Below are 112,534 nucleotides of genomic sequence, written 5' to 3'. Positions count from 1 at the left end.
AACGAACTCGGCACAACGGAGCCGATCGTCCAGCGGCAAGGCGACGACCGCATCCTGGTCCAGGTGCCGGGCCTGCAGGATCCGCAGCGGCTGAAGGAAATCCTCGGCCAGACCGCCAAGCTGACCTTCCAGTTGGTCGACCAGTCGATGCCGGTGCAGGATGCGCTCAACGGCCGTCCGCCGGCTGGCTCCACGGTCCTCTATTCGCAGGACGATCCGCCGGTCCCGTATCTGATCGAGAACCGCGTCATCGTCTCAGGTGAAAACCTGGCCGATGCGCAAGCGACGTTCAACTCCCAGACCAACGAGCCGGTGGTTTCGTTCACCTTCGATTCCAAGGGCGCGTCGCGCTTCGGCCAGGCGACATCCCAGAATGTCGGCAAGCCGTTTGCCATTGTCCTCGACAATCAGGTAATCTCGGCGCCAGTGATCCGTGAGCCGATCCTGGGCGGTTCCGGACAGATTTCCGGCAATTTCACGGCCCAAAGCGCCAACGATCTGGCAGTGCTGCTGCGCGCCGGAGCGCTGCCGGCAACGTTGACGGTGATCGAGGAGCGCACGGTGGGCCCGGGCCTTGGCCAGGATTCCATCCATGCCGGCAAGGTTGCCGGTATCATCGGTTCGATCCTGGTCGTGGCGTTCATGTTCGTCGCCTACGGCTTCCTCGGCTTCCTCGCCAACATCGCGCTGGCCGTGCATGTGGCGATGATCATCGCGCTGTTGTCGTTGCTGGGCGCTACACTGACCTTGCCTGGCATCGCCGGCATCGTGCTGACCATCGGCATGGCAGTCGATTCCAACGTTCTCATCTATGAGCGCATTCGCGAGGAGCGACGAAGCGGCCGCTCGGTGATCCAGGCGATCGACACCGGTTTCACCAAGGCTCTGGCGACCATCGTCGATTCGAACGTCACGGCGCTGATCGCGACTGTGGTGCTGTTCTGGATCGGCACCGGACCGGTGAAGGGGTTTGCCATCACCTTCGCCATCGGCATTCTGACCACTGTCTTCACCGCCTTCACCTTCACCCGGCTGCTGGTGTCGATCTGGCTTCGCCGCGCCCGCCCGAAGGAATTGCCGCGGGCACCGGTGACCTTCATTCCGCCCGGCACGAAAGTTCCGTTCATGGGCATCCGCCGCTGGACGTTCGCGCTGTCGACGGTGCTGTCGATCCTGTCTGTCGTGCTGTTCATGACCGTCGACATCAATTACGGCATCGACTTCAAGGGCGGCTCGCTGATCGAGGTGCAGGCCAAGAACGGCAACGCCGATCTTGGCGATATCCGGAGCAGGCTGACGGAGCTGAACATCGGCGAGGTGCAGGTGCAGCAGTTCGGCGAGCCGACCGACGTGCTGATACGCGTCGGCACGCAGGACGGCGGCGAGAACGCCGAACAGACGGTTATCGACAAGGTGCGCGGCGAACTGCAGGACCAGTATGATTTCCGCCGTGTCGAAGTGGTGGGGCCGACTGTCTCCGGCGAACTCGCCAAGCAAGGCACCATCGCCATGCTTGTCGCGCTGATCGGCATCCTGGTCTATGTCTGGTTCCGCTTCGAATGGCAGTTCGCGGTCGGCGCCATCATTGCCACCGTGCACGATATCGTCATGACACTTGGCTTCTTCGTCATCACCGGTCTCGAGTTTAACCAATCGTCGCTGGCGGCGATCCTGACCATCATCGGCTATTCGTTGAACGATACGATCGTCGTTTATGACCGTGTCCGCGAGGATCTGCGAAAATACAAGAAGATGCCGTTGCCGCATTTGTTGAACAACGCCATCAACGAGACGCTGTCGAGAACGACGCTGACCGCGGTGACGACGATCCTGGCGCTTCTGGCGCTGGTGTTGTTCGGCGGCGAGGTGATCCGGTCGTTCACGCTGGCGATGCTGTTCGGCGTGGTCTTCGGCACCTACTCGTCGATCTTCATCGCCGCGCCGCTGCTGATCCTGTTCAAGTTGCGGCCGCAGGCCGCGACCGCCGACGAGGAGAAGCCGGTGAACGGCGGCAAAGCCGTGGCGACCTGACGGCCACGCCAGTGGCCAAAGGCATCGTCATCCGCGAGGCGCATTTCCCTGGCCGGGCGCCGATCGAGGCCTATGGCAATGGCGGCTTCCGCTTCGCCGACATGTCGCATCGCGGCTCGCTGCTGTGCCTGCCGTCCGGCATCCATGGCTGGGAGCCGGCCGATCCGCTGGCGCTGACGGCGGCTGATTTCGACAAGCTCCTGGCCGAGGCCGGCAAGGTCGAGATCCTGCTGGTCGGCACCGGCAAGGATCTGAGGCCATTGCCGGCAGCGCTGCGCGCGGCGCTGAAGGCGGCCGGTATTTCGGCGGACCCGATGTCGACGGGGGCTGCCGTGCGGACCTACAATGTGCTTTTGGCCGAGGAGCGCGCCGTGGCCGCAGCGCTCATCGCCGTCGACTGACCGTGTCCGATACCACCAAAATCGTCATGGACGCGGTGCGCGCCGCCGACCAAGTCCGCTATGTCAGTGCGCTCTACGCGCCGGCGGACAGGCGCGACGCGTTGTTTTCGCTCTATGCCTTCAATGCCGAGATCGCTGGTGTCCGCGACCGCATCCACGAGCCGCTTCCCGGCGAAGTGCGGCTGCAATGGTGGCGCGACGTCATCGCCGTCGAGGGCGAAGTCACCGGCAACCCGCTCGCCGACGCCCTGAAGGCGACGATTTCCACCCACCGCTTGCCGAAACCGGCCTTCGACAACATGCTCGAAGCGCGCATTTTCGATCTCTACGACGATCCGATGCCGTCGCGTACCGACCTCGAAGGCTATTGCGGCGAGACGGCAGCGGCGCTGCTCCAGTTCGCGGCGATGGTGCTCGATCCCGTCGAAGCGCCGCGTTTTGCAGAACTCGCGGGCCGGGCCGGCTGTGCGCAGGCAATGACCGGTCTTTTGCTGCTGTTGCCTTTGCATCGCAGGCGTGGGCAGTGCTTCGTGCCGATGGATGTACTTGCGGCGGCGGGCTCCTCGCCGGAAGAGTTCGTCAAAGGCGACGGCGGTCCCGGCGCGCAAGGCGCTGTGGAGGCGATGATCGCGCTGGCGCGCGAGCATCTTGCGGCTTTCGAACAGGGCGCTCAGGCCTTGCCGGCGTCGCTGCGCCCGGCCTTCCTGCCGCTTGCCCTGACACGCGCCTATCTCGACAGGATGGAAAGGCACTCACCGCTCGACGGCGTGGTGCGGCTGTCAGCCTTGCGCCGGCATTGGCTACTGCTGCGCCGCGCCTCGAAAGGCTGGCCGCCCCTTTGACGTAAACGTCAATCATGGTAGGACTCCCGCCGGGTCGAAGCCGAGTGCGAAAACATCCGCCGGCCTGGAGGAGATCGCTTCATGAGCCTGCCTGTGCTGGTCGCACTTGTCGTCTTCGGCATTGCGCTGTCGGTCGCGGCCGTGCATTTCACGGGCGGCACAAAGACAGCGACGCTCGCCGGTGCGGATCAGGCATTGAGCCGTTTCGCGGAGGACTTTCCCGATGAAGTGGTGTCGGTGGTTCGGCTGACGGCGGACGCCAGGTCGGCGTTTCTCGATCTTGGGAATGGGCGCACCGGCATCGTCCACAGCATCGGCGACTGCTTTTTGACCCGCATCGTCACGGCCAGCGACATTGTTGCCCTGGATGCCGACGATGGGGGCGCCATCCTTCTCAAGCTCGCAGACTTCACCTGGAAGGGCGGCCGCTTCGTCTTCGCCGACAGAACTGATGCCAAGACCGTCGCAGTGGCGCTTGGGCTTGATAATCCGGGGCTGGCCAGGGAGGCCGCGTGATGGACGACTACAATTTCCCGCAGGTCACGCAGCTTGCCATCCCGTTCTTCGTCGGTGCGATCCTGATCGAATTGTGGCTGGTGCGCACCGGCCGCGCCAAGGGATCGTTCGAGACGCGCGATACGTTGACCAGTTTGATGATGGGGACAGGCAATGTCGTTGCCGGGCTGCTGCTCGGCGTCGTCTCCTATTGGGCGCTGCTGTGGCTCTGGCAATTCCGGTTCTTCAATCTGGGCTTGTCGGCCTGGGTCTTTTTGGCGGCCTTCCTGCTCGATGATCTGCGCTACTATGTCTACCACCGCATCGCGCACCGGGTGCGCTGGGTGTGGGCCGAACACGTCAACCACCACTCCAGCCAGCACTACAATCTGTCGACCGCACTCAGGCAGAGCTGGACCGGCCTGTTTACCTTCATGTTCGTGCTGCAGGCGCCGCTGGTGCTGCTCGGCTTCCATCCGGCCGTCATCGCCTTCACCTTCGGCTTCAATCTGGTCTGGCAGTTCTGGATCCACACCGAGGCGATCGGCAAGATGTGGGGCTGGTTCGAATTCATCTTCAACACGCCTTCGCATCACCGCGTCCATCACGCCACCAATCCGCGCTATCTCGACGCTAACTTTGCCGGCACGCTGATCATCTGGGACCGCATGTTCGGCACCTTCGTCGAGGAACTGGAGGAAGACAGGCCGCGCTACGGCATCGTCAAGAACATCGGCACCTTCAATCCGCTGAAGGTGGCTTTTCACGAATGGATCGGCATGTTCGCGGATGCCTTCGCGCAGGGGCGGACACTGCGCCAGCGTCTCAATTATCTGATCAAGCCGCCGGGCTGGAGCCATGACGGTTCGCGCGAGACGTCAGAGAGTTTGAAGGCGGCCTATGTCAGGCGAAACCCTGGTGAGGCGGGCAAGCCGGGCCTGCCGGCAGCGGGTGTCGAAGCGGCTGAGTAGCTACTCCACCGCTTCGGCCGCCCGCGCAAGCAAGTCCAGCCATTCCCTGCAGTCTGCCAGTGCGCGCGACGTCACGGCGCGCCGCTTGGCGACGGTCTTGTCCTTGCCGCGCAGGCGTTTGCCCTCGGCTTTCGGCGCTTCCACCGGCGGAAACAGCCCGAAATTGACGTTCATCGGCTGGAAGGAGCGTTTGCCCGGCTCGTCGTCGGAGACGATATGGCCGCCGGTGATGTGGTTGAGCAGCGCGCCGAAGGCAGTGGTCAGCGGCGGCAGCGATGGCTGATGGCCGAGCCTTTCGGCGGCAGCGAAGCGTCCTGCCAGCAGACCGATCGCGGCGCTCTCGACATAGCCTTCGCAGCCGGTGATCTGGCCGGCGAAGCGCAGGCCGGGCCGCGACTTCAGTTGCAGCGATTGATCGAGCAAGATCGGAGAATTGATGTAGGTGTTGCGGTGCAGGCCGCCCAACCGGGCGAAGTCGGCGTTTTCGAGCCCGGGGATGGTGCGAAAGACGCGCACCTGCTCGGCATGCTTCAGCTTGGTCTGGAAACCGACCATGTTGTAGAGCGTGCCCAGCGCATTGTCCTGCCGCAGCTGCACCACGGCATAGGCTTTTACCGTCGGATTGTGCGCATTGGTCAGCCCCATCGGCTTCATCGGACCGTAGCGCAGTGTCTCGACGCCGCGCTCGGCCATTACCTCAATCGGCAGGCAGCCGTCGAAATAGGGTGTGCCTTCCCATTGTTTGAATTCGGTTTTCTGGCCCTCGACCAGCGCCTGCACGAAGGCGAGATACTGCTCCTTGTCCATCGGGCAGTTGATGTAGTCCTTGCCGGTGCCGCCGGGGCCGATCTTGTCGTAGCGCGACTGGAACCAGCAAATGTCCATGTCGATCGTGTCGAAGTGCACGATCGGCGCGATGGCATCGAAGAAAGCCAGCGCGTCGGCTCCGGTCGCTTCGGCAATCGACTGGGCAAGCGACGGCGCGGTCAGCGGGCCGGTGGCGATGATCGCCTGGTCCCACTCCGCCGGCGGCAGGCCCGGCACTTCCTCGCGCTGGATGGTGATCAGCGGATGCGCCTCGAGCTTCCTGGTCACGGCCTCGGAAAATCCGTCGCGATCGACGGCGAGCGCGCCACCCGCGGGCACCTGGTTGGCGTCGCCGGCGCTCATGATCAGCGAGCCGGCCAACCGCATTTCGGCATGCAGCAGACCGACGGCGTTGTTTTCGGCATCGTCGGAGCGGAAGGAATTGGAGCACACAAGCTCGGCCAGCCCGTCGGTCTTGTGCGCATCGGTGCCGCGAACCGGGCGCATTTCATGCAGCACGACGGAAACACCGGCTTGCGCCGCCTGCCAGGCCGCTTCGGAACCGGCGAGGCCGCCGCCGACGATGTGAATGGGATCTTTGCTCATGAGCGCCGGAATAATCGCTTGTAGCTGCGATTGCAATTACACACGTTGAGCCGCGCTGTTGCCGCTTGGCGCCGCAATCGTCTACGATCGGGGAATGGACGGGAGTCTCGGAGTCTTTGCCAGAGCGGCATTTATGGCAGTCGCGATCGCCATGGGCGGATCAACGGCCGCCGGCGAACTGGAAGCGACGGCTTCCAAGCGGATCCCGATATGCCACGGCTACAGTTGCAACTATCGCACGATACTCGCGCTTGGCCCCGCTGACGGCGCGCGTTTCCGCGCTATCCTGCGTGCGGGTGCAGGCTCGGCCCAAGCCGAGCGTTCCGCAATTTCGAAGGCTGTGCGCTATTTCGAGCAGCGCATTTTGCGGGCCACCGGCGTTCGCGATCTGCCGCAGTCGCAATTCGGTGCATCGCGCATCAGGGGCCAGATGGATTGTGTCGACGAATCGACCAATACGCACGCGCTGCTGGTCTATCTTGCCGAGCGAAAATTGCTCAGGTTTCACAAGGTCGAGGACAAGGCCTCGCGAGGCCTGTTTGTCGACGGGCGCTATCCCCATTGGACGGCGGTGATCAGCGACCGCGGCGGCACCGAATGGGTGGTGGATACCTGGTATGCGGCGATGGGCGGCGCGCCGGACATTTTTCCGCTGAGCCGGTGGAAGGAACGGGGCGTGTTGGAAAGCGGTGCGCTGGACTGACGACAGAGACGTCCCGCTAAAACGGCTCCTAGAGAGCCTCCGACCCCCCCACAAAAACACAACACCCGCCGGGGGAGGAGGTCCGGCGGGTGTCGTTTTTGGGGTCGATCCTCGGGAGGAGGTGAAGATCGACCGTATTCGTCATCGCCGGGGAGGAGGTCGGCTTTGACGAAATTCCTTTCGCCGGGTGAAGGGGGCGAAACCCCTGGGAAACAACGCCCGCCGCGGGAGGAGGTGCGGCGGGCGCCGTTTTGCTGGTCAACCCTCGGGAGGAGGTGAAGGCTGACCGTATCCGTCAGGGTCGGGGAGGAGGTCGACCCTGGCGAAATTCTTGTATTTAGATCGCCTTGCGGGCGACGGTCTTGATCTCGTCGCGGATGATGCCGAGATCATGGAGCTGGCGGTTCGAAAGGCGACCCAGCTCGTTAACGGTGTCGCGGTAGACGCGCCAGTTACGATAGTTGCGGATCAGGTTCATTGTCGTTCTCTTTTCAAAACTGGTTCGGACCATTTACGGTCCGAAGTGGATTAGACCGCTTTGCGGGCGACGTAGTGGATGTCGCTGCGGCCGATGCCGAGGTCGTTCAGTTCACGGTTCGACAGGCGGCTCAGCTCGGACACGGTGTTCCGGTAGCGGCGCCAGTTGCGATAGTTGCGGATCAGGTTCATGGTAGTCTCGTTTCGTCTTTCTTTCGGATCATTCCGTCTTTCTGTATGCCGTGAAGATAGGTGGGGTCATATCGATTTAAAAGCGCTATCGCTGCATGGCAGCAATGCAAATTGTGCAATGCACCATTAACGCGCGTTTACGTCCCAGACACAAAGAAACCCGAATCGGAAAATGCCGTAGCGTCAACGGCTTGGCTGGCTCGGCTGAAAAAAGACCAACCGGGGGAGAAGACATGGCGAGCTATGCGTCACGGGCCAGATCGGACATTGCGCGATGGCTCGAGACTGGCCTGATCGACGGGCCGACGGCCGACGCGCTGAGGCGCGACGTCGAAGCCAATGAACGGAGGTCTCTGAGCTTCGGTTCGATCCTGGCGATGATGGCGGCATTGCTGTTTGGCGCCGCCATCCTGATCTTCGTCGCCGCCAACTGGGAGGCCATTCCGCGGCTGGCGCGGGTCGCCGCACTCTTCGCCATCATCCTTGCCGGATATGTCGGTGGTGCGCTGCTGAAGACCCGCGACCACGCGGCGATCGGTGAAGCGCTCTGGATCATCGCGGCGGCGGCCTTCGGCGGGTCGATCGCGCTGATCGGCCAGATGTACCATCTGACCGGCGACGAGGCGTCGGCGCTGATCACCTGGGGTGCCGGCACGGCGCTGGCGGCAGTGGCATTGCGCTCGAACCCGCTGACCGTCGCTTCCGTCGGCATCGCCGATGCCTGGCTGTTCGTCAAAGGGTTCGACTATTTCAAGCGTACGGAATTTCCGCATTTCTTCGTCGTCATGGCCATCGTGCTGTTCGCCATTTCGTTCTGGACCCGCAGTCAGGCGGCGCGGCACCTGATCATCCTGTCGGTCCTCTGCTATCTCGTGCTGTTCGTGATTGACTATGACACGCTGCAGGTCGCCATCCCGTTGGCGATCGTCTCGGCGCTGCTCTTTGCAGTGGCGGTCTTTGCCGCCGAGCCCGTCGACCGGATTGTCCAACTCGGCGGCCGGTTGCCCTTGCACGCCTTGATCGGCTTCCTCACAGGACTGGCGATGCTTCAGATGGAGCTCGCCGGCGATGCCAGCTACAACAGCGGCTTCGCCATTGTCTCGGCGGTTGCACTGGCCGGTATCGTCGCGGCGATCATGCTGGGCGGCCGCGAGAGCCGAGGCCTGCGCTGGGTTGCCTATGCCGGCTTCGCCTTCGAACTCGCCATCATCTATGTGGTGATGCTGCAGTCGATGCTCGACACCGCAGGCTTCTTCCTGGCCGCTGCCGTGCTTCTCGGCATCCTGGCGCTTGTCATCATTCGCATCGAGAAACGCATGAAGGCGCCGCGCGCCGAAGGAATGGCAGCGTGATGACCGGGAAAAGACTAATCATCTCGGCGCTGGTGCTGGCGCTCGTCCAGATCGGCTTTTTGAGCTGGATCATTGCCGGTAGGGCGGCGATCCTGCGCGACGGCAAGGAAGTGCTCTTGAAGGTCGAGCCGATCGATCCGCGCGACCTCTTGCGCGGCGACTATATTCGCCTTGGCTACGACATATCGCGTATTCCGGTGAAAATGATCGCCGACATCCCCGCCGACAAACTCTCGAGCGACGACACCTCGATCGTGGTCAGGCTGAAAAAGGGCGCCGACGGCTATTGGCAGCCGACAGCGGCCTGGTTTGGCCAGGCGCCTACGCCTGCCGCCTCCGATGAAGCAGATATCGTCGGACATGTTGGCGAGGGTTGGAGTTTGCGCGAAGAGGGTGGTTCGATCGCGCCGGACTACGGCTTAGAGCGCTTCTATCTGCCGGAAGGCGAGGGCATGGCGATCCAGAACGACATGCGGGTGCGGCCGTTCGCCGTCCGGGTCGCGATCGCTGCCAACGGCACTCCGCAGATCAAGGCGCTGATGGACGGCGACAAGACGTTGTTCGAGGAACCGCTCTATTAGACACGGCCAGTCGCGCCGCATGCTCGTCGCTCTTCGCCAGTCCCCGTGACCGTTCGTCTGGAACTCGAGTGAAGTATGACAATTGAACTGACGGCGCCGGCACGACATCAATGTCGACACTGTTTTGCGCGTCGCCTAGTCGTAGGGGCTTTTCATTTGCCGAGCCAATGCTCTGTTTTTGGTGCGGATGAAGGGCATCGGCGTCGACCTCAAAGCCCATAAATGCTGGGGTTTGATGCGATAGTCCTCGTACCACTCGTGCCATTTCTCGTACCGTGGAGGGAACCCCCAAGGGGGGATTATAGGTACCTGTGTGTATGTAAATACGGATGCAAACTTTTTGCTGAAATGTCCGAATGTTGAGACATCGAGAGGGTCAAGATTCGGACATTCCATGCCAACGCAAACCTTTGCTTTCTGATAGCTGCCAGCTTAATCGTCCTCCGGTGGTTGCTCTGCCAAGGCTTCTATCTCATCCAGACGGCTGGCAGCGCGATAAATGGCCCCTCGTAGCGTGGCGTCGCCATTGGATGTGCCGCGCAGACCGTCCAACAGTTCCAGCAGCGGCGGAACGTTGTCGAAACCATCCGGTAGACCTTGGATCGCTCTCGCGACAAGCACGGGTTGATGCCGTTCGCAGATGCCGTCAATCTGGCCCGCTTGGATTTCGCCTCCTACAGGCACCGCTTGGCCACTCAATGAGGCATATGCGCTGCGATCGCCGCGAAGGCGTTCAAGCGCGCGTTGTTTGCTCTGTTGATTGGATGCTTGAGTTCGCTCCAACGCATCAATGGCATCATCGGAATGCTGTCCGCTCAATGTCACAAAATAGTGGAGCGGTAACCACTGGCGTTGGGTCAGGGCCGAAACGCAAACGTATTCGAGCGGCGAACTAACGCGCTCCTTGCTGAGGTAAGCCTTGACGACCATATCAGGTGTGAGGGCGCGCCCTTCGATCCGCTCGCGCACCTGTCCGGTCGCATCCACGGCGCGTACATCGCCAATGAGCCGCAAAGTCGGAGCGCCTTCTCGTTCTTCAAATTCACCCTCACGGATGAACTCCAACTGGTCGGCAAGTTCCTGATCGATGGTTATTCGCGTCTCACCAGCATCCATGGTCCCTTCGCGGGTATCGACAATAAGCGCCCGATCCGTGCCGATCTCGGAAAGCCGCGCCGCGCGCGACAACAGTTGGGCATGAGCGGACCTGTCGCGTTCGCGCAGCATCGCCAGCAGGTCGCCATATTTGATGCGGCCCGATTGGCCGGGGTACCGGAACAGGATTGTTCCATCGTCCAGTCCGTCGCCATCACGGCATACGATCACAGGCGGTAAGCTGTGCTTTTCAACGTGAATGACACCGATCTGAACCCCGTCCAGGTCGATCACGTCCTTTGAGAAAACAGGGGTCGGGGTGAGATAGGTTTTGATCTTGTCGGCGATAGTGGCGATGTCTGTGTTTGCAAAGGTGTCATCGGGCAATCCCACCGCCCGGCAGCCGGAATTACTGACCCCGAGGACGATGAACCCACCCCGGTTGTTGGCGAGCGCAGCGACGGCGCGAATGATGGGTGTGAGCTTCTTGGGATCGAATCCCTCCTTACATTCATGCTCAGCAGTCTCGCCATCCGCCAGATACCAATGTCCGTCCTCGCGTCGAACGAAGTGCTCACGCGCCCTGTCTGCCAGCGTCTGCCGAGCAGGTCGGGCTGCCGCATCGATCACCACCCCAACTTCCGCATGGGCGAACGTGGCTAGGAATTCATCAACCGCTGCATCCTCGGCGGCTGGAACTTCCGCGCCATAGGTGCCACCGCCAATCTGACTGATCCGCCCGGAATTCACCGGGCGATCTTGCCGGTTGAAATAGAACTGGATGTCCCGGTTGCGCATACCCCACGCGAGCATTGTCTTGATGAGGCCGATTTCCTCGTCCGTGATGCCGCGCTTTGGCATTCGCTATACCCTGAACACCTTCTGCACCTCGTCACCGAAGTGGTTTATGACCTTCACGCAAATCTGCCCGCGTGCGGGGCGCGGGAAGGGATGGGATACCGTCCGGTGCAGGGATGCCCAAGCCTCCTCGTCAATCTCAGCTTTCAGCGAACGCTTCAGCGCCTTGTACGGGTCACCCGTCGCACCACCAAGGAAGTAGGCCTGGCGAACAAAGAAGCTCTCTTCGTCGTAGTCGTCGTCGATAAACCAGCAAGCGATATCCTCGGCGGGATCGTCGGAGGATTTCACCTCGCCCGTGGTCGGGTCGAAGATGTCCACGCCTTTGATTTCCACCTGCATCTTGCCGTCGCCCGCGTCCCGCACATCGATGTCGGGTTCGCCGAAGACGACGAACAAATTGCCTGCGCCCGTGTTCTTCAGCTTGTCGCCCATACGAATGTCTTGGTTCATCCGGGCTTTCATCACCTTCAGCCGACCAAAATTCAGCATCGAATCGTCCACCTCAGGCCCGAACTGGAACCCGCAGATGACAAGGATGTCGAAGACATCGCGGGCTTCAAGGGCAGCACGCCGGACGAAATCGTAACCGACCGCGTCGTACTCGGGTCCGATGGCGATGGCGGCACGGCGGGTGGCACCACGTTCCTCGTAACGGCCATCGAAGGCAACATAGCCTTTGCCCGGCCAAGGCTCGACCGAGTCGAACTCCAGCCGCTCACCCTTTTTCGTGTTCTGCACGCCTGCGGTCTTGAGGTGCTCCATCACCACTTGCGCGAAATCGGTCTGCTCCTTTGGCACCAAGCGGCGTGGCAATTCCTCATCCTCATCGCGCAACATATCGAGGGTGCGCGGATCGTCGTCGGACGGGATCACACGGTAAGGCGACAGGCTTTCGACCGTGAACGGCCCAGCTACGCGGGTGATTTTGGAGTCTTCATAAGGCTTGTCGAAAAGGAACTCGGCATTGCGGTTTCCTTCGCGCTCGATGGAGGAATCAATCTCCCGCTGACGGTCGATGCGAGCTTCCCAGAAATTGATCAATGCCTCCTCGGCCGACTTGGGCCAAGGGAAAATCGGGGCTTCGGGCAGGGTCTGGTGCGTCCATGCCTGCGCGAAGACCTTATTCAGGGCCGAGAGGGCGTCTTCTGCTTTGCGACGCGTGGCGGGTGTCGCGGAAGGATCGAAGCTGCGGGCAATCGAGTACAGCTTTTGTTGATCGGCTGGCCAAGGGGTGCCAGGGTAGGGGGGGGCCTCCCATTCCATGAAGCCGTTTGCTGGGGCAACTTCGCCCGACGGCAATTTTACCTCGCCACTGGCCGTGAAATCGATGGTTTTGCCGCCTCGCCCGCCGAACTTAACCGGGAAAGGCTCTGGTTGGCCTTTAAGGCTCTCGTTCAGCGCGGCAAGAGCCGTTTCAACGGCGGGGTTGAATTGATCCCAGATTTCGTCAACCTCAACATTGTTGGCGATGTCCTTAAGTTGGATGTGAGGAACGCGTCTGTAAACAAATCCGAGATTAACGTCTGGTTCATGCCGGTTGCGACGCACGTTGGACAGACGGTCGGGTTGTGGGACCGTCCCAGTGACTTCGGCCTCCTTCAGCAACCCAGCTTCGCTGTCTTTCAAGTAATAGAACGGATAGCGTGCACCCATTAGCCTTGTGCGAGCAAGCGTGAGGGCCACCCGGGATGTATCGATAGTAATCCATCGACGGCCCCACTGCTCCGCAACATAGGCAGAGGTGCCCGATCCACATGTAGGATCGAGTACGATGTCGCCCGGATCAGTAGTCATCAGGATGCATCGTTCAAGTATTTTTGTGTTACTTTGAACTATGTATAATTTGTCTGCGGTAAACGATCCAGTTCCAACATCGGTCCAGACATTGTTTATCGGTGCAGCGTCAAAATCTTTTAGTTTTCTGAGATACTGAAAGCTACCCTTTTCGGTAAGGTATAATCTTGATCCGGCCTTCAGGCGGCCCATACCCTTCTCGTTCGTTTTCCAACCTCCCTTGCCGGGGCCAGCCAACACGCCGAAACAATTTACTTTAAACGTTGCGCTTTCTGGGGAGCTTTGGCTTGTGAGATTGTCCGGGCGAAAGAAGTCTTCTGACCCCGAAAGTTTACGCCTCCCAGAAATCTCATCTTCTGACGCTGTTCTGCCTAAGTCGGAAACGTCAAATATCCGCTTGTAAAGTGAGGCAGATGCCATCTCGCTTTTTTCAAAATATAGCTGATGATATTTTATATAAGGTTTTGATTTAGCGTACCAGACAACTGTATCATATACCCCCGCGAGCGTTAGAGTTCCTCCGCTGGGGCTTCCTGCGCCACTTGTTGTCTTTAGGACGATCTGGCTAACGAAGTTAGCTTCCCCAAACACCTCATCCATCAACGCTCGCACGCGGTGGACATTCTCATCCCCGATCTGCACGAAGACCGACCCGCTTTCGGTCAGCAAATCCCGTGCTACGGTGAGCCGGTCACGCAGGTAACTTAGGTACGTATTGACGCCATCCTTCCAAGTATCGCGGAAGGCGCGGATTACCTCCGGCTCGCGGCTCACATGAGACGCACTCCCATCCTTTACCTTGGTGTCGAAAACTTTCGCCTGCCAGTTGGAGTTGAACTTGATCCCATAGGGCGGGTCCATGTAGATGCACTGCACCTTGCCGCGTAGGTTCTCGCGCTCCGCAAGGCTGGCCATGACCATCAAGGCATCACCAAGGATCATACGGTTCTGCCAGTTTTGTTCGTGCTGGTAGAATTCCGTTCGCGCTTTCAGGTCGGAGGGACGGCCATTGAAGTCGGCAAAAAGGTCCGGGATATCCGCCTCTGCCCGCGCCTCAGTCTCGCGTTTCAACCGCTCGATGATGACGCGCGGATGGATTTTCTCCTGAATGTAAACAGGTGGCGCATCGACGTAGAGATCGCGCCCGTCTTCCGCGTCCTTGCCGCGCCACACAAGCTGGGGGTCCAGATCGGGATTGCGCGGGTAACGCAGTTTGATCGGCCGCGCCTCATCCTCCTCGACAAAGCCTTGCTGTTCCGCCGTTGGGATCATCGTCCGCTTCGCGGTGTCGTGCTTGTAGTTTTCAAAGTCCTGCGTCTTACCCGGTTTCTTCGCCATCTTACGCGGCCTTCTTGATTGCTGTGGTCGTCAGGAACGACCGAATGCCGCCCGCGAATGTGTAAGGATTGTCAAGTTCCACGAAGGCCCAGCGCCCGAAGCGTCCAAGCGCATTCACACCCGGCACCCAGCGGTGAAGCATGGTGTCAGCCTTGGCGGCATCTTGCTCGCTGCGCCGCCCTTTGACCTCGACCACGAGGTTCAACGGGTCATAGGCCCCGTACCCATCGTCCAGCCGCAAGATATAGTCGGGCCGGTAGCGGTGGGTTTGGCCGCGATATTCGTAAGGCACCTCGAAGCCAAGGTTGTGGTTTTTGACGTAAGCCGTACAGACATCGGCCAACTCGCGCTCGATGACGGCAGCGAAGGCTTTCTCCCAATCCTGATCAGCAACCACATAGTCCACATGGCACATCTGCGCATTGGTGGAGAACAAATCGGATTTGGACGTGGCGAAGTCCACGAACCGGGTGGACCCTTCCTCGTTGTAGGGGTTGGGTATGGCCCGAACGAACTCCCGCGCCGAGGACGGAGAGCAGGCAAGTGCAATCTTCTCAGCCGCCTTCTGCGCCATCGGACGCCAAAGGAAGATCCGTTTCAGCGCTTCCCGGTTCTGGCCGTAGCAGGTCAGGCATTCCTCAAACCAGCGCTCGGTGATTTTCAGCAATTCGCCAAAACGATACAACGGAATTTCACCATCCGGTGATTGCGGTTGCTCCTGACCGGGGGTGAGCAGCTTGGGCTTGGAGTCCTCGCGGATGTAGCGACGCAGGGTGTAGCCAGCGACAGCGAAATAAACCGACTTCATCCGCTGTGATTGATAGTTCTCCAACGTCAGTTCGATGCCCTCGCCGATAATGGGTTCAACATCGGTGGAGGTGGGAATTTGATCAGGTGTGACGGTCAACTTGGAATCATCGGTGAAGTTCGCAGTCAGGGGACCGGGCGGGTACGCCACGCGATAGCCCGCCACGTTGGGGAACCTGATTTCACAGGCAACACGTTCTGGCACGGCACGAACACGGGTCATGCGCGGCGGGGGAACTATCTTGGCTGGGGCAGGATTCTGGGTGAAGTCGAACGGGATGCCAAGAACGTCAGCATATTCCGGTTGCAACTTGCCATCCGGGCCGGGGACATAACTGACACGGCGCAGGCCGCGCCCGACGACCTGCTCGCATAGCAGTTGCGTGCCAAACGCGCGCACGCCGAGGATGTGGCTGACGGTGTTGGCGTCCCAACCCTCGGTCAGCATGGACACCGAAACAACGCAGCGGATATCGCCACCGAGCTTCCCGGGCTGGCCAACCGTGTTCATCACTTCGCGCAGAATTTGCGCATCCGTCAGTTTTTCAGCCGCCGCCGCTCCATCACGTCGTGCAACCTGATTTCTAAACTCCTCAACCTCTTTGGCCGCTGCCATACGAAAGTCGTCGGGCAGCGAATCGCCAGCCTCAAGAGCTTCGCTGTCGACAAGCACCGTGTGGGGGCGGTCTTGCCATTTTCCGTTTTCCGTAACGTTGGAAAAGAGCTTCAACTTTCCGTCGATCAGCCGCGTCTTGCCGCTGACAGCCTCCGAGCGCTCGTAGCCGGAAATGAAATCATAGATCAACTTAGAGGTAGCTGTGTTGTTGGCCACGACGATGAACACTGGTGGACGTCCAACGCCTGCCTTGTCCCACTCAGCAAAGGTGCCCTCGTAGTGTCGATATAGCGCTTCCAGTCCGCCGCGCAGAAGCTCCGGCAGTTCTTCAGGGTCCAGTTCACCGACGCTCTTGCGCCGCCCCTTCTTAGGCAGTGCGTTTTTTGGAAGGTTAGCATAAAGGGCGCGATATTTCGGCATGTCGCCCGATACCGCATCGTCCAGCACCGGCAGGCGAGGTGTCTTCACGATGCCGCATTCGATGGCGTCCATCAGCGTGAAGTCGGACACTACCCAAGGGAAGAGAGTGCCTTCCGGGTAGCCAGAACCGCGCAAGAAAAATGGTGTTGCCGATAGGTCGTAAACTGCCTGGACGCTGAGCTTGCGCGAGAGTGCTTCGACACCAGATATCCAGACCCGCGCCGCCTCGTTGTTCTTCTTGGCCTCGTCCTGCTCATCGGTATCAAGCGTGCGTTCCTCACTATCGCCGGGCTTCTCGCGGTAGCAGTGGTGCGCCTCGTCGTTGAGCACGATGATGCGTTTCAAGCCCATGAGCTTGGAAGCGACACGCTGAATCATCTGACCTTCGGTCTCAAGAAACCTCTTCGGCTCCTCTCCTCGATCGGTCAGGATTTTGCGCGCTTCGGGTTTTACGGCAACCGTCTCGCGCAACTGAAAGGCGTGATAGTTGGAAACAACGACGCGCGCTTTTCGGAGATCACCCATCATCTCGGGGGGCACAAGGCGTCGCTTAGGGTCGTCAAAGTAGTTTCCACTCTCCTCCGGCTGAAGCACGCGGAGGCGGTCGCGGATGGTGATGCCGGGCGCGATGATAAGGAACCCGTTGGTGAAGCGGCTGCTCGTAGGACGACGCGCGGCGTTGATCGCCTGCCAAGCTATCAGCAAGGCCATCACTGTCGTTTTACCCGAGCCGGTGGCCATCTTTGCCGCAGTGCGGAACAGTCCAGGGTTTGCGGTGTCGTTAGCGGCAACCAGTTCATCCCGGTAAGACTTCGGCGCAACCTCGGTCAGCCAGATAATAGTCTCAACAGCCTCAAGCTGGCAGAAGAAGAATGGGAACTCGCGCACCGTGGTATCGCGCCACCACAGCAAGAGCCGCTCGGTCTCAGGAGTGACATCCCACCTCGACGCGGGCAGAGCACGCCACTTGTCAACCTCCGGCCGAACCAGCTTGACCAACGTGTTCTGGGTGGCGATCTGATCGGCACCCAGTTCAAGCTCGGTTTGACCGCCCGAACGACGCGGCGCGGCAACCGGAACCACATAGCCGGGGTTACGTCGTCCCGGCTTTGTCATCCCGGTTGGCTGGCCCTTAGAATCCAGAACCCAATGTTCGGTCGGCTCGGAATATGGAGTATTGAGTATTGGATTCTGAAGGAATGACGTCATGCTGAGTTTTGCCCCGCCTCTGAACAACCTATAGGCGATCCCTACAGTTACGCAATTGGCTGAGGGTGCTGTGAGGCTGTCTGGTACTCGCCAATTCCCAGAGCCGACTTGGCATCCCCGAGTTCAGCGTCCAGCAACGTGGCTGCGGTGGTGGTCACATCGACGGAAGCCCCCGACAATGACGGGAAGAAGCGCTCCAGTTCACCCTTGGTCACCTTGGGTGCCCCTGAGGTCAGGTCGCGCGGCGGCTGGGTATCAGCGGTATAGGGCAAGCCCGTCGCCGGGTCGTGAGTTCCCTTACGCATACCGTGCTGGACCTCGGCCAGGGCCATGAGGCTGGACCGCTCAGAGGCGGCTTGCATCTCGGCATAGCCAGGACGGTCCGCACCGTAGGTACGGGTCTGGACGTCGACCGTGCAGAGGGCCTCGCGGATGGTCTGGAGGGCATCCCGTTCCTGCTTAAGCTGTCGCTCAAGTTCCCTGCGCTGGGACAGCAGTGAGGCGTTCTCCTCGGTCAGTCGAGAGACTTCGGCGGTCAGCTTGCCGACCTCAGTGGAGTTGTCGAGGGCGTCGAGTTGGGCGAGGAGTTCCTCGCGGGTCATCATTGGTTTCTTGGCCATTGTGGCGGTTCCTTTCAAAGGTGGTGGAGAAGGGCGAGCAAAGTCGCGGATATGGTGGTGATGGCGTATGCCGTGGTCATGAGGTTGAGCATTGTCGTTGAACCTCAGTCGGCATCGGGCAGGGACTGCCACCAAAGGTCATAGGCGTTCGCCAGTCTTGAGGGATCAAGTCGACCGGTCACGACATCCGAGACGATACGGCGGGCCAAGCTGTCGTCGGTCCGTGAGGCAGCGTAGACCAGTGACGACCAGCGATCTTCCCCTACGTATTCAGAGGCGATTGGTGCCGCTTCCATAACGGTTGTCTCGACAAGGATTGACGCTGTCGCTGCGTCCAAGCCGGTGGCCTCGGAGAGGCGGGCCAACGTGTCGTTGAAGTCGCCCGTTTCGACCATGTCCTCGATGCCAGTGACGAAGGCCTCAGGCGTGAACCGGTCGGCAATGGCGTCGAGGGTTTCGGACAGCGACGGAGCGGCGTCGTCATCGTTGACCTCAAGCTGCTGCTGGAGGGCCTCAAGTTCCCCGTCGGACATCTCTTCGATGTCGATGTGTTCAAGCGGGTCGGCACCGGCTGGGATGGCCTCAGGGTTGAGGGGTTCGTGGGAGATAGCCGGAGCGGCCTCAGGGTGCCCTTGAGGTGCCGGGGCATTGAGACCCAGCTGTTCGGCTATGTCGGCATCGACATAGGTGTTGAGACCAGCAACGAACACCTTGCCATCGGGAGCGGGGCCTGCGGCTGAACCGGAGGCGTAGTTCGGGTTACCTTGGGGACCGACCCAGCCGGACCTTTCGTCCATTGGGTTGGGCATACGCATCATTCCATCATCGGAATAAGTCATGGAGATTTTCCTTTAAGATAGGAGACCAGCGGCCTTGTGGGCCATGCGGGCGTAGTCGAGGAGGGTCATTGACTGACCGTCATTGGTGGAGACAGCGGATGACCAGAAGTCCTTGCCGTATATCGTGTGAGCGTGGCGGACGAAGTCGCGGCCAAGGTGCCGGTGAGTTGCCCCTGAGGCATCCTTGATCAGCGTCTTCGCGCCAATCGTTTTGCGGAAGTCGCCGAGGAGCGCACCGGCTCGGGTGTACAGGAAGGCCTTACGGTTCTCCCATAAGCCCCCTGAGGTGGTGTAGTAGACATCCATCCAACCCATGAGTGCCAGGGCATGGGTGACAGCTTCGGTATAGGTCCGCTTGTCGCGGTGCTGCCAGTTTGCGAGGAGGCCCTTGGCCTTGGCGATCTGGGGGAGCTTCGGGTGGATATCGCCGGGGCCAAGACCGAAGGACGGGGGGAGACTTATGCGCCGCTCAAGGGCCTTGCTGTCCCCCGAGACACGTGCAGCAAACTTGCGGTCAGCATGTATGTACAGGTCGATGGCCTTCTTGAAGATGGTGAGTTCGTTGCGGGACGGGAGGCGGGCCAAAGGATCGCCCCGCACACTCGCGGCATCCCGGTGGGGGCCGCAGTAACGAGAGACACCGGAGCGGGTGCGGGTACAGCCGGGGCAGTTGCAAAGTCTGGCTTCGTTGATGATCTGGCGGCATCGAAGCTGTTGAGCGTTGTCGGGTGCTTGAGCACCTACACGCCAGTCGCGCGGATGCCCCCGGGTGACGGGTGATGCCATGAGGTTTCCTTGGGTTAATGGAATGCGTCGTAGCTTTGAGGCCAGACGTAGCGATGTCCATGAACGTGGACATGGGGTTCATGCGCTTCTTGTTGAGCGTGTCTTGGGTCTCAAGCTGGTTGCCTTTGCCCTACATGATGTAGTCGGCTTGAGCGCAGTCCCGTTGGTCCTTGGCTGCGTTGGCGATAGACAGCGCGGATTGTCTCTGGTCGGCAAGCCTAAGGCCAACCGTGCGGCCGTTCATGCCCGCGCCTGAAGCTATCGCGGCTGATTTGGCGCGGTTGTGGAGAACGCGAGTTCAACCAGAGTTCACTGGTAGCTGAACCAAAGGGTAACTTGAGAGATAACTCTACTGGTAAAATCTCAAGGGAGAAGCCTTTAGGCAACTCAAGTTCCTTGAGGTTATCCTGAGGTATCTTAAGTTCCCCCCTATAGTCCCCCCAAAATGGGCGACACCGGAGGGAGGATTTTTGTCTTCACCTGCGGTTACGCGGCGAGCCTTTCGGCTCCAACGTTGGCGAAGCCGTCAAAGGGACGGAATTTGATACGCACCGCTGAGCGGTCCTGAGTGTCCACGACATCGTAGTCTGCCCAATAGGCCAAGGTTAGGTCTCGCTTGTAGACCGGGTTTCCGGCCCTTTCAACGTGGATACGGGTCTCGGGCGGGTAGCCGAGGGTGTCCCTGAGGCTGCGGCATATAGGGCCGAGCGGGTCTTTGTAGGTTCGGCGACCATAAGCGGTGTCGGACGTGTCGATGCGTGTGCCTGAGGCTGGGTGATAGGCGGCATAGGAGCCGTGGACTTCGATGGTGGTGGTGTGAAGGGACATGGAATGGCTTTCTTCCTGGGTGCGGTGATGACCACAACAGGGGTTGGGTAGGTGCGGGTGGTGTAGGACAGCGGGCGGGGGTCGACGGCCTCTGAAACAGGGCCACCGCACACAGGGACGAGGCGGGCACCCAAGGTGTTCGTGAAGAGGCTTGCTTCCGGTGTGCGGTGGTGCCCTTAGACGGGTGCCGTGGGGTTGGGTGGAGCATGACAGCGAAGCGACTGGCCAGCGCCATTGAGATGGGGCACCGCACACAGGTTGCGAGGGTAGTTAGACGGGCTTGCCGTGTCGAAAGGCCTTGAGTTCATCGAGCGGATAGCGGCGGGTGAACCATTCGGGCATCAGGTATTGGGCGTCCTTGGGGCGTCGGGTGCCCTCGGCGACAAGCTCGGCAATGTGGTCGTACTCAAGGTACGTGGTGTCTGATGGGAACCATCCGAGTAGCCGGAAGGACCACAGGGTTTCCAGTACGCCTTTGATACCTTCGACGTTCAGGCGGTGGTTGTCGCGGGCACGCTGAAGGTCTTTGACAGAGCAGCCCTCGGGGACCATGGCCCCGCAGTGGGCAAGCCTTCGGGCGGTTCGAGTGTAGCGGACAGGTAGGGGAGCATGGCGGCTTTGATGCCAGTAGCGCCCTATCGGGAAGGTTGCGGCCAGTGAGGGCTTGGCAGGAGCGGCGCTCATGGCGTCGATGGTCGCGGCGATTTCCGCAGCGGCGGCATGGGTCACGATTGGTCCTATATGTTGCGGTGTATGGCGCGATTGGCGCAAGATGTAGAAGAGGACTTGGCGGCACAAAAACGCCCACCAAGACAAAAACAGGGGTCAGACGTGAGAACAGGCGCGAGGGGGTCGGCGAATGCGTTGCTTCTATGTGCTGTATGAGGGGCTGATAGCCAGCCGGTTATGGGTTTCGTTCCCATGTGCTGTATGGGCGGGTAACTGGCTGCCGCTAATACGCCGTCTCTATACTCATTATGAGGCTGTGATCAGCCAGGCTCTCCGGTGTCGCCGAAAACAAGGGCGTGGCTGTAGCCGCTCCGCATTTCACAATTTCCCACCTGAGGGTCTTGCTGTCGCCCTCAAGGTCATGCGCTGCACCAGATTGGAGATAAGCCCTTGGGCTCCCTTGCGGTCCTCCTTGGCGGGCCGCGAACAAGGCTGCAAAGTTTGTCGGGACGTCCTGACAAAGTGGATCAGCGCCTCTCTCCACCGATCAAGCTCGCAGTCGATCACAACTGCCGCGCCCTTGCGGGCCTCACCAGACCTTTTCAAGCGCCTTCCGCTTGGCCTCCAGCGCATAGCCCGCACCATAGTTGAAGGCGATCTTCTGACCCGAGTGCCCCATGATCTCTTGCGCCAACGCCTCGGGGCATTCGACACGTAGGAGGTCTTTCATGCGGTGCCGCAGCGAGTGAACCACCTTCTTCTTTTCAGAGACGACTGTGCGGAGCCGCTTCATAAGGGCAGCAGATGCCGTCTCGGAGCGGCGTGGACCTGCGTAGCTTGGGAACAGGGGAGCCTCTGGAGCGAGTGCGTCCGCGAGGGCCTTGAGGGCGGTATAGGAAACCGGGGAAAGCGGGACGGTGCGCTCCGAGTTTTCTGTCTTGAGCGTGTGGTCACCATAGGGCCGGATCATCATGGCCTTGTTTGCGAGGTCGAGGTCCATTGCCCGGAGATTACAGACTTCCCCGAGGCGAGCGCCGGTGTCTCGCAAGGTGATCCAGATCGCCCCGAGGGCATCGTCGGTATTCATGGTTGGTGCGAGGGCGTTCATGTCATCCTCGTTCAGTGGGAGGCGAGCGCCGCGACTGTTCGTTGCCCCCTTGATCTCCAGCCCCGAGAAGGGATTGCGCATGTCGAGGTCATGCTCCTTGATCATCGCATTGATGGCGGGGGAAATGATTTCCAGACTGCGCTTGACCGAAGCTGGAGCCATTTGGGCGGCCAAATGGTCGCGCATCTTCCGGGCTTCTTGGCGGGACAATTCCTGTAGTGGGCGCTTTGTAACCGCCGCTTTGCCGAGGACAGTTGTCAGGTGTACGCCGATCCTTTTGACGCGATTGGTCAACGCCAGATCACGGGCATGAACCCCGGTGGACTTGACAGACAGGTAGTGGGTGAGGGTCGAGGCGATGGTGTGGACCTCCTCGGGCAACTTGCGCTTGCCTATGGCTTGGATGGCCTCAAGGGAAACCTTAGGTGCAAGGCGCTTCCGCTCGGCGGCTTCGTATTCGTCGGCAAGCTGGTCTTGGAAAATGCCGGTCAACGCGTCCAGATCAGAATGAGGCTCGACTTTGCCGCCTGCTAACAGCGCGATGTCGGCAGCCGAAAACAGACCCGACTGGCGCATACGGCGTACCACAGCGGCGCGGTCACCAGTGTCCACGGGGCCTTGTGCCTTCGCGGCCTTGATCGCCTGTTCCGCTTCCTTGTGTACCTGGGCGTAAAGGCGCACTGCATCGGTGTGGTCGGAACCAAGCGCCTTCTTGATCTCGCGACGGCCAAGGATATCCCAAAGGGCAGGAGGGACGGGGCGGCGGTAGTAGTGGTGACCGTTTGGGGCAGCTTTGAAGTAGGGCAGGGACACGGTTAGAAACTCCTCGGTTGAGGGCTACTCGTACCGTTTCTCGTACCGTCATGTCAACCCGAGCCCTTGGAAAGCCCGGAATTCTGCGATTCTCTGCCTTGTATTTGGTGCGGATGAAGGGACTCGAACCCCCACGCCTTTCGGCACTGGAACCTAAATCCAGGGCGTCTACCAATTCCGCCACATCCGCGTCGCCCGGCAATCCCATGTAGCCATCATTCTGTCAATGTCAGAGCCAAAATGCCGGTCAAACACGGAAACGCGAAGAGAGTTGAAAATTAGCCTCGCCTGTGACAAAAGGCGTGTCGAATGTGACGGGATGCGACGATCCGCTTCTGCAGAATGTGATAAGAAGTAGGAAAAACAAAGACTTATTCACATTTTGGAGCGCAGTTTGGGAGGATTTGACTACGGTCAAATCGCCAGGTTCCGTACCAAAAGCCATTTCCGGCAGGATTATACCGGCAGGCTGTGAACGGCAGAGGCCGTGGCAGTCTCATTGGTGAAAACAAAGGTTTTACGATGCAGGTCACCGAAACGCTCAACTCCGGTCTCAAGCGCGAGATCAAGATCACCGTGCCGGCCGGTGACATGGAAGCCAAGCTGATGGCTCGGCTGTCGGACGCCCGCAACAAGGTTCGCATCAACGGCTTCCGTCCCGGCAAGGTGCCGGTGCAGCACCTGCGCAAGGTCTACGGCAAGTCGTTCATGGCCGAGGTGGTCAACGAGATCCTCAATGATTCGACCCGTTCGATCATCACCGGGCGCGGCGAAAAGGCCGCCATGCAGCCCGAAGTGATCATGACCGAGGACGAGAAAGAGGCCGAGAAGATCCTGGCCGGCGGTGCCGACTTCGAGTTCCGCCTCAACTACGAGATCATCCCGGCGATCGAGATCAAGGATTTCTCCGACATCAAGGTGACGCGCCAGGTGTTCGACGTTCCGGACACCGAGATCGACGAGCAGGTCAAGCGCATCGCCGAATCGGCACGCAGCTACGAGCCGAAAGCCGGCAAGGCCGCCGAGGGCGACCGCGTCAGCATTGACTATGTCGGCAAGATCGGCGGCGAGGCCTTCGCTGGCGGCGCCGGCAACGACCAGCCGCTGGTGCTCGGCTCCAAGGAATTCATCCCGGGCTTCGAGGACCAGCTGATCGGCGCCAAGGCCGGCGACGAGAAGCAGGTCACCGTGACCTTCCCCGAGAATTACCAGGCGGCGCATCTGGCCGGCAAGGAAGCCACCTTCGACGTCACCGTCAAGGAAGTGGCCCAGCCCGGCGCGCTGGAGATCAATGACGAGACGGCCAAGAACCTCGGCCTGGAATCGCTGGAGCGCCTGCGCGAAGTGGTGCGCGGCCAGATCGAGAACCAGTTCGGTTCGATGACGCGCCAGAAGGTCAAGCGCCAGTTGCTCGATCAGCTTGATGCTTCCTATTCGTTCGAGGCGCCCTCGAAGCTGGTCGAGGCCGAGTTCAACAACATCTGGAGCCAGGTCAACCGCGATCTCGAAGCCGCCGGCCGCACCTTCGCCGACGAAGAGACGACGGAAGAAGAGGCGCGCGCCGAGTATATGCGGCTTGCCGAGCGCCGGGTGCGCCTCGGCCTGGTTCTGGCCGAGATCGGCGAGAAGGCCGGTGTCACCGTTTCGGACGAGGAATTGCAGCGCGGCCTGTTCGAGCAGGTGCGCCGCTATCCGGCGAACCAGCAGCAGGAAGCCTTCGAATTCTACCGCAGCAACCCGGAAGCGCTGAACACGCTGCGCGCGCCGATGTTCGAGGAGAAGGTCGTCGACCACCTGCTCGGCCAGATTTCGGTTACCGATGTCAAGGTCAGCAAGGAAGAGCTGATGGCCGACGACGAGGAGGCCGAGACGGCCAAGGCCAAGCCGGCGAAGAAGGCCGCTGCAAAGAAGGCTGAGAAGCCTGAGACGGCCGACGACGCGGAAGAACCCAAGAAGAAGGCAGCGCCGAAGAAAAAGGCGGCCAAGGACGCCGAGTAATTCGGCACGTCAGTCAAATCGTGAAAGGCCGCCTTCGGGCGGCCTTTTTCGTGCCGCGCCCTGTGGCCATGGTGCAACAGGGGCGTCCTTGAATGATGCCAGGCGGCTGGCGATGCGAAACCTTGATTACTATCTGCGCTTCTGTTGCAAACCCGCGGGGTGTTGGAGGCATCGTTGAGGCTGTTCGTCGAAATCGGCGGCGTGGTGGCTGCGGCGCTCGTTCTAGCTTCGCTGTGCGGCACGGCCGAGGCCGGCCTCGACAACTGGCGTTTCGACACCGGCGGCGACGGCCTGGCGACCGCCTCGCTCCATGCCAGCAACAAGCTCATCACCGGCGGCGGCGCGCTTAGCTACAGCCCGGTCCTGACCATTGCCTGCCGGGCGAACGGCGAGCCGCGCTGGAGCGAATGGCTGCAGCTCAACGATGCCGTCTCGGCCAGCCGCAAGATCACCATGTCGATCACGCTCGACAACGGCGGCAAGTTCGATGAAAGCTGGTCCGTCGGCACGCGCGGCAGGCAGTTGGTCAGGGACGGCGCCGACGGTGTGAAGCGGCTGGTTTCGGCAAACCGGCTCCTGCTGTCTTGGCGGTTCGGCCTGCTGGCGGGGAGGGGCGAGGCCGCCTTCGACCTTGCCGGGCTTGGCGAGGCGGTCGACCAGATTGCCGGGACCTGCAACACCGATCCGCCTTGATGCCGCGTCGGATCGCCGGCGCGACTAGGAGGTCGGTGTCTGGCTACAACTGCCAATGTCTGCAATGCTTTGGGACTGATTATTCTCCCTCACATCAAGGATGATAGTGAAGCCCTGATCGAGAATTTGCAATTTTAGCTCCTCGAAATGCCGTTTGAAGCCGCTTTCGATTTGACCCCTGGGATAGTGCCATCCTTTTCTGCATGCCCGGTTCAGGAGGTCGGAATACAGACGCACGCTCTCTCTTCTCACGACATCTTCCGAGATCAGAATACGCAGACCGTGCGCGCCTTCAGACATGCTCGGCCCTGTTGACAGAGCCAACAGCTGCGCTGCGGCCAAAGCAGACAGTTTTCTCATCATCCGCCTCCGATCCGAACCAGATCAGGTCCGACCAGTTTGGTGGCCACCCCGTTGACGAAGGCTAGAGTGGTCGACCGTCGAGCGGTATCGTGCAGATGCAGTGTTTTCCGTATCGCATCTGTAGTATTTTCGGGCAGTCAGCAGACCTCGGCATTTCAGCATCACCTTGCATGGGGGTAGTGATTTGCAGTTTCGCGTCGAGGACAATCCTCTCACCGGTCTGTCGGATCGGGAGCGGTTGGTTGCGGCAAAATTCGCCGAGGGGATGACCTATCGCGAAATAAGCGAGACGCTTTTTATTGCGCCTACCACCGTCCGCACGCACCTGTCGGCGATTTACCGGAAACTCGGCGTAGGCAGCAAAATGGCGCTGGCAATTTTGCTTGCTGACCACCCTCCGGTAGAAGGCAATGGTCCCCCTGTTGTCGCCGTGATCCCGTTCGAAAATCTAAGTGGCGACGAGCGTTGCACACGTCTTGCCGATGGATTGTCGGCTGACATGATGGCCGATCTCGCCCGTTATCGCGACCTTGCAGTGATCGCGCGCCAGACCATGCTTTCCTACAAGGGGCGGCACGATGACATCCGATTGATCGGGCGGGAGTTGAACGTCGATTACTTGCTTGAAGGAACCATTCAGGCAGCGGGGGTCCGGCTCCGCATCAGCGTGCAGTTGGTCGATGCGCGTACAGGCGTGGATTTATGGACTGCTCGCTACGATCGGCTGATGGAGGACCTGTTTGAGGTGCAGGATACCGTCACCGAAAACGTCGTGAATGTGCTCGCCAACTGTTGCGGCAAGTTTGCAAAACTTCGGACGGATATAGTCAAACGAAAGCCGCCCGCCAACCTGCACGCGTATGATTACTATCTGCTTGGCGTCGAGCAGCACAATCTCTACACCCGCGCGTCGCATGAGGAGGCAGTTCGGCTCCTTTCGCGAGCTGTCGATCTTGACAAGGATCTTGCCAGAGGCTGGACAGTTTTGGGAATGGCATACAGCGTGGGCGCCATCAATGCGTTCACAGACGATACAAGCGCTGCCATTGAACGTTCGATACTTTGTCTGGAACGAGCGTTGGCGCTTGACGCAGGCGATACGCATGCTCGCATATGTCTGGCTGGACTCCGAGCCGCCCAAGGCGATCTCGACGCCACGGCAAGAGAGTACGACCTTGCCCTGGCGTTCGCACCAAACGATGCCGATACCTTGGCTCTGCTCGCAGGAGAAAAAACGTTCGTTACCGGCGATCCGAGAGACGGATACGAACTGGCAAGGCGAGCGATACGGCTCAATCCCCACGTTTCCTGGTACTATAGCATGCTGGGCCGATCGACATTTGTCGCAGGGCTCTACAGAGAGTGCCTGGCGGCTTTGGCGCAGGCGCCACCGGACTCGCCGGCCACACTGTTATTCCTCACGATGGCCCATGCAATGCAAGGCGAGATGGCTCAGGCAGCAAGATTGGCCACCCGCCTCGCAAATAAATCTCCCGATTTTACCGTCGAAGGATTCATCCGCGCCTGGCCCGTCATCAATCCTCCAGCGCTTGTCGCTATTCGAGACGGTGCCCGTCGCGCGGGTTTGCTTGGACCTTAGAGCTTGTTTTGGGGCGCCTGCGGCGCACCGCTAATTCCAGCGGTTGGCAGATTGCCGGGACATGCAACACCGAGTTGCCTTGATCAAGTGTCTTCTACCTGCCACCCAGATTCTGTGGTATGCAGATGCCGCAATTCCACAAGGGAGGAGCGGATATTCCGCTCTGTGGTGCAAGGGGCGCATGCCGGCGAACTGGCACGCGCAGATCGTCCGAGGCGAATTGACGGTCAGGGAGGAAATGCCATGCGCGCAGTCGCGTTTTTAGTCGTCGTTTTCGTCGCAACCTTCTTCGCAAGCCAATCGCAGGCACAGGACGCCGCCGCGGGCGAGAAGGTCTTCACGAAGTGCAAGGCCTGCCACGTCGCGGACGAGGACAAGAACAAGATCGGTCCATCGCTGCATGGGGTCATGGGCCGAACGGCCGGCACGCATCCGGATTTCAAATATTCCGAAGCCATGGTCGCGGCTGGCACATCCGGCGTCAAATGGGACGAAGCGACGCTGGCGAGCTACCTCCACGATCCCAAGGGCATGGTGAAAGGCACCAAGATGGTGTTCCCAGGTCTCAAGAAGGACGAGGACGTCGCCAACGTCATCGCCTATCTGAAGCAGTTCTCTCCGTAAGCCTGTTCTTCACCGGCTAACATGTCGACCCGGGAAAGCCACCTCGAGGATACCGGCACCCGCCTCTCGGAAGCGACGGCCGGGGATTTCTTTGCGCTTTTGAAACCACGCGTCATGGCGCTTGCCGTTTTCACCGCTTTCGTCGGACTGATGGTGGCGCCGGTCATGATGAACCCGGTCATCGCGGTGATCGCCATCAGCGCCATCGCGGTTGGAGCCGGCGCGGCCGGGGCGCTCAACATGTGGTACGACGCGGATATCGACGCGCTGATGTCGCGCACCGCAAAGCGGCCGGTGCCGTCCGGCCGTATCACGCCAGGCGAGGCGCTCGGCTTCGGCCTGGTTCTTTCGGCGCTGTCGGTCATGACGCTCGGCGTGCTGGTGGGATGGCTTGCCGCGTCGCTGCTGGCCTTCACCATCTTCTTCTATGTCGTGATCTATACGATGTGGCTGAAACGCTCGACGCCGCAGAACATCGTCATAGGCGGGGCCGCGGGCGCTCTTCCTCCTGTCATCGGTTGGGCGGCGGCCACCGGCGCGGTCGGCGTCGAAAGCCTCATCCTGTTCCTGATCATCTTCCTCTGGACGCCGCCGCATTTCTGGGCGCTCGCGCTGTTCAAGGTCGGCGACTACGCCGCCGCGGGCATACCCATGATGCCGAATGTCGCCGGCGAAGCGTCGACGCGAAAGCAGATCTTCGCCTATTCGCTCGTTTTGGCGCCGATCGGCGTGCTGCCGTGGCCCTTCGGTTTCGCCAGCGTATATTTCGGGATCGCTTCGGCCGCATTGGGCGCCGGCTTCATCTGGCAGGCGTGGAAGGTTCTGGCGGCTCCCGGCCAGGAGATGAGGCCCGCCAAGACGCTATTTGCCTATTCGATCCTCTATCTCTTTGCGATCTTCGCGATGCTGCTTGCCGACACGATCGCGACGCGCGCGCTTGTTTCAGTCGGCGGCTGACGGCACGAGCGGTATTGCTGGTCGGCACTTGCTGCACGAAGATCTTGCATCCGGGCTCGTCACATCGGCAGAGCGCAGAATCCCAGCAGCAACAGAATCACTATGCCGAGGCCCAGTATGAGAACAGTCCTTGTGTCCATGACATGACCTTCACCGTTCACCGGCATAGAATATCGAAGAAGTGCCTCCAGAGCTAGCGTGGCCGTCCCAGCCATCTTCAACAAAGGGCGACAAATCCCCTGTAGGAGAGTATGTTGTTTGCGGTGCAGGTTGCGGTTCGCGTGGCCAGTCACGCTGAACGATGCACCGTGAAACCGCGACCTTACCGGACCTGGTCTGGAGGAACGGGCATGACAAGTTTTCACGTGATAGCAGGCGCCAGCGAAACGCTGGAACATACCAAGATTCGAAAAATCGGTGTTTCCGACCTTTTTGATGCGCTCAGGCGTGGCGTCGATGATTTCATGATCAAACCGTCGCACATCGTTTTTCTCTGCCTGATCTATCCGCTGGTGGGTGTCGTGCTCGCCGCCTGGACATCGGGCGCCAATGCGTTGCCGCTGCTGTTTCCGCTGGTTTCCGGCTTTGCGCTCATTGGCCCTTTCGCTGCGATCGGCCTCTATGAGATCAGCCGCCGGCGGGAAGCCGGCCTCGATACTTCGTGGAGACACGCCTTCGAGGTCAGGAATTCTCCGGCGCTGCCGGCCATCGCGGCGGTCGGAATCATGCTGTTTTCGATCTTCATCGCCTGGCTTTTGACCGCGCAGCTGTTCTATCAACAGCTCTTCGGTCCGGCGCCGCCGGAATCGATATCCAGCTTCATCAACGAAGTATTCGCCACCGGACGCGGCTGGACGCTGATTATCCTGGGACACGCTATCGGCTTCGCCTTCGCTGTGGTGGTTTTGTGCACAACTGTGGTTGCTTTCCCGCTGCTGCTCGACCGTGACGTCGGCGCCTACGAAGCCATCCACACCTCGGTGCGCGTGGTGCTGGCGAACCCGGTCGTCATGGCTGTCTGGGGGCTGATTGTCGCCGTCGCACTGATCATCGGCTCGCTGCCGGTGTTCGCGGGGCTGGCCGTCGTGTTGCCGGTCCTCGGCCATGCCACCTGGCATGTCTATCGCAAGGTGGTGGATTCGTCGCCGCCTGCCAGGCCTGCCGATTGAAGACATTCCGCCAGCCAGCACCGGCGAGAACGCCAGTGCTGGCTGGCGGCCTAGCTTTCAGTAAGCCGGGTGGCTGAAGCGGGCTTGGCGTGCGTCCACGGTCAGGTCGCGGAAATCCTTACCGCTGACATGCACCAGCGTCCTGTGGTCGCCGCCCTCGAAATAGACATCGTCGGCGGCACGAAGGCTCTCATCGACGATGACGGGCACATCGTAGGCCGCGCCGATCGGCGGGACGGCGCCGATGTCGCAATCGGCGAAAAGCGAAACCACTTCGTCTTCGGAGGCGAGACCAAGACGCCTGTCCATGACGTCCTGCAACGCGCTGAGTTCGATCCTGTGGGTGCTTGGAACCACGGCCAGCGCATAGCCAAGTTCGTGGTGAACGACCACCGATTTGGCCATGATGCTGCCCGGCACATGCGCAGCTATGGCGGACTGCCTGGTCGTGGATGTGCGATGATGCGCGACGGTGTCGTAGGAAATTCCCTTGCCGTCGATATAGTCCTTCAGTCTGTTGGCGATCGTCATCTTGGGCCTCCTCTTGCCGGAGTTCGCGACGCGGGGGGAACGAGAGCAATCATTCTCCCGATATCGCTTCCGATATCTGGAAAATGGACCAGCCGCCGGTTGTTTCAAGGCAGCCGAACGACAAGCAGCATCCGCGCACAACTAAAGTCGCGGCTGCTGGATCTCACCCGCCTCTAGAGCCTGTTCCATCCCGATAGAATCGGGATGGGGCTCTATCTCTTGTTGAGCATGATCTTTTCCGAAAACCGGTTCCCACTTTTCGGGATCATGCTCCAGATTTCAGGGCCCGCCCCCGAAAAATGTCACCCGGGTGAGAAGCGTGTAGTCGGCTTCGAGGACCATCATGGCCACGAACACCAGCACCAGTATCGGCGGCAGGATGATCGCGTAGGTCAACGCCAGCCGTTCCCAGGCCATATGCATGAAGACGGCGACGATCAGCCCTGCCTTGAGCATCATGAAGATCAGGATCAGCGACCATCTGAGATAGCCCTGAAGGCCGAAATAATCGACCATGTAGGAGCAGGCACTGAGGACGAACAGCCACGCCCATACCACCAGATAGAGCTTGATCGGGTGTTCCTGATGGACCTCGGCAGGGGCAACGCCGGCGGTGGCTGCGTCTTGCGCATGCCCCGCGTTCAGATGGTGTTGTCCAAGGCCGTTTGCGGTTGCTTCAGCCATATTTTCCTCTCACCAAAGATAGAAGAAAGCGAAAATGAACACCCAGACCAGATCGACGAAGTGCCAGTAGAGCCCCATGATCTCGACGCTCTCGTAGTGACCCTTGCGGCTGGTGAAGAAACCAGGCCGTCCGGTGTCATAGTCGCCGCGCCAGACCTTGCGCGCCACGATGATCAGGAAGATCACCCCGATCGTCACATGCGTGCCGTGGAAGCCGGTGATCATGAAGAAGGTCGAGCCGAACTGCGCTGCGCCCCATGGATTGCCCCAGGGCCGGACCCCTTCGGTGATCAGCTTGGTCCATTCGAAGGCTTGCATGCCGACAAAGGTCGCGCCCAACAGCGCGGTCAGAAGCATCAGGATTGCGGTTTTGCGGCGGTCGCGGCGATAGCCGAAATTGACCGCCATGGCCATCGTCCCGCTGCTCGAGATCAGTACGAAGGTCATGATGGCAATCAGGATCAGCGGAACATTCGAGCCGCCTATGTGCAGCGCAAAGACCTCGCTCGGGTTGGGCCACGGCACGCGTGTCGACATGCGCGCGGTCATGTAGGAGAGCAGGAAGCAGCCGAAGATGAAGGTGTCGCTGAGCAGGAAGATCCACATCATGGCCTTGCCCCAGGACACGTTCTTGAACGCCCGCTGATCCGAGGACCAGTCGGCGGCAATGCCTTGCCAGCCCGCAGGCCGGGGCTCCGTTTGGCCGATATGCGTCAGTGTCGTTTCTGCCATCCGCTTGATCCCTTAGGTCAGCAATTGTCGGCAAATGTCGATGAACGCGGCGGCCCAGCCGGCCAGCAGCGCGAAAATGGCGAGCCAGACGAAAAGCAGGAAATGCCAGTACATGGCGCACAGTTCGACGCCGAGGCGCAGCCGCTCCGGCCGGGCTCCGTTCCAGGCGCCCGCAGTCGTTCTAGCGAGACCGACCAGCCCTCCCAGTATATGCAGGCCATGCATGCCGGTTATCAGGTAGAAAAAGCTGTTGGCCGGATTGGAGCTCAGCAGATAGCCGTCGGTGCTCAGTTCCCGCCATGCCACGAGCTGCCCGACCAGGAAGGCGAGCGCCGTGATCCCGGCGGTGACGAGGCCGAGCTTGACCGTATCCAGTTGACCTCTGCGGGCCGCGACCGAGGCGCATTGCAGCGCGACGCTGCTGAGCACCAGCACGCCGGTGTTGAGCCAGAGCAGGCGCGGCAGCGGCAGCGGCTGCCAGTCCGACAGCGCCATGCGCATGAAGTAGGCGCTGGTGAACAGCGCAAACAGACAGCCGACAACGGCGAGGAAGACACCGAGGCCGATCTTGGCCGTCGGCAGCGCCGAGCGGTCGAGGGCGACAAAATCCCCGGCCATGCCTTGCTCCAGCCATGGCTTCGACATCAGCCTTTGATGGGAAAGCCACCATCCGACAAAGCCGACGACCACAGCCAAGAAGACCAGGATGACGCTCATGCCGACTCCTTGGAGGTGCCGAAGGAGCCCGGCACGTTCTGCGGAATGAAATCCTCTTTGGCGCCCGGCACACTGTAGTCATAGGCCCAGCGATAGACGATCGGCAGCTCCTTGCCGAAATTGCCATGGACTGGCGGTGTTTCGGACGTCTGCCATTCCAGCGTCGTTGCGCGCCAGGGATTGCCGCCGGCCTCGCGGCCATGGCGGATGCTCCAGATCAGGTTGAACAGGAACACCAACTGAGCAAAGCCGACCATGAACGCCATGATGCTGATGAACGAGTTCAGGTGGTGGGCCGAATCCGTCATTATCGTCATGTCGGTTAGTTCGGCGTAGCGCCGTGGCAGGCCCACCAGGCCAAGATAGTGCATGGGGAAGAAAATCAGATAAGCGCCGAGGAACGTGACCCAGAAATGGAACTGGCCGAGCGTCTCGTTCAGCATCCGACCAGTGACCTTCGGGTACCAGTGATAGATCGCGCCGAAAATCACGAGGATCGGGGCGACGCCCATGACCATATGGAAATGAGCAACGACAAACATCGTGTCCGACAATGGAACGTCGACGACGACGTTGCCGAGAAACAGGCCGGTCAACCCGCCATTGACGAAGGTGACGATGAAGGCCAGGGCAAAGAGCATCGGTATGGTGAGATGGATGTCGCCGCGCCACAGCGTCAGCACCCAATTGTAGACCTTGATGGCGGTCGGCACGGCGATGATCAATGTCGTGGTGGCGAAGAAGAACCCGAAATAGGGATGCATGCCGCTGACATACATGTGGTGCGCCCAGACCACGAAGCTCAGCGCGCCGATGCCGACAATCGCCCAGACCATCATCCGGTAGCCGAAGATGTTCTTGCGCGCATGGGTACTGATCAGGTCGGACACTATGCCGAAGGCCGGCAGTGCGACGATGTAGACCTCGGGGTGACCGAAGAACCAGAACAGATGCTGGAACAGGATCGGGCTGCCGCCGCTATGCTGCAGCTGTTCGCCCATCTCGACGATCGCCGGCATGAAGAAGGAGGTGCCGAGCGCACGGTCGAACAACATCATCACGCAGGCGACGAACAGCGCCGGGAAGGCGAGCAGCGCCATGACGGTGGCGGTGAAGATGCCCCAGACCGTCAGTGGCAGGCGCATCAGCGTCATGCCGCGCGTGCGGGCCTGCAGCACCGTCACGACATAGTTCAGGCCGCCCATGGTGAAGCCGATGATGAACAGGATCAGCGAGACCAGCATCAGGATGATGCCCCAGTCCTGGCCGCCCGGCGTGCCGGTCATGATGGCTTGTGGCGGGTAGAGCGTCCAGCCGGCGCCCGTCGGTCCGCCCGGCGCAAAGAAACTCGATACCAGAACCAGAACGGCGAGCAGGTAAATCCAGTAGCTCAGCATGTTGACATAGGGAAAAACCATGTCGCGAGCGCCGACCATCAGCGGGATCAGGTAATTGCCGAAGCCGCCCAGGAAGAGCGCCGTGAGCAGGTAGATCACCATGATCATGCCGTGCATGGTGATGAACTGGTAATAGGCTTCCGGGGTGATGAAGTCGAAGGTGCCGGGGAAGCCAAGCTGCAGCCGCATCAGCCACGACAGCACCAGCGCCACCATGCCGATTGCCGTCGCCGTCGCCGAATACTGGATGGCGATGACCTTGGCGTCCTGCGAGAAAACGTACTTCGTCCACCAGCTGTGCGGGTGGTAAAGCTCCATTTCCCCGACTTCGGCAGGCGGGACTGCATCTGCAGGCGTGATATCGACCATAGGAACACCTCCGTGTCCTTTCAGCGGGCCTCGACCGTTTCGAGCTTTGCCGAAATCCTCGAACCCGGCGCGACGGTTCCTGCCGGCGCCGGATCTGCCGATCCTGTCTGCTGGGGCGCCGACAATTGCGCGAAAGTCTGCTGCTCGCCGAGCCAGGCGACATAATCTTCCTGCGTATCGACCATGACCACGCCATTCATCAAAGGATGCCCTTGGCCGCAAAGCTCGGCGCACAGGACCTGGAAGGTTCCAGTCCTGGTCGGGGTGAACCAGAAATAGGTGACCGAGCCGGGGATCATGTCCATCTTGGCGCGGAATTCCGGTACGTAGAAATCATGCAGCACATCGATCGAGCGCAACAGCATCTTGACCGGCTTGCCGACCGGCAGGTGCAGATCGGCCGCCTCGACCACGACATCGTCCTGGCCATTGGGATCGCTGGCGATGACGCCGAGCGGATTTTCAGCGCTGACGTTGCTGGTGTCGGATGTGCCGAGCTTGCCGTCCTTGCCGGGCAGGCGGAAGCTCCACTGCCATTGCTGGCCGACGACTTCGACCTCGGTCGCGTCGCTAGGAACGTTGACGAAACGGCTCCAGACGAACAGGCCGGGGACCAGCAGGGCCGTCACCCCGACCGCGGTGACGATCGTCAGCCACGATTCGAGCCGCTTGTTCTCGGGCTCGTAAGCTGCGCGGTTGCCTTCCCGATGACGGAAGCGGAACACGCAATAGGCCATGAATAGAACGACGGCGGCGAAGACGACGCCGGTGATCCAGAAAGTTATGATGATGGTGTGGTCGATATAGTCCCAGTTCGAGGCAATCGGCGTCCACCACCATGGGCTCAGCAAGTGGAACAAGACTGAGCCCACAACGACTAAAACGAGTACAAGCGCTACGGCCATGTCCCGTTCCTCCCGGCATTCCAGGGGCGCGAAGCCGTCCGGGGAAATGCCGCGGGTATCATAGCTTGATTTGCGATCGAAATTCTAGAGCCGGTTGTGGATGAGGCGAAAATGTCGACTTTGCCGCGTCCAGTCTCGGGATCAAATCAGCAGCAGGCCCTTCATCGAGGCGTTGCCTTTCTTGCCGATGATGATGTGGTCATGGACGGCGATGCCGAGCGGTTTGGCGGTGTCGATGATCAGCTTGGTCATCTCGATGTCGGCGCGCGATGGCGTCGGGTCGCCGGATGGATGGTTATGCACCAGGATGACGGCGCTGGCCGAAAGTTCCAGCGCCCGCTTGACCACCTCGCGCGGATAGACCGGCGTGTGGTCGACGGTGCCGACCTGCTGCACCTCGTCGGCGATCAGCACGTTCTTCTTGTCGAGGAAGAGGATGCGGAACTGCTCGCGGTTCTCGAAGGCCATGGCCGAGCGGCAATAGTCGAGAAGCTGGGTCCAGTTGGACAGGACCTCGCGGCCGCGGATTTCGCTGCGCGCCATGCGCTGCGCGGCGGCAGTAATCACCTTCAGATCGACTGCCACCGATGGGCCGATGCCCTTCACCTCCTGAAGCAGCGCCACCGGCGCGCCAAGCACCTCGGCCAACGTGCCGAAGCGCGAAAGCAGCGCCTTGGCGATCGGCTTGGTGTCGACGCGTGGGATCAGGCGAAAGAGCAGGAGTTCGAGAAGCTCGTAGTCGGGCAGGGCGTCGGGCCCAGCCGCCGTGAACCGTTCACGCAGGCGGTCGCGATGGCCGTGATAGTGCGGCTTTTCCACCGCCGCGGCCTTTGCCGGCGGTTCGCTCCACCGCTCCGAGAAGAATCCCCGCTCGTCGTCGCCGCTTTTCCCCATCGAACGCCCATATCCGCCTGACCGGAACAGACAGTAGAGCATGATTCTAAAAGGCGAAACCGGCTCGCGATGGTTTTCAAAAGAGCCGCCAGACGCCGATGAGCTTGAGCCTCGGTCCGCGCAGTCAGTCTCGGCGCGCAATGATCCAGTCGGCTGCCGCCGCGAGATCGGCGAAGGTTTCGGTCGGGTGCGGGTCAAAGCGTTTTTCGTCGCCTTGCCGGTATTTGCCCGTCCGCACCAGCAATGCGCACGAAATTCCGGCGCGCAGGGCGCCAGCTATATCGGCCTCGGCGTCGTCGCCAACCATGATCGCCTGATCCGGCGGACAGTTCATGCTTGCCAGAGCCGACAGAAAGAATGCCGGCGACGGCTTGCCGAGAACGGTTGCGCGTTTCAGGGAGGCATATTCCAATGCCGTGACGAACGGCCCTGCATCGAGGCTGAGCGCACCGTCGGCATCCCGAAACGCCCGGTTGGTGGCGAGGGCGAGCAGTTCGGCCCCCGCGTTCAACTCGCGGAACGCATCATTCAGGACCGTATAAGTGAAGGCCTCGCCGGCATCGCCGACGATGACGGCGCGCTTGTCGCGAACCGGCAATTCGAAAAAGTCCGGCTCAAGGCCGGGATGAACCAACAGATATGGCGCACGGCCATTGTGAAGAAGCCATTCGCGTGCCGCGTGCGCCGGCGTGAAAACATCCGCTTTGGTGACGGTCAGTCCCAGCGCTTCCAGATGTTGGAGGACCGCCTGCTTCGATGAACGTGTCGTATTGCTTACGAAGCGCACGGCCAGGCCGGCCTGGCGCAAACGCGCAACGGCTTCCACCGCGCCTGGTATGGCGGTCTCGCCATCATAGATGACGCCTGCGAGATCGAGCAGCACGCCTCGGGTCATCGCCTCAGCATGGCGAGAAGTTCGCCCTGCGTCAAAGCCGGGCGGATGTCAGTCAGGCTTTTGGGCGATATTCATCAGCCCGGCAGGCCGGGGCGGTCGAGTTTTTTCGGCGACAACGTGAAGATCTCGCAACCGGTCTCGGTGACGCCGATCGTGTGCTCGTACTGAGCCGACAGCGAGCGGTCGCGTGTTACGGCCGTCCAGCCGTCCGACAGCACTTTTACGTGCGGGCGACCGAGATTGATCATCGGCTCGACGGTGAAGATCATGCCCGGCCGCATTTCTACGCCTTCATTGGCGCTGCCATAGTGCAGAATGTTCGGCGCGTCGTGGAACAGCTGGCCGACGCCGTGGCCGCAGAAATCGCGCACCACCGAGCAGCGCTCTGCCTCGGCATAGGTCTGGATGGCGGCGCCGATGGCGCCGGTGCGGGCGCCCGGCCTGATCGCCGCTATGCCCCGCATCAGGCATTCATGGGTGACCTCGAGCAGCCTTTCGGCCGCGCGCTTGATGGTGCCGACCGGATACATGCGCGAAGAATCGCCATGCCAGCCGTCGAGGATATAGGTGACGTCGATGTTGACGATGTCGCCGTCCTTCAACGGCTTGTTGTCGGGGATGCCATGGCAGACGACGTGGTTGATCGAGGTGCAGGACGATTTGGTGTAGCCGCGATAGTTGAGCGTCGCCGGCAACGCGCCGTGGTCCATGCCAAATTCGAAGACGAAGCGGTCGATTGTCTCCGTGGTGACGCCCGGCTCGACCATCGGCACCAGTTCGTCGAGGCAGCGCGCGGTGAGGTCGCAGGCCTTGCGCATGCCGGCGAAACCCTCTTCGCCATAGAGGCGAATCTGGCCGGTGTTCCTGAGCGGTGCCGTGGCGGCGTCGAGATAGGTGACCATTCTTGTCCGTCTGTCGATTGGGTGGCTCCAAAAATGAGCCGGCGCGAAAATCTCCCCAGATTTGGCACCGGAAGCCGCAAGGTTCAAGGAGGAACTGCCGGCGCCAAGCGTAGCCTGGCGATATTCTTGCCTTTATGGACCCAGACTGTCTGGCTGCTCGGCTTTCCTTTTGCGGCCCTGTGGGTTAGGGCGGAGGCAACATTCGGAGACCCGTGCCCCTGATGGCGTCCAAGCGCGCAACATCATTTCTGTCGCCGATCAGGGCCGCCTGCTCGGGCCTGATGGCGCTGCTGTTGCTGTCGCTGTTGTACCTGGCCCAGTCGGACGCGACGGCTTCGACGAAGGTCGCGTCGAGCGGCGCCACTATCAGCGTGGCCCGGCAGGGCGACGCGGTGGCGCTGCTGCGCGTCACCGGCAAGATGAAGGCGGCCGAAATCCGGGCCGCCCGGCCGCTGCCGGCCAAGTTCGTTGGCGGTGACGCGAACACCCTTCGGCCGGAGGCCGGGTTCCTTCCGCTCGATCAACTCTCTTCGGCCTGGGCAGTGCTCGTATCGGCGTCCGTGCCTGCGCCGCGCAAGAGAGCCAACCAGCCGCGCGCGCCGCCTTCAGTATAACTGGCGGTCGCGGACCGCGCTTTTCGACCCCATTCATAGCCTTTTCGCGTCGTGACCCGTGCGGCGGCCCTGGCCGTGCACCGGCCGCGCGGCGCGTCATTTCCGGAACCTCCAGATGCAACGTATCAAAACCTTCAAAACCCTTTCGCGTGCCGTTTCGGCCGCCTTGTTTCTCTCGGTGCAGGCGCTGATCTGCATCGGCACCGTCTATTGGGCGATCGCCGAAACGCTTGGCATGACAGGAACGGCGGCGCTGGTCTTCGCGGCGATCTTTGCGGTGCCGACATTCTATGTCCTGACGGTCGTTGTTCGCATGGCCTATGACGCCGAAACCGACCCGACAAACCAATGGGCCCGCGGTTCGGCCGGGCTTCTTGCGGCTATCGACCGCACTGACGACACATTCCTGCGCCAGAAGCCGGCCAAAGCAACCTTTCACGACGAACCGGCGTTGCCGCGCGGTGATGCCGGTTCGGGAGAGATGGAATGGACAGATTGCAATTCGAGGTGCCTGTGCGCATTGCGCCCGCGCCCGGCTTGCCGGTCGAGGAAATCTACAGCGTCGAACAGGCGCTCGATTTCCTGCAGAATTGGCCGGCCCGTCGGCAGGGCAAGATCCATGAGGCAGCCTTCAACGCCTGCTTCGGCGCGACGGTGGACGTGGTCAAGACCGAGGACGCCTGCCGGGCGTTCATGACGTTCTGCCGCGTCAGCGGCCTGCTGGCCAAGGATATGATGGTTCCCGGCAAGCGCGGCGGCGAGGCGAAGGGGCTGAGGATCTAGGCCGGGCAATTGGCGCTCCAGTCGTCCGTCGGTTGCGATTGCCTCGACTTCGCGGTCCCTTTGCAAATTGAACGATGGACCTCGCTGTTAAGGTTCTGTTTCCAACCTCGCAGCTAGGCCAGTGACCGTAGAGCAGCGTGTGATTCGTTGCGTCAGTGTCGTGGTCCAGAAGATGTCGTCAGCAAACGTGCGAGCCTTTCCAATAGACCGGCAGATGGTCCTGGTTCGCGATGTTGCCGCCATGCTTGGCAATTTGCATGGCGACACGGCCACATCCTTCTGGAAGGCTACGGCGCGTGAACTCCTCGACCTCGCGATCGGGTCCGGCCGCGATCCCGCTTCCGCCAGCAACGAGGTGCGCCGATTTTTCGCTGCCGTTCAAAAAGAGATGCATGTGCTGACGGGTGACGCCACTGTTCTGCCTGCGAGATCGTCACCAATCTGAATTGTCCAATTTGCTCTGTTGGCCGAAGCTGATTGACTATCCCTGGATGTCCTTGTTCTTCGGAGGCTGTGATGCCAGCCGCGGTTCGGTCTTGGCGTCAACGATTTCCGGCCTTGAACTGTCGATGGCGCCGTCCCAGCCGCCGCCAAGCGCCTTGTTGAGCGCGATATAGTCGGTGGCGATCAGGACACGGCTTTGCAGGAGAGCGTCCTCGGCCGAATAGAGCGAGCGCTCGGCGTCCAGCACATCAAGGAGACTGGTCTCGCCGGATTTGTAGAGCGTCCGCTCGAGACTCGCCGCGTCGCCGTAGGATTTCGCGGAAGAAGCTAGCTTGCCGTTCCTGATGCGCTCCTGCGTCAGCGAAACGCTGGCGTTTTCGACGTCTTCGAGCGCCGTCAGGACGGAGGCTTTGTAGGCGATGAAATATTGGTCGCGCTGGGCCTCGGCGACGTCGACTGCGGCCTGCAACTTGCCGGCATTGAACAGCGGCACGCTGAGCGTTGGCCCGAAGGACCAGCCGATGGTGGAGTTCTTGCCGAGATCGCCGAGCTTGAAGGCGGAGGTGTCGATGTCGCCGGTCAGGCTGACGCTCGGATAGCGTGCTGCCTCGGCCTGGCCGATCCTGGCGGTGTACTCGGCATATTGCCGCTCCGCCACGCGCACGTCCGGCCGCGAGAGCAGGATATCGGCGGGAACGCCGGTCGGGATCGGCAGGCGCGGCGTTGGTATCGGCGCGCTGCGCTTCAATCGCTCGGTCAACGCGGTCGGCGGCCGGCCGGTGAGCACCGAAAGGCGGTGTACCGCTTCGGCATAGCTCGCTTCCAGGGTCGGGACGTCGGCCTCGGTGCTGCTCGCCTGTCCCTTCGCCTTGGCGACATCGGCCGCCGTCGCCGTGCCGGCTTCGGCCATGGTGCGGGTGAGCTCCGCCGTCTGCTTCTGCGACGCGGCCGCGCGGCGGGCGAGTCGAGCACGCGCCTGATAGCCGCGCGCCTGGGTGTAGTTGGAGGCGACATCGCCGACCAGAGTCAGCAGCGTCGAGCGCAGTTCCTCTTGGGCGGCATCCAGCCCGTAGCGGGCGGCCTCGACACTCCTGCGGTTGGCGCCGAACAGGTCCAGTTCCCAGCTGGCGTCGAAGCCGGACTGGAACTGGCTGTACGCATCGCTGGCGGTTCCGCCCGAAGTGGTCGCGGCCGTCTTGTTGCGCGTGGTGGACCCGGAGCTGTCGGCGGACGGGAACAATGTCGCGGCGCTCTGGCGGTAGCTGGCACGGGCCTCGCGAATCCTGGCCCTGGCGGTGGCGACGTCGAGATTGCCGGCGACGGCTTCTTCGACAAGCGCGTCCAGATCGGGGTCACGCAGCCGCTGCCACCATTTCGACAATTGCGCCGGTTTGACGGGTGCGGTCTTCTTCTGGCTGCCCCAAGCCGCTGGCATCGACAGAAAGGGCTTCTGATAGTCCGGGCCGACGACGCAGCCGGCCAGTGTGATCGCTGCCAGCGCCACGGCGCTCACCTGCCTCCAGGTCGACCGACTGGCCGGCGCCGAGCTTCGGCAGGTCGTCCGGCTCTTGGAGTCCTTACGCGTCATATCTTACCCTCAACTAGGATTGGTCGTGGCCCCGGCCTGGTATCCGTCGATACGGCCGGGGCATTCGTGAGGCCGCTGTCGGACGACAACGAAGCCATGATTGGGCGGGCTGCCTTGATTGATGTCCAGTCAGCTTGCGGTATTGGCGTCCGCTATCTGTCGGTCGGCGTCGGTTCGCTCCACCAGCAGCTTGCCGAGATGGCGGGCGAAGAAGCGCTGGATGTCGTCCATGAAGGTGTAGACCACAGGCACATAGACGAGGCTGAGCACCGTCGAGGAGAGCAGTCCGCCGACCACGGCGATGGCCATCGGCGCGCGTGTCTCGGCGTCGGCGCCGATGCCGAGCGCGATCGGCAGCATGCCGGCGCCCATGGCGATCGAGGTCATGACGATCGGCCGGGCGCGCTTGCGGGCGGCGTCGAGCAGCGCCTCGAAGCGGCTGAGGCCGCGCCCCTTCTCGGCGACCAAAGCGTATTCGACGAGCAGGATCGAGTTCTTGGCAGCGATGCCCATCAGCATCAAAAGGCCGATCAGCGACGTCACGCCAAGCGCCTTGCCGGTGATGAGCAGGAAGCCGAGTGCGCCGCCGATCGACAGCGGCAGCGCGACCAGGATGGTCACCGGCTGCACGAAGCTGCGGAACAAAAGGACAAGCGTCAGGTACATCAGCAGGATGCCGGCGGCGATCGCCGTGGCAAAGCCCGAGAACAATTCCTGCATGCGGGCGGCGTCGCCGCGCGCCAGCTCGTGCACCCCGGCCGGCAGGTTCTGCATGACCGGCAAGGCGCCGATCGCCGTGGTCGCCTGGCCAAGGGTGAGGCCGGAAAGGTCCGCCTCGATGGTCGCGCTGCGGCTGCGGTCGACCCGCGTGATGCTGTTCGGGCCGGCGTTGAAGCCGATGTCGGCCAGGGCACCCAGCGGCACGGTGCCCTTGCTGCCGGTCAGCGGCAGCATGGCGAGCTTGGCCGGATCGTCGATGGCGCCGTCCGGCAGAGTGACGACGATCGACACCTGGCGGTCGCCGAGATTGAATTTCGCCAGGCTGGTGTCGGTGTCGCCGATGGTGGCGATCTTGACCGTCGCGGCGATCTCGGTCGGCGTGATGCCGAGTTCAGCCGCCTTGGCGCTGTCGGGACGCACGATGAGCTCCGGTTTGGTCGTCGCGGCCGTAGAGGTCGGATTGATCAGGCCGGGGACCGATTTCATCTGGTCGATCAGCGCGTCGCTTGCCTTCTCAAGTGCGGCGCCGTCGTCGCCGACCAGGGTGATCGACACTTTGGCGCCGGAAGAACCGTCGGCGCCGAACTGGATGCGGGCGCCCGCAATGTCGTTGAGCTTGGGCGAGGTTTCGGCCTCGAATTCCTGCTGGCTGACCGTGCGTTCTGCGCGCGGCTTGAGGTTGACGGTGACGGTGGCGGTGCGCACCTCGGCCGAGCTCGAGCCCTGATTCGGCCCGCCGCCCGAGGCAGCAGCCGTGCCGATGGTGGCGAAGATGCTGTCGACGGCCGGCTCGTGCTTGAGCCGCTTGGTGATGTTTTGCACGACGGCCGTCGTCTGTTCGATCGTCGAGCCCGGCTGCAGTTCGACGGAGATCATCGAGCGGCCGCGATCGGTCGCCGCCATGAATTCGGTCGGCAGCTTCGTTGCCAGCGCCATCGAGCCAGCGAAGAAGGCAATGCCGGCGAACAGTGTGATCCAACGGTGGTCGAGCGCCTTGCGCAACAGCCACAGATAGCTCGGCACCCAGGCCGGCGTATCCTCCTCGCTATGGCCGCCGGCACGCACCAGATAGGCGCCCATCAGCGGTGTGAGCATGCGCGCTACCAGCAGCGAGAACAGCACCGAGACGCAGACGGCGATGGCGAAGCTCAGGAAGAACTTTCCGGGAATGCCGGGCATGAAGGCCACCGGCAGGAACACGGCGACGATGGTCGCTGTGGTCGCCACCACGGCAAGCCCGATCTCGTCGGCCGCCTCGATCGCCGCCTGGTAAGCGCTGGCGCCGGTCTGGCGCATATGGCGCACGATGTTCTCGATCTCGACGATGGCGTCGTCGACGAGGATGCCGACCACCAGCGACAGAGCAAGCAGAGTGATGTTGCTGAGCGAGATGTCGAAGGCCGCCATCACCGCAAAGGTCGGGATCAGCGACAGCGGCATGGCGATCGCCGACACCAGGGTCGCCCTGATGTCGCGCAGGAACAGCCAGACGACGCCGATCGCAAGCAGGGCGCCCATCCACAGCGCCTCGAGCGCTGCATCGTAGCTTTCCTGCACGAAGCCGGACGAGGAGGTGACTTCCGTGAATTTCGCCGTCGTGGTCTTTGCGCCCATTTCGGCGATCGTGGCGCGCGCGGCCTTGACGACGTCGATCTCGCTGGAACCGACCGACCTGTAGACGTTGAAGGCTACGACCTGCCTGCCGTCGAGATAGGCCGCCTGGCGCGGCTTTTCCCAACTGTCCACCACGGTGCCGAGATCGGAGAGCTTGACGTCCCCGGCGCCTGAAAGCGCGATGCGGGTGTCGGCCAGCGCCTCGACGCTCGTCGCGCTGGCCAGCGTGCGCACGGACTGTTCCTGGCCGCCGATGGCGGTGCGGCCGCCAGGCTGGTTGACGTTGTTGGAGGCGAGCGTCTGGCTGACATCGCCGGCGCTGATGCCGAGTGCCGCCAGGCGATCGGGATCGAGCTCGACGCGGATGACGCGGTCGACGCCGCCCGAGCGGGTGATCTTGGAGACGCCGTCGACGCCGAGCAGGGCCTTGGCGACATCGTTGTCGATATACCAGCTCAACGCATCGGGCGACATGGACGGCGCCTCGACCACATAGGTCAGCACCGAATTGCCCGTCGCGTTGACCTTGGCCACCACCGGCGTCTGGGCTGCGGCCGGCAGACTGGACTGCACTTCGGATACGGCGTTGCGGACGTCGTTGGTGGCGGTCTCGGGATCGGTGCCGAGGGTGAACTCGACCGTGGTGACGGAAGAGCCCTCGCTGATCGAGGTCGAGACGTCGTCGACGCCTTCGAGCGTCGCCACGGCATTTTCGACCACGCGCGCGACCTGCACCTCCATCTCGCTTGGCGCGGCACCCGGCTGCGCAACCGTCACCGTGACCGTCGGCAGGTCGATGTCGGGCATGTTGTTGGTGCGCAGCTGCATGAAGCCGTAGAGGCCGGCAATCGTCAGCGAGAGGAACAATACGATGGTCGGAACCGGGTTGCGGATCGACCAGGAGGAAATGGCGTTCATTGGGCTGTCTCCGTCGAGGGCGCGGAGGCGTCGGCCTCGGCAGAGGCGATGCGAACCAGATTGCCGTCGCTGAGGAAGCCGGCGCCAGCGACGACGACGCTGTCGCCTGCCGACAGGCCGCTCTCGATGGCGACGCGGCCGTTCTGGCGGGCGCCGGTTGTGACGGAGCGCGCGCTGACCTTGCCTGCGCCGTCGACGACGAAAACCGCCGGCTGGCCGTCATGCCAGACGAGGGCCGCCTCGGCGACGCTGAGCTGCTGCGAGGCAGCGGTGGCTATCGACACGCGGGCAAACATGCCGGGCCTCAGGCCGGAGCCTTCGCCGAGGCCGACATAGACGGTGGCAAGCCGCGTGGTCGAATTGACCGTCTCGGCAATGGAGGAAACGCTGCCGGTAAAGCTGCGGCCGGAAGCGTCGGCGACGTTCACCGACTGGCCGATCGAGATCGCCGCCAGGTCCTTTTCGGGGACGAGGACGCCGACCTCCAGCCTGCCGTCGCGGATGATCTTCATCAACTCGGTGCCGGCCTGAATGATCGAGCCGGCGACAGCGGGCTTGCTGGAGACAATGCCGTCGAAGGGGGCGCGGATGGTCGTCCGGTCGAGTTCGGCCTGCAATCTCTCTGCAGCGGCCTCGGCCTGTTCGACTTGCGCCTGGCCGGTCTTGACGGCGGTTGCTTTCTCTTCCGCGGTCTCGGCGCTGACAGCGTTGCTGGCCAGCAGCCTGTCGGCGCGGGCAGCGGCGGAGACTGCCGAGTCCAGCGTCGCTTGGGCTTGCGTGACCGCGGCCTTCTGCTCGGCGAGCTGGGCCTTGAGCAGCGAGGCGTCGAGGCGCGCAACAACATCGCCTGCCTTGACGCGGTCGCCCTCGGCAACCAGGACATCGGTCAGGCGCAAGCCGCTCTCTTCCGCGCCGATCGTTGCTTCCTGCCAGGCAGCGACCGTGCCGGTGGCACCGACGGAAGATTTGATGGCATCGGAACGGACCGCCTCGACGGATACGGTCAGCGTGGCGGCCTGAACCGGCGCGGCCGTTTGCGCAGCGGGTTCGGCCGTGCCGCGGCCATAGGCGTTGAGCACTGCGACGACGCCGGCTGCGACCAGCACGGCTACAAGGAGAAGATGGCTCCTACGCAATTTTCTGGTCATGATCTTCGGTGCTCAAACGTGCGGAAATCGGAAGCGACAGGCGGTAGGCGGCAAAGCTCAACCGGACCGCGCCCTTCAGCGTGTCGGCCGGCAGGGCCGGCGGCATGGCGCGAGCGACATGACCGATCGGCAGGGACGGCGGACCCATCGACACGATCAGCCGCAGCATCATCAGGGCTTCCCACATTGTCGTGCTTTCGTTGCTCGATGACGGCCGGACAAACCGGCCGCCATTTTGGGACAAAGGAGACCGGCCGGCCCGAGAACGGGTGGTCAACGGGCCGGCCGGCGCAACCGGTCAGAGTTGCGAGCCATTCTCGGGCGGCGGGAACTGCCTGCCATGGTCAGGAAGACCTCCGGGACCGGGGGGTGGTCCGTGTGGCCGTTCCGCCGAAGCGAGGATTTCGAGCTGTTCGGGCGTCAGCTTGGCGCGGAGCGCGGTAATTGCATCCTTCAGCTTGCCGGCCGAAACCGCACGTTTGGTGATGTCGTCGGCGAGGCTTTCCTGACGGGCGAACGGGTCGCGCGGTGCCTGAGCGGCGCTGCCATCGGGGCCGGGCTTTCCGGCGTCGGGGCCGCGTCCACCGGAGCCGCCCGGACCATGATCAGGCAACGGTGGCGTCAGCGTCTCCTGCAGCGCACTGGTGTAGTCGCGCCAGGCGTCGAGCTGCTCGGCCCGAATGCCAACCTTGGTTTCAAGCGCCGAGAGCCGGGCTGCCAGCATGAGTTCCGGCGGCGGTCCCATGCGCTGTGCGCCGAAGCGCTGCGGGCCAAAACCTTCCGGCCGGTGCCGCATCGGTCCATGCGGACCGGGTTGCATCGGGCCCTGGTCCGGGCTGTCCTGCATGGCCACCATTGGCGGTTCGCCGGAGGGGGCGCCAGGGTCGGCTTGCTGCGCCAGCGCCGGATGAATGGCGGCGACCGAGAAGAGGCCGAGGGCAAAAAGTCTGCTTCGCATGATGTTTTTCCTTTCCCACATGCTTCGGATGGCTGGAGGATAGGAGGCGTCTTTTGCCGCTTTGCTTCGGCGCGTTGCCGAAGGTTTCCACAAAAGGGAGATTTGTTTCCGAATGTTTCTGTTCGCCGGCCGGAAACATTCGGTTGCAATTTTCCATGCCGTTCGCCTGCGGCTCTCCCTATAATCCAAAGCGAACAGGCAACCGGGCGAAGAATGCAGGCGCAACCCCATATCCTTGTCGTCGACGACGACCGCGAGATCAGGACTCTTCTCGGGCGTTATCTCGACGGCCAGGGCTTTCGCGTCTCGGTGGCGGCCGACCGGCGCGAATGCGAACAGAAGCTCGGCACGGGCCAGTTCGACCTGATCGTGCTTGACGTCATGCTGCCCGACGGCTCTGGGCTCGATATCTGCCGCGCCTTGCGCGACCGCAAGCCGCATATTCCGGTGATCCTGCTGACGGCGCTGAAGGAAGATGTCGACCGCATCATCGGGCTGGAGCTTGGCGCCGACGACTATCTCGGCAAGCCGTTCAATCCGCGCGAACTCACCGCCCGCATTCGCGCCGTGCTGCGGCGCTCGGCGCCGGAAGAGGCCGCCCCGCCGCGCGTGCGCGTCTACCAATTCGCCGGCTACAGGCTGGAACCGGACACGCGCAAGGTGACGGATGCCGAGGGCGCGCTCATCGACCTCACCGGCGCCGAGTTCGACCTGCTGCAGGTCTTCCTCGACCGTCCCGGACGGCTCTTGTCGCGTGACCAGCTTCTCGACCTGACGCAAGGCCGCGAGCGCGATCCGCTCGACCGTTCCGTCGACGTGCTGATGAGCCGGCTGCGGCGCAAGTTTGGCGACACCGGCGAGGGGCCTCTGTTCAAAACGGTGCGCAATGGCGGCTACCAGCTCGCCGCCCGCGTCGAGACGGCGGAGGCCGAGGCATGAAGTCGCTGCGCCGGCGCCTGATCATCCTCTTGGTCGTCTCGATCGTCGGCGTTGTCGGCCTTGCAACGATCGTCGCCATCAAGGTGCTTGGCGGGCCGTCACCCGAGTTGAGCATGGGGCCGGTGGCTCGTCAGATCCAGTTGATGGTGCAACTGGTCCCGGGCCACGTGCCGGGCGCCGGCGACGCACCGGTCAATCTCAGCGATAAGCCCGCCGATGGAGTCGCAGACCAAAGGCACACCCATGTGCTCAACCACATCATGCACGAGTTGGGCCTTGATGTTTCGGCCGTCGTCAGCCGCAATGTCGGCAGACCCGGCATGGTCGCTTCGGTCGCGCTGCTCGACAATCGCTGGATGATCGTCGATGTCCCCGATTTCGGGCCACCGCGAGATGCCTGGTTCGTGCTCTCGGGCTGGATCACGCTGATCGTACTGGGCGCTACCGCCGTGTCGGTCTATTTCACCGCCGTGCTGGTGCGGCCGCTGGAGATGCTCGAGACCGCGGTCAGCAAGATCGGCTCGGACGGCGTTTTAGCGGCGGTGCCTGAGGAAGGGTCGGCCGAGGTCAGGGCGACCGCACATGCGCTCAACCAGCTTTCCGCCAGGCTGAAGACGGCGATGGAAAGCCGCATGCGGCTGGTCGCCGCCGCCGGGCACGACCTCAGAACACCGATGACGCGGATGCGGCTGCGGGCCGAATTCCTCGACGACGATCGCGACAAGTGGCTTCACGATCTCGACGAGCTCGATCGCATCGCCGACAGCGCCATCCGGCTGGTGCGCGAGGAGGTCAACCAGGATGCGGTGGAGCCGGTGGAGCTCGACAGGCTGGTCCGCGATATCGAAACCGAGATGATTTCGGCCGGCCATGCGGTCTCGATCGACCATCTCGACAAGGTGTCGGTCAAAGCCGGCGCGCTCGGGCTGCGCCGCGCGCTGCGCAATCTGATCGTCAACGCCGCGACGCACGGCAAAAGCTGCACCATTGCGCTCACCGGGCAAGGTGGCCGGGCCGTTCTCACCATCGCCGATCGCGGGCCCGGCATTCCGCCGGACCTCCTGAACAAGGCGTTCGAGCCGTTCTTCCGGGTCGATCCGGCCCGCGCGCAATCTATCCCCGGCGCGGGGCTGGGCCTCGCGATCGCCAAGGAGATCATCGAGCGCTACGGCGGCACGATCCGGCTGGAGAACCGGCAGGGCGGAGGGCTGCTGCAGACGGTGGTGTTTGGCGCGGTTTCCTAATGGACCGGATGCCGTTCAAGTCCTGCCAAATCGAGGCGACCTCGGCCTCGCACGCTGCATCGTGACAGCGCGACCGTTGCGGGCCTGCGAATTTTGGCAGCACAACGTTTTTTGCGAGGATGCCACCATGACCATACGCGGGACCATGCTTTGCGCGGCAGCGATAGTGATTGCGGCTACAAATTTCGCAAACGCTCGGCCCGACACGCGAACGATGACCTGCGCGCAGACCCAGGCGTTGATCCAGAGCCAGCATGCGACTGTGCTGAGCACCGGACCGAATACCTATGATCGCTATGTCCGCCAATTCGGCAATGACTGCGATGCTCCTTACGTGCCGATGGTTGACTATGTCCCGACCAGTGACGGTCAGTGCATGGTTTATCGGTGCGAACAGCCGGCGCCATTTGTTCCGTTTTGATCAGAGGCAGTGCCGCTTTCCCGGCTTTCACGGAATCTCAGACATGGGCCGACGCTGCTCACTTGACCTGCTCGATCTCCGGAGCTGGCGTCTGGTCAATCACTGGAGCCGGTGTGCAGTCTTGCCCCTTGCATGCCTCGACAGGGTCCTCGGCCGGCGGCAGGCAATTCTGTCCTTCGCAATGAACTGGCGGCCGCTCTGGCGCTGCTTCGTCGTTCGGCGGAGCAGGCTGATCCTCAGCGCGAACGGCCGCTGGCCCTACCAGGCCGATCATCGCCGTGCACAAGAGCGCTATCCGAAGCAAATTCATTTCCGCCTCCGCGGCTGACAGCAAGCAGAACTTTACACTCTCGATCTGGGACAGACATCCTGTCACCCGCGAACGACGTTAACGGCGCGTTTCCGCCCAAGGAATGCGCTCGGCCTTCGCCACGCCCTGGAGGCAACAGCGCCGACGGCGTCAGGCGATGGTTACCGAAGCCGGCGACGCGGATCCTGGTGCGCAAGGTCGGGCGGCATCGACGATCGCCAGAATGGACATCACAGTCCTGACGCCGCCACCGGAAGAAGCACCAGCGGAGTAGGCTGGAGGACCGCTACTGACCAAGACGTGGCGCTTGCAAGGATGAAACCGGCCTTCAGCGCGTGCTCACGCGGCGCGCGCAGGCCGGACCGGGGCCGCGCATATAGTGAAGTTCTGGCCGGTAGCGCGGTGCAACGAATTCGCGAATGGCCGATGCCAACCGAGTGATCAAAGCCCACCACTCCATGACACAATCTCTGCAATACGCCGCTGCAGAGGGCTGTTCATCTCCAGTTCTTGTCTGGGCAATCCACAGTCTCGCGGCCATCGATGCGCTCCCTTATGACCTTGTGGCGCCCGGCGGGCATGGTGGCAAAGTCCGCGACGCCGACGCCGATACGGTCCCGGGTGGTGGACCGCTTGAACAAAAGACCGAACCGGATTGGGTCGCAGCCAGAAATTCCCATGAGGTGACGGACGACCAGAGGGCTACCCCCAAGGCGGTGGCCAAGAACACTGCGGGAAGGGCGAACAGAAGCTTACGCGACATCATTGTCCCAACCTCACACGCCGGTATCGATGTGGAACAGGTCTTCGCGCCCGGCGTGCCTGAAGCTGTTGAAGCAAGAACCGTGCCACGCTTGCCCGCGCGACAGCTGTCAGGTTTCCCATGTCGGCTACGTCGCCACCCGAAGAAGCACCAACGGAGCAGGCTGGAGGACCGCTGAGCGGGCATTAGGTCGGTCAGTGGAACACTAGCGGACTGTCCCGTAATGGGTCATTTGCCACTGGCACCACAATTGCAGTGTTAAAAACGCCGGTGTTGGGACCGGCACTAGGGGCGATGGGGGCCTCGTCGCTTCGCAAATGGAGCGGCGAGGTTTTCTGCTCTATTGCGGTACGCCGATAAGCGCGGACAGCCGCTCACCGCATAGGTGTCGTGAACGTCCCCGTAAGGCCCTTCTCTTCGTGACAAAGACGCCGTCGGGATGGCGAGCATCGCGCCAATTGCCCCCGCAAGCAGAACTATCACTAAGCCCAGCCCGGTGACTGCGTTTCGCATTGTCCTGCATCCCTGCGACATCCTACGATATAAAAAGGGAACGCAACTCAGAGCGTTAGCGTTCATAGGCGATGACGTTAAGTGGAGCTGCATATGAGCTCTCTTCGTGAAAAGCCTACTCTAGTGTTCCATACCGAGGCGGAACGCCACGCTCGTCTCGAAAAGAACGCCCGCCTTAGGGAACTCCGGTCTCATGCGTCATGGCTGGTGCTCGATCCTCATGCACCGTTTCACGATGAGATCGATTGCTCAGCCATCCTTGAAGAGAAGACTTCCCGCTAAGCGGTAGCGTTGTGTAGTTGCCTCCGGGACTGGAAGTCAGCCAAGGCGCCGGCCTTGCCCCACTCCTTGCAGGAATTTCGGGAAGAGTGAGACGAAGCCGCTCTGCAAGGGAACACGACTGAAGCTGCAGCGTTCAGTGTCGCGGCCCGGCACGTCGGCTAGCGGATTTCGGAACCAGCAAATGAAAAAGGCCTACCAAAAGCCCACGTTCGTCAAGCGCGAGAAGCTCACCGAGATGACCGCGCAAATCGTCGTTTCGGGGGTGACCATCTTCTCGGCGATCGACCGTCGTGATGGCGGCTCGGCGGCTTGACCAGGCCTCGTGGTGCTTCGCGGCAGGGCCAACTCACTTTTCGTCTTTATAGGATTTGGCGGCCTCATCGATCTTTCGCCAATCGTTGCCGTGTCGACGCACAAGCTCTCTTGCCTGGTTCGGCGAGACGTCATGCGTTTCGACAATGTGGCTCACTTCCGCCTCCTCGCCTTTTAGCGGGCGCGTGCGTGGCTTCCTGGGCGGCCGAACCGTGGGATCTCGTCTTGGCATGAACACTCTCTCCAGCTCCGGGTTAACCGGCCAGCATTAGAAAGGTTTCATGTAGGAGACGAGCCATGTCTCGCCGGTGGCGCCATGATCGCGATGGCGGGGCGGGTACTGGTATCGTCGGCGAAAGGCCCGACACCCACTGCAGTGTTAACCACGTTGCCATGTTGGGGCGAACCCATGGTGTGTCGTTGCCGTTGCGCACCATGGAAGATCACAAAGCGAGATTCTGCTATCGCCCCGAACCGTCAGGTACTTGGAGGGAGCACCTCCCTATCGGTAGGACCTGGCAGCGCGCCAAGGCGGCCTGCGACCGACTGAGGCGCATCTACGACAAAAGGCTGGAGGCTCGATCGCAGGGCAGGAAGGGAAAGCCCCCAGCCGATCCGGCAGACCGTGTCGACAATCTCATTTCATCTATCCGAAAGAGCCGCAGCTAGCCGAAACCGACGCGGATCGCTCATGGAAGATGGCCGGCGCCCGTTGGGCGGGGGGCTTTGGGGTAAAAGGCGCCGGCCAGGCGGGCAATCAAGTCCGCCGCCTGGGCAAGCTAGCACATGGGCCGCCAGGACGTATGGCGTGATCGCGGAAGTCGACCATGCCGCGCTGCTTGTAGCCAGACGGCGCCGACGAACATTAGAGCGGTGATGTAGACGCCGACGAAGTTTACCAGGCCCATTCTCGCCCTTCGGACTAGGGCAAAGAAGCGACGGCGGCCCAACCACAGTTGCCGCGACGCCGATGCTAGCAATAAAAAGACCGACAATTGCCAGGCGACGCTCAAAATCAGTGAACCGCTTCTCGGTGATTAGCCGCTTGCCGTCCCAGAGCAGTTCGTTCGTCCTCTCGTCGATCCCGAAAAGCGTCAGGCCTTCGATACTGATAGGTCTGATGTTTTCCAGCCAATCAGAGGGACGAGGCGGCACAGAGTCGGTCGAGAAGCGATGCTTTCGCACGGTCCCAATTGACGTAGGTAATGCCGTCTTTGTGCGTGGTGCTTTGCTCCGTGTCCATGCGAGCGGCCCCTCCCTAGCGCCTCGCACCAAATCACCATCCCAGCGCCGGCACAAGCGCCGCCAGGAGGCGCGAGGCGCTTCGATGGTGAAAAGGCGGCGGCCAACAGAAACGCGCGCTGGCGAGGCTCCATGCGTGGGCTCAATACGGTGGATTACACCACCAGAAAGCCTCGGCTTCCTCTTTGGGCGTCATCGGACGGATCTCCCATGAATCCGTTCCGCGATATAGCGTTTCCAAATGGGCCTGCCTTTAACGCTGACGCCTTCGTGAGCAGGCGGTGACGGTCGGGTATAAGGTCCAAAAGCAGCGCGCAGCGTGAAGCTATGACAAGCGCGGCCCGCTGCCTCACGGTGGCGGGCTTTCTTTACTGGCACTATTCGCCGTCGTTGCGGACAAAATGTGGTTGACGTAACGTTAACTAGGCGCAATCATTTCGGATTGTGCAGGGTGAGGGCGTTTCAATGAAACTCGTTGTCTTTGGCGTAGCAATGGTATTGGCCGCCACCGGAGCGGCTGTTGCGAAAGAGAAGAAAAAGGTGGCCACCGCTCAGGCTGCAACCTCGTGTTCTGCAGCTCATATGAAGGCTGGCAGCAAGCGGACCCCGAAACTGGATTGCAAATCGACAGGCACCGTTGTTGCGCGACCGTCAAATAGGGCCGCAAACTTCCTGGATCATTATCCGCGCTTAGGGTATGACACCAGTCCGTGGATCCCAACTGGCTATTGACGGCGGCTTCGGCTTCCGGGCCTGTTCATGTCGCACGGTGCATGGTGTCGAGCTTCTGCCGGGACTGCGAAAGTTGCGCGGTCGCTCCGGCCAGCGTCAGCTTGCGCGCTGCCGATATTTCAACCTTCGTACCGAGGCCCAACGTGTAGCCGGCGCTTGGCGTGGAGCTTGAATCGTTACCGGCGTAAAAGGCGGATCGCCGAGCGCCCTCCTGTTTCCGTGAATCTTCGGAAGAACCTTTTGCAGCATGGCGTAGTCGAGCGCGTCATGCCAGGTCGCGAGCAACGCAGCCTTGTCGGCCCCGGCTGCGTGCTTGGCCAGCATCCATTCGGTCACATAGACGAACACTTTCGTGAGCTAACGGCAGGGCCCGGCGACAGCTCACGCCGCCCTTCACCGGACAGGTTCTCTGAGCACAGCTGTCATCAAAGCCCCAGCCAGCCTGCAATAATATTGCGCTGTATCTCCGAAGTCCCGGAATAGAGCTTGCTGCCGATGGCATCACGTACGGCGCGTTCGACATCGAATTCGCTCAAGAAGCCATAGCCGCCGAAGACCTGGACGACATCGAGCGCAGTCCGGACTAGCGATTCGCTCACAAAGAGCTTCGAAACGGCGGCGTCGAGGGATACGGATTCGGGGCGCTCAAGGCCCCACGCCGCCTTGTAGACGAGGAGCCGGGCGGCCTCCACCTGCATCTTCATATCGGCAATCTTATGGGCGACCGCCTGGTGCTTGGAGATGGCTTGGCCGGACTGACGTCTGGTGCGCGTATAGGCCACTGCCTTTTCCAGAAGTCGCTCCATCGTGCCAACATGGCTGGCGAACAGGCACGCCCGCTCCCAGTCCATGCTATGGACGAACAGCCTGGAGCCGCCGCCCACTCCACCGAGAACGGCGTCCTTCGAAACGAACACGTCCTCGAAGACAAGCTCCCCGATCGGAGACGTCCGCAGTCCCATTTTTTCGAACTTTTGCGCGACCCGATAGCCGGGCAGCGTACAGTCCACGAGGAAGCTCGTGATGCCGCCGAAATAACCCTTGGCGCGGTCAGTGACAGCAAAGACGACGGCAACATCCGCCACCGGCCCGTTGCTCACGAAGGTCTTCGTGCCGTTGATTAGAAAGCCGTCGCCACGGGGCTCCGCCCTGGTTTGCATCGCAAATGCATCCGAGCCCGACTCCGGTTCGCTCATCGCATTGGCCGCGATCAAGGTGCCATCACAGAGCCCCGGAAGATATCGATCCTTCTGCTCTTCAGTGCCGAACTTCCAAATCGGCACCACGCAGGCCAGAAGGTGGGCGCAGATAGAGAAGACCAAGCCGGAATCCTCGCAGCCGTAGCCGAGCGCGTCGATTGCAATGGCCGTCGACAGGGAATCGAGACCGGATCCCCCGTAGGCCTCGGGGACTGGCAGGCCGGTCAGGCCCATCTGCGCGCAGGCCTGCCACAACTCGTGCTGGAATACTTGGTCCCGGTCGCGCTGCCTGACATCTTTATTGAGCTTATCTTGCGCGAAGCGATGGATCTCATTGCGCAGGATACGCTGCTCCTCGTTCAGCGCGAAATCCACTACTCCATCCTTATCAGATGTTGGTAGTCAATTTTATCTGTCGATGTCTTCGGAAGTAACGGCTGATGCGAGAACCAGTCCGGGGCCATGAAGGCCGGCAAGTTGTGAGCGCAGAACCGCTTCAGCTCGATGAGCGACAGCGCATGGCCGTCGCGCGAGGCATAGAACACCTTAATGGAGACGCCCGACTCCTCCGAGCGAGCTATCGCCGCGACCTCGGAAATCGCTGGATGGCGATAGAGTGCCGTCTCGATCTCGCCGAGTTCGATCCGGTATCCCCGCCTCTTCACCATCCGGTCGCGTCGACCGCGGAAGGTGTAGACGCCGTTATCGCCTTCGACCACGATATCGCCCGTACGATACCAGCGGCCGGTTGAATCGACGTGAAAAGCGGCGCTTGTTCGCTCAGGCAGGTTCCAATAGCCCTGCATCACAGGCGCACCGCTGATTGCGAGTTCGCCTTCGTGGCCGCGCGGCACATCGCGGCCATTCCTATCGATCACGCGCGCCTTAACATGCGAGCAGGCACGCCCGATCGGAAATGGTGCGGTGCGGTCTTCGGCGATCGTCTGCGGGATCTCGTAATACGTACAGACGTTGGTTTCGGTTGGACCATAAAGATTCAGGTAGCGCGCGTGTGGGACCAGAGTCTTCAGCCTGCGCAGATGCTTGACCGGAAAGACCTCGCCGGCAAATAGAATGAACCGAAGAGCGTGATCGTCGCGAGCATCAAGCCCGCCGTGCTCGACCAGAAGCGTGAGTACGGAGGGCGTGGAATACCAGACGGTCAACCGCCGCTCGGCGATAACAGAAGCCATCCCGGCCGGATGCTTGCCGAGCTCCTCACCGATCAGGAGTACGGTCGCACCGTGCTTCAGCGGTACGAAGATGTCGAGGATGGAGAGGTCGAAGTGGAAGGGCGCATGGGAGGAGAAGCGGTCGTTCTCGTCAGGGGCGAGGGTCTCGGAGCACCAGTCCACGTAGCTCGTGCCATTATGATGGGTCAGCATCACACCCTTCGGCTGGCCGGTGGAGCCTGAAGTGTAAAGGACGTAAGCGAGGTCGTTCGGCTCCGACCGCGCCGATTCACCCTCCACCGCCAAGCCGCCCTCGGCTTCCTCGCGTGCCAGGTACGTCGCGAGCGGTGAGGAACCGTCGGACCAGTCGAGCGGTAAGAGCCGGGGTTCCGCAGCCAAGCGCGCCAACTCACAGCGCAAAGCGTCGGCTCGGGACGCCTCCACGAAAATCGCGCGCACGCCGCAGTCGGTGAATATGAACGCGTTACGCGCAGGTGGTGCCAGAGAATCGACGGGCACATAGGCCGCGCCTACTTTCAAAATGCCGAACAGAGTAGCGAGCGAAACGATCGATTTTGGAAGGCAAATGCCGATGTGGTCCCCCGGCCGGACGCCAATCCGACGCAAATGGTCGCGGACTCGGCTCGACAGCCTGTCGAGCTCGCCGTAAGTAATCTGTCGTCCGGAGCTCGCCTCGACTGCGGCGCACTTCTCGCGATACCGCCTCGCGCTCTGTTCCAGGTACCCGTGCAAGGTCATGGCGGGCCCTATGTGGACGCCTGCTTCGATTGGACGAAATCGGCAATAAGGGCGACGGAGTTCAGGTTCTCCTGCACGAGTTCGTAAGGGGCGATTTCGATGCCGCAGGACTTTTCCAGGTAGGCAACGAGCTTAAGCGTCGCCAGCGAGTCGAGAATGCCGCCAGTTATAAGCTCCGTTGAATCCGTCAGATTCTCCGGCCTTTCACCGGGCAGGAACTCCTTCAATATGAAATCCCTGGTCATCGTCCTGATCTGGATCGCGTTCATTGTCCCTCCTTTCGTGGAGCAGCCGCAAGGTTCAGGGGAATTAGATCCCGGTGTTGTCGCAGCACCTCGTAAAGCCTGTCGGCGATGAGCCGATGGCCGGCAGCGTTTGGGTGATCATCCCAAGGTGCCACAACAAGGGTCCGCCAGTCGTACCCGTCATAGACATCGGAAAGATCGAGAACGTTGAATCCAGCCTCGGCAGCGAGGCGCCTCTCCACCTCGGGACTGCTACTCTCGTCTACCCTGGGCAGATACAGCCAAAAGGCCCCGACACCTCCTCGCTTCGCAGTTTCCACGATTCGAGAATAGATCGCACGCAGAAGTCTCTCTCCGTAGGGCGTGAGCTTTCTTTTGAGCACCTCGGGGTCGGCCCTGTCATCTATCCCGCTCTCGCGTACAATGTCGCGCACGAAGTCGTAGCGATATGCGGAGCCATTCTGCATTGCAATGATGAGGTTGTCTAGCATTCGTGGAATAAGCGCGCCGTGCTCGAAGTAAAAGATGTAATTTGGTTTGAATGCAAGCACCCGGTCCTCGATGATGGCTAGCATGTCCAGAGCAGTATAAGCCCCAACGCCAAAGTTCAGCACGTCGTAGTGTCGATACCCGCTGTCGGCCGCCTGCTCATTCATCCGCTGCTCCAACAAGCCTTCGAAGGTCTCGTCATCTGCGACGCCCGCGCCGAAGATGATCGAAGGGCCGACGACTGCAATTCGCAGGGTGCCGGGAGAAGGAAGCTTTTCGTAGTCCTGGTCTCGCATACCCCAGCGGTTGATGTGGACCAGCGTTCCCCTATAGTCTGCTTGAGAGAGTGGACGCAGATAGGTCCTGGGAAGCGCACCCGTGTATTCACTCAGCGGCGTCTTCTCCAAGTCTTTCCATTCCTCGCTTCGTCGTTGGCCATAGACAATCCACAGTTCCGGGTTGAATGCGCCGACATTGACGAGGTTTTCGTAGTAGCCGCGCTCCAGGTTCGCCTTATCGCGGGTATTGAGATTCGGCATTCTAATGTCGGCCATTGCGGTACTGACCGTCTCGCCCAGGCGATCGCGAACTCCGGGGAGCGAGATGCAAACCGCGATCGACCCGCAGACACTGACTAACGCAACCGACCGCCCGAAACTGTACTGGTGGTCGGCAACGCCGCGCGCGAGCACAAGGGCAGGAATGCCAATCACAGCTGCCACAGTGAGCAGCACAAGGACGGGCGTCATTTTGCCGGGACCCTCCACGCCCACGGTATCGAAGACCGAGAACCATTGCGGGACCGAGCTCGCGCTCCAAAACGACCAAAGCATCGAGATGACGACGAACACGCCGATGGTCCGGCCCGCAGTGTGCAGTGCAGCGTTCCAGCTGAGTGCCTCGCCGGGCAGGCGCCGTGTGCGGCCGTGCCGCATTTCATGGAGGGCGTTGACCGTCACGAGCACGGCCAGGATCATCCAGAAGAGGAAGTCGTTCCAGGTGAACACCCAAGTGCCGCGCAACCAGAACCACTGATAGTTGTGCAGCAGCCATGTCGCGAGGAACGCCAGGAGGGTCGCGCTGACGAGCGCTACATTCTCTCCCCAACGTCGAAAACGAAAGTAAAAGGGATAATATACAATCTTCATTATGAAATCCTTCCAGTAGATATTTATTCTACGCCAGAAATCCGTAAAGCTTGAGGAAAGGAAGTAAAGATTGTGGGTTTCTGAAAGATTGAATCCGAATAAACGCAAAAGCCCAGTGATTATATGAAAAGTCCCTGAAACCTTCAGGTAAAGCAAAAACGGCCAGATCAAGAACTGCACAAGATCGACCTGATTACTTACATCCGCAGCATCGATTACAAACCGCTGATATACGAGGCGGTAGAATATCAGATGGATAGCGCCCCGAAACATCCATTGGATACCTGTTTGATAGATATAGTGTCGGTCAGCATTGTAGTAGCTGCTACGGAAAGTTCTAAAATCTACCACTGGAAAGAGCGGGAAGCAGACATTCGGCAACATAAAGAAATAGGCGAGCCGTTCCGACAGCGTCGCCCTCTTCTGTTCACGCCGAATTTCGTATGTATAGACGATCAGACGGAACATAAACATGGAAGCGAGCACGGGCCAGACGGCCCGCGTCCACGGGGTTGCTATCCAGTCCATTCGTGCGGCGGCGAGCCCGCAGCCGGCGCCAACCAGTGCCAGCACTCTCCATCCAAAAGCGATCGGCAGGCCCGTAATTTCGATCAATACGAGGCCAATGACGACGATCCAGGCGGCATCGATGAGGCCCTCAAACCTCCAGTAATGCCAGTTGGGACCAAGGTTCGCGAACACTGCGGCGATAGCCGCGAAGGAGAGCAGGGCGAAAAATGGCAGCCGGTAACGCAGTGGCAGGAAGTAGTGTACGCACCAGCCGGCGAGAGCAACGATCAGGACGCGGACAAGCGCATTTGTCTCGAGCCTGAGGAGATGGACCAGCGCGATGAAGAGGGCCAGCTGGCCGGCTATGGCGAACCAAGCCAGAATGCTTCTCGGTTCAGCCTCCGCAGATTCCGTAGACCCGGCCGGCCAGGGAAGGGACAATGGCTTGATCATGCACGCTCTCGCGCCTCAACCATTTGCCGCCGCGCATCGACAATGATCAATTTCGGGGTACCAAACGATCCGCGAGCTGCTGGCGAAGGGCCTCCCCCCATGGCTCCTGTCCCCTGATAGGTTCAGCCCCGGTCCCCTAAAGCGTTGCTCAGCAGAATTTCAGCATACAAGGTACCCGTAAAATAACCGCTCCGCTGTGACCGGGGTAACAGCGACATGGTCTCTGTGACCGACTGGAAGCCGTTGGGACGACGGCTATTCGAGGGTTCCTCTCCATGCAGCATGCACCCACCGCGACGTCTCCGGCGGCTAGGCCCAAGATGCCAGCGCCAAGCCCGCGGACACTAGTCGAATCCATGCTATTGTCATTTCCGGTCGGCGATAAACGCCGCCGGAAACGACAATCCTTGTGGTCTCGCTGTCCGGGTGGATTTCGGCGAAAGCCTTCCCGTTGGCCCTGCGGAACTGGATGCCATTGAAGCGTTTCTGATGCCGCAGATTCAGGCACTGCTTGATGATATTAGGGAATTGCCGGCGCGACCGGCCCGCTCGGACTCGGAAGGGCCGCAATGGCCGGCAAAAAAATGAGGCCGAAGATTGTCTTATGGGGGCTTTGCCATGAAGACTCCGGCCAAACTAATCCTTTCAAACTTGGCTTTGACCGATCAGGCCGCTCCCGCGCGCGCAGCGCTCTATTTGCGCGTCTCCATCGGCCGTCAGGCGGATAACGATCTGTCGATCTGTCGATTCCCGATCAGCGCCAGCAGGCCGTGAGATTCTGCGCCGCACGCGGCTGGCAGATTGTCGCTGAGTTTGTGGATGCAGGCCTGAGCGGTACTGATGACAATCGCCCACAGTTGCAGCGCATGCTCGATATCGCCACGGGCGGCGGCAAACCGTTCGACGTTGTCGTCGTCCACTCGTTCAGCCGCTTCGCCTGCGACCACTTCGCCATGGAATTCAATATACGCCGGCTCAAGAAGCATCGCGTGCAGTTCGTCAGCATGACGCAGGATTTGGGGGATGACGCCAGAGCGACATGATGCGCCAGGTCACGTTTATCAAGTATAGTATGTAAATAGCCGTCTCGGCGACTTTGGTCACATGTCGTGGCGGTCGAGCCGAGTGCAGGAATCGACTTCCGAATGGTGGTGAAAAAATGGTGCCAAAGAGCAAGGAGGAACTGATCCGCTGGATTGAGGGAGAGCTACTGACGGCGGACAGCGAGAGAAGAACATATTTGGAAGAAATCAGGCGGTTCTTGAGCAATGCGGCCGATCGTCGACGTCATATGTCTTGGGGCGAGGGCGATCTTGATTTCACCGTACCGTCTTCAGATTGACGGGGCCGCCTCCATGGGCGATTGGATCGATCAAAACACCTTCATTTCTGACGATGGAAAGGTCGTAAGGAACGGTTTCTACCGCGACCGCGAAGGAGGCGGGTTCAAGGGTTTAGGGCCAAAATAGGTACGACGAACCTTCCTCGGTCACAAAACTCCGGTCCAGGCACACACCTATACGAAAAAGGCCAATCGAAAGACTCTGGGCGACTCCGCAATGGAGAAGCTGGCAAGGTCGAACCGTGAACGAAAATGTCCAACCTAGGAGTTCAGGTTTGGACAAAAACCCAAGCAAGCGCCTGCACTTGTTTGCTTTTCTGAGAAGGGTGGTACGCCCAAGGGGAATCGAACCCCTGTTACCGCCGTGAAAGGGCTGCTAAGCCGTCCAACGCTGTCTAGATCAATTCTCTGAACCCCTTGCGCCGTAAGGATTTGTGCCTAGTTGCGTTTATGCTTGTCCAATATAGTCCACGCCTGTATATTGGACAGATTGTTGGACACGACAGGGGCAGGCGATGGCAAAGAGAGTTCGTGACGCGACGCTAGACAGCAAGGAAGCACGGGCGAAACTGAAGGCGCGCGGCAAGCCCTATTACAAGAGCATCGGGCCAGGACTTCATGTCGGCTATCGCAAGGGCAAAGAGGCCGGGCGATGGGTCGTTCGCATGTATGTCGGCGATCAGAACTACCGCGTCGAGACCATCGCGGATGCTGACGACAAACTCGACGCAAATGGTGAAACGCTGCTTACCTTTTGGCAGGCTCAGGACAAGGCAAGGGAGCTTCACAAGCGGCTGTCAGGCGACACCGGCGAGGTCGCCGGCGCCTACACCGTCAAAGAGGCCATAGATGATTATCTGCTTTGGATGGAGGGCAATCGGAAATCCTCCAAAGACGCACGATGGCGCGCCGAAGCACTGATCCTGCCCGAACTCGGCAGCGACGACGTTTCCAAGCTCACCGCGAAACAGATCAGGAAGTGGCATAGCAAGGTTGCCACCACGGCTCCCCGCCTTCGCACCAAGGCCGATGCTGAACAGCGCTTCAAGGAGCTGGGGACAGACGCGGAATCGATCCGGCAGCGCCGCGCTACCGCAAACCGCGTCCTGACCATCCTCAAGGCCGCTCTGAACTATGCTTGGCGCGAGGGCAAGGTCACATCGGATAAGGAATGGCGCCGGGTCGAACCGTTCGAAGATGTCGAAAGCGCGCGCGTTCGCTATCTGACAATCGCCGAGGCGCAAAGGCTGGTGAACGCGTCGAGCGGCAGTTTCAGGGATCTTGTCCAGGCGGCTCTTCAAACTGGCGCCCGCTACAGTGAACTTGCGCGACTGCGGGTCGAGGATTTCAACGCTGATGTCGGCACCCTGACCATTCGGGAGAGCAAATCCGGCAAGGCGCGGCACGTCGTCCTGACCGACGAGGGCAGCGAACTTTTCGCGCTACTCGCAACAGGAAAGCATCGCGGCCAATTGCTGTTGACGGCGCCGGCCGGCGGCACTTGGGAGAAGTCTCACCAGTTCCGGCCGATGATCGAAGCTTGCCAGAACGCCAAGATTGTTCCGGCCATCGGCTTCCATGGCTTACGCCACACATGGGCGAGCCTGTCCGTCATGAACGGGATGCCGCTAATGGTCGTCGCAAGGAACCTTGGTCACACTGACACCAGGATGGTGGAAAAACACTATGGTCATCTGTCGCCATCCTATGTCGCCGACGCCGTGAGGGCAGGGGCGCCGCGTTTCGGCACGGTCCCTAGCAACAATGTTGTCGAGATCGGGAGCCGGTGAGATGTCTGCGAGCATTCGCCTGAAGCTGGAGGTCAAACTTGATGAATGGCAGCACAAAAATAAAGCGCCAGTCCTGCCGCTGCATGCTGTCGCTGCGGTGCTTGCTCGATTCGGCAACGATGGCGATGGGCCGCTATGGCGCGACTTCGTTGAGAACGCGGTATCGCCGAAACGGATTGCCGAGCGGCTGCACAACGCGACGTTCTATCTATCGGTCGGCAGGATCGATGATGCGTATTCCGAGATGGAGGAGCTAGAGAGGCACGTTGACACCGTCAAGAACATGATCGCCAACACAATGCCGATGACTAACACCCTAGCCGCACCTGACTACGAGCGAGGCCTTGGCACGCTCCAGGCTAGCCGAGACGGGCATGCGGCGGTGCATGGGACAGAAGACGAAAAGTTGGAGAAATGGAAAGAACAGTGCGCTGCGTTCGATGCTGCCGTTGCGGCCGGCAAAAAGACGATCGGCGCAGCGGAGCTGAAGGCTGCAGAGGTATGCGGCGTCTCTCAGAAATCTATCTCTCGGGCTCGTAAGAAGCGGGAACTCGGCCTTTTGAAATAGTTCGGACAGTCCCGCCACTGTCCAATTTGAAACCGTCCACATTCGGCCATCCTCAACCAAGGAGGTCCGACATGGACACTGCAGCCTACACAATTCCGGAATTTTGCTTCGCTCATCGCATTTCGAGGGCGACGTTCTACAACCTCATGAAGGCTGGGCTCGGCCCTCGCACGATGCAGGTCGGCGGTCGAGTGCTGATCAGCAAAGAAGCCGGCGGCGACTGGCGTAAGGCCAGGGAAGATGCTGGCCGTCATCCGGTGGCAGCATGATACGCGCGCTTCCGATCTGCGGCGCGGCAGCCGCTTTCGCCGTCATCGTCATCCTGGCTCTGGGGTGGTTGCCATGAAAGCCGGCGACTTCAACCCCACCGCCGAGCAGATCGACGCCGTTCACGAATGGCGTCAGCGTCGACCAGAGGACCGCGTTCGACGCGCCTTGCTCCCCGTCCTGCAAAGCCGCTTCAATCTTACTGCAGTCCAAGCCGTCCAAATCATCAGGGCTGCAAATGCGGGAGGCGCAAATGGGGCCTCCTAAAAAGCGAAAGCCCGCCGGCCAGGGCGAGCTTCGCGAAGTCGAAATACAAAGCAGCAATGGCGATACTTCTACAGAAAGGAAGCTTTCCCGGCAAGCACGCTGGCGGCAGCGCAATCCGATCGCGGCCTGGTGCCACAGCGCCACGGCGTCTGCGATCAGGCGCGGCATCATCGAGCGCCAGCCATGCGAAGTCTGCGGCGATCCCAAGACCGACGCCCATCACCCGGAATGGAAAACCCCACTTTTTTGTCAGTGGCTTTGCAGGAAGCATCATAAGGCGGCCGAGCGCGAACTGAAGCTTTCGCTGAAGTGCGAGGCGGTATCATGAGCAAGATCGTCTATCTTCCCAGCAAGAAGTCCGACCTCAGCTACGTCAAATTGTCCGATGGAGGGCGTGGCATCCAGGTCCGTACGGCCAAGGCGAGGGCCTACGTCGATGCGGCGATCGAGAAATACAAACTGCCCCTTCAAATGACGGGCACGCTGCAAGGCGTGCCATTCTACACAGGTGCATCCGCCCGTGATGTCTGGTGGGACGCCGGTGACGATGGTCTGAACGTAGATCGGTTAGAAGGCATCTCGCCCGACGAGGTGCAGCCAGCAAGCGGTGGCGCCGGTGTCCAAACCTGAGCGCAAGCGCCTGCCGTGGGAAAAGGAGCTTGTCGACCTAAACAAGTTCGATTGGCTGACCGCCGTTGGGCTGTCTCATTGGCACAAGCACAGCCCATTACAGCTTCGCATCGCCATCGCGCTCATGCAGCACGCGAACGATGGAAACATTGCATGGCCGTCTCAACAGACGCTTGCACAGTATGCCGGCGTGGCTGACGCCGGCCAGGTTCGGAAGGCGGTTCGGGCGTTCAAAAAATCGGGGGCAATCAGCTACTGCAGGATATCGGAGTTAGACGAATACGAGCAGGCGAAGATCACCAGACAGAAGCGCGGACTCGCCTACGAACTCGAATTTTTCTGGGCGTATGAGCAGCTTGAGGAATCACAACAGCCGCTCCGAGCTATGCCGAAACAACTCCGGGATGGGAAGGCACGCAAGCAGCTAAACCGGTCTACGGCAGACCGCTCCAACCGGTCTACGATAGACCGCTCCACACCGGTCCACGATAGACCGCCTTATAAGGATAGAACCTTAGAGATAAGCGAAAAGAAGGCACCGAACGAAGAAGGTTTAGTGTCTACGCGCGAGGCTCCCCTCTCCGCCTATGCCCTTGCATCGGGGAGGTCAGGCTGATGCGCGGCCTCTACGAAAACCGCCGCCGCCTGTTCAACCTGATCGGCCGCATGGTCGACCTGTTCGAGCTTCTTCGCCAGCCGGTCGTGCAGCATCGAAAGCTTGGCCGCATGGTAGGCGGCGCTTCGCTTTTGGCCGTCCGAGTTCAGCGGTTCAAACAGCATGGGTGACGGTACCTCAACAGTGCGCTGTCGGGGTGGAGCATATCTTCCCGAAGGGTGCTCTTGCGCCGCATCCTTTCGGTTTGCAGCCCATTCAAAAGTGGAATGGCCGCTCACCACTTTTGTTCCAAGGCGTGATGTCGTGCTTCGCCGCTGCCGCCTGGGCAACGGTGGTAATAATCAGACAACCTCAGTGACGCGACGGATTCAGCGTCGCCAAGCGCTGTTTGGCTTCGGCGACCCGCCGCTGCTCGGATCTGATCCGACCGCAAAGGGCCAAACTGAGACACACGCCGGGGTTTTCGTCGTTCAACAACTCGTTGGCGCGATCGAGAGAACGTTCGGCACGTTTCACGCGCAGGCGAGCCTTTGCCAATTCAAAATCAAGAATTTCGACCATCGTTCCGAATCCTTTCGGTGCGAGGTCCCTTCGATAAATCAACCCTCGTTGACCGCTTTGGTTCCTGCGACCGTTTCGCAATCTCGGAAGGCGAGCGGAATGAGAGCGCTACGACTCGTGGAGCCTGTAATCGGGAGGTTCGGACCGCACCGGGCCACGATATCGCACGAGAGGAGCGGGGCCGATAAGGTCGCGCATTGGCGGCTGCTGCTCCGCTGGGCGCGCGTCCACCTCGACCGCCTTTTGGCTGAGCCAGGCCGGCAAGAGTTCTTGGAGAACCGATTTGAGATAATCGACCATGGAAGTTCAACGCATGTTGCCTTCTGCGGGTTCCGTCGCCTGGCAATACCTAGGGCCGGCATCTAGGGCGGCTGAACATGAATTCGCCGCCCGATGAGATTGCCCCTGATCGACGTCGTGGACGCCGACCTATCGGCACGCCTGAGGAGCGCGATGAGCGCCGCCGGCGCTTGGGCCAAAGGCGTCAACAGCGTCAGAAAGATCGCGAAGCGAGAGGCGGAATAGTCCTGCCGCTCGAAGTCGACCATGTGCTCGTCGGTCTGATGCTGGAAGCTGGCGCAGTGGATGAGCAAGGCAGCCGGAACCGAAAGCGGCTAGCTGCCGCGATCCTTCGAGCAGCCAATAACGCGTTATCCGAAGCCGTCGCGGCCGGGCGTAAATTCCAACCTGAGAAAGAGGAACCGAAAAATGCTCGCACGCACCCCGAGGGCCACCGAAATGGACTTCGCTAGCATACTGAAAATCCCGCCGAAGCCCGCAGAGATCGCCGACGCTGAGCGGGATTGGCGCGCGGCCGTTGCCGAACGCGAGGCAGCCCAAGCCAAACACCGCGAGCTTCACCGCGTCTACTTCGGCCAGGTGCCGGGGCAGCCGCCTATGATCACCGCTGCCGAGGTCGACAAGGCCGGCCAGGAGATCGAGCCGTACCTGAAACGCGAGCGTGAAGCGTTGGAACTGCTTGAGACACACCGCGCAGCCTTTGACGCGGAACTCGCGGCTCTGAAGCAGCCCATCGAAGCCTATCGCATCGCGATCGGACAGAAGCTCGACGAGCTGGAAGATCTGCTCGGGATCGGCGTGCTGTTCTACGCGGCTTCGGTGCAGGCGAACGTCAAGCTTCAGAGCAAGCTCCCTGGCCGGTGCCAGGGCATGATTCAGCACGGCGTCGCAATGACCCGGAAAATCCTAAATGGGGCTGAGTGAGCAAAGGAGATCGAAATGTACCTGACACGCGACATGAGCAGCACGGGCAAGATGCAGCGACCCGCAGCCGCGAAGACTGCGGCGCCGTTGAAGCCGGTGTATCTCACAAGCGCCCGGCCCAAAGCGAAGCCTGTGCGCGTCGTCTATCTGTACGACCAGAAGAAGAAGGCAGATGATTTGTACTGGATCAGGCGGTTGGAAAAGGCCGGCTTGACCGAGCACAACAGCAAGACCGTTGCGCTCATGAAGTCGAACTATCAGCGCCGCTACGGCGAGCGGGTCTGAACACTCCAGGCGACAATGGAAGCACTGACGGTTGAAGCGCTGATGGCAGATCTAGACACCCACATTGCAGGCGAGCTTTCCGTGCTGCAGGCGCGCGGCGCTAATCGTCACCAGATCGAGTTGCGGCACAAGGAACTGTGCGACTGGGCAATGAACCAGTGCGCGCAGGCTGAGCTAGCCAGGCCGATCGATCTCTATCCCGTCACGGACGAGATGGTGACAGTGCGAGCCATGTGGGCGTATCTGCTCCCTGAAGTCACCACGGCCATCAAGGCTGGCATGACCGTCGAATACATTGCGCTAGTCCGCGCCGAAGACGGCGCCACCGTGCTTATGTATGTCGATTTCGCCGAACCAGAAGACCCGATGATTTGGGCCTCGTCGGACTTCTACAAGCATTTCGATCCAGAGACATGGGCCGATGCCCTGGAGAGCATCGCGGTCGACTACAACGCAGGGATCGAAGTCGCGGACATGTACTCGCAAGCACTTGCCGACGCTCTTGAACCTGCAGGACCGTGGCGGCGAGTGTTCTGATGACAACACCCAGGGGGGGCGTGGGTCAAACCTGTTATCGACCAAACCCGCGACCGGTCCCGCCCCTTCACACGCATGAAATTGAGGAAATCATTCACGAGATGAAAAAATAATATGGCAAAAAACCTAAAACTAGTAGCCGTCAACACCCCTTCGACCGTGAGCCCACCGAGGCGGCTCGGGGAACATGGCCTGCGTCTCTGGCAATCGGTCAATGAGCAATACGGCATAGACGATGCCGCCGGCATCGAGTTCCTAGTCACTGCTTGCCAGGCACTCGATAGAGCCGAAGCGCTCATGGCTCAGATCGACGCTGACGGCGCCGTCCTGCGCGTCAAAGGTGGCGGTCTCAAAGACCATCCTGCGTTGAAGCATGAAATCGCGGCGCGCTCACTCTGCATCCGCACGCTGGCCCGTCTCGGGCTGGATCTTGAGCCGCTTCGCAGCGGTCCTGGCCGTCCGCCCGGCATGTGAGGCTGATCACACAATGGCGACCAAAAGACAGCCTCTTAGGCGGCGTCAAATCGGCAGCGAAGCCGAATATCAGGCTTGGTCCGAGACCTTCACGAGCGGCTACGACTTTTTCGGCGATCTGGCGCCGTTCGGCCTGGTGGATGATCGAGATATTCAGGCTGCGGCGAAGGAAGCCTGGACGCGTCTTGGCGCGCGTTTCTTGAAGTCGTGGCAACCGACAGACATCCGCGAAACGCCTTGGGCCTTGGACGAGTTCGGAGCGCCGTAATGCCTGCAAAGCGGAGACCATTAAATCGCGCTTCTAAGCACCGGATCACGCCTCAGGCGATCGAGGCATACAGGGCGCGTGACTATATGGCCCTGCATCGCGCATTGGGCCTGTATCCTTGGGAGATGAGTCCTCTTCCTGACGATCCTCTCGGATGCGATCCCGATTGGATCATGCCGGAGCGCACCAACAACCTATTCGAGTTGTCGTTTCCGCAGGCGCTCGAGTTGCAGCGGCAATTAGAGGCGGCTTGCAAATGAGAAAGGCAAAGGGCTGATGGCGACAAAGCGCACACCACTTCGCCGCGACATCAAGCGCAGAGTTACTCCCGCCGCGATCGAAGCGTTCAGGGCCGGTGACCACAAGGCGCTGAATAGGGCCTTGGGAATCAAGTTGTGGGAGCCAAGCCCATTGGGCGTGGACGGTCCTGAGCCGCCCGAATGGGCGAAGAATGACGGCACTGGCTGGACGGCAGCATGGCCGAAGATTTGGGAGATCCGGCAAGCGCTAGAGGCGGCAATCAGAGAAAGGCAAGGCTGATATGGCCATCAACTTCGCAGGCGGAACAGATCGGATCAGCTACCAGGCCGGATGGAATGGTTTCCCTACCGGCACCTTTGCCTTTAAGCTGAAAACCACCCAGACAACCGCGAACGCCGTCCCTATATCAATATGGAGCAGCGCCTCGCGCACCGGGTTCGGATTCGTATTGAATAACACAGCCGGTAAGGTGCTGTTGCAGGGCTATGACATTAGTGCTCCCAGAATCCAACTATTGAGTTCAACCTCTGTTAATGACGGTAATTGGCACAGTATCGTATTCAACTGGAATACAAATAATGGCGGCGCCAATGCGCTCTTTGTTGATGGCGTACAGGAAGCGACTGGCAATTCATCTGCGGCATGGCCTATCGTCAGCACCGCTCCTCTGTATCTTGGCGATAATAATGACAGTTTCTGGCCCAGCTATGTCGGCGATATGGCCGAAGTAGCCGTCTGGCTTACCAGGCAACTGGACGCGGCGGAAATTGCAGCCCTTGGCAAAGATATTTCGCCAGCCAGAATAGCTCCTGGAGTGCTCAACGGCCTGACGTTCCATGCCCCGCTGGTTCGCTCGCCGAACAATCGGTTCGACCATACAGTCACCGTGACAGGAACGACCGTCACCCCCCATTGCCGCCTCGTCGGTGGGGTGTTCTAACCGGCGATTGCCATTCCAAGGCCGACGCCAAGGCCGATAGCAAGGCCCATGACGAGCTTGCCGGCAAAGTCTAGGGCGAAGGCGCGGACAGGGCTCAGCACGTCCCTACGGGGCTGCGAGAGGACTTTGGAGAGGTCGTCGAAAGCCGTATCCATGCATAGATTCTAGATCGGAACGCGGCGAAAGTGAATCCCACCTTCATGGCGTTATCGCACCAGTGCTTAGAGACTGCTAATTTAAGTTTGTCCAAGGAGGCCCAACCGCGTCATCGGCGGAGTACTGAATCGGCCGGCTGAGCCGTCGTTATCGGATCGGCATGACGATGCACAATCTTCCAGAGACCATCTTCTGGGCGAAAGACGCTCGTCACGCGCAACGCTAGAGGCATGACATCGCTCCGACCGCCAACCTTGGACCTGAGCCGCTCTACTTCGACGAGGTATGCCAGTTCAGAGGTCACACATTTCGCTATGCTCTCGAAGCCGGTAGCGTCGCCGTCCCTGTAATGAGATGCCGCTTGCTCCATCGTCTCAACAACCTGCTTCCATCCATGCACGAAAGGGCCAAAGGGATTGCCCAGTGTTACATCGTCTCGTTGGGAATAGAGGTTCTTCACAGGCGCGGGGTTTCCTTTCATAAACTCATCCAGAGCCAGGTGGTATTTTTCAACTGCTTGATCGAAGTCATTGGAGTCGAGAGACACGTCATCCTCCCCTGTCGTTTTGTTTCTGATGCGGACCGAAGCGCAGTGCAGGCTGGCTTGGCAAAGTATATATCACGGCGCGAGACAACAGGTGCCAGGACGCGCGAGGCGCTTCGGCGGCGAAACGCGCGCTGGCGGGGCTATCTGCGGACTCGCGAAATGCGCAAGAGAGCGTATAATTCCCAAGCCGTCCGTATTGAATTGAGGGCATTGCGGGCGCTCGGAAGATGACAGCGCTTCCGCCCTTGAGGCAGGAGGCTGAAATGTCAGGCGCCAAGGTGTCGGCCTTTGACGGGGAAATCCTAAAGAGCACCTTTCACAAAGCGGTGCTCGAAGACGAAATCCCCGAAGATCGATGGCGGGACTACGCCGCGCGATTGATCAGAGACTTCACCGGTAGCTCGAACGTCGATCCCGCGTTGTTGGAGTGGATCGTGCGGAAGTAGAGGAGTTCACATCGTGAAAGCGGCCGAGAGGCAGGCGATTGCCGACACGCTCACGCGTGTTGTGACGCCAGAGATGACCCCCAAGCAATTGATCAGGGCGGCGCGGAAAAAGCACCCGAACGCGTCAAAGAAAAACATCGCCCGCGCGGCGCTCTTTTCGATCATCGCCGACGCTGATCAGGATCACGACAAAACCTCCAAGCGTTCACGATAACCGAGCGTTCCCAGCCGTAGAGGAATGGGCGAATCCAGCTTCAAAAGGAAGGCGCGCGCGCGCCTTTCAGCCTCACCCCGGCTAAGGCCAGCGGTCCGGCGGTCGAGGGCGTTGGGTGCGGTGTTTCGGCCGCCGGGCCTAGCCGACATGAGAGGGGATCTTGTCGGCATAACCCATTATAGCGTCCTTTCTAAATTTAGTAAAACCAAAGGGCTCGCTCCTCTGCCTTTCAAATTGGATGAGCCTAGCTTGGGGACTGAACTGCCCCGCACTATATCGACCGCATGGCGAAGGGCTGGACGTTTCAAACACTGATCGACGCGAAGATGACGGTGAGGGCGTTTTGCCATCACGCGCCCTGCAACCATAGCCAGGTGCTCGACTTGGTGAAGCTGCGCGATCGATACGGACCGGACGCGCCGGCAACTGCAGATGACCTCATTCCGAAGCTGAAATGTGCCAAGTGTGGCAGCAAGAGAGTGGGTACGATCTACACTCCCGACACCAGCCCGACCGGCTACGGCACCAAGCGCCTCTAGACGGTCGCCACACAGCGTTTGCCCAGTATCCACAGACGACGGACCGATCGGTAAAATTGTCCGGGTTCCGTTAAGGTCTTCCGCATTAGCGCCGGCTCATGGTCTCGACGTTGCCTAGCAACGAAGCCCGCTGCCGCCCCAACAGCCCACCCCCCCAAGGCAGCGGGCTTTTCCCATCGCATTTTCAAGCGGCTTATGTTTTCGGGATTTGCAACGCGGTTGCATCAAAGTCTAACGATCGGCACAGCGCACTAGAAAGCACGTGTGGTAACCGTTGATTCAACCATTGCTGGTATTTTAGAGGAGTGGCGGCTCCGACCGGCTTGGGGGGCTGGGTTTAGCCGGAGCCGCCTGCGCAGCCAGGGGTAGTAGTTGACCGCGCTGTCTCAGAATAGGACAGCGCGGTCTACGAACGGTTAATTCAGCCTCAGCTAACGGAACGGAAACGACCCTGCGATATTGAATCAAATTCGATTTGCGGGGAGTTCTGATGAGTAACGGGGCCGGCGAAGCCAGGCTGAGATTCATCAAGCCGCTGGAGCCCGTATTGGTGCTAGAGCCGCCGGTTAGCGACGACTGGCTGCATGAGATCAAGTTCGATGGCTTCCGCGTCCATCTAGCGGCGCAGAAATTCCTCGTGCGATGGCCCGCGACGCTGCCCGAGCCGCGCCTGTTCGCCTCGGGCGAAGGCTTTGGCATCTTCCGGAGAAAGGAAGCTCTTGACGCTTACCAGGCCGTCCTCGATGACGCGCACATAATGCTTATTTCCAAGTTCCTCGATCTCCACCGAGGTCTTTGGTTGCGTGTTCATCGAATTGCCCCGTTGATGGAAGCTGAAACGTCATCACCGGGGGAATGTTCCAACGTCGGCCCAGTGAAATTAGGCCCTCAGTCTAATTGAGCGTTTTCTAATATGCCTATAACTTAGGCATCGCGGGAGAATGGTTGCCACCACCCGCAATGGCCGGTGCGGTACCCCCGAAGCGATACCCCCGCTGCACCGGTCGTTGCCTCCGGCTGGGTAGCGCTGGCTCGCCCTTGCGTCTTTGTGCCCAGCGACCTTGGGCCTTCAGTCTCAATTGAGAGATTTCTAATATGCTATAAACTCTGTCCATCGCGGGTTTCCCCGCATGGCCGGTGCAGTATGGGGGTGTAGGAGTGTAGTGCGCTGCACTGGCCGTTTTTCCTACCCTAGATTGAGTGACCGCTAGTATGGGTGTAAAGCCCTAACGCGGGTCTGTCCTCACACACATCCGTAATGGCCGGTGCAGGCTTTGCCCAAAAAACGACTTCCCGAAATGCACCGGCCATTTCATTCACTACGCTCGATTCACCATTTGTTCATTATATTAGGTCACGCTAATGACGGACATGCCAGGTTTCGCGTTCATGGCCAGGCCCCGGCGACCGACCCAGCGCCGGGGCCTTTTAATTCGCTCGCCTACCTTTAAGTAGACGGGAATGGTAGCACGTTCCTGCCGCGCTTGCGGGTTTCGATCTCGCGATAGATCAGAATGGTCATCGCCATCTCGGCGCTTCCAGCTAGGGATTTTCCTGGCATAGACTCTAGGAGGCTGTTGAGCGTGTGGTCGTCCATTTTTGCGAGATGGGCTTTGACAGCCTCAATGGTATCGCCAAGTTCTGCAAGTAATTTGGCTGCAATCTGCATCACCATCGCCGATATGAAAGTGGCCGGTGCTTGTAGCCTGCCGGTCGAGGATCATATTCGGCCGCAAGGGATGGGAGCAAGCAGATAAACGGGGCTTCCGATGCCTGTCAGTGGCTTAGGCGATTCCCTTCGCCGTCCTCTCGCTCAAGTCCAGATTATTGAGCTTATGCAGTATGTCGTCGGCCTCTAGCAGCTTCAGGCCGACCAACAGAACGCCGTGGAGAATCGCCGGCAGCCCGGTTCCGCTATGCGCTCGTTGCATGTTGTAGCGCTTGGTGGTCTTGGTCATTGCCTACGCCGACTCTTGCTGATCCCGCCAGTTTACGTCCGAACATGCATCATATAGCACGGCCGAGAGGTGGGTGGCGCTATAGTAGGGCCGTTGTGCCCGGCGTCCAGGAACTTGAGGACGCCGGGCCTAGCTTGCCGAACGAGAGTGTCATCAAGCGCCCGGCCGATTAATGTTGGTGACTATTCATGAATAAAGCGTGAAGGGGGTCGGTGACGTCTGCCTATATGCGCTTCAATCCGTTTCGCGGTCCTATCAGATGGAACGGGACGGGGGCCCGTGAAATAGCGCCATTTCCCTGCGGTTCGTCAGCCAGGCAGTCTTTCGAAGTCATGGCGCGCCCCTCCGACAGCCCGGCTAGACAATCTTCGAGAAGCTCCAGGCGAAACTTGTGCCAACGCAACTGTTGGCCAAGCTGGGCCATCTTGAACATTCCGACAGCACAAGACGCTTTTTCGGTTAGTTCGCATTGCAGCGAAACTATCCGCTCTCGCAATTTCACGGCTTCGGCGAGCCGCTGATCTCTGACCCAACCCCGACCATGCATGGTCCTTACCCACATGAGCAACCCAGGCAGAAGTTAGCGCTGCCGGCGTTAATCAAAGAGATGTTCAATTAGTACAATTCTAGCGACTGCTAGACGGCCGCCTGTCGGTCTTTCTGAGCCTCACGCCGGCGCCGCCGCCGTTCTCCGGAATGAACTCGACGCCGGCCGATTCGAGGGCACGGCGGATTGCTTCCACAGCCTCAGCCGACACCGAGACATCCCTATCGCTTTCGGCTCTTTTGATGGTCGGCAATGAAAGGCCGGTCGCTGCCGAGATATCGGCCTGCGACATGCTCTTAAGATGGCGGGCGGCTCGCAATTGGGAAGGTGTTGGCAAGGGACTTGATACCTAAGTGTCAATGTGCAATTGATACCAACGTATCAATATCCAACCCGAAGGGGATTTACAATGCCGAACACACCCGTTCCGGCAGTGGGCGGAGCTTTGCCCGCCCTATGCCGTGTCATCCGCCTGCGCTTCGCCCTGCTACTCTTGCGCACCGCGAACCGGTGTTCAGACCGCGCCATGCGGATCATCGAGCGCTACGAAGGGGAAGAGTGATGAACACCCATATTCGCACTCTGAAGCCCCTTGGAATGCCGAAGGGAATGAACCCGCTACAATGGCGCCAGTCGGTCGAAAAGCGACTTAACGACCTGTTGGACCGTGCAATGTCACTCATAACAGCCCTGGATCTGATGGAAGCCGATTGCGACCTGGAGGAAACCGCAGACGACGAGCCGTCGATCGGCTGGACTGATCGCGGCCCCAGCGCTGGCGGGCTGAACGACGATTGCGAAGCCGATGATAGCGATCTGGAGGACAGCGGCGACGAGCATGAGCCTTCCCTCGGCTGGTCGAGCCAGACAAACCAGGTTCTGGCCTTGGCCGATGCCCACGCCGATACGGCGTTCTTCGACGGCGAATTAGACGCAGGCGACGCGCCCGAGCCGCCCGAGGATGGCGAAACAGTCATGTGGCCTGACGACCTCAAGTCGCAGGAAGTGCTGGTGCGGCCATGAGCCGTTTTGTCGATCACCGCGATATGACAGCGGCAGATATCATGTCCTGCAGCTGCGAGGCGTTGGCCATCATCCACCTTTGCGAAACTGCCGCTTGGGCGCTCCAGAATGGCGGAGGCAATGCCACAGGGCTCGCGGACGCCATAGGGTCGGGGCTCAAGCTGGCATATGCCTTGCTGGAACCCGTCCACGAAGCTCTCGCAAGCCATGAGGGCCGGCAATAATCAATCGGCAAGTTTTGAAGCCCGCAGCCTCACGGTTGCGGGCCTTTTCATTGCTCAGCCCCTGCGTCTCGACGCCGAGCTGCGGAACGCATACGTCGTGATGTCGTCACGGGAAATCCCGATGTCGCTGAGCATGTCGTCTGGTGACTCGCTCAACTCGTCCGTTGCCTTCAACAGCGCCTTCTGTTCGGCTCGATGACGGAGCCAATCGGCAAGGGGACCAACTGCGACAAGAGGAAGGTTCACAAGAAGCATAGGAAGGTTCACAAACATCTCCACCGCTGCAGGAAACTACACCCCGCTGCAAGCTTAGCTCCGATGCGTCGATGCGTCTGTGACAAAACTCACAGACCCCGTACGGGCAAAACTGCCCGGCTGCCGATGGTGGCGGGCTTTATCCAGCTAAGCGAGGCGTACCGTTGTTCACGGGCAAAGGGGACGCCCGACACAACTCCTCCCGAACTTCGCCCGCTGCCTATCCCTGGGGTGGCGGGCTTTTTCATGGGAGGTTCATCGGGTCGCTGATCGAGAACCAAACAATCTCGCCAGACGCAGTTCGGACCAAATACCAGCTTTTCGCGGTTTTTCGATCAAGCAGGATCGTAGCCTGCTGAGACTTTGAAGGATCCATGTACAGAGAGGCCGAGCCTTGCGAAATCTCATATCGCGGCTCGCTGTTTGAACAGCCGGCGAGAGCCGAAACAGCTAGGCCAAGAACCACATTTCGCATTTTTCCCCTCCCGTCGCATGGGCGAGCGGAGTGTGACAGGAATCACTCAACCCGACAAAGCCGGGCGGGATATTGGCCAGATATTGGACACCGGAGGGAGGTTTTTAGCTAAGTGCTTGAAATATCTGGTACGCCCAAGGGGAATCGAACCCCTGTTACCGCCGTGAAAGGGCGGTGTCCTGACCGCTAGACGATGGGCGCGCTCAGATGAGCGGCTTATAATTGCGTTGTTCGCAACCGGCAACCCGTCTGCCGCCGCCTGCGACAACTTTTTTCAAACAGTGGCAAAAACAGCGTTTTTGGCTGCGGGCCGCGGTTTCGCAGCCTTGCCCGGTCTTCGGATCGTGGTTCGGTGGCGTTTGCGCCGCCAGGCGAACAATCAGCTGCGCCTGCGGCAGCGCCAGTTCCAGTCGCGCTCGGGGCCGACATCGATATGCACGGATTCGGTGTGGCAATAGGTGCCGACGCCGCCACGGCCGGGCATGGTGCGGATGTAGTTTGCCAGATCCCATTTGGAGACGCCGGGAACCTGGATGTCGGCGGCGGCGCAGTACATGTGCAGCGAGTTCTTGGCGCCGTTGGCGCGGCGGTTGCGGGCCGGGTCGCGATAGCCAGACGTCACGACCATCTTGCGGCCGTAGTGGCCTTCGATCGTCTTCAGCACGCGCACCAGCGAGGGTTTCAGGCAGGCGACGTCGACACTCTCGTTCTGCTTCAGCAGGCCGTTGGGCGCCAGGCGGGCGAGGCCGGCGGCGGATGCCACCTGGTAGGCGCCGCCCTCGTCCTCGTTCAGATCGACGTCGCTTTCGTCGTCGAGACCGGATTTGCGCTTGATCTCGAACAGCGCCGTCTGGCGCACGCCGGGCAGGGCGTCGGCACCGGTGATGTGGTTGCTGTCGCCGCCGATCGAGGCGAGCTGTACCGGCTTTTCGGCCGGAGTGGCCGAGGCCAGCGTGATAATAGGCTTTGCGGGCGCCGTGGCCTTGGCCTGCACAGGCTGCTCGCCCGAGCGCGCGTTGACCAACGGCGCCGGTGCCGCCGAGGCCGGCGTGGTGCTGAACAGCGAGGCGAGGAAACCCTTCTTCGGTGCACTGACCTGCTGCGGCGCCGCCTCGCCGGCCGTCACATAGACGGCGTTGTCCACCGCCGGGGCGGCAGCCTTGGCGTCGGCTTTCGGTGCAGTCGTGGAGGCATCGGCGGCGGCGACCTTCTGCGCCACGGCGTCGGTCTCGGCGGCTGTCTGCGGCGGCTGCACCAGCGACTGCGGCGTGTTGCCGGCAATGGTGTCGGTACCGGCAGGCACATTGATGGGGAAGGCCGCCCCGGGCTTGGTCACCGGCACAAAGGCGACCTTTTCAGGCAAGGGCTTGTCGCCTTCGCTCATCACGGTCGATGGCTCCGAAGAGGCTGACGTCGCCTGCATTGACGAATCGGTCGCGGTTGCCGTCGTCGTGCTGGAGGCCGCGTTGATGTCGGCCGAGGTGGCGTTGTAGCCCGGCATGCCGACGGACATCGTGGGGTCGCCGGCGGAGGTGCAGGACGCCAGAAGCACGGAGAAAAGCGCTGCCGCAATGCTGCGGCTTTCCCCTCGTGTGAGACGCCAACCTGCTGATCTCAAAACAAAATTCCCCCTCGGTATCCGGCCGGTTCATCGTCGACTCGGCGCCGCGCGCTCCATCGCAATGCCCCTTATGTTCCCAACCGGAAACGGGACCTGTGTCAAATCTGCAAGCCTCGGATTTAATCGTTTGTAGAAGGCGAATTGAGGCCGCCGGATGGTTGACGACACCATTTCGACCTGTTTTGCCAAGTCGTCAACTCACCAGACATTACAGTCTGTTACACACGCACCTTGACATAGGTGCCCGGCGCATCGCCCAAGGTTTTCATATGCTTGCCCGGTTTGCGGGCTGCAACGCGGGTGTTGTCCTGGGTCTCGATCCAGTGCTGCCAGTGCGTCCACCAGGAGCCGGGATGCTCCATCGCCGAAGCGAACCACTGGCCAAAGTCGCCCACCGGCTTGCCGCCGGTCCAGTACTGGTACTTCATCGAAGCCGGCGGGTTGACGACGCCGGCAATGTGGCCGGAGCCGGCCATCACATACTCGACCGAGCCGCCGAAATACTTCGACCCGAGGAACACCGAAAGCGCCGGCGCGATGTGGTCTTCCTTGGAGGCGAGGTTGTAGACCGGGATGGTGATGTCGGCGAGCGACACGGTGCGCCCGGCAAGTTCCATCGTGCCTTTCGAGAGGTTGTTCTCGAGGTAGCAGTTGCGCAGATAGAAGGAATGGTTGGCGGCTGCCATACGGGTGGAATCGGCGTTCCAGTAGAGCAGGTCGAAGGGCAGGGGATCCTTGCCGCGCATGTAGTTGTTGACGACATAGGGCCAGATCAGGTCGCCCGAGCGCAGCATGTTGAAGGCTGTCGCCATCTTGGTGCCGTCAAGGTAGCCCTTCTCGTTCATCGACTTCTCGACAGCCGCGACCTGGTCTTCGTCGACGAAGACTTTCAAGTCGCCGGCATGGGTGAAATCGACCTGGGTGGTGAAGAAGGTGGCCGATTTGATGCGGTCGTCGCCCTCTTGCGCCAGCAGCGCCAATGCCGCCGCCAGCAGCGTGCCGCCGACGCAGTAGCCGATGGCGTTGACGTCCCTTTCGCCGGTGGCCTTCTCGACCATGTCGAGGCCGTATTGCAGGCCCTCGCGGATATAGGCCTCCCAGCTCTTGGTGCCGTGGCGCTCGTCCGGATTGATCCAGGAGATGACGAAGACCGTGTGGCCCTGCTCGACCGCCCAGCGGATGAAGGATTTCTGCGGGTTGAGATCGAGGATGTAGTACTTGTTGATCCAGGGCGGGCAGATCAGCAGGGGACGCTTGAGCACGGTCTCGGTCGCCGGATCATACTGGATGATCTCGGCGACGTCGCTGCGGCCGACCACCTTGCCGGGCGTGGTGGCGACGTTCTTGCCGATCTCGAAGGGCGAATAGTCGGCCTGCCTGAGCTTCAGGTCGCCCTTGCCGGCGGCGATATCCTCGGCCAGCATCTTCATGCCGCGCACCAGGTTCTCGCCGTTGGAGGCAACCGTTTCGCGAAACAGCTCAGGATTGGTCAGGATGAAGTTCGACGGCGAAATCGCATTGGACACCTGCTTGACGTAGAAACTGGCCTTGTGGCGGGTGTGCTCGTCCAGCCCCTCGGCATGCTCGACCAGGTCGGCCGCCCAGCGCGAGGTGACGAGATAGGCCTGCTTGAGGAAATCGAAGAAGGCGTTGCGGCCCCATTCGGGATCCTGGAAGCGCTTGTCGCCGCGCTCCGGCTTGACCGCGTCGTCAGGTGCTTCGGCGTTGGGGCTGACGCGCTGGATGGCATTTGCCCAGACGGTCATGTAGCCGGCGAACAGCCGCGTCTGCGCCTCCAGCGCGCGCTGCGGGTCGGCAAGCCAGTATTCGCTGAGCTTGGAGAACGTCTTGACCATGTCGACCACGGGTTCGGCGACGTGATCGCGCACCTCGCCCTTTTCGCGCGGCTCGGCCCAGGCGGAGGCGGCCTTGCCGGCCTGCTCGACCATGCGTGCCATGTTCAGCGCGAAGCGTTCCGGGTCCTTTACCAGATATTGCTCGACGGTCGAAGGTCCGCCATCTTCCGCTTTGCCCGAATCGGGTGTCTTGGACATGGTTCTCGGGGTTCCTCCCGGAGCGTTTTCTTGACATAGTATCATGGGACATTCGGCCGGGTCCAACACGCTCTAACCCGGCTGCCAGGAAAACAATATGACGATTAATGTCGGCGAGACCGTTTTTTCGAGCGCTGTTGGTATTTGCCGCATCGCTGCCGCGATGGCCTTGCTGGGGGGTACCCTGCTTGCGGCCGGCGGCTGCGCCAGCAGCAACACCGGCAACACGACGCCGGTCGCCACTACCGACGGCCCGAAGGACACCGGCTCCTATCCAAACCTCAACATCCCGCCGCAGGTGGCCGCCAAGCAGCTCACGCCTGAGGAGACCAAGGCCAAGCTTGCCCAATTGAAGGGCGACCAGCAGGCGCAGCTCGGCAAGAGCGGCGGCACCGGTGGGAGCAATCCGGCGGCGCTGAACTCGCTGGCGAAGACCCATGGCGACGATACGCTGAAGCAGATCGAGACCAAATGCGATCCCGCCCTCGACCCTACCTGCAATTAGGGCTATATCGCGCGCCGAAAGCGTCTCTTTGCCAAACACGTTTAAATGTCTGGAACTGACATGGAAGAATTTCACAAGGTCCGCCGGCTTCCGCCTTATGTCTTCGAGCAGGTCAATCGGCTGAAGGCCAGCGCCCGCTCGCGCGGCGCCGACATCATCGACCTTGGCATGGGTAATCCGGACCTGCCGACGCCGAAGGCCATCGTCGACAAATTGTGCGAAGTGGTGCGCGATCCGCGCACGCATCGCTATTCGTCGTCGCGCGGCATTCCGGGCCTGCGCCGCGCCCAGGCCGCCTACTATCAGCGCCGCTTCGGCGTGAAGCTCAACGCGGACACGCAGGTGGTGGCGACGCTGGGCTCCAAGGAAGGCTTCGCCAACATGGCGCAGGCGATCACCGCGCCCGGCGACGTGATCCTGTGCCCGAACCCGACCTATCCGATCCATGCCTTCGGTTTCATCATGTCGGGCGGCGTCATCCGCTCGCTGCAGGTCGAGCCCGACGACGGCTTCATCCCGGCGGTCGAGCGCGGCATCCGCCATTCGATCCCGAAGCCGCTGGCGCTGATCCTCAACTATCCGTCGAACCCGACGGCGTTGGTCGCCTCGCTCGATTTCTACAAGGACGTGGTCGCCTTCGCCAAGAAGAACGACATCATCATCCTGTCGGACCTTGCCTATTCGGAGATCTATTTCGACGGAAACCCGCCGCCTTCGGTGCTGCAGGTGCCGGGCGCCATCGACGTCTGCGTCGAGTTCACCTCGATGTCGAAGACGTTTTCCATGCCCGGCTGGCGCATGGGCTTCGCCGTCGGTAACGAACGGCTGATCTCCGCGCTGACGCGCGTAAAATCCTATCTCGACTATGGCGCCTTCACGCCGATCCAGGTGGCTGCGGCGCATGCGCTGAACGGCGACGGCGCCGATATCGCCGAAGTGCGCGAGGTCTACCACAAGCGCCGCGACGTGATGGTCGACGCCTTCACCCGCGCCGGCTGGACCATCCCGGCGCCGGCGGCCTCGATGTTCGCCTGGGCGCCGATCCCGGAACCGTTCCGCCATCTTGGCTCGCTAGAATTCTCGAAGCTGCTCATCGAGCACGCCGACGTGGCGGTGGCGCCCGGCGTCGGCTTCGGCGAGCATGGCGACGATCACGTACGCATCGCGCTGGTCGAGAACGAGCACCGGATCCGGCAGGCGGCGCGCAACATCAAGCGCTTCCTGGCGTCCAGCGCCAAGCAGCCCAACAATGTGGTGCCGCTCTCCGCGCATCGCTGAGGTTGCCTGACATCATCGAAACGAATTTGAGGGGCGTCGCCGGACATGGCTGAAGCGTTGCGTGTTGGAATTGCCGGTCTCGGCACTGTCGGCGCCTCGGTGGTGCGCGTGCTCGGCGACAAGGCGGCGGAACTGACCCGCCAGTGCGGCCGCGACATCGTCGTTACAGCTGTCTCCGCCCGCGATCCGAAGCGCGACCGCGGTGTCGACATTGGCTCGGCGACTTGGTTCGACGACGCCGTGAAGATGGCTGAGAAGGCCGATATCGATGTCTTCGTCGAACTGATCGGCGGCGACGAGGGGCCCGCGCTCGCGTCCGTGAAAGCGGCGCTGGGGGCCGGCCGCCATGTGGTGACCGCCAACAAGGCGCTGCTGGCCAAGCATGGCGTGCAGCTTGCCGAGATCGCCGAGAAGAAGGGCGTGCTGCTCAACTACGAGGCGGCGGTGGCCGGCGGCATCCCGGTCATCAAGACGATGCGCGAGGCGATGGCCGGCAATTCCGTCACCCGCGTCTTCGGCATCCTCAACGGCACCTGCAACTACATCCTGACCCGCATGGAGGCCGAGGGCATCTCCTTCGACGCCTGCCTGAAGGATGCGCAGCGCCTCGGCTATGCCGAGGCCGATCCAACCTTCGACATCGAGGGCCACGACACGGCGCACAAGCTGTCGATACTGACCAGCCTTGCCTTCGGCACGAAGATCGCCGCCAACGACATCTACATGGAAGGCATCTCCAACATCAGCCAGGCCGACATCCGCGCCGCCGCCGATCTCGGCTACCGGATCAAGCTGCTCGGCGTTGCCCAGCGCACCGACAGCGGCATCGAGCAGCGCGTGCATCCGACCATGGTGCCGACCGCTTCGGTTATCGCGCAGGTGCACGGCGTCACCAATGCGGTGGCGATCGAGACCGACATCCTTGGCGAGCTGCTGCTTTCCGGCCCCGGCGCCGGAGGCAACGCCACGGCCTCGGCCGTCATCGGCGATATCGCCGACATCGCCAAGAGCCGGCCGGGCTTCCAGCACGGTCCGGTCTTCGGCCGTCCGGCCAAGGAATTGAAACCCTACAAGAAAGCGCAGATGCGCAGCCATGCCGGTGGCTATTTCATCCGGCTGACCGTGCATGACCGCATCGGCGTCTTTGCGGCGATCGCCAAGCGCATGGCCGACAACGACATTTCGCTGGAATCGATCGTCCAGCATGCCTCCGGGCCGGAAACGGACGCGCAGAAGACGGTGATCCTGGTCACTCACGAGACGACAGAAGCAGCGGTGCGCAAGGCCGTCGACGGCATCACCAAGGACGGCCACCTGACCGACAAGCCGCAGGTCATCCGCATCGAACGGGCCGGATAAATTCAATCATATTCCGCCTTTAATCGATTGATATTGCTACGATTTCGAAAAATTGACGTGACAAGTCTTGCCGTTGTCATGGAGCTTTGACACAAGAAGCGGGCCTCTGGCGGGAGGCAGCGTGGCAACGAGGATTTTCCATCGATGAATGTCGCCCAGAACATTGTCGCCGGTCTCGACCGGATACTCACCATGGAATTGGTGCGCGTCACCGAACGGGCCGCTGTCGCCGCCGCCAGGCTGCGCGGACGCGGCGACGAGAAGGCCGCCGACCAGGTCGCGGTCGATGCCATGCGCCATGAGCTCAACCGGCTCGCCATCAAGGGCACGGTGGTGATCGGCGAGGGCGAGCGCGACGAGGCGCCGATGCTCTATATCGGCGAGGAGGTCGGCACCGGCAAAGGCCCGGCGGTCGATATCGCGCTCGATCCGCTGGAAGGCACGACGATCTGCGCCAAGAACCTGCCCAACGCGCTTGCCGTCATCGCGATTGCGGAAAAGGGCAGCCTTCTGTTCGCGCCCGACGTCTATATGGACAAGATCGCCATCGGCCCGGGCTATGCCGAAGGCGTCATCGGCATCGACGCCTCGCCGGCCGAAAACATCAGCAGCTTGGCCAGGGCCAAGGGTGTTGGGGTGTCCGAGATCACCGCCTGCATCCTCGACCGGCCGCGCCACGGCAGACTGATCGAGGCGGTGCGGGCGACGGGCGCGGCGATCCGGCTGATCGGCGACGGCGATGTCGCCGGGGTCATCCACACCACCGATCCGGAAGAGACCGGCATCGATATCTATCTCGGTACCGGCGGCGCGCCGGAAGGGGTGCTGGCGGCGGCCGCGTTGCGTTGTACCGGCGGCCAGATGCAGGGCCGGCTGATCCTCGATACGCCAGAGAAGGTGGCGCGCGCGGCCAAGATGGGCATCGCCGATCCGAAACGGATTTACCGGGCGCAGGACATGGCGCGCGGCGACGTGCTGTTTGCAGCAACCGGCGTCACCGACGGCAACATGCTCGACGGCGTCAAGTTCGGCCCCACCTACATCACCACGCACACCATCGTGCTGCGCTCGTCGTCGCGCACCGTGCGTGAGATCAAGGCACGCCATCAGGATCTGGAAAAGTTTTGATTCCTTCCTGCTTAGCCGTCGCCTATTGATGTCGTGACAGATGGCAACAGGCGGGCGGCACGTCATATGACGGGCGAGAAGAGGCTTTTCCTCGACGTAAGGCAGTCGGCTACCGGTGTCTCCTGGGAACACCGGCTGACCGAGCGGCAGGACATGACTGCACTTGCCATAGCGCAAGGCTACGGCGTGCCGGATATCGTCGCGCGGGTGCTTGCCGGGCGCGGCGTGACCGCCGAGCAGACCGAGCGCTTCCTCGATCCGACGATCCGCGATCTCTTGCCGGATCCGGCATCGCTGACCGACATGGGGAAGGCCGCGGCCCGCATCGCCGGGGCCATAATCGTCAAGGAAAAGGTGGCGATCTTCGGCGACTACGACGTCGACGGAGCCGCCTCGTCGGCGCTGCTCAAGCGCTTTCTCGGGCATTTCTCGGTGCCGTCCGAAATCTACATACCCGACCGCATCTTCGAAGGTTACGGCCCCAATCCGGAGGCTATGCGCGACCTCATCTCTCGCGGCGCGACCCTGATCGTCACCGTCGACTGCGGCACCAACAGCGCCGTCTCCATCGACGCGGCGAGAGAGGCCGGCGCCGATGTCGTGGTGCTCGACCACCATCAGGTCGGCGGTCCGCTGCCGGCAGCCGGTGCGGTGGTCAATCCCAATCGCGAGGACGATCTTTCCGGGCAGGGCCATCTTTGCGCGGCCGGCGTCGTTTTTCTCACCCTGGTGCAGACGGCCAGGATCCTGCGCGGTCGGCTGCCGGATGCCACGTCACCGGATCTGCTTTCGCTGCTCGACCTGGTGGCGCTGGCCACCGTTTGCGATGTGGTGCCGCTGACCGGCGTCAACCGCGCCTTCGTGGTCAAGGGGCTGCAAGTGGCGCGCCAGCAGAAGAACGAGGGGCTGGCCGCCCTTGCGCGGGTGTCGCGCATCGGCGAGCCGATCAGCACCTTTCATCTCGCCTATCTGATCGGGCCGCGCATCAATGCCGGCGGGCGCATCGGCGACGCCGCCCTCGGCAGCCGCCTGCTCGCCACCGACGATCCGGTCGAGGCCAACACGATCGCCGAGACGCTCGACCGGCTCAATCAGGAACGCCAGCAGATGGAGCTGGAGATGCTGGCGCAGGCGCGCGCCGAAGCCGATGCCGAGCTTGCCGGCGGCAATGGCCCGGCCGTCGTCGTCACCGCCAGCACCAGCTGGCATCCGGGTATCGTCGGCCTGCTCGCCTCGCGGCTCAAGGACCACGCACGGCGGCCGGCCTTTGCCATCGCCTTCAACGCCAATGGCGTCGGCACCGGCTCGGGACGCTCGGTGTCCGGCTTCGATCTCGGACGGCTGGTGCGCGAGGCGGCAGATGCCGGGCTGATCGTCAAGGGCGGCGGCCACGGCATGGCGGCCGGCATCACGGTCGAGCGGGCGAAGCTCGGGGCGCTAAGAGCCTTCTTCGAGGAGCGGGCGGCGGCCGAGGTGTTCCGGCTGCAGGACGAGGAAAGCCTGGCCATCGACGGTGCACTCGCCGCCGAGGGCGCCACACTCGCGCTGCTCGACGCGCTGGAAAAGGCCGGGCCGTTCGGCGCCGGCCATGTCGCGCCGGTCTTCGCGCTGCCGCGCCACCGGCTGGCGGATGCACGGCCGGTCGGCACCAACCACATCCGCGCCGAGCTGCAGTCGCAAAGCGGCGGCCGCATCCAGGCGATCGCCTTTCGCGCCGTCGATACCGCGCTTGGCGAATTCCTGTTCAAGAACCGGGGCAAGACGATGCATGTCGCGGGTTCGCTGTCGGGCAATTACTGGAACGGCAACCGCACGGTGCAGTTCCGCATCACCGACGCGGCAATAGCCTGAGAACTGTCTGATTGTGGGTCAGGCGAGAACCGTCTGCAGCCGGGTGAGTTCGCTGATCTGCGCCATCGTCGCCTGGTAGCCGAGGCGGATCGCCTCGTCGGCGCGATGGAATTCGGTCAGGCCGATATGGCTGAGCTTGGGCTGCAGCGACATGTCGGGCGGGTCGCCGGCCAGCCTGGCGCGCGAAATGCGATCCTGGATGATGTTGAAGGCCTCGACCATGACGCCGGTGATGCCGAGCCGCGTTTGGTGCGACTGGCGCTCGGCGTCGACGTGGCCGGCTCTTGGCGCGTCCTTCTCGATGACCAGTTCACCGGCGCTGTGCTTGATGACGGCGGCGCGGCCGAACAGGTCGTAGTGAAGGTTGACCGCGACAACCAGCGGCTGCTCGTAGGCGCGGCAGACCGAGACCGGCACCGGATTGACCAGCGCGCCGTCGACCAGGACGCGGCCGTTACAGATTACTGGCTCGAACACCCCGGGCAGCGCGTAGGAAGCACGCATGGCGGTGATCAGCGAGCCGCTCGACAGCCAGATCTCATGGCCGGTGCGGATTTCCGAGGTGACGCAAACGAAAGGCTTGGACAGGTCTTCGAAGCGGATGCCGGCCATGTGCTCGCGCAGCCTGGCGTCCAGCTTCATGCCGCCGAACAGCCCGCTGCCGCGCAGATTGAGATCGAGAAGGCCGAAGAGGCGCCGCTTGGTCAGGCTCCTGGCGAATTCCTCGAGATCGTCCAGTTTGCCGGCAAGGTAGCAGCCGCCGACCAGGGCGCCGATCGAAGTGCCGGCGATCATCGACACTTCGATGCCGGCCTCGTCGAGCGCACGCAGCACGCCGATATGAGCCCAGCCCCGCGCGCAGCCACCGCCGAGCGCCAATGAAATGCCTGTTTTCTTGCCAGGCTTCGTATCGGATGCGCCGCCCGACGAGGAGGGGCCGTTGGCCTCTCGAACGTCTGGTCTGCTACGCAATGACGCCCATTCGAGCATCACAATCTCCCCTTGTCCCACATCCCTTCTACAGCAAGGATGTTCGAGAATAATGAATATGAGTGGTTTGTGAATATCGAATGGTTCACAAAGGCTTCCGATACGCTTGTTCCGTATCGAACAGCGGTTTGCTGCCGTCGTCGGCAAGCGTCGCCTTGCCGTCGTTCAACCCCACCGTCCGATAAAAGCAGGAACGCCGGCCGGTGTGACAAGTTGCGTCGTGGCCCAACACTTTCACGCGCAGCCACAATGCATCCTGGTCGCAATCGGTGCGCATCTCGACGATGCTCTGGAAATTGCCGGAGGTTTCCCCCTTCTTCCACAGCGCGTTGCGCGAGCGTGACCAGTAATGGGCGATGCCGGTTTCCAGCGTCAGCGCCAGCGCTTCGGCATTCATATGCGCGACCATCAACAGCATGCCGTCGGCAGCATCGGTGACGACGACAGTGACAAGGCCACTGGCGTCGAAGCGCGGCGAAAGGACAGTGCCTTCCTCCAGCGCTTTCTTGTCTGACGGAGCTTTCGGGAATTCCAGTGCCGACATCGCCGGATCTTCTTGTTTGACCATGATCTTGTCCAAAAACCGGTTCCCACTTTTTGGGATCATGGTCTAGCGGCCGGCGAGGGCCGATCAGACCCCGCCGCCGCGCACCATGGTGACGAAACGGACCTGTTCCTCGGGGGTGTCCTTGAAGACGCCGGTGAAGGTTGAGGTCAGCGTGGTGGAGCCCTGCTTGCGGATGCCGCGCATGGCCATGCACATGTGCTCGGCTTCGATCATGACGGCGACGCCGCGCGGATTGAGCACGTCCTGGATGACGCTGGCGATCTGCGCGGTCATCGCTTCCTGGGTCTGCAGGCGATGAGCGAAGATGTCGACGACGCGCGCGATCTTGGACAGGCCGACGACCTTGCCGTCCGGCAGGTAGCCGACATGCGCCTTGCCGATAATCGGCACCATGTGGTGCTCGCAATGCGAATGGAAATTTATGTCCCTGACGATAACGAGGTCGTCATAGCCGGCGACTTCCTCGAAGGTGCGGCCAAGTTCCTCGGCCGGGCACATGTCGTAGCCATTGAACATTTCGAGAAATGCCTTGGTGACACGCTTCGGCGTGTCGATCAGGCCCTCCCGCTCCGGATTGTCGCCGGTCCAGCGCAACAGGGTGCGCACCGCGGCCTCGACCTCGGCTTCGCTCGGCCTGTCGGTGACCGGCTTTTCCATGTAAGTGGACTGGGGCATGAGTTTCTTGATGACGGCATCCATAAAGGCGTCTCCCGTAGTCCCTCTCTCAGGAGGGACGAGTTGAACGGACCACGACCTTTCGGGTGTAAGAAACTCGCGGTTTCCAGCCCTCAAGCGGCGTGAATTGATTTGAGCAAAGACGTGGCCTTCGGCTGCCTTGTCGATGCTCGACTGTGAGCATTATATATGGTCGTGCCGAGCGAATGAAAGACGCATCAGCGGCAATCGCTGTTCGCTCGGCGGCGACAGATTGGAAAAATATGATCGACGACGTCTACAATGCGAAAATTCTGGGTTTTGCCGGAAATATCGCGCGGATCGGCCGGCTCGACCATCCGGACGCGACGGCACGCGCGCATTCCAAACTGTGCGGATCGACCGTGACCGTCGATCTCAAGATGGATGACGGCGTCGTTACGGATTTTGCGCATGACGTGAAGGCCTGCGCGCTCGGCCAGGCGTCGTCCTCGATCATGGCCCAGCATGTCATCGGCGCCAGCGCGGACGAGTTGCGCGCAGTGCGCGAGACGATGCTGAAGATGCTGAAGGAAAATGGCGCGCCGCCGGAAGGCCGCTTCGCCGACCTGCGCTATCTGGAACCGGTGCGCGACTACAAGGCGCGCCATGCCTCGACCATGCTGACCTTCGATGCGGTCGTCGATGCGATCGGCCAGATCGAGAAGAAACGCGCCGAAGAAGCAGCCTAGATTTCTTCCAGAGAACGCCGACTCTCGGCAAATTCGGCACGGATCCAGTCGGCGAAGGCCGCGGCCGGTTCCGACAGGTTCTGCAGGCTTCTTGCGACCAGCCAGTAGGCGCCGCAGATGACGTTGGTGTCGAAGGGCTTGATCAAGGCGCCGGATGTCAGTTCCGCCTCGATCAGCAGGAGATCGCCGAGAGCTACGCCATGGCCGAGCATGGCCGCCTGTTTCGACAGCGACGGATCGGCCAGAAGCGGACCGCGTTCCGGCAGTGCGTCGCCGGTCACGCCCGCCGCCTCGAACCAGCGCGCCCAGCCCTGGCGGTTTTCCTCATGCAGCAGTGTGTAGCGGCGCAGGTCGGCGGGGCTTCGCAGGGCCGGGCCGGACTTGAAAAGAGCGGGTGACAGGACCGGGGAATCGATGACCGGCGCCAACCGCTCGGCCTCGCTGCGCGGCCATGAGGTGCTGTTGGCGCTGAAGCGCAGAGCGAGTTCGGCCTGGTCGCTGCGGAACTCGATCAGGCGTGCGTCGACCTCGAGGGAAATGTCGATGTCCGGCCGCAGCTCGCGGAACCGGTTGAGTCGTGGCACCAGCCATGAGGCTGCGAGCGAGGGTTCGGCACTGACGCAGACCAGGGACTGGGCCGGCGTGACCGCCATTTCCGACAGCATGTTATCGATATCGCCAAAACTTCTGACGAGCTGATCAAGCAGCCGTCGGCCAGCGTCTGTTAGCTCGACGCGGCGATGATGACGGAAAAACAGGGGCTGGTGCAGGAAGGTCTCGAGTTCGCGGATCTGGCGGCTGATCGCGGCTTGCGAAACATAGAGTTCCTCGGCCGCGCGGCTGAAACTCAGGTGCCTTCCGGCCGCCTCGAAACTCCTCAGTGCCGTCAGGGGAAGGCGTCCGCGCTTCATTCGGGAGCCTTCAGCCTGTCGGCGACCTTCTGATACAGTTTGACGGTCGGCACGAGTCTAGCTCCTTTTTCCGAGTTTACATCAAGCACACAAACCGCGCGAAATAGCCCTACGGCCCGCTCAACTCAGCAAGCTTGAAGCCGCCGCGGCAAAAGCCAGATCGCATAATGATTTCATATAGTTGCATCGTTGTCATGCAGCCGGGCACACCTCAATACGCATAATCTAAAGTTATCCGATGTGGAAATTATACTCGTTTGAAGACGAAGGCCAGCGGCAGTCTAATCGATGCCAAAGGAGATACGGCCATGATCCAATTCCTGGAGATTTTTGGCGACGTCATGCGGATCGCGACGTTTCAATGGTATGGCGAGAAGCGGCCACAGGCCGGACGCCGCGAACAGGGACCAACCAGCCCCACGCGCTGGGTGTCTCCGGCAGATCGGCGCACATTTCACCGGTGAAAGGCAGGACGGCCAGCATCGACAGCTGGCATCACCAATGGCCAGCATCAACGGGGATTGCGTTCTCTGCTCGAAGTCCACATCTATCCCGGGGCGAAACGCGATACGGAGAATGCGGTGCGCGACCACGAAGGGCATGCGCATGCCGCAACACCGGCGCGGCGTGGGCGCAATTGGCCAGGCCCCTGGCGCAAGACGCCGGGCCGCATCCTCGGCACGTCGCTTGTGCGTCTCTACCAGCTGACGCTGTCCGGTTTTGTCGGCAATACCTGCCGCCATCTGCCGACCTGTTCCGAATACGCGCATGAGGCGATCGCCCGCCACGGCCTGTGGGCCGGCGGCTGGATGGGGCTTTTCCGGGTGCTGCGCTGCGGCCCGTTCGGCACGCATGGCATCGATCGCGTGCCGGAGACGCTGGCCGGGCGCTATGTCTGGTTCATGCCGTGGCGGTACTGGCGGATCGGCAAGAAGCGCGGCGAGGTCTGACTGCACCCACGGGCCTCGGCTCCGGCCGGTCTTTACGATCTGGTAGGGTTAACGCAAGCCTGCACAAAGACTGCGAATTTGAGACAAAATCGAGACAAGACGCCTCGCTAAGTCCTCTCCTGCCCACCCGTCAGGAGATAGATCTTACATGCGCCAGATAGACCGCCTTCCATTCGTTTTTGCCATCGTTCTGTTCCTGCTGGCGTGGCTGCTTGGGTTCCCGATGCGGGCACAGTCGGCTCCGCTTGCCGATGTCGAATGCACGCTGATCGAGGATGCGGTAAGCGGCGAGATGCTCTATCGGGACGGCGTCTGCGATCAACGCTTCAGCCCGGCGTCGACATTCAAGGTGCCGCTGGCGCTGATCGGCTACGACGCGGGCATTCTGAACGACGAGCATACGCCGAGCAGGGACTACAGACCTGAGTTCAATGCGGTGAAGCGGGACCGGAAGACCGTCGATCCGACGATCTGGGAGCGCGATTCCGTTCTCTGGTATTCCCGCGAAATCACAAGCAGGCTCGGCAGCAAACGATTTGCCGGCTATGTATCGAGGTTCGACTACGGCAATATGGATGTCTCCGGCAGCGCCGGAAAGAATGACGGCCTGACCCATTCCTGGGTGAACTCCTCGCTTGAAATATCGCCGGTAGAGCAGACGGCCTTCCTGCGCCGGATACTTGCCGGCAAAATGCCGGTGTCGGCCAGGGCTCATGAGATGACCAGAGCGATCATTCCGACCTTCCAGGCAGATGGCTGGGCGGTGCAGGGCAAGACCGGCAGCACGAGGCTCGGCGATGGCGGCACCGACAAACGCTCGCTCGGCTGGTTCGTCGGCTGGGCCGAGAAGGATGGCCGCCGGATCGTGTTTGCTCGGCTGGTGGTTGACGAGAAGCGCACCGACATGCCGAAGGGCCTGGCGACGCGGGCAGGGTTCCTAAATGACCTGCCTGGCCTGATCAAATAGGCGGGCCTCCCGGCTTTACGCCGGCGGCTTCTGCCCCTAAAAGGCTGCCGCCGGACGCATCCGGCATTTCACCACCCGCGCTCGTTTGCGGGACTGGATAGGAGATTATTATGCTGAATTCCGTTTCCCTGACATTTCCCGATGGCTCCGTCCGCGACTACGAAGCGGCGATGACCGGCGCCGGCCTGGCCGAATCGATCTCGAAGTCACTGGCCAAGAAGGCCGTCGCCTATTCGATCGATGGCGAGGTGCGCGATCTGTCCGACCCGCTCGGGAAGTCCGGTAAGGTCGAGATCATCACCCGCGAGGACCCGCGCGCGCTCGAACTCATCCGCCACGACGCAGCACACGTGCTGGCCGAGGCCGTGCAGGAACTGTGGCCGGGAACGCAGGTGACCATCGGGCCGGTGATCGAGAACGGGTTCTATTACGACTTCGCCCGCAACGAGCCGTTTACGCCCGACGATTTCCCGGTGATCGAGAAGAAGATGCGCGAGATCATCCAGCGCAACAAGCCGTTCACCAAGGAAGTCTGGCCGCGCGAGAAGGCCAAGAAGGTGTTTGCCGACAAGGGCGAGCGCTACAAGCTGGAACTAATCGACGCCATCCCTGAGGACCAAGACCTCAAGGTCTACGCGCAGGGCGACTGGTTCGACCTTTGCCGCGGCCCGCATATGGCCTCGACCGGGCAGATCGGCAATGCTTTCAAGCTGATGAAGGTGGCCGGCGCCTATTGGCGCGGCGACAGCAACAACCCGATGCTGACGCGCATCTACGGCACGGCCTGGGCCGACCAGGCGCAGCTCGACGCCTACCAGACGATGCTCGAGGAAGCCGAGAAGCGTGACCACAGGAAGCTCGGCCGTGAAATGGACCTGTTCCATTTCCAGGAGGAAGGCCCCGGTGTCGTCTTCTGGCACGCCAAGGGCTGGAAGATGTTCCAGAACCTGGTCAACTACATGCGCCGCCGCCTCGACGAACAGGGCTACCAGGAGGTCAACGCACCGCAGGTTCTGGACAAGAGCCTGTGGGAGACGTCAGGCCACTGGGGCTGGTATCGCGACGCCATGTTCAAGGTGACTGTCGCCGGCGACGACACCGACGACGACCGGGTGTTCGCGCTCAAGCCGATGAACTGCCCCGGCCATGTGCAGATATTCAAGCACGGGTTGAAATCCTATCGCGATCTGCCCGTAAAGCTTGCGGAATTCGGCAATGTGCATCGCTACGAGCCATCCGGCGCGCTGCATGGGCTGATGCGCGTGCGCGGCTTCACGCAGGACGACGCGCATATCTTCTGCACTGAGGAGCAGCTTGCCTCCGAATGCCTGCGCATCAACGATCTGATCCTGTCGACCTATGCCGATTTCGGCTTCGACGAGATCAGCGTCAAGCTGTCGACGCGGCCGGACAAGCGTGTCGGCACTGACGAGGCCTGGGATCATGCCGAGGCAATCATGGGCGGCGTTCTGGAGACGATCCGGACGCGCTCGGGCAATCGCATCAAGACCTCGATCAATCCGGGCGAGGGCGCCTTCTACGGGCCGAAATTCGAATATGTGCTGAAGGACGCCATCGGTCGCGAATGGCAGTGCGGCACCACGCAGGTCGACTTCAACCTGCCGGAACGTTTTGGCGCCTTCTACATCGGCTCGGATTCGGAAAAGAAGCAGCCTGTCATGGTGCATCGTGCCATCTGCGGTTCGATGGAGCGTTTCCTCGGCATCCTGATCGAGAACTATTCCGGCCATTTCCCGCTGTGGTTCGCGCCGCTGCAGGTGGTGGTGGCGACGATCACCTCCGATGCGGACGATTACGCGATGAAGGTCGTAGGCCAGTTGAAGGCGGTTGGGCTTCTGGCGGAAGCCGATCTGCGCAACGAGAAGATCAACTACAAGGTGCGCGAGCATTCGCTGGCCAAGGTTCCGGTCATCCTCGTCTGCGGCAAGCGCGAGGCGGAGGAAGAGACGGTCAACATCCGCCGGCTCGGCTCGCGCGACCAGGAATCGCTTGGACTCGTCCAGGCGATCGCACAATTGAGCGAAGAAGCGATGACGCCGGATCGCAGGCGCAAGCGCGCTGCCTGATCCGCACAGTCCCGACGAAATGGCGGTGGAGCGATCCACCGCCATTTTCACATGCCTGTCACGCCAAGCCTGTAACGAGCCGTCCATGCTCAAGCTGAAACTGCGGGAAAGACCGTTTCCCGAGCTTTCCTACGCCAGTCCGCATCAGCCGGCGCTGACGCGCTGGTTCATCCATTCCATCGAAGGCCTGTCCGGGCGCGATCGTTTTGCCGCGCTCTATGATTTCTGGCGCCGGCAGGTGGCGCCGAGCGGCGAGCGGGTGTTCAGCCGCATGCTGGATCTGATCGACGTCAAGGTGCGGAGCGCCGATCAATGGCCGCCGGCAAAGCTGCCCGACACACCGCTGGTGATCGTCGCCAACCATCCGTTCGGCATCGGCGACGGCATTGCCGTGCTGTCGCTGGCCGAGCAACTCGGGCGGCCGTTCCGCGTCATGATCCACAAGGATCTGCTCAAGATCCGCGAGATGGAACCCTATTCGCTGCCGATCGATTTTTCCGAGACCAAGGATGCGCTCAGGAACAACATGGCGGTGCGCCATGAGGCGGTGCGGCTGCTGAAGGAAGGCGTCACCATCGTCGTCTTTCCGGCCGGTGGCGTCGCCACCGCGCCGAAGGGCTTTGGCCGGGCGCGTGACCTGCCATGGAAGATGTTTCCGGCCCGTCTCGTCCAGGATGCCAGGGCATCGGTCATACCGATGCATTTCTCCGGCCAGAACGGGCGGCTGTTCCATCTGGTCAGCGGTCCCATGAACATGGCCGAGCGCGATGGGCGTGTGGCGAAATTCGTCGGCAAGGCTTCGCTGACGCTGCGCATTTCTCTGCTCATCCACGAATTCGCGCGGCTGTCCGGCAAGTCGATCGACGTGCGCGTCGGAGATGTTCTGAACTGGAGCGAACTGGAACCTTTGCGCGACCGCAAGGCTTTGCTAGAGCACCTCTATCGCGGTGTGTTCGATCTGGCGCCGGCAGCGTCGCGTGGCCGGGTCCATTTCCTGCCGCGACGCATGCGCAAGGCAGCTTGATCGCAGGTCAGTTAGTCGGCGCCCTCCTCGGGATCGATCGCCGAGGCCTCGGTGGCCAGAACCTCGATCTCCTGGTTCTGACCGGCGACGACGGTAAAATCCTTCTGGTAGATGCGGTCGCGGTTCTTGGCGATGATGGTGTAGTCGCCTTCGGCCAGCACCATCGAGGCGAAGGCGCCGACGGTTTCCTTGATCGGATCGCCGGATTCGTTGAGCAGCGACCACGACGTGTCGGCGATCGCCTCGCCGCCGGTTTCGCGCACCAGCTTCATGGTCATCTCGGCCGCCCGGTGCTCGACGGTGGCTTCGGTCAGCTTGCCGGCCTCGACGCGGATGTCGGAGCGGATCACGGCATTCACCGAGCCATAGTTCGAGACGACGTGGTAGGTGCCGGCATTCAGCCGCACGACGCTGTTCGGTTCGACATCGGGGATGATCAGCGCGTGCTCGCCATTGGCTTCAGTGCGGCCTTCATAGATCGAGAAACGCAGTTTTTTCGGCGGTATGTGCGCCCCGCCCGACAGGACGGCGTCGAGCTTGAGGCCGCCGGCGTCGAGCACCAGGCTTTCGCGCTTGGCCTCCTTGCCGACGGTGATGCGCTTGGTGGCGCCGGCGCGTCCGTAGGAAGCGTGCACCAGATAGCTGCCGGGCTCGAGCTGGAACACGGCGGTGCCGCCATGGGCGGAGGCCACCATCGGCAGCTTGCCGTCGCTCGCGGCTTCAGGCTTGAAGACGCGCCAGACGATACCGCGCGTAATATCGGTGCCTTTGTCGGTCAGCTGCGCCGACAGCGTGATTGCGCCGCCGCTTCCCAGCGCCAGCGACGTCTCGTTCTTGGGTGACGAATAGTTTGCGATTCCGGGAAGTTTGAGGTCGCTGATGCCATCCCTGGTCTGCGCGGAAGCAAGCAAAACCGGCGCCATGAACAGCGCGGCGGCGAACCAGACCAGGAAAAGACGCAAGTTCCCCTCAAACATGCCTTGCGTTGAAGCCCAAGGCGGTGGCAATTTCAAGGCTTAAGAGTCTGATCCGCTCTGCCGGAGGCTCTTCCTTCCGGCGCGCCGCGCCAATGCCCGAGCCGCCCGGATTCCCGATGGCGCGCTTCAGCTCACAGTTCAGGAGACTTGCGCCCATGGCGTCGCCGATCATCGACTTTCTGCTGACTCGAAATTCGGCGCCGATTCCCGAGCTGAAGGAGCCGGCGCCCGGCGATGCCGAGATCGCGACGATGATCGCCGCCGCCGCACGCGTGCCGGACCACGGCCGGCTCGAACCATGGCGCTTCATCCTCTATCGCGGCGAGGCGCGCGTCGAGATCGGCAAGCAGCTGGCGGCACTCGCCGAACAGCGCGAAGGGCCGCTGCCGGAAGGTCGCCGCAACCAGGAACTGGCGCGCTTTTCGCGCGCGCCGCTGGTGATCGGCGTGGTGTCGATCCCTCGGGAGAACCCCAAGATCCCGCAATGGGAAATGTTCCTGTCCGGCGGCATGGCAGCGATGAACCTGATGATCGCGGCCAACGCGCTTGGCTATGGCACCAACATGATTAGCAACTGGTATTCCGACGTGCCGGAGGGCAGGGCGATCCTGGGACTGGCGCCGCAGGAGCGCGTCGTCGGCTTTGTCCATATCGGCTCCTACCAGGGGCCGGCGCCGGAGCGGCCGCGACCCGATCCGGCAAAGCTCTATGCCGACTATCAGGGGCCGTGGGCGGGTTAGGGAGAAAATGTTCTACGAGCCGGCGAAAGGGCATGGGCTGCCGCACGATCCGTCCAAGGCGATCGTGGCGCCACGCCCGATCGGCTGGATTTCGACGCTGAACAGGGAAGGCAAGATCAACCTCGCGCCCTATTCTTTCTTCAACGCCTTTTCGACCCGGCCCTTCATCGTCTGGTTCTCGTCCGAGGGCGAGAAGGACAGCGCCAGCTTCGCCGAAGAGACGGGCGAGTTCGTGGCCAATCTGGTCAGCCGTGAACTGGCGGAGAAGATGAACCGCACGGCGGTCGATGCGCCGCGCGGTGTCAGCGAATTCGACTATGCCGATCTCGCCATGGCGCCGTCGCGCCTCGTCGCGCCGCCGCGTGTGGCGGCGGCACCGGCGGCGCTGGAATGCCGGGTGACGGAAATCCTGCGGCCACGGGCGCTCGACGGCACGCAGACCAGCGCCGTCGTTGTCGCCGGCGAAGTCGTCGGCGTGCATATCGACGATGCCTACCTCAAGGACGGCAGGTTCGACATCGTCAGGGCCGGCAATGTCGGCCGGCTCGGCTATATGGACTATTCCAGCATCAGGGACATATTTTCGATGCGGCGGCCGCGCTGGGGAAAGGATTAGCGGATCGGGGCAGGAGGCATCTCATGATCTCGAAATTGATCCTGCAGACATTCGTGTGGTTCGGCGTCATGGGCGCTTTGCTGTTCCTGTCGGCCGGCACGCTGAACTGGCCTGGAGCCTGGCTGTACCTGGTGATGATGGTTGGGCTCAGCCTCACCTTGGGCGTGTCCCTGGCCCGGCGCGATCCCGGCCTGATGAATGAGCGGCTGAGCCCGCCCATTCAGAAGAATCAGACCGCGGCCGACAAGGTCCTGCTGAGCGTGCTGCTGCTGGCCATGCTTGTTTGGCAGGTTCTGATGGGGCTCGACTTCCGCTTCGGCTGGTCGGCGGTTCCCGTATGGGTGCAGGTGGTCGGCACGGCAGTGCTGCTGCTCGGGATCTGGATCTGCTACCGCACGATGCTGGAGAACAGCTTCGCGGCGCCCGTCGTGAAGATTCAGGAAGAACGCGGACAGCACGTCATCACCACCGGCCCATACGGCTACGTCCGCCACCCGATGTATGCCGGCGCCATCCTCTTCTTCGCCGGCGCGGCGCTTCTGCTTGGCTCCTGGTGGGGGCTGGCGTCGGTGCTTGTGTTCGTCGTTCTCCTGGCCATTCGCATATTTATCGAAGAGGGAACGCTGCGGACCGGCCTGCGCGGCTACGACGACTACGCGGCAAATGTCCGCTACAGGCTGATCCCGCTGGTCTGGTAGCGGCTAGACGGAAATCCCCGCCGCCTTGGCGCGCGCCAGAAGCCGCTCGGCCAGCCGCAGATGCGGCCTGTCCACCATCTTGCCGTCGATGCCGACCACGCCGGGATTTCCGGCCGCCGCAAAGGCCTCGACGATCGCCTGGGAGTGTTTCACGGCTTCGGCCGACGGTGTGAAGGCTGCGTTGATCACCGGCACTTGCGCCGGGTGGATCGCCATCTTGCCGGTGAATCCGTCGCGCTCAGCCTCGATGCATTCGGCTTCGAAGGCGCTCATGTCGCGGAAGTTTGGAAAAACCGTATCGATCGCCGCGACCTCGGCGTTGCCGGCAGCAAGGATGGTCATAGTGCGGGCAAGGCGAAAGACATCGGTGTAGCGGCCCCGCTCATCGCGCGCGGCGCGGGCGCCAATGGCTGCCGACAGATCCTCTGCGCCCCAGGTCAGGCCGGCAAGCCGTGCGCTCGCCCCGGCATAGGTCGCGGCCGCCAATACCCCGGCGGCCGTCTCGGTGATGATCGGCAGGATTTTGATCCCGCCATCCGGCAAGCCGTTCTCGGCCTCGTGCACCCTGAGTTTGGCCGAAAGCTGCTGCACGTCCTGGCCGCTGTTCGACTTCGGCAGCATGATGCCGTCCGGTTTCGCCGGGACCAGGGCCGCGAGATCATCGTCGGTCAGGCCGGTCGATAGATCGTTGACCCGCACATAGATGGCAGACCTCGTCTGCTGCCTTTGGCTGGCGATGAAGCTCTTCGCAATCGTTCGTGCCGCCGACTTGTTCGCAGCCGCGACGGAATCTTCAAGGTCGACGATGACCACGTCGGCGCCGGCGCCAAAACCCTTTTCCAGTTTCTTTTCGGAATCGCCTGGAACGAAGAGCAGCGAACGCATCGCTCAGGCCGCCTTTTTCATCATCATCGCCTGTCTCGTGCATTTGGCGACGAGAATGTCATCCTGGTTGTAGGCGCGGTGCTCGAATTCGACGATGCCGCGATCCGGCTTGGATTTGGACTCGCGCACTGAAACCACCGTGGTCTCGACGCGAATGGTATCGCCGTGGAAGACCGGATGCGGAAACACGGTTTCCTTCATGCCGAGATTGGCGACGGTGGTGCCGACGGTGATGTCGTTGACCGAGATGCCGATCATCAGCCCCAGCGTGAACAGCGAATTGACCAGCGGTCTGCCCCATTCGCTCTTGGCGGCGAAGTCGAAATCGATATGCAGCGGCTGCGGGTTCAGCGTCATCACCGAAAACAGCATGTTGTCGCTTTCGGTGACTGTCTTGCGCAGCGTGTGCCGGAAGACATGGCCGACGACGAACTCTTCCAGATAAAGCCCGGCCATGGTCGATCTCCTCGTTCCCGTTGCTTGATAGGCGTTGGCCGCGGCTCCATCAAGCCGGTTAAGGAACATGGTGAACGCTTCGTAAACCATTTCAGGCCTACGTTTCCATCGGGGCCAGGCGCGTTCTGGCAAGGGGCGTAAGCAGGCGGCATGGTAGTTTCGCACTTTCTGAAATGGATTGACACGGCGCGGGTCTCCGAGCGCGCCGCCGCTGCCAGTGCGTTGGCTCGCGCCTACATCAATTCCGACCTGCCGTTCGAGGATCGCTGTGCCGCCGAGGCGGCGCTGACGCTGCTGCTCGACGATGCCTCGTCGAAGGTGCGGCTGGCGATTGCCGAAGCGCTGTCGATGAGCCACCACGCGCCGCTGCAGATCATCAGTGCGCTTGCTTCCGACCAGCCGGAAGTGGCCGCCATGGTGCTGGCGCGCTCGCCGCTGCTTACCGACGCGGACCTGATCGACCGGGTTGCCGGCGGCCAGAAGGCGACGCAGAAGCTGATCGCCGACCGGCCTGTCGTGTCGATGTCGCTGGCAGCGGCCATCGCCGAGATCGGCGAGCCGGAGGCCTGCGCCGTGCTGCTCGCCAACAGCGGCGCCGACATCGCCTCGCTCAGCTTTCGCCGCATGGCGGAGCGTCACGGCCACCTCCCACTGGTGCGCGAAGCGCTGATATCGGATGCGCGGCTACCCGCCGACTGCCGCCATATGCTGCTGGTCAAGCTCGGCGAGACGCTCAAGACATCGCCGCTGGTGCTGGCGCTGATGGGCGCTGCCCGGGCCGATCGCGTCATGCGTGATGCCTGCGTCAAGGCGTCCGTGACCTTGATCGAAGGCACGCACGCCGAGGAGCACGCCGCGCTGATCGAACATCTGAGGCTACGCGGCGACCTCACCGCGAGCTTCATCATCCGCACCATTGCGCATGGCAAGGTCGACTTCTTCGGCTCGGCGCTGGTGGCGCTTGCCCAGCAGTCCGAGCAACGGGTGAGGGCGCTGCTCGCCGGCGGGCACGACGTGGCGCTGCAGGCGCTGTTCCGCAGCGCCGGCCTCGCCGCCGCTACCCATGGCATCATCCTGCGCGCGCTGAAGGTCTGGCGCGAGGTTGCCAACGGCAAGCGCGTCGCCGGCGTGCAGGAAGTCAGTTGGCTGATGCTGAAGGAACTCGGCGGCCAGTCCGCCGAAGGCGATCTCGCCGGGCTGGTGAAGTCGATCCATCTCGAGGCCCTGCGTGAAAACGCGCGCGGCCATGCGTTGGCGATCGCAGCCGCCTAGGGTGTGCTGATATTCAGGTGATGCCGGCCTGCAAACGATGACTTCCTGCGCTTCCGGTGCTCACGTACTTTGAGTACGCTCCGCTCCGGTTCTCGGAAGCCATCGTTTTCGACTCGGCCTGACCTGAATCTCAACACACCCTGTGCCGCGCCTAGGCCTTCGCGAAAAAATCCGGAAAGTCCTCGATTGCCGCTGCAATGACGCGCAGCGAGGCTGCGACCTGCAGCATCTCGGCGGAGTCGCTGCGCTCGGCGATGCCTGCCGCATATTGCCTGGCGACGGCGACAGTCGCGGTTTGCGGCTCGCCTGGTCTTCGAAACAGCAGCTCACGTGCCAGACCGCGCAGGAAATTGGTGATTGAAAGCACGGTCTCGGGCGGGATCGCCGCATTTTGCTGGGCAGCACGCAGCCGCAGGATCTCCAACCCGACAGTAACGGCGGCGATGCTGCCGCCCAGAACGGCGTCGCCTTGCCTGCCGGTGCGCTGCAGCTGCGGCATCAGCTGGTTGACCCGGTCGTAGGCAAGGCTTTCGAAGGCCGACCGCCTCGGCACGCGCTCATGCAGGCAAAGCCGGGCCAGATCCTCCCGCATGGCCTGCAGGATGCGATTGACGGTGACCCGGGGGTCGGCGGGCAGCACGACGATGAAGACGCCGACCGCCAGCAGGATGCCGACCAGGATCGACACCGAGCCGGCAAAGAACGGGCCGGGGTCGTAGGTCATGGCCTGATGCGGGCTGAGGAAGGCGAAGAAGTTGATGGCGAAGGCGGTCGCCACGCCGACATGGCGCGGATTGGCCATGCCAAGCGCTGCCGGCACCATGATCGGCACGACGAAGACGACGAACCAGCCGAAGCCGGGCAGGGCGGGAAGGGCGATCTGGCCGACGAGAAACGCAAAGGGTAGGGCCAGCAGCGTGCCCTTGAAGAAACCCCAGGCCGAGTCGACGGGATCTGGGCGGGCGGCGAACAGGCTGGAGACGACGGCGACGAGAATGACCGTGCCCGCCGCTTCCGACCATTTCGTCGTCAGCCAGAAGGCCGCGACCAGCAACGTGGCAAGGGCGGCGCGCACGGCATTGCGCCATGCCGCATGATAGTCGCGGTGCACGACCAACGCCGGCTGCCGCCGGTCGCGGGAGGGGCGGGAAACGGGCGAGCGGAGCGCGTCCAGGCCGCGCAACACTTGCTTCAACGCCTCGGCGAAATCGGCGGCGATGGTGAGGCGGGTGATGGCGCCGATCTTGTCGCCGTCCTGCCCGGCCGGCATTTCCGGTATCCGCCGCGCTCTGCTGGCGATCGCGTCGAGCCGGGCGACCCACGGTCCGGTGTCGTCCAGCGCGCCCGGCTTCGCTGCCAACTCGCCAACAAGGGCCTGCAACTCGCTGCGCACCGGGATCAGCGCGGCGTTTTTGGGCGCGGCATGGGAGTGCAGTGCGCGTGCCGCCGACAGCGCCCACAGAAGCTGTCCAATCGTGCGCCTGACCGGGTGGGCGCGGGTGGCGAAGCTTGGCGCCTCGAGCCTGGCATAGGTGCGCATCTCCGCGAGGGTCTGGGCGTCAGCGATCAGCTTGCGTTGCAGCCCTGCAAGGATCGCAGGATCGCCACCGGAAAAGGCGCCGCCGGCATAGGTGGCAAGATCGAGAATGCTGCGCTTCAGCCTGGAGATGATGGCATCGGCCGCCAGTTTCGGCAGGATCAGCCGGCTGGTCACGCCGGCGCAGACAATGCCCAGCACGATTTCGGCACAGCGGGCGACGGCCAGATCGACGACGAGGTGCGGCTGTCCAAAGGCCGGGAGCCCGATGATCATGGCGGTATAGCCGGCAAGGGCCGCACCATAGGCTTCCGGATTGCGCAGCAGCGACGAGACCAGCGTGCAGAGGCCGATCCACACCGCAAGCGCGGTGACCAGCAGCCAGGGATTGCTGCCGAATACCGAGGTGATGCCGATCGCCGCCAGGCCGCCGGCCAGCGTGCCGAGCAGCCGGTAGAACCCTTTTGCCAGCACCATGCCGGCAACCGGCTGGGCGACAATGAACACCGTCATCATCGCCCATTGCGGGTGGTCGAGCTTGAGCGCGTAGGCGGCGAGAAGCGCGATCAGCCCGGCCGAGACGGTGCGCAGGGCGAAAATCCAGTCCGAGCGGGTCGGTCGTGTCAGTTCCGCGAATGTCGTACCGAAGTAATCGTTCAGCCGCGTCCAGGTCACATGCTCGTCTCCTAGAACGGCAAGCTAGAACGGCAGACGCTCAGATATCCAGCACGTCCGTTTCGGCGAATTCGGCGCGTTCCTGGATGAAGCGGAAGCGCGCCTCGGGCTTGGTGCCCATCAGCGCGTCGATCGCATCCTTGGTCGCCGCCTCGGCATCGATCACGTCGACCCTGAGCAGCGTGCGCTTCCTCGGATCCATGGTGGTCTCCTTGAGCTGCGCTGCCATCATCTCGCCCAGCCCCTTGAAGCGGCCGATCTCGACCTTGGCGCGCCCGGTGAATTCGGTGCGCAGAAGTTCGTCCTTGTGCGCGTCGTCGCGGGCATAGGCGACCTTGCCGCCCTGGCGGATCGAATAGAGTGGCGGCACCGCCAGATAGAGATGGCCGCCGCGGACCAGGTTCGGCATTTCCTGATAAAAGAAGGTGATCAGCAGCGACGCGATGTGGGCGCCGTCGACGTCTGCGTCGGTCATGATGATGACGCGGTCGTAGCGCAAATCCTCGTCGCGATATTTCGACCGCGTGCCGCAGCCCAGCGCCTGGACCAGGTCGGAGATCTGCTGGTTGGCGGCAAGCTTGTCGTTGCCGGCGCTGGCGACGTTGAGGATCTTGCCGCGCAACGGCAGCACCGCCTGGCTGGCGCGGTCGCGCGCCTGCTTGGCCGAGCCGCCTGCCGAGTCGCCTTCGACGATGAAGAGTTCGGCGCCGGCGGCGGCATTCTGCGTGCAGTCGGCGAGCTTGCCGGGCAGGCGCAGCTTGCGCACCGCGCTCTTGCGCGACACTTCCTTTTCCTGGCGGCGGCGTACCCGCTCGTCGGCGCGTGCGATCACCCATTCGAGCAGTTTTGAGGCTTCCTGCGGATTGTCGGCGAGCCAATGGTCGAACGGGTCGCGGATGGCGGTCTCGACGATGCGCACCGCCTCGATCGTCGCCAGCCTGTCCTTGGTCTGGCCGACGAATTCGGGTTCGCGGATGAACACCGACAGCATGCCCGCTGCCGAGATCATCACGTCTTCCGAGGTGACGATCGACGCGCGCTTGTTGCCGATGAGATCGGCATAGGCGCGAAGCCCGCGGGTCAGCACGTTGCGGAAGCCGGCCTCATGCGTGCCGCCTTCGGCGGTCGGAATGGTGTTGCAGTAGGAGTTGATGAAGCCGTCGCCGCCGAACCAGGTCACCGCCCATTCGAGCGAGCCATGGCCGCCTTGCTTGTCGCTCTTGCCGGCAAAGATTTCGCGCGTGACCTGGAATTCGTCGCCGAGCGATGCCTTGAGGTAGTCCTTGAGGCCACCCGGGAAATGGAACTCGGCCTTGGCCGGCGTCTGGTCCTTTTCCTTGATCAGCGAGGGATCGCAACTCCAGCGGATCTCGACGCCGCCGAACAGATACGCCTTCGAGCGCGTCATGCGGTAAAGCCGCGCCGGTTCGAACGCCGCACCCTTGCCGAAGATCTGCTCGTCGGGATGGAAACGGATTTTCGTGCCGCGCCGGTTGTGCACCTCGCCGAGCTGCTCCAGGCCGGTCACCGGAATGCCGCGCGAGAATTTCTGCCGGTAGAGCTGCCGTCCGCGCGCGACCTCGACTTCGAGATGATCGGACAGCGCATTGACCACGGAGACGCCGACGCCATGCAGGCCGCCGGAAGTTTCATAGACCTTGGAGTCGAACTTGCCGCCCGAATGCAGCGTCGTCATGATGACTTCGAGCGCCGGCTTCTTGAATTTGGGGTGCGGGTCGACCGGAATGCCGCGGCCATTGTCGGTAACCGAGAGATAGCCGTCGGCGGAGAGTTCGACGTCGATGAAGGTCGCGTGGCCGGCAACCGCCTCGTCCATCGAATTGTCGATGACTTCGGCAAACAGATGGTGCATCGCCTTGTCGTCGGTGCCGCCAATATACATGCCCGGCCGGCGCCGCACCGGCTCCAGCCCTTCCAGCACCTCGATGTCGGCGGCGCTGTAGCTCTCGCTGCCGTCGCGCGAGGCGGCCGGACGTTTCGCCGCCTGCACCAGCGGATCGGCAGGCCGCGCCGGTGCGGGAGCCGGTGGCGGCTGCTTGTCGAGGGTGCCGAAAAGATCGTTATTGTCGTCCATGCTCGCCATAAATTCCGGTGCTGCGAATCACCCTGCGATACTGCCACGCTTTTGGCGGGCGAACGAGGTTCCTGTTCCGTTCAGGGATCAAAGTGTCTCTTATTCCAAAACCATTCGATAACCAAGCCGGCGGAAATAGGTCGGCGCGCGCATTGCGGCGTTCCTGATTCTTTAACAATGACGCCTAGCGTAAGCGTCAACGAACAAAAGACCACGGGCGTCAGGGGTTTAGCGTGAGGGGCAAGGCCATAACCATGATCGGCATCGCCGCCGTTTTCGGCGCGATCTCGATCTTCGCTGCGGATTTCTGGGTCAAGAGCCAGGCGAAGGCCGATTCCGAGGAAAAAACGGCGTCGATCGTGGCGCCCGCTGCACCCAAGGTCGAGTTCAAGACCATCGTGGTGGCGAACGCCCCGTTGCGCTACGGTATGCAGCTCGAGCGGGCTCAGCTCAGCGAAATCCCGTGGCCGCAGGATTCCCTGCCGCAAGGCGCCTTCACGACCATCGGATCGCTGCTTGACGAAGGCAGCCGCGTGGTGCTGTCGCCGATCGAGATCAACGAGCCGGTGCTGCTCACCAAGCTGTCCGGGCCGAATGGCCGCGCGACGTTGTCCAACATGCTGTCGCCCGGTATGCGGGCAGTGACCATCCGCATCGACGAGATCGCTGGTGTCGGCGGCTTCGTGACACCGGGCGACCGGGTCGACGTCGTTTTGACGCGCGATGCCGGCGAAATCCAGGAAGTGGCCAAGAACGCGCAGGGTGCTGCCGGTTCGACCATCACATCCGAAATCGTGGTGTCCGATGCCAAGGTGCTGAGCGTCGGCCAGGGCGCCGACGAGCGGCAGACCGCCCCGCAGGTCGCCAATTCCGTGACCCTCGAGGTGACGACCGACGGGGCGCAGAAAGTGGCGCTGGCCCGCACCGTAGGCACCTTGTCGCTGTCGCTTCGCTCGGCCAGCGAAGACGGCGCCGGCAAGGATGGCCTGACCACCATATCGTCCTTCGGCGGGTCGGTCGCAGCCAACGTCCAGGCAGCTGCAGGGTCGCTGTTCAATGCGGCCACCAAGGAACCGGAGAAGCCGAAGTTCAAGACGATCATCGTAACGCGCGGCACGCAGGCCGAGGAATACAAGGTTCCTTCTAAGGACCTGAAACAATAACCGGTGGGGACCGGACGGGGACAGACAATGTTTGGGCTGAACATCTATCGCTTGACGAAGGGGCTGCACCTCGCACGCGCGCTCGCCGCGGCGGCCTCGCTGGCCGCTTCCGGAGTGCTTGGCCTCGGTGGGCCGGCTATGGCCAACAACGACGTCGTCTATGTCTCGGCGACCAAGAACACCTCGATCAAGGTGGCCAAGGGCAAGCCGAAGACGATCATGACAAGTGCGGCCTTCTACCAGATCGTCATCGGCGATCCGGAGATCGCCAACGTCAATCCGCTGACCGACAAGTCCTTCTACGTGCTGGGCAACAATCTCGGCACCACCGGCATCGCCCTGTTCGACGAGAACAAGCATCTGGTCGGCACCATCGACATCGAGGTGACTTTGGACACCGACCAGTTGGCGAACACCATTCGCGCCAGCGTGCCGGACGCCAACATCAAGGTCGGTTCGGCCAACGGCCGGGTGGTGCTGTCGGGCGAGGCCGATGACGCGGTTGCCGCCGAGAAGGCAAACAAGATCGCCACCCGCTTTTCCGGCAATGAGGAAGTGATCAACTCGGTCAACATCTCCTCGTCGCAGCAGGTCCAGCTCAATGTCCGCTTCGTCGAGATCAACCGTCAGGCCGGCCAGGATCTCGGCGCCAAATACAGCGCCAACTTCGCCTACGGTATCGGCGGGCGCGAGGTCACCCTTGAGCCTGGCGAGATACCGGGGGCGGGGACCGGCGAAGTCATCGGTCGGCTGTTGTCGAACGGCGTGTCGATCGACATCGCCATCAAGGCGCTGGAACAGCGCGGTCTCGCCCGCCGGCTGGCCGAGCCGAACCTGATCGCCCGTTCGGGTCAGACCGCGAGTTTCCTCGCCGGCGGCGAGTTCCCGATCCCGGTTTCCGAAGAAGACGGCAAGATCAGCGTCAGCTACAAGAAATACGGCGTCAGCCTGGATTTCACGCCGACCGTGCTGAAGGACGGGCTGGTGGCCCTCGACATCGCGCCGGAAGTGTCCTCGATCGATGCCTCGGCGTCCTACAATATCGGCGATATCTCGGTGCCGGGCTTCATCGTGCGCCGGGCCAGGACGTCGGTCGATCTTAAAAACGGCCAGAGCTTCATGATCGCCGGCCTGCTGCAGTCGCAGAACGATATCACCACCTCGCGCCTTCCTGGCCTCGGCAAGCTGCCGGTGCTTGGGCCGCTGTTCTCGTCGAAGTCCTATCAGCGGCGCGAGACCGATCTGGTGATCATCGTCACGCCCTACCTGGTCAAACCGGTCGATCCGTCGAAGAAGCTCGTCGAGCCGACCGACGGCACGCAGCCGGCCAGCAACGCCGATTACTTCCTGAACAACACCGAGGAAGTGAAGGCCTCCGACCCGAACCGCGCCCTGGCGATGGCCGACGGCCGCGTCGCGCAGCCTGCCGCGGCCACCACGGCCGGCCATTTCCTCGACCTGCCGAAGGATTGAAGCCATGCGTCTGGCCCCAGGATTGTTGCTTGCCCTGTCGCTTGCCGGCCTCTCCAGCGGCTGCACCAGCGACGACTATGTGCGCAGCGAAGGCGTGACGCCGGCCGCGGGCAACGCGCAGGCATCCAATACCGTCATGCAGATGGTCGATCCGTGGAAATACGGCGTCCAAAACACCAGGCTTCTGGTGCCGGCCCAGCGCGACACTCCCGCGAGCGGCGGCGCCGACCCGGCAGCCAGCGCGACGACGGCACCGACGTCCACAACCAATTGATTTTGATTTGTTATTGACCTGACGGGCTGACGACATGGCAAGCGGCATCAAGACCAAGAAGATCCTGCTCGTATCCACCGACAGGACGTTCCTGCAGGACACGCGCACGGCGTTCGCCGCGTCGGAAGTCATCGAGCTTTCGACGGTCGACAAGAATGTCACCGAGCTTCGCGGCGAGGTTCAGGAAGCCGATTTCGGCGCTCTTATCGTCGACATGGATGCGGCGAAGCTCGAGGAGATCGAGTCGCTGCAGCGCATCATGCGCCGGCTCGAGGGCCGTGTTCCGGTCGTCGTCGTCACGCAGGAGTTCAACGCCGCGGCGGTGCGCATCCTGGTGCAGCTCAAGGTCGCCGACTTCCTGGTCAAGCCGATCACCACCGCCGACCTGGTGCGCTCCGTCATCCGCGCGCTGCAAGGTCCGGGGCGGGAGGAGAACACCGAATCGCAGATCTATACTTTCATGCCGGCCGCGGGCGGCGTCGGCACCACGACACTGGCGCTGCAGACCGCCTTCCAGCTACATCATTCGGTGACGCGGGGCGCCTCGACCTGCGTGGTCGACCTGAATTTCCAGCAAGGCGCCTGCGCCGAATATCTCGACCTCGAACCGCGTTTCGACATCACCGAGATCGAGAACCAGCCAGAGCGCCTCGACCGGCAACTGCTCGATGTGATGCTGTCCAAGCATGCGAGCGGGCTCTGCGTGCTGGCGGCGCCGACACGCCCGTCTGAAATGCGCTCCTTCAAGACCGATGTCGTGGTGCGCATGCTGGACCTCGTCTCGGCCTATTTCGACAATGTCGTGATCGACATGCCGCGCACCTGGTTTCCGTGGACGGAAACGGTGCTGCTCGGCTCCAACAAGCTCTACATCGTCGCCGAAATGACGGTGCCGTGCCTGCGTCACACACAGAGGCTCATCCAGGCGGTCTACGAGACGGCCGGCAAGGAAGTGAAGCCGAACGTCATCGTCAACCGCTTCGAGCAGAAGATGTTCGACAACGGCATCAAGCATGCGGATGTGCAGGAAATCCTCGGCGAGCATTTCGTCGGCGGCATCTCGAACAATTACCGGCTGGTGCGCGAGGCGGTCGATCGCGGCGTGCCGCTGCACGAGATCGACCCGAACGCCAATGTCGTCAACGATCTGAAGAAGATCATCCTGCCGGAAGAAGCGGTCGCGACGCCCGAGAAATCGCGCTCGCTGTTCGGTCTCGGCAAGGGATTGCTCAAGAGGAAGGTCGGATGACCAGCCGCTTTTCCACCCTGCAGAACCGCGACGCGCGCCCGCTGAGGGCGCCCGAGACCGCGCCGGTCACCCAGCACGCCGTGGTCATTCCGACGACCCGCAAGCCTGTCGCGCCAAAGCCGGAGGCCACACCGGCCAAGAGTGGCAACAAAGTGGGCGACGCGCGCGTTCGTATCCACCGGATGTTGCTCGAGGAGATCAACCTGGTCGCGCTGGAGCGGCTGCCAAAGGACGAGATGCGCCGCCAGGTGCATGAATTCGTCTCCGAAAAGGCCCGCCAGGAGCGGATGGCGATCAACACTGTCGAGCTTGAAGCGCTGGTCGACGACATCGTCGACGAGATGGTCGGCCTCGGTCCGCTGGAGCCGCTGCTGAAGGATCCCGAGATCAACGACATCCTGATCAACGGCCACCAGAACTGCTTCGTCGAAAAACGCGGCAAGCTGCAGCAGGTGCACATCCCATTCAAGGATGAGGCGCATCTGCTTAGAATCATTAACAAAATCGTCGCCGCCGTCGGCCGCCGCGTCGATGAATCTCAGCCCATGGTCGATGCGCGCATGCTCGATGGCTCGCGCTTCAACGCAGCCATCCGGCCTGTCGGCGTCGACGGACCGCTGGTGTCGATCAGAAAGTTCTCGAAGAACAAGCTTGGCCTGCACAGACTGGTCGAGTTCGGCGCCATCACCCAGAACATGGCCGAAGTGCTGGCGGCGGCGGTGCACGCCCGCAAGACCACCATCATCTCGGGCGGCACCGGCACCGGCAAGACGACCATGCTGAATGCGCTGTCGGCCTTCATCCCCGAAGACGAGCGGCTGATCACCATCGAGGACGCGGCCGAACTTCAGCTGCAACAGCCGCATGTGGCGCGCATGGAAACACGCCCTGCCAACATCGAAGGCCATGGCGAACTGAAACAGCGCGACCTGGTCAAGAACGCGCTGCGCATGCGCCCCGACCGCGTCATCCTCGGCGAGTGCCGCGGCGAGGAAGCTTTCGACATGTTGCAGGCGATGAACACCGGCCATGAAGGCTCGATGGCGACCATCCACGCCAATACGCCGCGCGACGCCATCTCGCGCCTGGAGCAGATGCTGGGCATGACCGGCATGCCGATGACGGTGCAGTCGATCCGCAGCCAGATCGCCAGCGCCATCGACATCATCGTCCAGCTGACGCGCCTGTCCGATGGCAAGCGCAAGGTGACCAGCGTCGCCGAGGTGACCGGCATGGAAGGCGATGTCATCCAGATGCAGGAGATATTCCGCTTCGTGCGCACCGGCATGGAGGCCGACGGCAAGATCCTCGGCCACTACGAGGCGACCGGCATCCGTCCGCGCTTTCTCGAGGATTTGCGCGCCATGGGCATCGAGTTTCCCGGACGCTATTTCGAGCCCGGCCGGCCGCAGGAGTAGCAGGTGTTCGAGGGCTTCAGCGCGATCTACGTCGTCTATGCCGCGGCCGCGCTCACCGGCATCATGATCGCTGAGGCCTGCTATCTGCTCTATGCCGGCCGCAGCGACAAGCGCACGGCGATCAACCGGCGCATGAAGCTGCAGGAAAACAAGATCAGCCAGGAGCAGGTGCTGATCCAGCTGCGCAAGGAGCGCGGTCTCGAGGCCGGAGCGTCGCGGTTCTCGCTCGACCAGTTCCGTGCGCTGCGCACCCAGTCCGGCATGGTCATGCCGTTGCCCAAATTCCTGACGATCACCTCCGGCGTGGCGTTTGCGCTGGCGCTGGTTGCCATCTGGTATGGCCTGCCGCTGCTGATGGGCCTGCTGCTTTTCGTCGTGCTGCTGCCTGTCCTGCCGGTGATGGTGATGCGCTCCCAGCGCAATCGCCGGCTGAAGCGGTTCGGCATGCAGTTGCCGGAGGCTCTGGAGCTGATCACGCGCGGCCTGAAGGCCGGCCACCCCGTGCCGGTGGCCATCGCGATGGTGTCGCGCGAAATGCCGGACCCGATCGGTACCGAATTCGGAGTCATCGCCGACGAGGTGACCTATGGCTCGGACCTGGTTTCGGCGCTGAACGCGCTGTTCGACCGCGTCGGCCACGAGGATCTGCCGCTGTTCGTCACCGCCGTGTCGATCCAGACCAGTTCGGGCGGCAATCTGCGCGAAATCCTGGATGGGCTGTCGATGACGATCCGCGACCGCGGCAAGCTGCGCCGCAAGGTGCGCGCCATTTCGACCGAGGGCCGCATGTCGGCCTACATCCTGACGGCGGTGCCGGCGCTGCTGTTCGCCGCCATCATGGTGCTGATGCCGCAGTTCTATCAAGATGTGTGGGGCGAAGCGAAGACCTGGTATCTGCTCGGTGGCTCGATCTCCTGGCTGATGCTTGGCAACCTCATCATGTTCAAGATGTCGAACTTCAAATTCTGACATGCAAAACGTCATCGAATTCCTCGCCTCGCTAGCGCCGACCTCGCTGATGCCGGTGGCGCTGCTGTTGCTTGTGCTGGGCGGCGGCGCGGTGGCGTGGCCGCTGGTCGCCGCGCAAGGCGACCGCAACGACGTCAAGCGCCGGCTGAAGGTGGAGGACGGCCAGGCGGTCGAGCGAACCGAAGCAGCGCCCAGGAAGAACCCCAGCGTGGTGCGCGAGAAGGCGGTCAAGCGAGCGCAGGAATTCTACGCCAAGAGCGATCCGGAAAACGTCGCGCGGCTGCGCATGAAACTCATCCAGGCCGGCTACATGGAGCCGCGCGCGGTGGGCACGTTCTTCCTTGTCCGCTTTGCCGCCTTTGTCGGCGCCGCCATCGGTGCGTTTCTGATCAACCAGTGGATGGCCAGCGCCGATGCGACCATGACCAGCCGCTGGAGCTTCGTCATCCTGTCGGGAGCGGCCGGCTATTTCCTGCCGGGCCTGGTGCTGAGCCAGAAGGTGCGCGAAAAGATGCGCGAGTACCGCAACGGCTTTCCCGACTTCATGGACCTGATGATCGTCTGCTCCGATGCCGGCATGAGCATGGAGGCCGGCATCGAACGGGTTTCGAAAGAACTTGCCAAGACCTATCCGTCGCTCAGCCATAATCTGCAGATGGTGTCGCTGGAGTTGAGGGCCGGCCGCAGCCTCGACGACGCGCTGAAGGCGCTCGCCGATCGCCTCAGCCTGGACG

At 61.7% G+C, this 112,534-nt stretch carries 117 protein-coding genes and 2 tRNA genes (2 of these 119 running past the window's edge); 66 read left to right on the top strand and 53 right to left on the bottom strand.

Features of this window, described 5'->3' with window-relative positions; all coding sequences use genetic code 11:
- The 5 genes from secDF to DH08_RS02495 all read left to right on the top strand — a co-directional run.
- Positions 1–2,031, top strand: the 3' portion of a protein-coding gene (gene secDF, locus DH08_RS02515; protein ID WP_192177730.1) for a protein translocase subunit SecDF. It extends 522 nt beyond the left edge of the window; only the last 2,031 of its 2,553 coding nucleotides appear in the window; its start codon lies off the left edge, out of view; the stop codon is at positions 2,029–2,031.
- Positions 2,032–2,042: 11 nt separating this feature from the next.
- On the top strand, positions 2,043–2,432 hold the full coding sequence (locus DH08_RS02510) for an MTH938/NDUFAF3 family protein (protein ID WP_192177729.1): 390 nt from the start codon (positions 2,043–2,045) through the stop codon (positions 2,430–2,432).
- 2 nt (positions 2,433–2,434) lie between these two features.
- Entirely contained in the window at positions 2,435–3,274 is an 840-nt protein-coding gene (locus tag DH08_RS02505; protein WP_192177728.1) for a squalene/phytoene synthase family protein, read from the top strand.
- An 81-nt stretch (positions 3,275–3,355) separates the two neighbouring features.
- Positions 3,356–3,790, top strand: coding sequence for a hypothetical protein (locus tag DH08_RS02500; RefSeq protein WP_192177727.1), 435 nt, complete (start codon positions 3,356–3,358; stop codon positions 3,788–3,790).
- Entirely contained in the window at positions 3,790–4,740 is a 951-nt protein-coding gene (locus DH08_RS02495) for a sterol desaturase family protein (RefSeq protein WP_192177726.1), read from the top strand. Before DH08_RS02500 ends, DH08_RS02495 begins: the two co-directional genes overlap by 1 nt.
- On the opposite strand, the gene trmFO is transcribed toward DH08_RS02495, so the two are convergent.
- Positions 4,741–6,153, bottom strand: a complete 1,413-nt coding sequence (trmFO, locus tag DH08_RS02490) for a methylenetetrahydrofolate--tRNA-(uracil(54)-C(5))-methyltransferase (FADH(2)-oxidizing) TrmFO (protein WP_192177725.1) — start codon at positions 6,151–6,153, stop codon at positions 4,741–4,743.
- Between the two features lie 58 nt (positions 6,154–6,211).
- Here trmFO and DH08_RS02485 point away from each other — a divergent pair, with 58 nt between their 5' ends.
- Positions 6,212–6,856 carry a hypothetical protein gene (locus DH08_RS02485; protein ID WP_246800657.1) on the top strand — a complete coding sequence of 215 codons (645 nt, stop codon included), beginning with the start codon at positions 6,212–6,214 and terminating at the stop codon, positions 6,854–6,856.
- Positions 6,857–7,193: 337 nt separating this feature from the next.
- Here DH08_RS02485 and DH08_RS02480 read toward each other — a convergent pair whose 3' ends face one another.
- Together DH08_RS02480 and DH08_RS02475 are read right to left on the bottom strand one after the other, a co-directional pair.
- Positions 7,194–7,334: a DUF1127 domain-containing protein gene (locus tag DH08_RS02480; protein WP_120017849.1), complete on the bottom strand. Its 141-nt coding sequence runs from the start codon at positions 7,332–7,334 to the stop codon at positions 7,194–7,196.
- A 50-nt stretch (positions 7,335–7,384) separates the two neighbouring features.
- Entirely contained in the window at positions 7,385–7,525 is a 141-nt protein-coding gene (locus DH08_RS02475; RefSeq protein ID WP_006203483.1) for a DUF1127 domain-containing protein, read from the bottom strand.
- Positions 7,526–7,758: 233 nt separating this feature from the next.
- On the opposite strand from DH08_RS02475, the gene DH08_RS02470 reads away from it, so the two are divergent.
- The gene (locus DH08_RS02470) at positions 7,759–8,877 is read left to right on the top strand and encodes a DUF2157 domain-containing protein (protein ID WP_192177724.1); all 1,119 of its coding nucleotides are present in this window, start codon (positions 7,759–7,761) and stop codon (positions 8,875–8,877) included.
- Positions 8,874–9,458: a GDYXXLXY domain-containing protein gene (locus DH08_RS02465; protein WP_192177723.1), complete on the top strand. Its 585-nt coding sequence runs from the start codon at positions 8,874–8,876 to the stop codon at positions 9,456–9,458. Before DH08_RS02470 ends, DH08_RS02465 begins: the two co-directional genes overlap by 4 nt.
- Before the next feature lie 432 nt (positions 9,459–9,890).
- On the opposite strand, the gene DH08_RS02460 is transcribed toward DH08_RS02465, so the two are convergent.
- From DH08_RS02460 to DH08_RS02415, 10 genes are all read right to left on the bottom strand, one after another.
- A complete protein-coding gene (locus DH08_RS02460; RefSeq protein WP_192177722.1) occupies positions 9,891–11,414 on the bottom strand; it encodes an AlbA family DNA-binding domain-containing protein in 1,524 nt (507 codons plus the stop codon).
- A 3-nt stretch (positions 11,415–11,417) separates the two neighbouring features.
- The gene (locus DH08_RS02455; protein ID WP_192177721.1) at positions 11,418–14,546 is read right to left on the bottom strand and encodes a site-specific DNA-methyltransferase; all 3,129 of its coding nucleotides are present in this window, start codon (positions 14,544–14,546) and stop codon (positions 11,418–11,420) included.
- A 1-nt stretch (position 14,547) separates the two neighbouring features.
- Positions 14,548–17,598 (bottom strand): BPTD_3080 family restriction endonuclease, encoded by a 3,051-nt coding sequence (locus DH08_RS02450; RefSeq protein WP_192177720.1) that lies wholly within the window; start codon positions 17,596–17,598, stop codon positions 14,548–14,550.
- 47 nt (positions 17,599–17,645) lie between these two features.
- On the bottom strand, positions 17,646–18,218 hold the full coding sequence (locus DH08_RS02445) for a cell division protein ZapB (RefSeq protein ID WP_192177719.1): 573 nt from the start codon (positions 18,216–18,218) through the stop codon (positions 17,646–17,648).
- 104 nt (positions 18,219–18,322) lie between these two features.
- The gene (locus tag DH08_RS02440; protein WP_192177718.1) at positions 18,323–19,057 is read right to left on the bottom strand and encodes a hypothetical protein; all 735 of its coding nucleotides are present in this window, start codon (positions 19,055–19,057) and stop codon (positions 18,323–18,325) included.
- A gap of 12 nt (positions 19,058–19,069) precedes the next feature.
- Positions 19,070–19,843 (bottom strand): hypothetical protein, encoded by a 774-nt coding sequence (locus DH08_RS02435; RefSeq protein WP_192177717.1) that lies wholly within the window; start codon positions 19,841–19,843, stop codon positions 19,070–19,072.
- Positions 19,844–20,329: 486 nt separating this feature from the next.
- Entirely contained in the window at positions 20,330–20,671 is a 342-nt protein-coding gene (locus tag DH08_RS02430; protein ID WP_192177716.1) for a hypothetical protein, read from the bottom strand.
- 270 nt (positions 20,672–20,941) lie between these two features.
- The gene (locus DH08_RS02425; protein WP_192177715.1) at positions 20,942–21,400 is read right to left on the bottom strand and encodes a hypothetical protein; all 459 of its coding nucleotides are present in this window, start codon (positions 21,398–21,400) and stop codon (positions 20,942–20,944) included.
- Between the two features lie 529 nt (positions 21,401–21,929).
- Positions 21,930–23,261 (bottom strand): tyrosine-type recombinase/integrase, encoded by a 1,332-nt coding sequence (locus DH08_RS02420; protein WP_192177714.1) that lies wholly within the window; start codon positions 23,259–23,261, stop codon positions 21,930–21,932.
- Positions 23,262–23,366: 105 nt separating this feature from the next.
- Positions 23,367–23,451: transfer RNA gene (locus DH08_RS02415), tRNA-Leu, on the bottom strand.
- A gap of 332 nt (positions 23,452–23,783) precedes the next feature.
- Here DH08_RS02415 and tig point away from each other — a divergent pair.
- Positions 23,784–25,259, top strand: a complete 1,476-nt coding sequence (gene tig / locus DH08_RS02410) for a trigger factor (RefSeq protein WP_192177713.1) — start codon at positions 23,784–23,786, stop codon at positions 25,257–25,259.
- Positions 25,260–25,433: 174 nt separating this feature from the next.
- Entirely contained in the window at positions 25,434–25,952 is a 519-nt protein-coding gene (locus tag DH08_RS02405) for a hypothetical protein (RefSeq protein WP_192177712.1), read from the top strand.
- A gap of 24 nt (positions 25,953–25,976) precedes the next feature.
- Here DH08_RS02405 and DH08_RS02400 read toward each other — a convergent pair whose 3' ends face one another.
- Positions 25,977–26,312: a hypothetical protein gene (locus DH08_RS02400; protein WP_192177711.1), complete on the bottom strand. Its 336-nt coding sequence runs from the start codon at positions 26,310–26,312 to the stop codon at positions 25,977–25,979.
- A gap of 187 nt (positions 26,313–26,499) precedes the next feature.
- On the opposite strand from DH08_RS02400, the gene DH08_RS02395 reads away from it, so the two are divergent.
- The 4 genes from DH08_RS02395 (at position 26,500) to DH08_RS02380 (ending at position 30,665) form a co-directional block, all read left to right on the top strand.
- Positions 26,500–27,915, top strand: coding sequence for a LuxR C-terminal-related transcriptional regulator (locus DH08_RS02395; protein WP_246800656.1), 1,416 nt, complete (start codon positions 26,500–26,502; stop codon positions 27,913–27,915).
- A gap of 243 nt (positions 27,916–28,158) precedes the next feature.
- Positions 28,159–28,539, top strand: coding sequence for a c-type cytochrome (locus DH08_RS02390; RefSeq protein WP_192177710.1), 381 nt, complete (start codon positions 28,159–28,161; stop codon positions 28,537–28,539).
- Between the two features lie 21 nt (positions 28,540–28,560).
- Positions 28,561–29,496, top strand: coding sequence for a heme o synthase (locus tag DH08_RS02385; RefSeq protein WP_192177709.1), 936 nt, complete (start codon positions 28,561–28,563; stop codon positions 29,494–29,496).
- Between the two features lie 350 nt (positions 29,497–29,846).
- Positions 29,847–30,665 carry a DUF2189 domain-containing protein gene (locus DH08_RS02380; RefSeq protein ID WP_192177708.1) on the top strand — a complete coding sequence of 273 codons (819 nt, stop codon included), beginning with the start codon at positions 29,847–29,849 and terminating at the stop codon, positions 30,663–30,665.
- Positions 30,666–30,722: 57 nt separating this feature from the next.
- Here the strand turns inward: DH08_RS02380 and DH08_RS02375 are convergent, their stop codons facing one another.
- The 9 genes from DH08_RS02375 to map form a co-directional block, all read right to left on the bottom strand.
- Entirely contained in the window at positions 30,723–31,196 is a 474-nt protein-coding gene (locus tag DH08_RS02375) for an aminoacyl-tRNA deacylase (protein ID WP_192177707.1), read from the bottom strand.
- A gap of 279 nt (positions 31,197–31,475) precedes the next feature.
- Positions 31,476–31,880, bottom strand: coding sequence for a cytochrome C oxidase subunit IV family protein (locus DH08_RS02370; protein ID WP_246800655.1), 405 nt, complete (start codon positions 31,878–31,880; stop codon positions 31,476–31,478).
- 9 nt (positions 31,881–31,889) lie between these two features.
- Positions 31,890–32,612, bottom strand: coding sequence for a heme-copper oxidase subunit III family protein (locus DH08_RS02365; protein WP_192177706.1), 723 nt, complete (start codon positions 32,610–32,612; stop codon positions 31,890–31,892).
- A gap of 12 nt (positions 32,613–32,624) precedes the next feature.
- A complete protein-coding gene (locus tag DH08_RS02360; protein ID WP_192177705.1) occupies positions 32,625–33,329 on the bottom strand; it encodes a cytochrome c oxidase subunit 3 in 705 nt (234 codons plus the stop codon).
- Positions 33,326–35,095 carry a cytochrome c oxidase subunit I gene (gene ctaD, locus DH08_RS02355; RefSeq protein ID WP_192177704.1) on the bottom strand — a complete coding sequence of 590 codons (1,770 nt, stop codon included), beginning with the start codon at positions 35,093–35,095 and terminating at the stop codon, positions 33,326–33,328. The genes DH08_RS02360 and ctaD overlap by 4 nt, the downstream gene beginning before the upstream one ends.
- A gap of 20 nt (positions 35,096–35,115) precedes the next feature.
- Positions 35,116–36,000: a cytochrome c oxidase subunit II gene (gene coxB / locus DH08_RS02350; protein WP_120017860.1), complete on the bottom strand. Its 885-nt coding sequence runs from the start codon at positions 35,998–36,000 to the stop codon at positions 35,116–35,118.
- A 141-nt stretch (positions 36,001–36,141) separates the two neighbouring features.
- Positions 36,142–36,894, bottom strand: a complete 753-nt coding sequence (gene radC, locus DH08_RS02345) for a RadC family protein (RefSeq protein ID WP_192177703.1) — start codon at positions 36,892–36,894, stop codon at positions 36,142–36,144.
- 124 nt (positions 36,895–37,018) lie between these two features.
- Complete coding sequence (locus DH08_RS02340; RefSeq protein WP_192177702.1) at positions 37,019–37,789, bottom strand: TIGR01458 family HAD-type hydrolase; 771 nt, start codon at positions 37,787–37,789, stop codon at positions 37,019–37,021.
- A 74-nt stretch (positions 37,790–37,863) separates the two neighbouring features.
- Positions 37,864–38,691, bottom strand: coding sequence for a type I methionyl aminopeptidase (gene map / locus DH08_RS02335; RefSeq protein WP_192177701.1), 828 nt, complete (start codon positions 38,689–38,691; stop codon positions 37,864–37,866).
- 221 nt (positions 38,692–38,912) lie between these two features.
- Between map and DH08_RS02330 the strand changes: the two genes are divergently transcribed.
- From DH08_RS02330 to DH08_RS02320, 3 genes are all read left to right on the top strand, one after another.
- Positions 38,913–39,305 (top strand): hypothetical protein, encoded by a 393-nt coding sequence (locus tag DH08_RS02330; RefSeq protein WP_192177700.1) that lies wholly within the window; start codon positions 38,913–38,915, stop codon positions 39,303–39,305.
- Between the two features lie 486 nt (positions 39,306–39,791).
- On the top strand, positions 39,792–40,088 hold the full coding sequence (locus DH08_RS02325; protein ID WP_192177699.1) for a DUF982 domain-containing protein: 297 nt from the start codon (positions 39,792–39,794) through the stop codon (positions 40,086–40,088).
- A 121-nt stretch (positions 40,089–40,209) separates the two neighbouring features.
- On the top strand, positions 40,210–40,533 hold the full coding sequence (locus DH08_RS02320) for a DUF6074 family protein (RefSeq protein WP_345892339.1): 324 nt from the start codon (positions 40,210–40,212) through the stop codon (positions 40,531–40,533).
- A 36-nt stretch (positions 40,534–40,569) separates the two neighbouring features.
- Here DH08_RS02320 and DH08_RS02315 read toward each other — a convergent pair whose 3' ends face one another.
- The 5 genes from DH08_RS02315 to DH08_RS02295 form a co-directional block, all read right to left on the bottom strand.
- A complete protein-coding gene (locus tag DH08_RS02315) occupies positions 40,570–42,045 on the bottom strand; it encodes an efflux transporter outer membrane subunit (protein WP_192177698.1) in 1,476 nt (491 codons plus the stop codon).
- A gap of 204 nt (positions 42,046–42,249) precedes the next feature.
- Positions 42,250–45,372, bottom strand: a complete 3,123-nt coding sequence (locus DH08_RS02310; RefSeq protein ID WP_192177697.1) for an efflux RND transporter permease subunit — start codon at positions 45,370–45,372, stop codon at positions 42,250–42,252.
- Positions 45,369–46,520: an efflux RND transporter periplasmic adaptor subunit gene (locus DH08_RS02305; RefSeq protein WP_192177696.1), complete on the bottom strand. Its 1,152-nt coding sequence runs from the start codon at positions 46,518–46,520 to the stop codon at positions 45,369–45,371. The genes DH08_RS02310 and DH08_RS02305 overlap by 4 nt, the downstream gene beginning before the upstream one ends.
- The gene (locus tag DH08_RS02300) at positions 46,501–46,692 is read right to left on the bottom strand and encodes a hypothetical protein (RefSeq protein WP_246800653.1); all 192 of its coding nucleotides are present in this window, start codon (positions 46,690–46,692) and stop codon (positions 46,501–46,503) included. The genes DH08_RS02305 and DH08_RS02300 overlap by 20 nt, the downstream gene beginning before the upstream one ends.
- A gap of 126 nt (positions 46,693–46,818) precedes the next feature.
- Positions 46,819–47,478 carry a hypothetical protein gene (locus DH08_RS02295; protein ID WP_192177694.1) on the bottom strand — a complete coding sequence of 220 codons (660 nt, stop codon included), beginning with the start codon at positions 47,476–47,478 and terminating at the stop codon, positions 46,819–46,821.
- 213 nt (positions 47,479–47,691) lie between these two features.
- Between DH08_RS02295 and DH08_RS02290 the strand changes: the two genes are divergently transcribed.
- The 6 genes from DH08_RS02290 (at position 47,692) to DH08_RS02270 (ending at position 54,236) form a co-directional block, all read left to right on the top strand.
- The gene (locus DH08_RS02290) at positions 47,692–48,417 is read left to right on the top strand and encodes a response regulator (protein ID WP_192177693.1); all 726 of its coding nucleotides are present in this window, start codon (positions 47,692–47,694) and stop codon (positions 48,415–48,417) included.
- Complete coding sequence (locus DH08_RS02285; protein WP_192177692.1) at positions 48,414–49,661, top strand: ATP-binding protein; 1,248 nt, start codon at positions 48,414–48,416, stop codon at positions 49,659–49,661. Before DH08_RS02290 ends, DH08_RS02285 begins: the two co-directional genes overlap by 4 nt.
- 127 nt (positions 49,662–49,788) lie before the next feature.
- Positions 49,789–50,082, top strand: coding sequence for a hypothetical protein (locus tag DH08_RS02280; RefSeq protein WP_192177691.1), 294 nt, complete (start codon positions 49,789–49,791; stop codon positions 50,080–50,082).
- 729 nt (positions 50,083–50,811) lie between these two features.
- Positions 50,812–51,333, top strand: a complete 522-nt coding sequence (locus tag DH08_RS02275; RefSeq protein ID WP_192177690.1) for a hypothetical protein — start codon at positions 50,812–50,814, stop codon at positions 51,331–51,333.
- A 798-nt stretch (positions 51,334–52,131) separates the two neighbouring features.
- Entirely contained in the window at positions 52,132–52,263 is a 132-nt protein-coding gene (locus DH08_RS36770) for a hypothetical protein (RefSeq protein ID WP_282595005.1), read from the top strand.
- A 1,706-nt stretch (positions 52,264–53,969) separates the two neighbouring features.
- Positions 53,970–54,236 carry a hypothetical protein gene (locus DH08_RS02270; protein ID WP_192177689.1) on the top strand — a complete coding sequence of 89 codons (267 nt, stop codon included), beginning with the start codon at positions 53,970–53,972 and terminating at the stop codon, positions 54,234–54,236.
- A 96-nt stretch (positions 54,237–54,332) separates the two neighbouring features.
- On the opposite strand, the gene DH08_RS02265 is transcribed toward DH08_RS02270, so the two are convergent.
- The 5 genes from DH08_RS02265 to DH08_RS02245 form a co-directional block, all read right to left on the bottom strand.
- Positions 54,333–54,584 (bottom strand): hypothetical protein, encoded by a 252-nt coding sequence (locus DH08_RS02265; protein ID WP_192177688.1) that lies wholly within the window; start codon positions 54,582–54,584, stop codon positions 54,333–54,335.
- Between the two features lie 77 nt (positions 54,585–54,661).
- Complete coding sequence (locus tag DH08_RS02260; RefSeq protein WP_192177687.1) at positions 54,662–55,810, bottom strand: acyl-CoA dehydrogenase family protein; 1,149 nt, start codon at positions 55,808–55,810, stop codon at positions 54,662–54,664.
- Positions 55,810–57,366 (bottom strand): amino acid adenylation domain-containing protein, encoded by a 1,557-nt coding sequence (locus DH08_RS02255; protein WP_192177686.1) that lies wholly within the window; start codon positions 57,364–57,366, stop codon positions 55,810–55,812. The genes DH08_RS02260 and DH08_RS02255 overlap by 1 nt, the downstream gene beginning before the upstream one ends.
- An 8-nt stretch (positions 57,367–57,374) precedes the next feature.
- On the bottom strand, positions 57,375–57,635 hold the full coding sequence (locus DH08_RS02250; protein ID WP_192177685.1) for an acyl carrier protein: 261 nt from the start codon (positions 57,633–57,635) through the stop codon (positions 57,375–57,377).
- Entirely contained in the window at positions 57,632–60,211 is a 2,580-nt protein-coding gene (locus DH08_RS02245) for an SGNH/GDSL hydrolase family protein (protein ID WP_192177684.1), read from the bottom strand. Before DH08_RS02245 ends, DH08_RS02250 begins: the two co-directional genes overlap by 4 nt.
- Before the next feature lie 618 nt (positions 60,212–60,829).
- Between DH08_RS02245 and DH08_RS37045 the strand changes: the two genes are divergently transcribed.
- From DH08_RS37045 to DH08_RS02205, 9 genes are all read left to right on the top strand, one after another.
- The gene (locus DH08_RS37045; RefSeq protein WP_345892338.1) at positions 60,830–60,985 is read left to right on the top strand and encodes a hypothetical protein; all 156 of its coding nucleotides are present in this window, start codon (positions 60,830–60,832) and stop codon (positions 60,983–60,985) included.
- Positions 60,982–61,254, top strand: coding sequence for a recombinase family protein (locus DH08_RS02240; protein WP_345892337.1), 273 nt, complete (start codon positions 60,982–60,984; stop codon positions 61,252–61,254). The genes DH08_RS37045 and DH08_RS02240 overlap by 4 nt, the downstream gene beginning before the upstream one ends.
- A gap of 814 nt (positions 61,255–62,068) precedes the next feature.
- Entirely contained in the window at positions 62,069–63,343 is a 1,275-nt protein-coding gene (locus DH08_RS02235) for a tyrosine-type recombinase/integrase (protein WP_192177683.1), read from the top strand.
- A 1-nt stretch (position 63,344) separates the two neighbouring features.
- Positions 63,345–63,911 carry a hypothetical protein gene (locus DH08_RS02230; RefSeq protein ID WP_192177682.1) on the top strand — a complete coding sequence of 189 codons (567 nt, stop codon included), beginning with the start codon at positions 63,345–63,347 and terminating at the stop codon, positions 63,909–63,911.
- Between the two features lie 71 nt (positions 63,912–63,982).
- On the top strand, positions 63,983–64,180 hold the full coding sequence (locus DH08_RS02225; protein WP_192177681.1) for a MerR family transcriptional regulator: 198 nt from the start codon (positions 63,983–63,985) through the stop codon (positions 64,178–64,180).
- 236 nt (positions 64,181–64,416) lie between these two features.
- A complete protein-coding gene (locus DH08_RS02220; protein WP_192177680.1) occupies positions 64,417–64,773 on the top strand; it encodes a hypothetical protein in 357 nt (118 codons plus the stop codon).
- A complete protein-coding gene (locus DH08_RS02215) occupies positions 64,770–65,075 on the top strand; it encodes a hypothetical protein (RefSeq protein ID WP_192177679.1) in 306 nt (101 codons plus the stop codon). Before DH08_RS02220 ends, DH08_RS02215 begins: the two co-directional genes overlap by 4 nt.
- Complete coding sequence (locus DH08_RS02210) at positions 65,062–65,691, top strand: helix-turn-helix domain-containing protein (protein WP_192177678.1); 630 nt, start codon at positions 65,062–65,064, stop codon at positions 65,689–65,691. Before DH08_RS02215 ends, DH08_RS02210 begins: the two co-directional genes overlap by 14 nt.
- Positions 65,691–65,861 carry a hypothetical protein gene (locus DH08_RS02205; protein ID WP_192177677.1) on the top strand — a complete coding sequence of 57 codons (171 nt, stop codon included), beginning with the start codon at positions 65,691–65,693 and terminating at the stop codon, positions 65,859–65,861. Before DH08_RS02210 ends, DH08_RS02205 begins: the two co-directional genes overlap by 1 nt.
- 181 nt (positions 65,862–66,042) lie before the next feature.
- Here DH08_RS02205 and DH08_RS02200 read toward each other — a convergent pair whose 3' ends face one another.
- Together DH08_RS02200 and DH08_RS02195 are read right to left on the bottom strand one after the other, a co-directional pair.
- Positions 66,043–66,252 (bottom strand): hypothetical protein, encoded by a 210-nt coding sequence (locus DH08_RS02200; protein WP_192177676.1) that lies wholly within the window; start codon positions 66,250–66,252, stop codon positions 66,043–66,045.
- A 362-nt stretch (positions 66,253–66,614) separates the two neighbouring features.
- Positions 66,615–66,800 (bottom strand): hypothetical protein, encoded by a 186-nt coding sequence (locus DH08_RS02195; protein WP_192177675.1) that lies wholly within the window; start codon positions 66,798–66,800, stop codon positions 66,615–66,617.
- Positions 66,801–66,960: 160 nt separating this feature from the next.
- Here DH08_RS02195 and DH08_RS02190 point away from each other — a divergent pair, with 160 nt between their 5' ends.
- From DH08_RS02190 to DH08_RS02160, 7 genes are all read left to right on the top strand, one after another.
- Positions 66,961–67,476: a hypothetical protein gene (locus DH08_RS02190; RefSeq protein ID WP_192177674.1), complete on the top strand. Its 516-nt coding sequence runs from the start codon at positions 66,961–66,963 to the stop codon at positions 67,474–67,476.
- Between the two features lie 15 nt (positions 67,477–67,491).
- A complete protein-coding gene (locus DH08_RS02185) occupies positions 67,492–67,761 on the top strand; it encodes a hypothetical protein (protein WP_192177673.1) in 270 nt (89 codons plus the stop codon).
- A 15-nt stretch (positions 67,762–67,776) separates the two neighbouring features.
- Positions 67,777–68,298 carry a hypothetical protein gene (locus tag DH08_RS02180; protein ID WP_192177672.1) on the top strand — a complete coding sequence of 174 codons (522 nt, stop codon included), beginning with the start codon at positions 67,777–67,779 and terminating at the stop codon, positions 68,296–68,298.
- Positions 68,299–68,412: 114 nt separating this feature from the next.
- Positions 68,413–68,772 (top strand): P27 family phage terminase small subunit, encoded by a 360-nt coding sequence (locus DH08_RS37295; RefSeq protein WP_192177671.1) that lies wholly within the window; start codon positions 68,413–68,415, stop codon positions 68,770–68,772.
- Between the two features lie 13 nt (positions 68,773–68,785).
- A complete protein-coding gene (locus DH08_RS02170; protein WP_192177670.1) occupies positions 68,786–69,040 on the top strand; it encodes a hypothetical protein in 255 nt (84 codons plus the stop codon).
- Positions 69,040–69,300 (top strand): hypothetical protein, encoded by a 261-nt coding sequence (locus DH08_RS02165; protein WP_192177669.1) that lies wholly within the window; start codon positions 69,040–69,042, stop codon positions 69,298–69,300. Before DH08_RS02170 ends, DH08_RS02165 begins: the two co-directional genes overlap by 1 nt.
- Before the next feature lie 281 nt (positions 69,301–69,581).
- Positions 69,582–70,241: a LamG domain-containing protein gene (locus DH08_RS02160; RefSeq protein ID WP_192177668.1), complete on the top strand. Its 660-nt coding sequence runs from the start codon at positions 69,582–69,584 to the stop codon at positions 70,239–70,241.
- Here DH08_RS02160 and DH08_RS02155 read toward each other — a convergent pair.
- Both DH08_RS02155 and DH08_RS02150 read right to left on the bottom strand, forming a co-directional pair.
- Positions 70,238–70,396 carry a hypothetical protein gene (locus DH08_RS02155; protein WP_192177667.1) on the bottom strand — a complete coding sequence of 53 codons (159 nt, stop codon included), beginning with the start codon at positions 70,394–70,396 and terminating at the stop codon, positions 70,238–70,240. The genes DH08_RS02160 and DH08_RS02155 overlap by 4 nt on opposite strands.
- A 110-nt stretch (positions 70,397–70,506) precedes the next feature.
- The gene (locus DH08_RS02150) at positions 70,507–70,944 is read right to left on the bottom strand and encodes a YybH family protein (RefSeq protein WP_345892336.1); all 438 of its coding nucleotides are present in this window, start codon (positions 70,942–70,944) and stop codon (positions 70,507–70,509) included.
- Between the two features lie 263 nt (positions 70,945–71,207).
- On the opposite strand from DH08_RS02150, the gene DH08_RS02145 reads away from it, so the two are divergent.
- The 4 genes from DH08_RS02145 (at position 71,208) to DH08_RS02130 (ending at position 73,044) form a co-directional block, all read left to right on the top strand.
- On the top strand, positions 71,208–71,390 hold the full coding sequence (locus DH08_RS02145; protein WP_192177666.1) for a hypothetical protein: 183 nt from the start codon (positions 71,208–71,210) through the stop codon (positions 71,388–71,390).
- A gap of 13 nt (positions 71,391–71,403) precedes the next feature.
- Positions 71,404–71,604: a hypothetical protein gene (locus DH08_RS02140; protein ID WP_210328508.1), complete on the top strand. Its 201-nt coding sequence runs from the start codon at positions 71,404–71,406 to the stop codon at positions 71,602–71,604.
- A 284-nt stretch (positions 71,605–71,888) separates the two neighbouring features.
- A complete protein-coding gene (locus tag DH08_RS02135; RefSeq protein ID WP_192177665.1) occupies positions 71,889–72,143 on the top strand; it encodes a hypothetical protein in 255 nt (84 codons plus the stop codon).
- A 490-nt stretch (positions 72,144–72,633) separates the two neighbouring features.
- Positions 72,634–73,044: a hypothetical protein gene (locus tag DH08_RS02130; RefSeq protein ID WP_192177747.1), complete on the top strand. Its 411-nt coding sequence runs from the start codon at positions 72,634–72,636 to the stop codon at positions 73,042–73,044.
- Positions 73,045–73,590: 546 nt separating this feature from the next.
- On the opposite strand, the gene DH08_RS02125 is transcribed toward DH08_RS02130, so the two are convergent.
- The 3 genes from DH08_RS02125 to DH08_RS02115 all read right to left on the bottom strand — a co-directional run bounded on the left by DH08_RS02125 (position 73,591) and on the right by DH08_RS02115 (position 74,967).
- On the bottom strand, positions 73,591–73,812 hold the full coding sequence (locus DH08_RS02125; RefSeq protein WP_192177664.1) for a hypothetical protein: 222 nt from the start codon (positions 73,810–73,812) through the stop codon (positions 73,591–73,593).
- A 115-nt stretch (positions 73,813–73,927) separates the two neighbouring features.
- Positions 73,928–74,101 carry a hypothetical protein gene (locus tag DH08_RS02120; RefSeq protein ID WP_192177663.1) on the bottom strand — a complete coding sequence of 58 codons (174 nt, stop codon included), beginning with the start codon at positions 74,099–74,101 and terminating at the stop codon, positions 73,928–73,930.
- 626 nt (positions 74,102–74,727) lie between these two features.
- The gene (locus tag DH08_RS02115; RefSeq protein ID WP_345892340.1) at positions 74,728–74,967 is read right to left on the bottom strand and encodes a helix-turn-helix domain-containing protein; all 240 of its coding nucleotides are present in this window, start codon (positions 74,965–74,967) and stop codon (positions 74,728–74,730) included.
- A gap of 242 nt (positions 74,968–75,209) precedes the next feature.
- Between DH08_RS02115 and DH08_RS02110 the strand changes: the two genes are divergently transcribed.
- Complete coding sequence (locus DH08_RS02110; RefSeq protein WP_192177661.1) at positions 75,210–75,671, top strand: hypothetical protein; 462 nt, start codon at positions 75,210–75,212, stop codon at positions 75,669–75,671.
- Positions 75,672–76,751: 1,080 nt separating this feature from the next.
- Here DH08_RS02110 and DH08_RS02105 read toward each other — a convergent pair.
- The 3 genes from DH08_RS02105 to DH08_RS02095 all read right to left on the bottom strand — a co-directional run bounded on the left by DH08_RS02105 (position 76,752) and on the right by DH08_RS02095 (position 80,300).
- Positions 76,752–76,826, bottom strand: a tRNA-Glu gene (locus DH08_RS02105).
- A 178-nt stretch (positions 76,827–77,004) separates the two neighbouring features.
- On the bottom strand, positions 77,005–78,138 hold the full coding sequence (locus tag DH08_RS02100) for a D-Ala-D-Ala carboxypeptidase family metallohydrolase (protein WP_246800652.1): 1,134 nt from the start codon (positions 78,136–78,138) through the stop codon (positions 77,005–77,007).
- Positions 78,139–78,464: 326 nt separating this feature from the next.
- The gene (locus tag DH08_RS02095; protein WP_192177659.1) at positions 78,465–80,300 is read right to left on the bottom strand and encodes a PHA/PHB synthase family protein; all 1,836 of its coding nucleotides are present in this window, start codon (positions 80,298–80,300) and stop codon (positions 78,465–78,467) included.
- 97 nt (positions 80,301–80,397) lie between these two features.
- Here DH08_RS02095 and DH08_RS02090 point away from each other — a divergent pair, with 97 nt between their 5' ends.
- The 5 genes from DH08_RS02090 to recJ all read left to right on the top strand — a co-directional run bounded on the left by DH08_RS02090 (position 80,398) and on the right by recJ (position 86,421).
- On the top strand, positions 80,398–80,805 hold the full coding sequence (locus DH08_RS02090; RefSeq protein WP_192177658.1) for a hypothetical protein: 408 nt from the start codon (positions 80,398–80,400) through the stop codon (positions 80,803–80,805).
- 60 nt (positions 80,806–80,865) lie between these two features.
- Positions 80,866–82,083: an LL-diaminopimelate aminotransferase gene (locus DH08_RS02085; protein WP_120017925.1), complete on the top strand. Its 1,218-nt coding sequence runs from the start codon at positions 80,866–80,868 to the stop codon at positions 82,081–82,083.
- A gap of 45 nt (positions 82,084–82,128) precedes the next feature.
- Entirely contained in the window at positions 82,129–83,442 is a 1,314-nt protein-coding gene (locus DH08_RS02080; RefSeq protein ID WP_192177657.1) for a homoserine dehydrogenase, read from the top strand.
- 144 nt (positions 83,443–83,586) lie between these two features.
- Positions 83,587–84,570, top strand: coding sequence for a class II fructose-bisphosphatase (gene glpX / locus DH08_RS02075; protein ID WP_192177656.1), 984 nt, complete (start codon positions 83,587–83,589; stop codon positions 84,568–84,570).
- 66 nt (positions 84,571–84,636) lie between these two features.
- Complete coding sequence (gene recJ, locus DH08_RS02070) at positions 84,637–86,421, top strand: single-stranded-DNA-specific exonuclease RecJ (protein ID WP_192177655.1); 1,785 nt, start codon at positions 84,637–84,639, stop codon at positions 86,419–86,421.
- Between the two features lie 18 nt (positions 86,422–86,439).
- Here recJ and DH08_RS02065 read toward each other — a convergent pair whose 3' ends face one another.
- From DH08_RS02065 to folE, 3 genes are all read right to left on the bottom strand, one after another.
- Positions 86,440–87,411 (bottom strand): patatin family protein, encoded by a 972-nt coding sequence (locus tag DH08_RS02065; RefSeq protein ID WP_192177654.1) that lies wholly within the window; start codon positions 87,409–87,411, stop codon positions 86,440–86,442.
- A gap of 85 nt (positions 87,412–87,496) precedes the next feature.
- A complete protein-coding gene (hisI, locus tag DH08_RS02060; RefSeq protein ID WP_192177741.1) occupies positions 87,497–87,955 on the bottom strand; it encodes a phosphoribosyl-AMP cyclohydrolase in 459 nt (152 codons plus the stop codon).
- Between the two features lie 87 nt (positions 87,956–88,042).
- Complete coding sequence (folE, locus tag DH08_RS02055) at positions 88,043–88,678, bottom strand: GTP cyclohydrolase I FolE (RefSeq protein ID WP_192177653.1); 636 nt, start codon at positions 88,676–88,678, stop codon at positions 88,043–88,045.
- A 239-nt stretch (positions 88,679–88,917) separates the two neighbouring features.
- Between folE and DH08_RS02050 the strand changes: the two genes are divergently transcribed.
- Complete coding sequence (locus DH08_RS02050) at positions 88,918–89,364, top strand: iron-sulfur cluster assembly scaffold protein (protein WP_192177652.1); 447 nt, start codon at positions 88,918–88,920, stop codon at positions 89,362–89,364.
- Here DH08_RS02050 and DH08_RS02045 read toward each other — a convergent pair.
- The gene (locus tag DH08_RS02045) at positions 89,361–90,275 is read right to left on the bottom strand and encodes a LysR substrate-binding domain-containing protein (protein WP_192177651.1); all 915 of its coding nucleotides are present in this window, start codon (positions 90,273–90,275) and stop codon (positions 89,361–89,363) included. The two genes, DH08_RS02050 and DH08_RS02045, sit on opposite strands and share 4 nt — an antisense overlap.
- 308 nt (positions 90,276–90,583) lie before the next feature.
- On the opposite strand from DH08_RS02045, the gene DH08_RS02040 reads away from it, so the two are divergent.
- From DH08_RS02040 to DH08_RS02020, 5 genes are all read left to right on the top strand, one after another.
- Entirely contained in the window at positions 90,584–90,739 is a 156-nt protein-coding gene (locus DH08_RS02040) for a hypothetical protein (protein WP_100084769.1), read from the top strand.
- A gap of 117 nt (positions 90,740–90,856) precedes the next feature.
- Positions 90,857–91,225, top strand: a complete 369-nt coding sequence (gene yidD, locus DH08_RS02035) for a membrane protein insertion efficiency factor YidD (RefSeq protein WP_192177650.1) — start codon at positions 90,857–90,859, stop codon at positions 91,223–91,225.
- A 148-nt stretch (positions 91,226–91,373) separates the two neighbouring features.
- Complete coding sequence (gene blaOXA / locus DH08_RS02030) at positions 91,374–92,192, top strand: class D beta-lactamase (protein WP_192177649.1); 819 nt, start codon at positions 91,374–91,376, stop codon at positions 92,190–92,192.
- A gap of 110 nt (positions 92,193–92,302) precedes the next feature.
- Positions 92,303–94,279, top strand: a complete 1,977-nt coding sequence (thrS, locus tag DH08_RS02025) for a threonine--tRNA ligase (protein ID WP_192177648.1) — start codon at positions 92,303–92,305, stop codon at positions 94,277–94,279.
- Positions 94,280–94,364: 85 nt separating this feature from the next.
- A complete protein-coding gene (locus DH08_RS02020; RefSeq protein WP_192177647.1) occupies positions 94,365–95,303 on the top strand; it encodes a lysophospholipid acyltransferase family protein in 939 nt (312 codons plus the stop codon).
- Between the two features lie 11 nt (positions 95,304–95,314).
- Here DH08_RS02020 and DH08_RS02015 read toward each other — a convergent pair whose 3' ends face one another.
- Complete coding sequence (locus DH08_RS02015; protein ID WP_192177646.1) at positions 95,315–96,280, bottom strand: hypothetical protein; 966 nt, start codon at positions 96,278–96,280, stop codon at positions 95,315–95,317.
- Positions 96,273–96,452 carry a hypothetical protein gene (locus DH08_RS02010; RefSeq protein ID WP_192177645.1) on the bottom strand — a complete coding sequence of 60 codons (180 nt, stop codon included), beginning with the start codon at positions 96,450–96,452 and terminating at the stop codon, positions 96,273–96,275. The genes DH08_RS02015 and DH08_RS02010 overlap by 8 nt, the downstream gene beginning before the upstream one ends.
- On the opposite strand from DH08_RS02010, the gene DH08_RS02005 reads away from it, so the two are divergent.
- Genes DH08_RS02005 through DH08_RS01995 form a run of 3 tightly spaced genes read left to right on the top strand, consistent with a single transcriptional unit; the run spans position 96,436 to position 98,334 of the window.
- Positions 96,436–97,020 (top strand): nitroreductase family protein, encoded by a 585-nt coding sequence (locus DH08_RS02005; RefSeq protein WP_192177644.1) that lies wholly within the window; start codon positions 96,436–96,438, stop codon positions 97,018–97,020. The two genes, DH08_RS02010 and DH08_RS02005, sit on opposite strands and share 17 nt — an antisense overlap.
- Before the next feature lie 7 nt (positions 97,021–97,027).
- Positions 97,028–97,636, top strand: a complete 609-nt coding sequence (locus DH08_RS02000) for a flavin reductase family protein (RefSeq protein WP_192177643.1) — start codon at positions 97,028–97,030, stop codon at positions 97,634–97,636.
- A gap of 23 nt (positions 97,637–97,659) precedes the next feature.
- Positions 97,660–98,334, top strand: coding sequence for a methyltransferase family protein (locus tag DH08_RS01995; protein WP_192177642.1), 675 nt, complete (start codon positions 97,660–97,662; stop codon positions 98,332–98,334).
- A gap of 3 nt (positions 98,335–98,337) precedes the next feature.
- Here DH08_RS01995 and DH08_RS01990 read toward each other — a convergent pair whose 3' ends face one another.
- Together DH08_RS01990 and DH08_RS01985 are read right to left on the bottom strand one after the other, a co-directional pair.
- Positions 98,338–99,219, bottom strand: coding sequence for an HpcH/HpaI aldolase/citrate lyase family protein (locus DH08_RS01990; protein WP_192177641.1), 882 nt, complete (start codon positions 99,217–99,219; stop codon positions 98,338–98,340).
- A 3-nt stretch (positions 99,220–99,222) separates the two neighbouring features.
- On the bottom strand, positions 99,223–99,675 hold the full coding sequence (locus DH08_RS01985; RefSeq protein ID WP_192177640.1) for a MaoC family dehydratase: 453 nt from the start codon (positions 99,673–99,675) through the stop codon (positions 99,223–99,225).
- 150 nt (positions 99,676–99,825) lie between these two features.
- Between DH08_RS01985 and DH08_RS01980 the strand changes: the two genes are divergently transcribed.
- Positions 99,826–100,947, top strand: a complete 1,122-nt coding sequence (locus DH08_RS01980; RefSeq protein WP_192177639.1) for a DUF2336 domain-containing protein — start codon at positions 99,826–99,828, stop codon at positions 100,945–100,947.
- A gap of 151 nt (positions 100,948–101,098) precedes the next feature.
- Here DH08_RS01980 and DH08_RS01975 read toward each other — a convergent pair whose 3' ends face one another.
- Together DH08_RS01975 and parE are read right to left on the bottom strand one after the other, a co-directional pair.
- Entirely contained in the window at positions 101,099–103,159 is a 2,061-nt protein-coding gene (locus DH08_RS01975) for an FUSC family protein (protein ID WP_192177638.1), read from the bottom strand.
- A 40-nt stretch (positions 103,160–103,199) separates the two neighbouring features.
- Positions 103,200–105,254, bottom strand: coding sequence for a DNA topoisomerase IV subunit B (gene parE / locus DH08_RS01970; protein WP_192177637.1), 2,055 nt, complete (start codon positions 105,252–105,254; stop codon positions 103,200–103,202).
- A gap of 233 nt (positions 105,255–105,487) precedes the next feature.
- Here parE and cpaB point away from each other — a divergent pair, with 233 nt between their 5' ends.
- The 7 genes in view from cpaB to DH08_RS01935 are tightly spaced (at most 34 nt apart) and all read left to right on the top strand, a layout consistent with a single transcriptional unit that may run on beyond the window.
- The gene (cpaB, locus tag DH08_RS01965) at positions 105,488–106,417 is read left to right on the top strand and encodes a Flp pilus assembly protein CpaB (RefSeq protein ID WP_345892335.1); all 930 of its coding nucleotides are present in this window, start codon (positions 105,488–105,490) and stop codon (positions 106,415–106,417) included.
- A gap of 27 nt (positions 106,418–106,444) precedes the next feature.
- A complete protein-coding gene (locus DH08_RS01960; protein WP_192177636.1) occupies positions 106,445–107,890 on the top strand; it encodes a type II and III secretion system protein family protein in 1,446 nt (481 codons plus the stop codon).
- A gap of 4 nt (positions 107,891–107,894) precedes the next feature.
- Complete coding sequence (locus DH08_RS01955; RefSeq protein WP_192177635.1) at positions 107,895–108,164, top strand: hypothetical protein; 270 nt, start codon at positions 107,895–107,897, stop codon at positions 108,162–108,164.
- Positions 108,165–108,198: 34 nt separating this feature from the next.
- Positions 108,199–109,413: a CpaE/TadZ family protein gene (locus DH08_RS01950; protein ID WP_192177634.1), complete on the top strand. Its 1,215-nt coding sequence runs from the start codon at positions 108,199–108,201 to the stop codon at positions 109,411–109,413.
- Entirely contained in the window at positions 109,410–110,831 is a 1,422-nt protein-coding gene (locus DH08_RS01945) for a TadA family conjugal transfer-associated ATPase (RefSeq protein WP_006201615.1), read from the top strand. Before DH08_RS01950 ends, DH08_RS01945 begins: the two co-directional genes overlap by 4 nt.
- A 3-nt stretch (positions 110,832–110,834) precedes the next feature.
- Entirely contained in the window at positions 110,835–111,800 is a 966-nt protein-coding gene (locus DH08_RS37040; RefSeq protein WP_192177633.1) for a type II secretion system F family protein, read from the top strand.
- Position 111,801: 1 nt separating this feature from the next.
- Positions 111,802–112,534, top strand: the 5' portion of a protein-coding gene (locus tag DH08_RS01935; RefSeq protein WP_192177632.1) for a type II secretion system F family protein. 230 nt of this gene lie beyond the right edge of the window; the window shows 733 of its 963 coding nt (coding positions 1–733); it begins with the start codon at positions 111,802–111,804; its stop codon lies beyond the right edge, outside the window.

This window comes from Mesorhizobium amorphae, assembly GCF_014843845.1.
Lineage (GTDB): Bacteria > Pseudomonadota > Alphaproteobacteria > Rhizobiales > Rhizobiaceae > Mesorhizobium > Mesorhizobium amorphae_A.
This window is presented reverse-complemented; position numbering and strand designations above follow the sequence as displayed.

Coding starts and splice junctions, on each gene's coding strand:
- DH08_RS02275 (WP_192177690.1), top strand. CDS start 50,812: ATGGCCGATGCCAACCGAGTGATCAAAGCCCACCACTCCATGACACAA.
- DH08_RS01950 (WP_192177634.1), top strand. CDS start 108,199: ATGGCAAGCGGCATCAAGACCAAGAAGATCCTGCTCGTATCCACCGAC.
- DH08_RS02000 (WP_192177643.1), top strand. CDS start 97,028: ATGTTCTACGAGCCGGCGAAAGGGCATGGGCTGCCGCACGATCCGTCC.
- DH08_RS01995 (WP_192177642.1), top strand. CDS start 97,660: ATGATCTCGAAATTGATCCTGCAGACATTCGTGTGGTTCGGCGTCATG.
- radC (WP_192177703.1), bottom strand. CDS start 36,894: ATGGGGAAAAGCGGCGACGACGAGCGGGGATTCTTCTCGGAGCGGTGG.
- map (WP_192177701.1), bottom strand. CDS start 38,691: ATGGTCACCTATCTCGACGCCGCCACGGCACCGCTCAGGAACACCGGC.
- DH08_RS02305 (WP_192177696.1), bottom strand. CDS start 46,520: ATGACCAGAAAATTGCGTAGGAGCCATCTTCTCCTTGTAGCCGTGCTG.
- DH08_RS02205 (WP_192177677.1), top strand. CDS start 65,691: ATGCGCGGCCTCTACGAAAACCGCCGCCGCCTGTTCAACCTGATCGGC.
- DH08_RS02445 (WP_192177719.1), bottom strand. CDS start 18,218: ATGGCCAAGAAACCAATGATGACCCGCGAGGAACTCCTCGCCCAACTC.
- DH08_RS02005 (WP_192177644.1), top strand. CDS start 96,436: ATGGCGTCGCCGATCATCGACTTTCTGCTGACTCGAAATTCGGCGCCG.
- trmFO (WP_192177725.1), bottom strand. CDS start 6,153: ATGAGCAAAGATCCCATTCACATCGTCGGCGGCGGCCTCGCCGGTTCC.
- DH08_RS02250 (WP_192177685.1), bottom strand. CDS start 57,635: ATGAACGCGATCCAGATCAGGACGATGACCAGGGATTTCATATTGAAG.
- DH08_RS01945 (WP_006201615.1), top strand. CDS start 109,410: ATGACCAGCCGCTTTTCCACCCTGCAGAACCGCGACGCGCGCCCGCTG.
- DH08_RS02460 (WP_192177722.1), bottom strand. CDS start 11,414: ATGCCAAAGCGCGGCATCACGGACGAGGAAATCGGCCTCATCAAGACA.
- DH08_RS02365 (WP_192177706.1), bottom strand. CDS start 32,612: ATGGCAGAAACGACACTGACGCATATCGGCCAAACGGAGCCCCGGCCT.
- DH08_RS02225 (WP_192177681.1), top strand. CDS start 63,983: ATGGACACTGCAGCCTACACAATTCCGGAATTTTGCTTCGCTCATCGC.
- DH08_RS02385 (WP_192177709.1), top strand. CDS start 28,561: ATGTCGACCCGGGAAAGCCACCTCGAGGATACCGGCACCCGCCTCTCG.
- DH08_RS02500 (WP_192177727.1), top strand. CDS start 3,356: ATGAGCCTGCCTGTGCTGGTCGCACTTGTCGTCTTCGGCATTGCGCTG.
- DH08_RS02455 (WP_192177721.1), bottom strand. CDS start 14,546: ATGGCGAAGAAACCGGGTAAGACGCAGGACTTTGAAAACTACAAGCAC.
- DH08_RS02270 (WP_192177689.1), top strand. CDS start 53,970: ATGAAACTCGTTGTCTTTGGCGTAGCAATGGTATTGGCCGCCACCGGA.
- DH08_RS02235 (WP_192177683.1), top strand. CDS start 62,069: ATGGCAAAGAGAGTTCGTGACGCGACGCTAGACAGCAAGGAAGCACGG.
- DH08_RS02325 (WP_192177699.1), top strand. CDS start 39,792: ATGGACAGATTGCAATTCGAGGTGCCTGTGCGCATTGCGCCCGCGCCC.
- DH08_RS02125 (WP_192177664.1), bottom strand. CDS start 73,812: ATGCAGATTGCAGCCAAATTACTTGCAGAACTTGGCGATACCATTGAG.
- DH08_RS02095 (WP_192177659.1), bottom strand. CDS start 80,300: ATGTCCAAGACACCCGATTCGGGCAAAGCGGAAGATGGCGGACCTTCG.
- DH08_RS02440 (WP_192177718.1), bottom strand. CDS start 19,057: ATGACTTATTCCGATGATGGAATGATGCGTATGCCCAACCCAATGGAC.
- DH08_RS01980 (WP_192177639.1), top strand. CDS start 99,826: ATGGTAGTTTCGCACTTTCTGAAATGGATTGACACGGCGCGGGTCTCC.
- DH08_RS36770 (WP_282595005.1), top strand. CDS start 52,132: ATGAAAAAGGCCTACCAAAAGCCCACGTTCGTCAAGCGCGAGAAGCTC.
- DH08_RS02480 (WP_120017849.1), bottom strand. CDS start 7,334: ATGAACCTGATCCGCAACTATCGTAACTGGCGCGTCTACCGCGACACC.
- coxB (WP_120017860.1), bottom strand. CDS start 36,000: ATGGCCGTAGCGCTTGTACTCGTTTTAGTCGTTGTGGGCTCAGTCTTG.
- tig (WP_192177713.1), top strand. CDS start 23,784: ATGCAGGTCACCGAAACGCTCAACTCCGGTCTCAAGCGCGAGATCAAG.
- DH08_RS02215 (WP_192177679.1), top strand. CDS start 64,770: ATGAGCAAGATCGTCTATCTTCCCAGCAAGAAGTCCGACCTCAGCTAC.
- DH08_RS02430 (WP_192177716.1), bottom strand. CDS start 20,671: ATGTCCCTTCACACCACCACCATCGAAGTCCACGGCTCCTATGCCGCC.
- DH08_RS02040 (WP_100084769.1), top strand. CDS start 90,584: ATGATCCAATTCCTGGAGATTTTTGGCGACGTCATGCGGATCGCGACG.
- DH08_RS02195 (WP_192177675.1), bottom strand. CDS start 66,800: ATGGTCGACTTCGAGCGGCAGGACTATTCCGCCTCTCGCTTCGCGATC.
- DH08_RS01955 (WP_192177635.1), top strand. CDS start 107,895: ATGCGTCTGGCCCCAGGATTGTTGCTTGCCCTGTCGCTTGCCGGCCTC.
- DH08_RS02435 (WP_192177717.1), bottom strand. CDS start 19,843: ATGGCATCACCCGTCACCCGGGGGCATCCGCGCGACTGGCGTGTAGGT.
- DH08_RS02280 (WP_192177691.1), top strand. CDS start 49,789: ATGACCATACGCGGGACCATGCTTTGCGCGGCAGCGATAGTGATTGCG.
- DH08_RS02085 (WP_120017925.1), top strand. CDS start 80,866: ATGGAAGAATTTCACAAGGTCCGCCGGCTTCCGCCTTATGTCTTCGAG.
- DH08_RS02080 (WP_192177657.1), top strand. CDS start 82,129: ATGGCTGAAGCGTTGCGTGTTGGAATTGCCGGTCTCGGCACTGTCGGC.
- DH08_RS01960 (WP_192177636.1), top strand. CDS start 106,445: ATGTTTGGGCTGAACATCTATCGCTTGACGAAGGGGCTGCACCTCGCA.
- DH08_RS02360 (WP_192177705.1), bottom strand. CDS start 33,329: ATGAGCGTCATCCTGGTCTTCTTGGCTGTGGTCGTCGGCTTTGTCGGA.
- DH08_RS02165 (WP_192177669.1), top strand. CDS start 69,040: ATGCCTGCAAAGCGGAGACCATTAAATCGCGCTTCTAAGCACCGGATC.
- DH08_RS02160 (WP_192177668.1), top strand. CDS start 69,582: ATGGCCATCAACTTCGCAGGCGGAACAGATCGGATCAGCTACCAGGCC.
- DH08_RS02020 (WP_192177647.1), top strand. CDS start 94,365: ATGCTCAAGCTGAAACTGCGGGAAAGACCGTTTCCCGAGCTTTCCTAC.
- DH08_RS02245 (WP_192177684.1), bottom strand. CDS start 60,211: ATGATCAAGCCATTGTCCCTTCCCTGGCCGGCCGGGTCTACGGAATCT.
- DH08_RS37295 (WP_192177671.1), top strand. CDS start 68,413: ATGGCAAAAAACCTAAAACTAGTAGCCGTCAACACCCCTTCGACCGTG.
- DH08_RS02340 (WP_192177702.1), bottom strand. CDS start 37,789: ATGACCCGAGGCGTGCTGCTCGATCTCGCAGGCGTCATCTATGATGGC.
- DH08_RS02200 (WP_192177676.1), bottom strand. CDS start 66,252: ATGGTCGAAATTCTTGATTTTGAATTGGCAAAGGCTCGCCTGCGCGTG.
- DH08_RS02450 (WP_192177720.1), bottom strand. CDS start 17,598: ATGACGTCATTCCTTCAGAATCCAATACTCAATACTCCATATTCCGAG.
- ctaD (WP_192177704.1), bottom strand. CDS start 35,095: ATGGTCGATATCACGCCTGCAGATGCAGTCCCGCCTGCCGAAGTCGGG.
- DH08_RS02010 (WP_192177645.1), bottom strand. CDS start 96,452: ATGATCGGCGACGCCATGGGCGCAAGTCTCCTGAACTGTGAGCTGAAG.
- DH08_RS37045 (WP_345892338.1), top strand. CDS start 60,830: ATGAAGACTCCGGCCAAACTAATCCTTTCAAACTTGGCTTTGACCGAT.
- DH08_RS02145 (WP_192177666.1), top strand. CDS start 71,208: ATGTCAGGCGCCAAGGTGTCGGCCTTTGACGGGGAAATCCTAAAGAGC.
- DH08_RS02475 (WP_006203483.1), bottom strand. CDS start 7,525: ATGAACCTGATCCGCAACTATCGCAACTGGCGCCGCTACCGGAACACC.
- DH08_RS02090 (WP_192177658.1), top strand. CDS start 80,398: ATGACGATTAATGTCGGCGAGACCGTTTTTTCGAGCGCTGTTGGTATT.
- thrS (WP_192177648.1), top strand. CDS start 92,303: ATGCTGAATTCCGTTTCCCTGACATTTCCCGATGGCTCCGTCCGCGAC.
- DH08_RS02470 (WP_192177724.1), top strand. CDS start 7,759: ATGGCGAGCTATGCGTCACGGGCCAGATCGGACATTGCGCGATGGCTC.
- DH08_RS02155 (WP_192177667.1), bottom strand. CDS start 70,396: ATGGATACGGCTTTCGACGACCTCTCCAAAGTCCTCTCGCAGCCCCGT.
- DH08_RS02400 (WP_192177711.1), bottom strand. CDS start 26,312: ATGAGAAAACTGTCTGCTTTGGCCGCAGCGCAGCTGTTGGCTCTGTCA.
- folE (WP_192177653.1), bottom strand. CDS start 88,678: ATGGATGCCGTCATCAAGAAACTCATGCCCCAGTCCACTTACATGGAA.
- DH08_RS02300 (WP_246800653.1), bottom strand. CDS start 46,692: ATGATGCTGCGGCTGATCGTGTCGATGGGTCCGCCGTCCCTGCCGATC.
- DH08_RS02290 (WP_192177693.1), top strand. CDS start 47,692: ATGCAGGCGCAACCCCATATCCTTGTCGTCGACGACGACCGCGAGATC.
- DH08_RS02375 (WP_192177707.1), bottom strand. CDS start 31,196: ATGACGATCGCCAACAGACTGAAGGACTATATCGACGGCAAGGGAATT.
- DH08_RS02220 (WP_192177680.1), top strand. CDS start 64,417: ATGCGGGAGGCGCAAATGGGGCCTCCTAAAAAGCGAAAGCCCGCCGGC.
- DH08_RS02295 (WP_192177694.1), bottom strand. CDS start 47,478: ATGCGAAGCAGACTTTTTGCCCTCGGCCTCTTCTCGGTCGCCGCCATT.
- DH08_RS02285 (WP_192177692.1), top strand. CDS start 48,414: ATGAAGTCGCTGCGCCGGCGCCTGATCATCCTCTTGGTCGTCTCGATC.
- DH08_RS02190 (WP_192177674.1), top strand. CDS start 66,961: ATGCTCGCACGCACCCCGAGGGCCACCGAAATGGACTTCGCTAGCATA.
- DH08_RS02330 (WP_192177700.1), top strand. CDS start 38,913: ATGGCGTCCAAGCGCGCAACATCATTTCTGTCGCCGATCAGGGCCGCC.
- DH08_RS02065 (WP_192177654.1), bottom strand. CDS start 87,411: ATGCTCGAATGGGCGTCATTGCGTAGCAGACCAGACGTTCGAGAGGCC.
- DH08_RS02050 (WP_192177652.1), top strand. CDS start 88,918: ATGATCGACGACGTCTACAATGCGAAAATTCTGGGTTTTGCCGGAAAT.
- DH08_RS01985 (WP_192177640.1), bottom strand. CDS start 99,675: ATGGCCGGGCTTTATCTGGAAGAGTTCGTCGTCGGCCATGTCTTCCGG.
- DH08_RS02185 (WP_192177673.1), top strand. CDS start 67,492: ATGTACCTGACACGCGACATGAGCAGCACGGGCAAGATGCAGCGACCC.
- DH08_RS02015 (WP_192177646.1), bottom strand. CDS start 96,280: ATGTTTGAGGGGAACTTGCGTCTTTTCCTGGTCTGGTTCGCCGCCGCG.
- DH08_RS02255 (WP_192177686.1), bottom strand. CDS start 57,366: ATGACCTTGCACGGGTACCTGGAACAGAGCGCGAGGCGGTATCGCGAG.
- DH08_RS02495 (WP_192177726.1), top strand. CDS start 3,790: ATGGACGACTACAATTTCCCGCAGGTCACGCAGCTTGCCATCCCGTTC.
- DH08_RS02110 (WP_192177661.1), top strand. CDS start 75,210: ATGAACACCCATATTCGCACTCTGAAGCCCCTTGGAATGCCGAAGGGA.
- DH08_RS02045 (WP_192177651.1), bottom strand. CDS start 90,275: ATGAAGCGCGGACGCCTTCCCCTGACGGCACTGAGGAGTTTCGAGGCG.
- hisI (WP_192177741.1), bottom strand. CDS start 87,955: ATGTCGGCACTGGAATTCCCGAAAGCTCCGTCAGACAAGAAAGCGCTG.
- DH08_RS02370 (WP_246800655.1), bottom strand. CDS start 31,880: ATGGCTGAAGCAACCGCAAACGGCCTTGGACAACACCATCTGAACGCG.
- DH08_RS02390 (WP_192177710.1), top strand. CDS start 28,159: ATGCGCGCAGTCGCGTTTTTAGTCGTCGTTTTCGTCGCAACCTTCTTC.
- DH08_RS02180 (WP_192177672.1), top strand. CDS start 67,777: ATGGAAGCACTGACGGTTGAAGCGCTGATGGCAGATCTAGACACCCAC.
- DH08_RS02130 (WP_192177747.1), top strand. CDS start 72,634: ATGAGTAACGGGGCCGGCGAAGCCAGGCTGAGATTCATCAAGCCGCTG.
- DH08_RS02135 (WP_192177665.1), top strand. CDS start 71,889: ATGGCGAAGGGCTGGACGTTTCAAACACTGATCGACGCGAAGATGACG.
- parE (WP_192177637.1), bottom strand. CDS start 105,254: ATGGACGACAATAACGATCTTTTCGGCACCCTCGACAAGCAGCCGCCA.
- DH08_RS02310 (WP_192177697.1), bottom strand. CDS start 45,372: ATGAACGCCATTTCCTCCTGGTCGATCCGCAACCCGGTTCCGACCATC.
- DH08_RS01990 (WP_192177641.1), bottom strand. CDS start 99,219: ATGCGTTCGCTGCTCTTCGTTCCAGGCGATTCCGAAAAGAAACTGGAA.
- DH08_RS02380 (WP_192177708.1), top strand. CDS start 29,847: ATGACAAGTTTTCACGTGATAGCAGGCGCCAGCGAAACGCTGGAACAT.
- DH08_RS02170 (WP_192177670.1), top strand. CDS start 68,786: ATGGCGACCAAAAGACAGCCTCTTAGGCGGCGTCAAATCGGCAGCGAA.
- blaOXA (WP_192177649.1), top strand. CDS start 91,374: ATGCGCCAGATAGACCGCCTTCCATTCGTTTTTGCCATCGTTCTGTTC.
- DH08_RS02120 (WP_192177663.1), bottom strand. CDS start 74,101: ATGACCAAGACCACCAAGCGCTACAACATGCAACGAGCGCATAGCGGA.
- recJ (WP_192177655.1), top strand. CDS start 84,637: ATGACGGGCGAGAAGAGGCTTTTCCTCGACGTAAGGCAGTCGGCTACC.
- glpX (WP_192177656.1), top strand. CDS start 83,587: ATGAATGTCGCCCAGAACATTGTCGCCGGTCTCGACCGGATACTCACC.
- DH08_RS02230 (WP_192177682.1), top strand. CDS start 63,345: ATGTCTGCGAGCATTCGCCTGAAGCTGGAGGTCAAACTTGATGAATGG.
- DH08_RS02100 (WP_246800652.1), bottom strand. CDS start 78,138: ATGTCCGTCGGCATGCCGGGCTACAACGCCACCTCGGCCGACATCAAC.